The organism is Shewanella aestuarii (genome assembly GCF_014647215.1).
GTDB lineage: Bacteria > Pseudomonadota > Gammaproteobacteria > Enterobacterales > Shewanellaceae > Shewanella > Shewanella aestuarii.
Genome location: NZ_BMOT01000012.1, coordinates 1 through 91926, shown reverse-complemented (window position 1 = coordinate 91926; position 91926 = coordinate 1). Strand labels below are relative to the sequence as shown.

Below are 91926 nucleotides of genomic sequence, written 5' to 3'. Positions count from 1 at the left end.
TTGATGTTAATTTTTCAAACATCGCCGTTAGACGCTAGGTCGTTGGCTTGGGCTGCGTATTCTACGCCTTCCCTTGTCTGCGTCAAGTGTTTTTTCAAACTTTCTTTTCGCTGTTGATTTGAGCTTAAAACCGAAGTCTTTTTGTTTCAAATCAACCTGACTTGCTACTTTGCTTTCGCGCTGTGCCGTGTCAGTGGATGCGCATTATAGGGAGCTAAGATTTTTGCGCAACCCCTTTTTTTAAGTTATTTGTTATTTTCGGCTTGTTTGCGGATAATTTAGCCTGACCAGCTAGTTTTTAAGCATTATACTGTCTGAAACCATGAATATATAAGGATTGTTATGTCTACAAATGTAAGAACTTACCAAGGGATCCATCCTAACTTAGCTGATAACGTCTATGTTGATGAGTCAGCGGTACTTGTTGGTGACATAAATTTAGACCATGACGCTAGTATTTGGCCTTTAGTGGCAGCACGTGGCGATGTGAATAAGATCCGTATTGGAAAACGTAGTAATGTTCAAGATGGTAGTATATTGCATGTAACCCGTAAGTCAGCGGCAAACCCTGATGGACATCCTTTAATTATAGGTGATGATGTGACTATTGGTCATAAAGCTATGTTACATGGCTGCAGAATTGGTCATCGTGTATTAATAGGTATGGGGGCAATTTTACTTGATGGTGCTATTGTAGAAGATGATGTAATTGTCGGAGCTGGATCATTAGTTCCACCAAATAAGATATTACAAAGCGGTTATTTGTATGTTGGCAGTCCTTGTAAACAAGTGAGAGCCTTAACTGATGCCGAGCGTGCTTTTTTACCACAATCTGCTGACAACTATGTTCGTTTAAAAAATGAATACTTAGTGGATTTACAGCAGTCGAGTTAATAACAGCATCAAAGATGGACCAAAAGACAATTGGTCCACTTATTTTGAAAACATAACGTTAATAACACTTATGCTTATATGTTAGCTAAAAAACAATCGCGCCCTATATGTGTACATATAGCCACTCTGATCTATATTTAGCAAACGTTATCGCTTTTGAATTATCAATTTGGCACTGAGAATTCGTCGTACGACATTTACAGTACTTCCCAAATAGCATAGTGGTGCCAATTTTTTAGGATGGATGAAGTGCAAACTAAAAATCAAATTAGCAATAAACACATCGCCAATATTGATTTCAAGCAACACCTTTTGCTGCTCGTACTTCCTCTGTGTCTTATTTGCACCATCATAATGTTTATTCCTGTTATCGAACAAACCTACCTGTACTTAACTTTAGTGAGTTGCGGATATCTCCTCAGCTATGCCATTAGCTATTACATATATAAGCAAAACATGTTGCGGCTTTGGCAGCATTTGGAACAGGTTATCCGTATTAATGATACAACCTATGAGTTGGTTAATTTATCCAGTCAGTATGACTCTGAGAAATCTTTTCTAGATGCTCTTTTAGAAAAAGCGGTATCCGCTGTAGACGATGCGGAAATGGGCAGTATTATTTTGGTGGATGAGCTTACTCATCAGTTACAGTTTGTTTCTGTTATAGGGCTCAATATTGATATTTTACAGAAAGTAGACTTTACCCTAGAAGAAACCTTTTTATACCGATTGACTGAAGGACGTTTTCATAAAACAGTCATTATTAGTAACATCAATGCTAAAAGCGCGAAAAATGATGACAGATTTGTACTGCCTGATGCATCTGATCAGCCTATATGCTCGACATTATCGAGTCCGATTAAGATTGAAGGTAAGCTTTATGGAATGATGAGTTTAGACAGTACTAAAGCTGGAGCGTTTGGTGATTACGATATAAGTTTAGCTAATATTCTAACGTCTGAAGCAGCTAACGCTATTTCGCTATACCAAAAGTCGAAAGTAATTGAAAATTTAGCAAACTGTGATGGATTAACCGAACTGTATAACCGAAAAAAATTTGATGCTGCGGCTCAACAATGGCGACATGACCCCCAATTAGCAAGTTACATCGTCATTATAGATATGGATAACTTAAAACCACTCAATGATGAGTTTGGCCATCTAACGGGAGATTATGCATTAAAAACTCTGGCTAAATCGCTAAAATCTATGTGGCACCCGCAATTTTTAGTCGCTCGTTACGGTGGTGATGAATTCGTTGCCTTATGCCATGGCCGAATTGAAGTATTGACCCAACAAATTATCCAAATGCAGGATGCATTAATCCAATTCACGCCTGCGATTCATTTCAGCTATGGTATTGCACGATATGAGCAAGATTTGGAAAGCGCGTTTAAGCAAGCTGATAACAAGATGTATAGTCAGAAGAAGCTCAAAAAACAGTATTAAGAAAACAAGCTCGGCTAAAGATCAATTAATCCGTACAAGTTGTGCCTTTATAATAATAGCAATATATCGCCACTGTCGCTGAAAGCCTCTTGCTCAATCAACTCTTCAGCTTTATCTTCTAAATCAAATCGGCATTGTTCAAACAAGTTAATCGCATTATGTTCATTGACCTCCTGATGATCACAAAATGCGCTGATTACAGCAAAGCTCGCAAAACAATTAATGTTCATCCCCTGCATCTGCGCAACAAACCTAACTTGATTCGTTTCTATATAGAGTTGATCGGTAAATATCACACTTTGATTCATTAACTCGGTACCTTTTGCGCAAGTGATGATCGCAGCTTTTCCATAACAGGACTTGTATTTGGAGTCACTCCACGCCATAAGCTGAAGCTTTTTGCTGCCTGACCGACCAACATCCCCAAGCCATCTGCCGTTTTATGCGCTTTTTGATCTTTGGCCCACTGGTTAAATACTGTGGTATGTTGACTATAGGTCATGTCATAGCAATCTGTTGTTTTATCGACAATAACGCTAGGCAAGGATATTAACTGTCCGGTTAAACCCGCTGAGGTTGAGTTAATGACTAAATCAAATGGCGACAGCAGATCTTCAATCGGTTTGGCAAAAATATTACCATAATCACTGAACACATTTTGCAGCTGTTGCGCTTTTTCATGGGTCCGATTACAGATGACTAATTGAGCTACTTGATGTTGTAAAATAGGTAAAATACATCCTCTTGCTGCACCACCAGCGCCAATTAATAATACATGTTTATCTTTAAGTAACCCGAACTGTGCTTCAAGATCATTCACAAGCCCAACACCATCAGTATTATCGCCGTGTATTTTACCATCGTCAGTAAAAGTTAGCGTATTCACCGCTCCGGCTAACTGGGCTAATTCACTGAGCTCATCACACAATGCATAAGCTTGCTGTTTAAAAGGAGCTGTAACATTTGCACCTTTTGCACCTTGTTTAATAAAGGTGCGCAAGGTGGACTCAAATTGATCGACCGGTGGTTGTATTGCTTGATAACTTATATCTTGTAAGGTTTGCTTGGCAAATTCACCATGAATATAAGGTGATTTACTTTGAACAATAGGGTTACCAAATACGGCATACAACTCGGTCATCAATTATTTCTCTTTCTTAAGTGCTATGGTTCTACTACTTGGTGTACCCACGTGGCAAGTCAGATGGTGTGGTATAGCGCTCACGTAGCTTATCATGACGACTTTGAGTGCTTTGCTCTTTACCGTCAATGTACATTTTTACCACCTGGCTACTAAATTCGAATGGGTCGCCAGTCCAGATGACGATATCAGCAGGCTTACCGACCGTAATGCTGCCACTACCAATGTTGAAAGTATCAGCAACATTGACAGTTAATGCCGCCATTGCCGCATTGTAATCCATCCCATTAGCTACAGCGTTTCCAGCACTATATCGCAAGTTATAAACGTTATGACTATCACCCATATTAGATAAAATTACTTTTACACCAGCGGCATGTAATTTACCTGCGTTACTTAAATCATTATGCAGTGAATCGAAGCTTTCGGGTAAGTTTCGCATGGCATCAACAATGACAGGGACATTGGCTGTTGCGATTTGATCGCTTATCAATACAGCATCTGCTGCACCAACTAGCACAAGATTGACATTAAAACGCTGCTTTAGTTTCAATATGGCAAGTATGTCACTGGCACGATCTGCGGCAACAATTAACGGCTTTTCACCAGACAATAACGACTTGATAATTTCATCTGCGGCTTCAGGCTCTGGCGCATCCTCATTGGCTTTTTTATCTTTCGACGCTTTAGCTAATGATTTTTGTACCTGCTCTAATTGGCTGATTAATTGTTGAATGGACGTTGCTCGAGAGCCTTCATGATTTGCCCCTAGACTAACAAATACAGCGGTGTTGGTTGCCTTAATGCTATCCCAATCGCCAGTTAGGTCGACCACAAAGGTTTGGCCAGAATGAATATCTTCGCCGCCGCTAGAGGTCACAAGGTTACGGGTTATACCGCCTTTGCGTGTAAATGCTATGCTACTCGCTTTAGGATTGTAGCCAAAACTAGGGTCAAAGGTGATATCAGCCTTTTTATCCCATGCATCACTTGAGTCTGCTACTGCGTTAACTTCGACTAGCCCAAGAATGTTCATCGAACCAATGAAGCCAGGTGTAACAATACCGCCTTTAGCATCAATAACATTATCAACATCCAATGTTGCACCAGCCGCTGCTGAGCCAACAGACGTAATTACGCCATCTCTAACTACAACAACGGCATTCTGTAACACGCCTTGCTCTGTTGCTGTGTGCACAGTGGCATTAGTAATAGCAAATGAATCAGCTAATACTGAGCCTGATGTGCCAAACAAGGTGCCTGCCAAAGATAGGGCGAGTAAAGATTGAGTCATTTTTTTCATAATTTTCGCCTTATTCCTGTCCAAGTAAAAAATCGCTTTGTGCTTGATAACGAGTATCTTGATGATCAAACACTTTGGCGCCATCGATAAATACTTGTTCAGCTTTGGCGTAAACACTAAACGGATTAACGTTCCAAATAACCACATCGGCATTTTTGCCTACGCTTAGTGACCCGGTTTTATCGGCAATGCCTAGAGACTTAGCTGCGTTAACCGTGATCCAGCTAATCGCTTGCTCTTCTGTATAATTGAAACCGTTAGCATTGGCGTTATGCATAATTTTAGCGCTTTCTTGGTTTAAACGTTGAATCGTCACCGGAGAATCTGAATGTACGACAGCACATGAGTTTTTCACCGAATCAACAATAGCAACATTTTCCAGAACCATATCGTAAGCTTCTAACTTGAATCCCCACCAATCTGGCCACATCGCGGCACAATTACCATTTTCAGCAAGCGTATCTGCAATTTTGTAAGCTTCAATAGCGTGATGGAAGGTACCCGAGTGATAATTAAACTCTTTACCTAAATCAATCATCATCACCATTTCTTCGGCTTTATAACAATGATTATGAATCAGGATTTCGCCCTCTAACACCCCTTTTAAGGTATCTAAGGTTAAATCACGTTTCGGTGCGGCGGCATTTTTACCGGCGGCATAATCGGCTTCATACTTATCCCATGCACGCTTGTATTCCGTGGCTTCGATAAACGCTTGGCGATAACCGGCCATATTGCCCATTCGTGTCATAGGTAGTTCTGAACGGCTACCATAAAGCGATTTAGGATTTTCGCCACAGGCCATTTTTAGGCCGTATGGTGCATCAGGAAACTTCATTGCCTGCATGCTTTCTGATGGCACATTTTTTAGAGTTACACCTCGTCCACCAATTAAGTTGGCTGAACCAGGTAAAATTTGCATCGTCGTCACACCACCTTCACGAGCACGGTTAAACCCTGGGTCTTGTGGCCAAACACTATGCTCTGCCCATACTTCAGCAGTAATTGGATTGGTCATCTCATTACCATCATTATGGGATTCAGCATTCGGACTTGGATAAACACCTAGATGGGAGTGAACATCAATAATGCCCGGCGTAACCCATTTACCTTGAGCATCAACAATGGTGGCGCCATCTTCAGCAAGGTTTTTCCCTACGGCATTAATTTTGCCATCAATCATGATGACATCAGCATTTTCTAGTTTTTCACCGGTCCCTGTTAACACTGTGGCATTTTTGATAATTGTTTTAGTGCTAGGTAAAACCTGATAGGTACTAGGATAAGGATTTTTATTTATGGTTACTTTTGGATCTTGAGCTTCTGATTGGTTACAACCAACAAGGGCCGCAGTGACAGCAATCATCACCAAAGATGGCGTCATCTTAGTCATTATTGTTCTCCTTTTAAATTGCGGACAATTTAGCAAGATAGACTGACAAACAAAACAGAAAAGTTAACTAAATCGTTTCAAAACATTAACCGAGATTTCAACGTGAGTGTAATTGGAATAACCTGGTTTTATTGAGATATAATGCTCATCAAACAAATATTCGGTATGGTTATGAATTGGCTTAAAAAAATTTTCGCAAAACATGAGAACCACCAGGAACGAGATCCCGAGCAATCCAATGCCTACGATTTGATTGGGGGTGATAAAGTGATTAAAGCGATTGCCCATGAGTTTTATCAACAAATGCAACAACGGCCAGAAACCCAACCTTTGCTGGCAATTCACCGTGCACCAATTGCTGAATCTGAAGCCAAGCTTTATGAATTTTTAAGTGGTTGGTTAGGTGGTCCGCAACTTTACCAACAAAAACACGGACACCCAGCACTTCGCGCTAGGCATATGCCTTTCAGTATTGATGAGTCTATGCGTGATCAATGGCTCATTTGTATGCGCGCTGCTGTTGATAAATGCGTAAAAAAGCCTGAACATCGACAGGCGATTATTCAGGCTATTTCAACGTTAGCGGATCATATGCGCAATCAGTAACTAAAATCAGATTGACGCACTTAACTTCAACCAGTCTTGTGGTTTAAGGTAGTAATCATACAATTCTGCTTCAGGTGTCCCCTCTTCAGGCGTGAAACCATATTCCCAGCGCACAAGTGGCGGCATCGACATTAAAATTGATTCTGTGCGGCCACCGGTTTGTAAACCAAACAGGGTGCCACGATCATAAACAAGATTGAATTCAACATAGCGTCCACGGCGGTATAATTGAAATTGACGCTCTTCATCTTGATATTCTAGATCTTTATTGCGTTCAACAATTGGCTCGTAAGCTGCTATAAAGCCATTACCTACCGCTTGCATAAAAGCAAAACTATTCTCAAATCCAGGCTCGTTAAGATCATCAAAAAACAATCCACCCACACCACGCGTTTCGTTACGGTGTGGTAAAAAGAAGTAGTCATCACACCATTTTTTATACTTAGGATAAACATCTTCACCAAATGGCAGGCATAAATCATGTGCTGTTTGGTGCCAGCTGATGACATCTTCTTCAAACGGATAATAAGGCGTTAAATCAAATCCACCACCAAACCACCAAACAGGATCCGCGCCCTCTTTGCGGGCAATAAAAAATCGGACGTTGGCATGGGTTGTTGGAATGTAGGGATTATTTGGGTGGATCACTAATGACACGCCCATTGCTTCAAAACTTCTACCCGCTAATTCAGGACGATGAGCGGTAGCCGAAGCAGGCATTGCTGCGCCCATCACATGGGAGAAATTCACTCCAGCTTGCTCAAACACATCGCCTTGGGTTAATACCATACTGGTACCACCGCCACCTTCTTCTCGCTTCCAGGACTCTGCGCTAAAGGTAGATTTACCATCAAGGGCTTCTAATCGCTGACAAATATTTTTTTGTAACAACAATAAAAATGTTTTTACTTGTTCTGCATTGGGTAAACCGACGGCATCTGAACCAGTTTGCATATAATTAGTTTCCGTTTCTAATAATTTGACCTGTGCGCGCATCTATAATCGTTGAGGGTTGGCGCTGTTCTCCTAAAGAGCCCATTACCAATGCATCAATTTTCCCCTCAAAATCACTTAGTATATCTTCGGCCAAAACAACGGGATCTTCACCCGCTAAATTTGCGCTGGTTGATACTAACGGTTTCTGCAACGCCTCGCAAAGTGCGCGAACCACAGGATGCGCTGAAACTCTCACCGCTATCGATGCAAACTCACCACATAACAGTTTAGAAACTGTGGGTTTAATTGGCATAACAAAGGTAAATGGGCCTGGCCACTTAGAAAACGCAAATTGCAGTTGTGCCGATGTCAGTTGAGACTCGTCAATATAAGGTGTCAATTGAGCAAAATCACTTGCTACCAAGATCAAGCCTTTTTGCCATGGGCGTTGTTTTACAGCCAATAGCTTTTGAATCGCTGTGTCATTATCGGGATCACACCCTAGACCAAATACAGCCTCTGTAGGATATGCAATTACCCCACCTTCCAAAACGACATCGACAACAGCATCTGGCAGCACTTGCAACATGATTGATCCTCAACACTATTTGATTATAAAGAACGTTTGTATTTACACATTTTTTGCGGGCACTCAACACGATTACCCGCAGCGCCTTTTCGCTCAACCAGAATACCAAATCCGCAATCAGGACAGGATTCATTTATTGGCGGGTAATTGACGATATATTTACATTTAGGATAGGCATTACAGGAAAAAAACGTTTTGCCATAACGGCTAGTACGCGATTCTAACTGCCCTTTCAAGCAATGCGGGCACGTTATCGCTTCGGCTTCATCACTGTGGTCATGCTTCTCAATATGATGACACTCGGGATAATGTGTACAACCAATAAAGATGCCAAATCGCCCTGATTTCACCGCCAGTTCATGGCCACACTCCGGGCAGCTTGAACCTGAAATAACCTGAGTTTCTATAAACTCATGCTGCACTAAAGGTCTTGTATAGTCACATGTCGGGTAATTATTACAACCAATGAAGCTACCGTGCTTACTGTGTTTTAACGATAACTCACAGCCACACTTAGGACAGAGTTCAAATTCTTTTTCTAAGGCATGCTCATGGACAGTAAATAATTGCTGATCAATTTTTGACATGGTTATCTCGTTGGCTGAACCTTTGTGCATTTTACCAAGCTCGATGCTGCTTGGGTATCGAATAAGCATCTAATTATCACTAGCTCTCGCACACAACAAAATGTATATTGTATGCAAAAAGGAGCTGCTATGTTAACCCGTTCATTTATTGCTTTATCTTTCCTCTATCCGAGCCTAGCATTACTCTCAGCTTGCAGTTCTGTAACGCAAATAGATACCAACCCGGTCATCACCCAACAGCTGCAAACGACTGCCGTTGATCTGTTCTTTACCCATGATAATCTCCACACCCGAGATACCTTCAATCAAGCCGTTAAGCTCATTCAAAATGAAAATAACCCTGAGCAACTCGATAGACAGCTCTATTTTCTGCGAGCATTTAGCTATTTCGGCCCTATAGAGACACTGACGCTGGATGATAAACGTCGACTCACTAGCGCTTTAATCACGTTATCAAAACGACAATTGTTTATCGAAAATCCAAGGTTACAAGAGCACTTCGCTGTAACCCTCTACCTTTATTACAATACTGACGACACAGCTTTATTGCTGAGTAAACTGCTGCCAATACTCAATACACAGTTAACACGGCTCGCCCAGCTGCCAATCACCGAGACCAATGACTACGCTTTATGGGAAACCTTAAGAGCTTACGGGTTACTGCTCACAGCTGCCAGAAAGGACAATGAAAACGCACTAGCCAAACAACTTATCAATGCAAATATTAGCCAAGCGCTATTAGCCTTCGCTAGCTCACCACAAAGCCTTCATGCCCAGCAAGATTGGCCGCGAGCAAATGCATACTGGGCACTAGGACAATATCGTCTTGTTCTTCCGAGTGAGGATGATGGCTCATCATCAGCAGCAGAATTAGCTATCGATACCGCCGTTGCTAAAATGGCCAAAGCCGATGTTGAGCAACGCGGTATTATGGCGAAAAACACTTACACATTAGGGTTTCATGTCAACACTTTTTCAGGAAAGGAAAGCTGTGAGCAACAGAGTGATATTTGCCATATACCCGCACTAACCGAGATTTTACCGATTCATCATGTTTGTTCAAAATCACTGTTTATTCTGGCACAAGATCTTAATCAGCAAGAGCTGGCGCAAAGCTGCGATAAACTGATCTCGCAAGCATCAAATTTTCATCAACTACTTCAAACTGCAGAAACACCAACAGCAAATGATACAAACAGCGCCTTGCGAGTGGTGACATTCAAAAACTGGAGTCAATATAACGCCTACGGCCAACTTCTATTTGATATTCAAACCGACAATGGCGGTATGTATATCGAAGGCATACCATCCAAACCAAATAACCAAGCGACTTTCTTTGCCTACCGTCAGTTTTGGATAGCACCAGAGTTCGCTATTTGGAATCTTAACCATGAGTACGTACATTATTTAGATGGTCACTTTGTGAAATATGGCGGCTTTGGACACTTCCCAAGTAAAATGGTGTGGTGGTCGGAAGGACTTGCCGAATACGTCTCAAAAGGTAATGATAACCCCTCAACACTCGAAGTCATTAAACGGGAGATTGAGAAAGCGCCTACATTAGAAGAGATATTTGCCACCGAATACAAAGATGGCCAAGATAGAACTTACAAGTGGAGTTACATGGCTGTGCGTTTTCTAGCTGAAAACTACCATAGCGATCTTGTGCAACTGAGCAAATACTTAAAAACTGACTACTTCGAAGGTTATGAACTGTTACTGGAGCAACTCAGCAAACATCAACAGCAATTTGCATTATGGGTTAATGAACAAGCCACCATCTTTGAAGAAGAAACTGAGAAAAATACAACAAAAATAAACAAACTCAATCGCTACGGCTATCGCGACTATTTAACCCCTAATCATCTGACTCAAGATAGCAAGCATCTGCATTTTTAGATCCATATAAAATAAGGAGGCTAATCATGCCTCCTTATTATCCAACCCTTTTGGTTAAGAGTGCAGCCTTCCATCTGGCTGTTCAAAGATTAAATCTTCCATTTGCTCATAGGCTGATTCATTACCGGGGACATTGAATAACACCATCAATATCACCCATTTTAAATCTTCTAATACCAATGCCGGTTCATCCAGCTCCATGACTCTGTCGATAACCATTTCTCGGGTTTCAACACTTAAGACTTGGATTTGTTCTAGAAATAATAAAAACCCACGACATTGAACATCCAACTTCGCCATTTCTTGCTTGGTATAGATACGGAATGATTGTTGCGCATGATTGCATAAATACGGCTGCTCACTTTCTTGCAAGTCAGCTAAATGCTCAAGCCATGCCAAGGCCTTAATAATATCGACCTGATGAAAACCTGCACGTGTAAGCTCTTTGGTTAACTCATCTTCATCAACCAATAGCTCTATTTCGCTATGAACATAGTTCTCAAATAAATACATGAGGATATCAAACATGGCTAACTCCTCTTTAGTCTGACGTAACCACCGGGTACCACGGCAACCCACCCTTGTAACTCAAGTTCAAGCAATTGTACTAACACCAGATCTATTGGTTTTCCACTGTGCTCAACTACAGCATCAACTGTTGTAGTTTCATATCCTACACTTATTAACAGACTAGCTAACTGCGAAGGAAATGGCAAATTACTCATTTCGTTATCTTGTATATGGTGACGCTGATGCAATTGATCAAGGTGATACTGAGATAAACACCCTAACTCTTCTATTATATCGGCAGCATTCTCAACAAGCTTTGCCCCATTTTTAATTAAATCATGACAGCCTTGATGAAATCCCGCCACGGTTGAACCAGGAACAGCAAACACTTCTCTATTTTGCTCCATTGCCAATCGAGCGGTAATCAGTGAACCACTTTTACGTGCAGCCTCAACAACGACAGTGCCTAGACTTAAACCACTTACGATGCGATTACGCTTAGGAAAATGTCCCGCTAGAGGACTTACACTTGGCCAGAACTCACTTATCACACAGCCGTTTTGCTGAATATTATCATATAACGATTTATGTCGCTTAGGATAAATCACATCAACGCCACAGCCGAGTACCGCTAACGTCATGCCATGATTGGCAACAACGGCTTTATGCGCTGCGCCATCAATTCCAGCAGCCATGCCGCTGGTAATACTAAAGCCGTGATTAGACAACGCAGTAGCTAAGTTAGCTGCGGTATCGGCACCATGCAAAGACATACTTCGACTACCTACGATCGCGATAGAGGGGGGTAACAGTGCATTAAGATTACCTTTGATGAACAATACCGAAGGAGGATCGTAAATTTGTTGTAGCAATGGAGGATATTGAGGTTCGGATAAACAAATCAAATGGTGGTTATCGTCTTTTTCAAGCCAATTAAGTGCGCTATCGACTTTCTCAAAATCGATAGCGCAAGCTTGCAAGGATTGAGATGAAATAGGCAAAGTGCTGGGCTCATACTGCAGCCTTTGCCTTAACTCTTCTACATCCATGTGAGTCAGTAATTGTTTAATCCGAGCGGGTCCTAGCCCAGATACAGCAGAAACAACCAGCCAATCGACCAGATTGTCAGTAATTATTCACCTTTAAGTGTTAAGTTTGCTGGTGTAACCAATTTATCTTTTACTCTTACTGGGCGATCACTCATCATAATTAACCCTAGACTTGTTTTATCAAAAACCTTAAACACCATTAAGTTACCATGATACACATCGGGGACTTTAAATACTTTATCATTGGAAAAGTGAGCCACCACATTATCGTATGATGAACGGTCTACTGCACGAACAGGTTGACCGTTATTGTCTAAAATGATTTCTTCACCATCACGATAAATCGCAAACACATGCCCAGGTTGTACTCCGGCATTTAATCCTTTATCCAAGTAAACCACTTCAAGTTTACCAGCTTCGCGATTATCGCTTGCGGTAGCAATCACGCTGGCAGGCACATCTAATGCTGCAGCGGTCGGCACAAAGAAAGCAGACATTAAGGCTTCATCTTCAACCGGAATAACCGTATAACCCACTTTAGTTTCACGCAAGTTGCTTAATAATTGAACTTTTGACACTTCACCGTCAGCCGTCACACGGCCACTGGCAGTTAGGATAATTTCACGGCCTAAAACATCACCGCTCTCAGTATCTAGAAATTCACGGCCGGATTCATAAATTGCGACTTTTTGCCCCATAGGCATATTGGCATTTACAAACACAACATCATTAATAATATGGTGTTTAGATTCACTTTCGCCACTTAAAACAAAAGGCTGAGCAGCCAACCATTCTTGTTCTACAACACGATTTTGTAATAAATAGGGCTGAATAAGCGCTAAATCAATCGCTGGAATTGCGCCATCTTTAGGTACGATACGTCCTTCTACACCCTTTTTGATATGCTGTTTTTTGACTAATCGAGGTTGGCCATCAATAAACACTAACGTTAATCGATCTCCGGGATAAATTAAATGAGGATTAGCTATTTGAGGATTAACACCCCACAATGTTGGCCAGCGCCAAGGATCTTTTAGAAAGTAACCTGATATATCCCAAAGAGTATCGCCTTTTTTAACGACATAAGTATCGGGATGTCCCGCTTTTAAAGTTAATGTATCTGCATTTAATCCAAAGATATTCAATGTCATAAAAGCAAGTAGTATTATCCGTTTCATGGTGTTGTCCATGTTATTAAGCTCTATATTTGAGCTTTTTGCTGTTATTGAAGGCCCGTTAGGATTAAAATTATCCTATTTTTTACAGTCAGTATAGCTAACAAGCTAAATATTGACAGATTTGTTAAGAGTTTATCTATGCCATTATTAAATGTTTTACGATTTCCAGATGAGCGTCTGCGTACTGTAGCCAAGCCTGTAACAGACTTTGGCCCACAACTTCAGGCACAAATCGATAACATGTTAGAAACAATGTACCACGAAAAAGGCATTGGGCTAGCAGCAACACAAGTAGATTTTCATCAGCAACTCATTGTTATGGACTTACAAGATGAAATTGAACGTCCAACGATTTTCATTAATCCACAAATTGTGGATTCAAGTGGCGACTTTGCCAATGAAGAGGGTTGCCTGTCTGTACCTGGGGTTTATGCCAAAGTTGACCGCGCAGAAAAAGTCACTCTAAAAGCACTAGATCGCCATGGCGAAGTTTTTACAGTTGAAGCAGATGAACTGTTTGCTATTTGCATCCAACATGAAATGGATCACTTACAAGGTAAGCTTTTTGTGGATTACTTATCACCACTTAAACGCCAACGTATTAAAACTAAGCTTGAAAAAGAAGCTCGCATAGCCGCTAAAGAATAGGATCCAATTTGAAACCGTTAAATATTATTTTTGCTGGCACGCCCGATTTCGCAGCTCGCCATTTACAGGCGTTGATTGCATCAGATCACAATGTTTGTGCTGTTTATACTCAACCAGACAGACCCGCAGGGCGTGGTAAAAAACTGACTCCTAGCCCAGTAAAACAATTAGCGGTTGAACATAATATTGCCGTTTTCCAGCCACCATCGCTACGCAATGAAGATGCACAAGCAGAACTTGCCGCGCTGAATGCCGATATTATGGTTGTGGTGGCATATGGACTGATCTTGCCGAAAGTCGTATTAGATACACCGAAACTAGGCTGCATAAATGTTCATGGTTCAATCTTGCCACGATGGCGAGGCGCTGCGCCCATTCAACGTGCCTTATGGGCTGGTGATAATGAAACTGGCGTAACTATTATGCAAATGGACATAGGTTTAGATACCGGTGACATGCTACTCAAAACCGCACTAAAAATTGAAGACACAGATACATCAGCCAGTCTTTATGAAAAATTAGCACTTCAAGGACCGGATGCACTTATTGATGCTTTAGCACAATTAAGCTTAGGCACCTTAACAGCCGAAAAACAAGATGAATCCTTAGCTAATTACGCTGAGAAATTATCAAAAGAAGAAGCAAAGCTTGACTGGAATAAATCCGCTAAGCAGCTTTGGCAAGAAGTGCGCGCTTTTAACCCTTGGCCAGTAAGTTATTTCGAACATCAGCAAAGCAGCATTAAAGTGTGGCAAGTGCGTTACGATACATCGGTAAATACAGCTACGCCGGGGACCATTACTCAGGCTGATAAAAATGGCATCGTCATCGCGACCGCTTCTGGCAGCTTAATTATCGACACCATGCAGTTACCCAACAAAAAACCTTTAGCAGTTGCTGACATTCTTAACTCACGCGCGGACTGGTTTAGTGTTGGCACTCTTTTAAGCCAAGAGGCAAATTAGCATGAATGTGCGCGCATTGGCCGCCAAAGCCATTTTTGATGTACTAGAAAAAGGCGTGTCCTTATCTGTTGCCCTACCAGAACAACAGCAACATCTTGATAATGGCAAAGACAAAGCCTTGATGGCAGAGGTTTGCTATGGCGTCATGCGTCAACTACCTCAACTTGATAAATGCATTAGTGATTGTTTAGCAAAACCGTTTAAGGGCAAACAGCGAATCGTTTACCAACTTTTGCTCGTGGGGTGCTACCAGCTTTACTTTACCCGCATTCCAGCACATGCGGCGATTTCAGAAACGGCAGAAGCTTGCCGACAATTAAAGTTTGATGGTTTGGTCAAAGTAGTTAATGGGGTATTACGCAATATTCAACGTAACAATGCTCCGCTGTCTACTGAAGCTGATACGCTTCGCTATAACACTCCCGCATGGTTTATTAAGCGATTACAACAAGCGTACCCTGAACAGTGGCAACACATTATTGAACAAAGCCACCAGCGCCCGCCAATGTGGTTGCGTAATAATCAATTATCGCAAAGCCGCGATGCCTACCTTGCCACCTTGGCAGAGCAGGATGTAGTCGCTAGCAAAGGCACAAGTACTGATGCAATTTTGCTTGAAAGCCCAAAAGATGTGAATCAGCTACCAGGCTTTATGGATGGCGCAGCTTCAGTTCAAGATGGAGCAGCACAATGGGCAGCCACGTTATTAGCTCCAGAAAACGGCGAGCTAATACTAGATGCCTGCGCAGCACCTGGTGGCAAAACCTGTCATATTTTAGAACACGCCCCGCAAGCCCAAATCGTTGCCGTAGATTTTGATGAAAAACGTTTAGCTAGAGTGCAACAAAACCTCGACAGATTGAATTTAAAAGCGCAAGTTATTCATGGTGATGCCGCCAATATTAATGCTTGGTGGCAAGGTGAAAGATTTGACCGTATTCTGCTAGACGCTCCTTGTTCAGCGACAGGCGTAATTCGTCGTCACCCTGATATCAAATGGCTACGTAAGAATAATGACATTGCCGAGCTAGCCATTTTACAACAACAGATATTTGATCATTGTTGGCAGTGGTTAAAACCTGGAGGTACGTTGCTTTATGCAACGTGTTCAATCTTACCTGAAGAAAATAGTCAGCAAGTAAGCGCGTTTTTATCTCGTACTCCTGACGCGCAATTAGTGCCGATTATTCAGCAACAAAATGCACAAGATATTGGCTGGCAGATTTTACCCGGTCAGGACAATATGGACGGTTTCTACTACGCTCGCTTAATTAAAGCACTGTAAGGATATTGGCAAGGATATGAAGATTATCATCTTGGGCGCTGGACAAGTAGGCGGCACGCTAGCTGAAAATTTAGTCGGCGAAAACAACGACATCACTCTTGTTGATAACGATCGAACCAGACTAAGAATTTTACAGGATAAGTTCGATTTGCGCGTTGTGGTTGGTCATGGTGCACATCCTAGCGTATTAAAGGAAGCTGGCGCCGAAGATGCAGATATGCTGATTGCGGTAACCAACAGCGATGAATGTAACATGGCCGCTTGCCAAATTGCCTATTCACTCTTTGGCACCCCAACCAAAATCGCCCGTATTCGTTCAGAACCTTATTTAGATTTACGCGACAAATTGTTTATTAACTCAGAAGTAAAATCTGGTGATGCAAAACCCCGTGGTGGTTTTATTATCGATGAGTTAATTGCACCAGAACAGTTAGTGACTGCTTACATACATCGTTTAGTTGAATATCCCGGCGCACTTCAAGTGCTTGAATTTGCAGAAGGAAAGTTAAGCCTGGTGGCGGTGCGTGCTTATTACGGTGGTCCGTTAGTGGGTAATGCGCTTGCCACCTTACGTGAGCATATGCCCAATATTGATACCCGGGTGGCGGCAATTTTTCGTCAGGGAAAAGCCATCATGCCCCGTGGTACGACAATTATCGAAGCTGATGATGAAGTCTTCTTTGTTGCCGATAGCCGCCACATTCGCGCCGTCATGAGTGAAATGCAAAAACTGGATAACTCGTACCGCAACATTATGATTGCCGGCGGAGGAAATATCGGTTTTGGCTTAGCTAAACGTTTACAAAAAAATCATTCGGTAAAATTGATTGAGCATCGCCAAGAGCGCGCCGAAATGTTATCTGAGAAACTCGAAAAAACCACCGTTTTCTGTGGTGATGCATCAGATCAAGAGTTACTCAATGAAGAACATATCGACCAAACCGATGTATTTATTGCTGTGACCAATGATGATGAAGCCAACATTATGTCAGCGCTGTTAGCTAAGCGTTTAGGCGCAAAGAAAGTCATGGTACTTATTCAGCGTGAAGCCTATGTCGATATCGTTCAAGAAGCGAATATCGACATAGCTATCTCACCTCAGCAAGCCACCATTTCAGCTTTGCTGACCCATATTCGCCAAGGTGATATTTGTAATGTTTATTCATTACGTCGTGGTGCAGCAGAAGCCATTGAAGCGATTGCCCACGGCGACGCCAACACATCTAAAGTTGTCGGTAAGCAAATTGGCGACATCAAACTGCCACCGGGAACAACAATCGGTGCCATTGTGCGCAAAGATGAAGTACTAATGGGGCATGACAAAACCGTTATTCAACAAGGAGATCATGTGATTCTTTTCTTAGTCAATAAGAAGTTTATCGGCGATGTTGAAAAGCTGTTCCAACCGAGCGCGTTTTTCTTTTAGTTAGAAAATAAATGATAAATTTCAAGCAACTGGTTTTTGTGATTGGCATATTTCTCGCCATCCTCACTGGCTTCATGCTTATCCCAATGGGTTTCGCGCTAGCATATGGCGAAGAAACCATTGGCGACTTTATGCTATCGGCTCTTTTCACGGGAATAGTTGCAACCATTTGCATCCAATCGGGTCGACCTGATGATATTCGCTTAAACATTCGCGACATGTTTGTATTAACCAGTGCAACTTGGCTCGCGGTCAGTTTTTGCGCGGCGCTGCCCTTTACTCTGTATCACGGCATCACTTATACCGATGCGTTTTTTGAAACCATGTCAGGTATTACTACCACAGGGTCAACCGTGCTATCTGGCTTAGATAGCATGGACCACAGCATTTTAATTTGGCGTTCTTTACTGCAATGGCTTGGCGGGATCGGCTTTATTGTGATGGCGGTAGCTGTATTACCATTTTTAAACGTCGGTGGTATGCGTTTGTTTAGAACAGAATCATCGGACTGGAGCGATAAAGCGACGCCAAGAACCCAACACATGGCAAAACACCTTTTTTTTCTTTACGCCGGGCTAACATTACTGTGTGGTGTGGCTTATCACCTCGCCGGAATGAATTGGTTTCAAGCCATTAATCATGCAATGACAACGCTTTCAACTGGTGGATACTCGACATCCGATAGTTCAATGGCCAATTTTTCCAATGCATCACACTGGGTTGGCGTCATTTTTATGTTAGCAGGTGGCTTGCCACTGTTGATGTTTGTCCAGTCTATCCAACAACGAAACCTATCGATTTGGAATGATCAGCAAGTAAAAGGGTTTCTCATGTTTGTCGGTGTTGTGTCGCTGAGCATTGCGATATGGTTGTCTTTTCATAAGCAATTAGACTTTATTGATGCATTAAGGTTATCCAGCTTTAATGTCATATCCGTGGTCACCACTACAGGATATGGCTTAACGGATTATCAAGCCTGGGGCGCTTTTGCTGGTACCGCTTTCTTATTTTTAATGTTAGTTGGTAGCTGTTCAGGCTCTACATCTGGCGGGATTAAAATCTTCAGATTTCAAATTGCTATGGCGATTATGCGTCAGCAAATTAAACATCAATTTCACCCTAATGGTATTTTCAAAGAAACCTATAACGGCCATAAGGTTCATGAAGATATTGTCCGTTCTCTAGTGACTTTCTTTATGTTGTTTTTCTTAGTCATTTTGGGTTTATCAATGGTTTTGGTATTAACGGGTTTAGACATAATGACCAGCTTCACAGGTGCTATTACCGCCGTTGCCAATGTTGGCCCAGGTTTAGGCCCAATTATTGGTCCTGCGGGTAATTTCTCTAGCCTTTCAGATGTCGCTAAATGGGCATTAGCATTGGGAATGCTATTGGGTCGTTTGGAAATACTGACCGTTGCGGTACTTTTTCATCCACAGTTTTGGCGATACTAGCAATGTCTAAGGCCTATAAGCTATAGGCCATCACTGAGGTTCTAATGCTTAACCAGCGCCAATATATGCTCGGCATAGCACTTCACATCATCCCAATCGGTGTAATCAATAATTGCTTTAGGATCTGTCGGCCCATCGGTCATTTTCATGATCAAGCGGATCATCAAACTGTCGTACCAAGGCCAAGATGGATAATCAACTTTACCGGCAATAATTTTTACATCTTGCGGTTGCCAAGGCGACAGGGATAAAAACTTTTGCAGATATTTATTATTTTCAGGAATGCGCTTTTCAGGGTTGCGCGCAACCACGTTCACACAAAAAAAACTGTTCGGCATTTGAGCTAACTGCGCTTGATAGCGCTCAACAAACTCAAAAACAGATTTATGATAAGAACCATATAAAACACATGCACCTAAAGCAACTGCATCATATTGAGGCCAATCAATATCGTCTTTTACATCATGGATATTAACGACATCACAGCCGTTACCCGTGGCCATAATTTGTTGAGCAATGGCACGACTAATTTGCGCAGTATGACCACCTCGAGAATAATACAGTACTAATATTTTAGACATGGTTTAGCCTTATTGATTAACAAACGGCTAGTGTGGCAAAAAATCTCGTGAGTTACCGATGAAATGATCACAAATTAGAATTAGCTCATATAATTAGTACTGATAATTGAGATCTCTCTTCGGCACGAGTATGATTCTCACATAGATAATCGCCTAAGGAATCCATCATGCAGCAAGAGATTGATGTCACCACCATGCTAGATAATGCTGAAACGGCTGCCAAATGGCTAAAAGCCATCGCCAATCCTTATCGATTAATGATTTTATGTTTATTGCTGGATAAAGAATTGAGTGTGACAGAACTAAACGAAACAGTACCATTAAGCCAGTCAGCATTATCGCAACACTTAGCGGTATTGCGTGCAGAAGATTTAGTGAATACCCGTAAGAGTTCGCAGGTGGTATTTTATACCTTGAAAAACGAACAAGTCACTGAGGTTATATCTATACTACACCGCCGTTACTGCGCCTAACATTCACTCGCATTAAGCGTTTATTGCGTTGTTTGCTGCACTAATTGCGCAGCAAATTGATCGACTTTTTGCCAATCTGTAAACTCAAACGTGCCTTGGGTATCTGTCGGTCCTTTGGTCATCCACATAATGAAACGGATCATAAACTTATCGAAAAACCGGTATTTGGGATAATCAATCTTGCCGGCAAACACCCCAAGTAACTGCGGCTGCCATTGCGACAAAACTAAAAACTTTTGCATATATGGATTGGTTTTAGGGGTGTTTTTTTCAGGTTTTCTTGCCACAACGTTAACGGTAAAAAAGCTATTTGGCTTCCCCTCAATACTCGTCTTGTGGGCTGAAATAAAATCATACAACGCGGGCCTATGCTTACCATAACGAATACTGGCGCCAATGATAATTTGCTCGGCACCGTTCACATCGGCCAAACTAACCTGATCAACATCTTTCAATTTAACAGACTGTCCAGCCTGCTCAAGGTGCAACTTAATGCGCCGACAAATTGCTAATGTTTGTCCATCAACCGTTGAATACACCATCAAACTTTGCATTAATTTTTCCAAAATGTTGGCGTAAATAACACCAAAAGAGTAAACACTTCTAAACGCCCAAATAACATGGCCATCACCAACACCCATTTAGCACCATCAGTAATACTGGAATAGTTATTAGCAACATCACCTAACCCAGGTCCCAGGTTATTCAAACTAGCAGCGGTTGCACTAAATGCTGTAATCGCGTCCATGTCCATTGCCATTAAGATGACCATACAAATCACAAAGACTAAGGCATACGCCGAAAAGAAGCCCCATACCGCATCAATAATACGATCGGGTAACGCTGTGCCACCGATACGAATTGAATACATGGCTTTAGGATGCACCAAGCGCTTCAGCTCACGTGAACCTTGTAATACTAATAAAATGAGTCGAATCACTTTCATCCCGCCGCCTGTTGAGCCTGCACAGCCACCAATGAAACTTGAGAAAATAAGTAAAATAGGTAAAAACAACGGCCAAGAATGAAAGCTTTCAGTACCAAAACCCGCAGTAGTGGATATCGAGACCACCTGGAAAAAAGCGTAATCTAAGGTTTGTTCAGGAGAATCATAAATACCAGATGAATATAGCGTGACAAAACAAATCGCGGTTAAGACTAACTGTACAGCAATTAACACCTTAAATTCTGCATCTCTAAAATAAATTTTAAAGTTAATCCCTCGGCGGGTAAATGCGGCAAAGTGTAGACTAAAGTTCACCGCTGCAATTAATAAAAAGACTGCGCATATAATGTTGATTAACGGACTGTCGAAGTGTCCTAAGCTAGCATCTTTAGTCGAAAAACCGCCAATGGCGATGGTTGAAAATGAATGGCAAATAGCATCAAAAATGTCCATTCCGGCAAAATGAAATGCCGTTGCACATGCTATCGTTAACATCAAATAAATGTACCATAAGGCTTTGGCGGTTTCCGCAATCCTCGGGGTCATCTTACTGTCTTTTACAGGCCCGGGAACTTCGGCCTTATAAAGCTGCATACCACCAATACCTAACAGCGGCAAAATCGCTACGGCCAATACAATAATACCCATACCGCCCATCCACTGTAATAAATGTCGGTAAAACAGCACGGCTTTAGGTAAATTGTCCAAGCCAACAATAACCGTAGCCCCTGTTGTTGTCAGCGCCGAAAAGGACTCAAAAAAGCTATCTGTCCAGCTTAAATCTGGCACTTTAGAAAAAATAAACGGTAACGCACCAATCGACCCCAGTACTGTCCAAAACAACACAACTATCAAGAACCCTTCACGGGTACGTAAATCGCCTTTTTCGCGACGGTTGGGATACCAAAGCAAGAAACCTAAAAATATGCTCACAAAAAAAGCCTGAATAAACGCCGTACCACCGCCATCTTTATATAACACCGCCACCAACGCAGGAGGAAGCATAGTGATGGAGAATAATCCCATCAACAACCCCGTGATTCTTATAATTGTTTTATATTGCATTAATGGCTTCTGTTGGCTAAATGTTGTAAAAATATGAATAAATAAGCTCTATCAGGGCATTTTGGCATAAGTTCTGCGTAGCTCAAACTGTAAACTTCACTTGCAACGCCCCTTGGGTCACAGTGGCAAGCTGTACATTGAAATGTTCGAGCGCATCTTTAGCTAATTCAAACTTAAGTTCAACTTTGTCAGTAAAGGCTTTGGTTATAATAACCCCATCATTTTGCGCGACAATATATTCAATACCAGCTAATTGCGCGTAGCTGCAACGCAAGCTAATTGGGTAGCGAATATATTTAGTTACCAGACTCAGCTGTTGAATTCCTTGTTTAATACCTGAGCTGTAGGCCCTAACTAAACCACCGACACCTAGCTTGGTACCGCCAAAATAGCGCACCACAATCGCGCCAACCTCGCCCACATTCGCGCCCTGCAACGCTGCTAGCATAGGCCGCCCAGCACTGCCGGCAGGCTCGCCATCGTCACTGGAGCCAATATTCACCATGTCATTTGGCGCACCTGCAACATAGGCATAGCAGTAATGGCTTGCCCCGGGGTAGTCTTGCCTTATGTTAGTAAGTGTTAACTTCAACACGTCCTGACTCGGACAATGAAACAGAAAAGAGATAAAGCGACTATGCTTTATCTCTTCTTCAATCAACAAGTTAGATTCTGGTATCGAATAACTCTCAGTCAAGACCACACTCTCTTGTCATGTTTTCATTTCTGTCGGCGTGGACGATTACGTTATCTTCAATGCGGATCCCGCCATAGGGGCGCATTAAATCAACCGTTTGCCAATTCACTAACTGCTTAGCATTATCCGGTAAGTCATTCAGCAATGAATCAATAATATAAATACCCGGCTCTATTGTAAGCACCTGATTAACCGCTAACGTTCTGGTGCAGCGCAAAAACGGATGCTTTTCTGGTGCAGGGATATGGGTTCCTCTTTCATCATGGGAATATCCGCCCATATCATGCACCTGCAAACCTAACATATGTCCCAAGCCATGAGGGAAAAACGCACTGGTTACGCCGGAGTCGATTAATGCCGTGACATCTGAATGCGCCAGCTCAAAATCAATCAATAACTGTGCAATCCGTTCATGGGTCATAATGTGTAAATCTGTGTACTTCACCCCAGGCCTCATTGCATCAATAATACTTAACTGCTGTTGATTAAGTGCGCTGATTAATTCAGAGAAACGGTTTTTTTCGAAGGAATAAGTACGGGTAATATCAGCGGCATAACCATGGTAGCTTGCACCTGCATCAATCAAAAAAGACAACCGCTGCTGCGGCTTTACGTGCGCCAAAGTCATGTAATGTAAAATTGCGGCATTTTGATTGAGGGCAATAATGTTGCCATAGGGCATTTCATTCTCACCTTGGCTTATTTCGGCTAAATATTGCTGCTGGATCTCAAATTCACTGGCGCCATTAAAAAATGCACTTTTAGCCGCTTTATGACCTCTTACTGCAATTTGGTTTGAACGGCGCAGACACTCAAGCTCGTATTGTGTTTTGTCAGCACGATGGTAATGCAGATAATTCATTACCGCATCGGGGTTACGCGACGAAAATTCAAGCACGTCAGCAACATCTAAATGCTCTCCGATATACGCCCACCCCGTTAAATCTTTTGGTAAAAACTCAGCCACTTTGTCAGCTTTAGTCAATAATTGAATATCAAAGTGTTCGGTCCAAAATGCTTCGGGTACATCACTGACCTTATGCCAAAAGTCTACGGGGCGATAAAACACTAATTTAGGTTTATCGACACCATTAACAATAACCCAGCAATTAGGGTTATCGAGAACCGGTAACCAAGCTTTAAAATGTGGATTAACCTTAAATGGATAATTCATGTCATCTAAAAACTGGCGATGTGGCTGGCCAGAATGAATGATCAATCCAGCTAACCCTTCACGGTGTGAAATTTCTGCCACACGACGATTTAATTCAGCAATATGTGCATGATAAAAGCTAGCCAGCTTATCCATTTTTAATCCCTATTCTTGAGTTGGCGAACCCTAACAGTCTACCACAAAGGAGAAAAATCACCTCAGCAGACAAAAAATTAAACGGTCGTTTAAATTGGGTGTTGTAATTTTTGTCATTTAGTCGCACACTGTTGTGTAACTGGTCAAATGATGGCCTACACTGCTGTAAAACAAGCTTGATAACTACACAGTAATAAAGATGTGGAAATCGCTTTAAGCAATAAGGAAGCAAGCAATGATCTACCAAAGCCCTACCATCCAGGTTGAGTTACTTGAAGACAATGTTGCCAAGCTGTGCTTTGATGCACCGGGCTCGGTAAACAAGTTCGACAGAGAAACTTTAGCCTCTTTAGATGCAGCATTAGATAGCATTAAGCAACATGCTGAGATTAAAGCACTGTTACTTACCTCAGCCAAAAGCACATTTATCGTGGGTGCTGATATCACTGAGTTCTTAGAATTATTTAAGCAAGATGACGCCACATTACTCGCTTGGGTTGCACAAGCTAATGCGGTATTCAACAAGCTTGAAGATTTACCTTTCCCGACAGTATCTGCCATCAACGGTTTTGCCTTGGGCGGCGGTTGTGAAACGATTTTAGCGACAGATTTACGTGTTGCTGATACTAATGCTCGTGTTGGTCTACCTGAAACCAAGCTGGGATTAATTCCAGGTTTTGGTGGCACAGTACGTCTACCTCGCGTGATTGGCGCAGACAATGCTTTAGAGTGGATCACATCAGGTAAAGAACAACGCCCTGATGATGCCCTTAAAGTCGGCGCGATTGACGCTGTCGTTGCCCCAGAAAACTTACAATCTGCAGCCATTCAAATGATACATGACGCGCTAGCGGGTAATTTAGATTGGCAAGCTCGTCGTAAACAAAAGCAATCACCTCTTCAACTTGCTAAGTTAGAAGCCATGATGTCTTTTGCTACCGCTAAAGGCATGGTGTTCTCCATTGCCGGTAAACATTATCCAGCGCCAATGGCCGCTGTGAATGTTATCGAGCAAGCAGCAACACTTGATCGCGCAGGTGCATTACAAGTGGAAGCACAGGCATTTATCAAGCTAGCTAAAACTGAAGTCGCTACTGCTCTTATTGGTATTTTCTTAAACGACCAGTTCGTTAAAGGCAAAGCCAAAAAAGCGGTAAAATTAGCTAAAGATGTTAACAATGCAGCGGTACTTGGCGCTGGCATTATGGGCGGCGGTATCGCCTACCAAAGCGCCAGCAAAGGCACACCGATTGTCATGAAAGACATCGCACAGCCAGCACTTGAGTTGGGGCTAAACGAAGCGGCTAAATTACTTTCAGCACAAGTAGCCCGTGGACGTTCTACACCTGAAAAAATGGCCCAAGTACTTAACAACATCACGCCATCTTTAGACTATGCAGCAATTAAGCATAGTGATGTAGTCGTTGAAGCGGTAGTTGAGCATCCAAAAGTGAAAGCGACTGTATTAGCCGAAGTGGAAGGTTACGTAGCTGAAGATGCCATCATAGCATCTAACACCTCGACTATTTCAATCAACTTATTAGCAAAAAGCCTCAAGAAGCCAGAGCGTTTCTGTGGCATGCACTTCTTTAACCCTGTGCACAAAATGCCATTAGTTGAAGTTATCCGTGGAGAGCACAGCTCGGAAGAAACCATTGCTTCGGTTGTCGCCTACGCAAGCAAAATGGGTAAAACCCCTATTGTTGTCAATGACTGCCCAGGTTTCTTTGTTAACCGCGTACTGTTTCCATACTTCGCAGGTTTTAACGGTCTACTTGCTGACGGTGCTGACTTTGCCGCTGTTGATAAAGTGATGGAAAAACAATTTGGTTGGCCAATGGGCCCGGCTTACTTACTTGACGTTGTGGGATTAGATACCGGCCACCACGCACAAGCGGTTATGGCTGAAGGCTTCCCAGATCGCATGGGTAAAACGGATAAAGATGCAATTGACATCATGTTTGAAAACAAACGTTTAGGCCAAAAGAATGCTAAGGGGTTCTATGCGTATTCTGTTGACCGCCGCGGTAAGCCGAAAAAAGATCTCGATCCAACCAGCTATGAATTACTTAAAGGCACATTTGGCGAGCTAAAAGCATTTGAAGCTGATGATATCATCGCACGTTGTATGATCCCGATGATCATTGAAACGGTTCGTTGTTTAGAGGAAAGCATTGTTGCCTCTCCAGCAGAAGCTGATATGGGCTTAGTTTACGGCTTAGGTTTCCCGCCATTCCGTGGTGGTGTGTTCCGTTATTTGGACACTATGGGCGTAGCAACATTTGTTGCCCTAGCTGATAAATATGCGCATTTAGGTGGCTTATATCAAGTGACTGATGCAATGCGTGAACTTGCAGCCAACAACGGTAGTTACTACCAAGCCTAATTAGCGGGAAAGGAATTAAATCATGAAACAAGCTGTTATCGTAGACTGCATTCGTACCCCAATGGGCCGTTCAAAGGCTGGTGTATTTAGAAATGTACGTGCAGAAACTCTGTCTGCAGAATTAATGAAAGGGCTACTTCTTCGTAACCCACAACTAGATCCTAACCTAATTGAAGACGTGATTTGGGGTTGTGTTCAACAAACCTTAGAGCAAGGCTTTAACATTGCACGTAATGCTTCATTACTTGCTGGTATCCCAAAAACAGCTGGCGCTGTTACGGTAAACCGTTTATGTGGTTCATCAATGGATGCCATTCATCAAGCTGCTCGCGCCATCATGACAGGCATGGGCGACACCTTCATTATTGGTGGTGTTGAACACATGGGTCACGTACCTATGAATCACGGTGTTGATTTCCACCCAGGTCTTGCAAATCGTGTAGCCAAAGCCTCAGGTATGATGGGCTTAACCGCTGAAATGTTAGGTAAACTTCACGGTGTGACTCGTGAACAACAGGATGCATTTGCTGTTCGTTCACATCAACGTGCTCATGCAGCAACAGTTGAAGGCCGATTTGCTAAAGAAATTTGGGCAATGGAAGGTCATGATGCTAATGGCGCACTCATCAAAGTGTTCAACGATGAAGTCATTCGTCCAGAAACAACAATGGAATCGCTAGCCGGTCTACGTCCTGTATTTGATCCAGTAAATGGTACTGTTACAGCGGGCACCTCTTCAGCTTTATCTGATGGTGCATCGGCAATGCTAGTAATGGAAGAATCGAAAGCGCGTGCTTTAGGTTTACCGATTCGAGCTCGCATTCGCTCTATGGCAGTTGCGGGATGTGATGCCGCAATCATGGGTTACGGTCCTGTTCCTGCTACACAAAAGGCACTTGCCCGTGCCGGATTAACCGTTGCCGATTTAGATGTGATTGAGCTTAACGAAGCATTTGCTGCACAATCTTTACCGTGCGTTAAAGATCTTGGCTTACAAGATGTAGTTGAAGAAAAAATTAACCTCAATGGCGGTGCTATTGCACTAGGTCATCCACTAGGTTGTTCTGGCGCACGTATTTCAACAACGCTAATCAATTTGATGGAAGACAAAGATGCAACATTAGGCTTAGCCACAATGTGCATCGGATTAGGTCAAGGTATCGCGACGGTTTTCGAACGCGTTTAAACCTAAGACCGAATGCCATCGAGCAAAAGCTAACTCTGTAGCTTAATGGCATTGAATGATAAAAACCGAATTATTACAAAATAATTCGGTTTTTTTATTTTCATGAAACGGCTTATGTTCCACGTGAAACATATTTGAGGAAAGTTAAAAAAATACAATAAATTCGACTTTTGAATAGAAACATATATAAAGATCACTGACCATGAAGTTTAAAAAAGGATTAAACAATCTCACCAGTCATCATCTTAATTTGCACATCCCAACCAAGGCTAAAAATAATATTGACCAAAGTGATCATCAGTCAAAACAGTCTTACATTACTCATTCAAAAAAATTTTGCGCGCGTTAAATCACATTAGCCGCCGCTAAACTTGGCAAGTTTACCTTGGCAGAGTACCATAACCAGATAGTCATGTTGTCAGTAGAAGTGGTAATGTCAGAACAATTAACCTCATCAGATATATTTAAACAAGCTCAACATCAACTTGATGCTTTAGGTTTACGCTGCCCTGAACCAGTAATGATGATCCGCAAAACAGTTCGAAAAATGGCTGAAGGTGAAACATTGCTAATTATTGCCGATGACCCAGCAACAACAAGAGACATCCCCAGTTTCTGTGAGTTTATGGATCACACTCTGTTAGCCAGCGCTACAGATGCTACGCCTTACCAGTATTTGCTCAAAAAAGGATTATGATGAAATCGCCCAATACTGACATAACCCTTGCAGGCATAGCCTATAAAACCGCAAAACGTGGCGTTATGAATCAGGTATTTTGTGCCAATGTCACTGTCGAGCGCGGTGTAGAAAATGATATCTTCGGCCGACCAGGTAAACGTCAAGTGACGGTGATGTCAAAAGAGCAATGGCAAATAGCCTGTCAGCAAATTAATAGTGATTTAGACTGGCTTACTCGTCGAGCCAATCTATTAGTAAGTGGTTATCAATTCAGTGCTTCAGATGTCGGTAAAGTGATTCAAGTTGGTGATGATTTACAGTTAGTCATAACGGGTGAAACGGATCCTTGTAAAAAAATGGAACTGGCTTATTCAGGCTTAGAACATGCGCTGACTCCAGATTGGCGTGGCGGCGTTACCTGTAAAGTAAAAAGACCGGGCCTTATTCAACAAGATGATATTGTCACCATCACCACACTCTAATCGACTTTACCCGCGTTAACACCACCAGTCGGCTATCCAAATTTGTCAGTTATTTCTGCCTCAAATATGATGGATTGTCATTAATTGAAACAGAATTTTTGTGTCGTTAATCGTCCATTTATGCGATAAAGGTTGCCAAGCCAGAATTGATGCTAGCAACCTTGCTAAACACCTATGGCCTGTTTGTCTTTGCTGGTTGAATGACTTCGAAATAAAATCGTGTTAATTGAAGCTAATGAAATTGATACATAGTCATCTAAGCAAACAACCTTGAAAGATCAACAGGCTCTTACCACGGTCTGCTGGTATTCATTTTCTTATAACGATAAATAAATGGATCTTGCATGTTCACACAAAAGCTTACCCCAATATATACCGCGATAGCTTTATCACTTGGTATCAGTGCCAGCAGTTTTGCAACCGAAGAAGAAGCCGCTAAATGGCAGGTAAATGCGCCAGAAAATGCCCCGCTTCAGAAAATTGATATCAATGTCACCGATGGTACATGGATGAACGTAAACGTATCTCCTGATGGTAAAACTATCGTATTTGATTTACTGGGTGACATTTACCAAATGCCGATAACGGGTGGTGAAGCCAAAGCCATATCAAGTGGTATTGCATGGCAAATGCAGCCTGTATATAGCCCAGATGGAAAATACATTGCCTTTACCTCTGATGAAGATGGCGGCGACAATATATGGGTGATGAATGCCGATGGCACTAATCCGCACCCTGTGACAAAAGAAACCTTCCGCCTGTTGAATAGCCCTGCGTGGAGCCCTGATTCACAGTATTTAGTGGCGCGTAAACACTTCACTGCAAGCCGTAGTTTAGGTGCCGGCGAAGTATGGATGTATCACGTTGCAGGCGGTGAAGGTGTTAAGTTAACTGAGCGTCCTAATGAAGAAAAAGACTTGGGCGAACCTGCCTATTCGCCAGATGGTCGCTATATCTATTTCAGCCAGGACGCAACGCCAGGTAAAACATTCCATTACTCAAAAGATTCAGTAAAAGGAATATATAAGATCAAACGCTACGATACCCAAACTGGTGATATTGAAGTGTTAATTGAAGGTACAGGTGGTGCGATTCGTCCAACACCGAGCCCTGACGGAGAAAAACTAGCCTACATCAAACGCGATGGTTTCCAATCGACTTTATATCTTCTGGATTTAAAATCAGGTGAAACTACCAAGTTATATGACAAATTAGACCGTGATATGCAGGAAACTTGGGCTATCCATGGTGTTTACCCAACTATGTCGTGGACACAAGATAATAAAGAAATTGTATTTTGGGCTAACGGTAAAATCAATAAACTCAATGTCGCAAAGCAGACACTGAGTGATATTCCCTTTTCAGTCAAAACTCAGTTAGACGTACAACCGTCAGTACGATTCACCCAAAACCTTGACCAAGATAAGTTTGACGTCAAAATGTTACGTATGGCTCAAGTATCACCCAATGGTGAGAAAGTGGTATTTGAAGCATTAGGTAAGTTATGGGTACGTGACATTAACGGTGGTAAGCAACAACGTTTAACCCGACTAGATGACGACATTAATGAACTGTTTCCGCAATGGTCACGTGATGGTAAAGACATAGTGTTTACCACCTGGAATGATCAAGCACAAGGCACAGTCAGTGTTGTGAGTGCGCGAGGAGGTAAAGCAAAAGTATTAACCAATGAGCCTGGTAAATACGTTGAAGCCACCTTCTCGCCAGATGGCGAAACCATTGTTTATCGCAAAGCTAAAGGCGGATATATGACGCCTCGCACTTGGTCACAGGAACCTGGTTTATACCAAGTGGATATTAAGGGTAAGAAAAATACCAAGATATCAGCCAGTGGCCATCAACCTCAATTTGGTGCCGATAATGATCGCGTGTTCTTCATGGACTATGGTGACAAACCAGAACTAGCCTCTATTGGTTTAAATGGGTTTGAAAAACGCACCCATTACACCAGCGATCACGCTACTGAGTTCCGCGTTTCTCCTGATGGCGAGCATTTGGCTTTTGCTGAACGTTTCCGCGTGTATGTGACCCCTTTTGCTAAGCACGGTGAAACTATTAATATTGGTCCAAAAGCGAATAACTTACCTGTGACACAGCTGAGTGCCCGTGCAGGTGAAAGCATTAGCTGGAACAATGACAGCAATCAATTATATTGGACCCTTGGCCCTGATTTATACCAAGCCAAAGTCGATACCACCTACGCTAAGTCTGAAGCCAAAATTGAGCCTAAAATCACTTCAATCGGCTTTAAAGAAAATACCGATGTTCCACGTGGAACAGTCGCATTTGTTGGCGGTAAAGTGATCACCCTTGAAAATGATCAAGTCATTGAAAATGGTGTTGTGATTGTCAAAGACAACAAGATTGTCAGTGTTGGTGATGCAACAACACAGATCCCATCTGGTGCAGAAGTTATCGACATTAAAGGCAAATCAATTATGCCTGGTTTATTCGACGCCCATGCTCATGGTGGTCAAGCTGATGATGAAATCATTCCACAACAAAACTGGGCACTTTATTCCGGCCTATCGTTAGGTGTCACTTCAATCCACGACCCATCAAATGATACCACTGAGATTTTTGCCGCATCAGAGCAGCAAAAAGCCGGCAATATCGTTGGGCCAAGGATCTTCTCTACCGGCACAATTTTATATGGTGCAAACCTGCCAGGTTATACCTCCCATGTAGACTCACTTGATGATGCTAAATTTCATTTAGAACGCTTGAAAAAAGTCGGGGCATTCAGTGTTAAAAGTTACAATCAGCCACGTCGAAATCAACGTCAACAAGTCATTCAAGCAGCTCGTGAATTGGAAATGATGGTAGTACCGGAAGGCGGTAGCTTATTGCAACATAACTTATCTATGATTGCCGATGGCCATACAACCGTTGAACATTCGTTGCCTGTTGCCTCTATCTACAGTGATATCAAACAATTTTGGCAGCAAACCAAAGTTTCTTATACCCCAACTTTGGTTGTGGCATATGGTGGTATTTCTGGTGAGCATTACTGGTATGACAAAACTGATGTTTGGGCTCACCCACGCCTAAGCATGTATGTACCATCAGATATTTTAGATGCTCGCTCGATGCGCCGCACAACGGCACCCGATGCACACTATAATCATTTCAATGTGGCACGTGTCGCAAATGAACTGAACAATGTTGGCGTTAAAGCTAACATTGGTGCACATGGTCAACGTGAAGGATTAGCTGCACACTGGGAGATGTGGATGTTTGCACAGGGCGGCATGAGTAACATGGAAGTGCTAAAAACGGCCACAATTAATCCAGCAACAACCTTCGGAATGGACCATCAATTAGGGTCGATTAAACCTGGTAAGTTAGCAGACTTAATCGTTATCGACGGTGACCCATTAGCAGATATCCGTACCACCGACAAAGTGACTTATACTATGATAAACGGCAAGCTGTTTAATGCTGAAACCATGAATGAATTAAATGGTGACAAACAACGGCGTAAACCGTTTTTCTTTGAAAAGAAATAACACTAAACAGTAACATGAAAAAGGGTGTTCCACGTGGAACACCCTTTTTGTTAGTTAACATAAACTCACGTTATGAACTAATCTGCCGATTTATGAGCCGCACAAAAGCAGTCGTTACTATGATCATCGACCATACCAACCGCTTGCATAAAAGCATAACAGATAGTTGGTCCAACAAAGTTAAACCCCAACTTCTTAAGCGCTTTTGACATGGCTTCTGATTCAATAGTTTGCACTGGTACATCAGCCGAAGAAGCTGGATAGTTAACCTTTGGTTTACCACCAACAAATCCCCATAAAAAATCAGCAAAATCATTACCCTGCTCTACAAATGCCAAATAAGCTTTGGCATTACGAATAATTGAATTAATCTTCAATCGATTGCGGACAATACCGGGTTCAAGCATTAATGACTCAACTTTCGCCTCATCATAGGTCGCGATAATGCTTGGCTCAAAGTTTGCGAATAAAGCTTCATAATTAGGCTGTTTTTTTAAAATAGTAATCCAGGATAATCCCGCCTGTTGGCCATCTAAACACAACTTGGCAAATAACTCTTTTGCATCAAAAACCGGCCGCCCCCATACTTGGTCGTGGTACTCCTGGTAAATAGGATCATTACTGACCCAGCCGCATCGGATAACTTGCATGTATCACGTCCATTAACAAAAATAGTATTACGTTAAAAAATAACCTACATCTACCTTGTTCTACAAGGTATAATCAATTCCATTTTCTATTAATAGCCTGACAGTAGTAGACATGACGACGAAACACGACGTAAAGACATTTCAGGGTTTCATCCTAACCCTACAAGAATACTGGGCGCAGCAAGGTTGCGCAATTGTTCAACCTCTAGACATGGAAGTGGGTGCGGGAACATTTCATCCGCAAACATTCTTACGTTCATTAGGCCCAGAGCCAATGAGCAGTGCCTATGTGCAACCATCGCGCCGCCCAACTGATGGCCGTTATGGTGATAACCCGAACCGACTACAACACTACTATCAATTCCAGGTTGTGTTAAAGCCATCTCCAGACAATATCCAAGAGTTGTATTTAGGCTCATTAGAAGCACTCGGTATTGATACTCAAGTGCATGATATTCGTTTTGTTGAAGATAACTGGGAATCACCTACGCTTGGCGCATGGGGTTTAGGCTGGGAAATCTGGCTAAACGGTATGGAAGTAACTCAGTTTACTTACTTCCAACAGGTTGGCGGATTGGAGTGTAGCCCTGTTACAGGTGAAATCACCTATGGTCTTGAACGTCTAGCTATGTATATTCAAGAAGTCGACAGTGTCTATGATTTAGTCTGGACCGATGGCCCTATGGGTCGTGTGACATACGGTGATATTTTTCATCAAAATGAAGTTGAACAGTCTACTTATAACTTTGAACACGCCAATGTTGAAGTGTTATTCAAACAGTTTGATGACTGCGAAAAAGCCTGCCAGCATTTATTAGGTTTAGAAAAACCACTACCTCTGCCTGCCTACGAGCAAGTCATGAAAGCATCGCACGCTTTTAACTTACTTGATGCACGCCATGCTATTTCAGTGACCGAGCGCCAGCGTTATATTTTACGCGTTCGTACTATGGCTAAAGGTGTAGCAGAATCTTATTATCAAGCACGTGAAGCGCTAGGCTTCCCTATGTGTAAGTAGAGGTAACCGATGAATTTTGAAAACTTACTCATTGAGATTGGTACAGAAGAACTGCCACCAAAAGCATTACGTCATTTAGCTGAGTCATTTTTAGCTAACTTTAGTGATGAGCTAGCAAAAGCTGATTTACCCTTTAGCGCATCAACATGGTATGCAGCGCCTCGCCGTTTAGCGATTAGTTTTACTGAGCTGGCTTTATCTCAAGCTGACAAAGTAGTTGAAAAACGCGGCCCTGCTGTTAGCTCTGCATTTGACGCAGATGGCAACCCAACTAAAGCGGCTCAAGGCTGGGCTCGTGGCAATGGGATTACGGTTGACCAAGCAGAGCGTTTAGTCACCGACAAAGGTGAATGGTTAGTTCACCAAGCTAAAGTTGTTGGCGTGGCAACTAGCAGCCTAATCGCTGATATGACCCAACGTGCCTTAGACAAACTGCCAATACCAAAACCAATGCGTTGGGGTAACAACAAAACGCAATTTATTCGTCCAGTTCATACCGTAACCATGTTGTTAGGTAGCGAAGCGATTGACGGTGAAGTGCTTGGCATAAAATCTGCCCGCACCATCCGCGGTCACCGTTTTATGGGACTTGCCAGTTTTGAACTTGATCATGCCGATAACTATATCAGCATGCTCAAAGAACAAGGCAAAGTGATTGCTGACTACCACGAACGTAAAGCACTTATTAAAGCCGATGCAGAAAAAGCGGCAAGCACCATTGGTGGTATTGCTGACCTAGAAGATAGCTTACTTGAAGAAGTGACCTCTTTAGTTGAATGGCCCGTGGTATTAACCGCCCATTTTGAAGAAAAATTTCTTGATGTGCCCGCAGAAGCTCTAGTTTACACCATGAAAGGCGACCAAAAATACTTCCCTGTTTTTGATGCTGCTGGCAAATTATTACCTAACTTCATTTTTGTATCTAACATAGTCTCTAAAGATCCTCAGCAGATTATCTCTGGAAATGAAAAAGTGGTTCGTCCACGTTTAGCGGATGCTGAGTTTTTCTTTAATACCGATAAAAAACACACGCTGGAATCTCGTTTGGCGAGCTTAGAGACCGTTGTGTTCCAAAAGCAATTAGGTACTTTAAAGCAACGTGTTGAACGAATTTCAGCAATGGCAGGTTTTATCGCCGCGCAATTAAATGCTAGCGAAGCGAATGCTAGCCGTGCTGGTTTATTGTCTAAAGCAGATTTGATGACCAACATGGTCATGGAATTTACCGATACCCAAGGCACAATGGGCATGCACTACGCTCGCCTTGACGGTGAAACCGAAGCGGTTGCGGTGGCGATTGAACAGCAGTATAAACCTAAGTTTTCTGGTGATACGGTACCAACAGATGCAGTATCTTGTGCGGTTGCCCTAGCTGAAAAGTTTGACACCCTTGTGGGTATTTTTGGCATAGGCCAAGCACCTAAAGGTGCTGCTGACCCATTTGCTTTACGTCGTGCAGCGATTGGTATTTTACGTATTATCGTCGAAAACAATTTACCACTCGATTTAGTCGATTTGATCTCTAAAGCGCAAGCATTACATGGTGAAACCCTAAGTAATAACAGCACTGCTGATGATGTACTTGAGTTCTTTATGGCTCGCTTCCGCAGCTGGTATCAAGATCAAGGTATTGAGGTCGATGTTATTTTAGCGGTACTTGCACGCCGCCCTACACGTCCTGCTGATTTTGATAGCCGAGTTAAAGCGGTATCTCACTTCCGTAGTTTAGAAGCTTCTACCGCACTTGCAGCCGCTAATAAACGTGTTTCAAACATCTTAGCTAAAGTTGAAGGCACATTGCCAGACACGATTAATTCAAACTTACTTGTTGAAACCGCAGAAAAAGCCTTGGCCGATAAGCTAACTCAGCTTCAACCAGAGTTAGCCCCCTTATTTGCCAGCGCAAATTACCAGCAAGCACTGACATTGTTAGCCGATTTACGTGAAAGCGTTGATCAGTTCTTTGAAGATGTGATGGTGATGGCTGATGATGAAGCACTAAAACAAAACCGCATAGCCTTACTAAATAGCTTACGTGAGCAATTCCTGCACGTAGCAGATATCTCGGTTTTGCAGTCTTAACCACCCGCTCATCAACAAAAAAGCGCCTTAGGCGCTTTTTTTATGTCAGTAAAATAGTGTCGTTTGTTAAACCATCTAACCTATACATTAAAACTCGGTTAGTTTTTGATGTAACGAATCAAATACTTCCCGAGAAATTTCGACTTGCCCAAGCAACTTAATCAACATAGCTTCCGACAACTTATTAGCCTGCAATAACATTGAGCATTCACTGATTACATTGGCTCGCCAAACCGCTTTTGCGGCACCAGAGTTGGGGGCAATATTGACATTGGCTAATAAGGATAAGTTATCGGCAAACGAATCGGGGATCTGCCAATATTTAGCCAATAAAGCACTTAACGTAAGCGATTTAGTGGTCATTAACTGACTAAAAAGCAGAGAATTAGGTTGCTCTCCAGGCTCTGCCTGATAAAAGGCATCAATTAGCATTTTAAAAATGGCTATCTTACCCACGTCATGTAAAAGCCCTAACAAAAAGGCACTATCACTATCTTGTTCGGCTAACTCACCTGACAAAAATGCCACTTGCATTGAATGTCGCCAAATCTCGGCACCAAATCGACGAAAATAAATAGGCTTAACATCAATCATTTCACGGGTAAGACAAACAGTAACAAGTCGCCTTAACTGCTCGCGCCCCAATTGCACCAAAGCTTGCTGAAGATTACTCACGGCTTTATCTGAACGCCTAAACGCTGGTGAATTGCACAGTTTCAATATTTCGATGCTTAATAGTGGGTCTTGCTCGATAAGTTTAAGCACGTCTTTAATATCAATATCTTCATCGGCTAATTTGTTATCTAACTCCATTATTTTGCTTGGCAGCTTGAGTACATTATCAGCAATCTCTTTAGGCGAACTTAATGCCGTTTCAATTTGCGCCATAACCTGGCGCTCAAGATTATTAGCAATGCCATCTTGCTGCTGTTGTTGGGGAAATAACAAAGTATAAAAGAGTGCTGACACATCAATTGAAGATAATTGCTCGGCATCATTAAGCTGATTTCCACAAGATGAAGAGCTAGGTTGAGCCGACTTTAATTGTAATGCCGCCGTCATTTTTTCAGCACTAGACACCCCGGTAAACTTGGCTTGTTCCTGAGTATCACGAATATTAAACAGCTTTTTAAAAAAACTGACCACCACAACAAGCCACCTTTGTAGAACAATGGGAATAAACTGCTAGTTTACTCATTAGAACAATTACCCCACAACATAAAATAAATTAGGGTAAATCATTAATAACATTATTTAATTCTATTAATATTAGAAATTTTTCACGTTTTCTTTTGATAAGTGACAACAATGTCACCACTAGCCATAGACATATATTGAACTTCTAATTCGGGATGGCTTAAAATAAATTTGTTTATTGCCTCTCGAGCCGAATTTACTGAATTATGTTGGGCTCTCAATAAACAACGACTTTGTTTACAGTAATGGTAGTTAACAACAAAATCTTCAAAATCTCCTCCCCAATTATCAACATAATCTTCATCTATTAGATTAAACTCCTCAACTTTTAATTCAATATATTGATCAGGGTCTTCGGATATTAATAAAGATAATGCCGGTGGAATCGCAATAAAATACGACTCTTCACCTTCTTGCTTATAAGTATATACAGTGCCAAGTTCTTTAAATATTCCCTTTTCAGTTAGATACTTATTATAGAGTCTTTGAAAATCATTGTGACTTGAGTCGATTTTATATTTCTTTAATGCACTTATTTCATTATTTACAACTGAGTTTTCAACGTTAATCTCATCTGATTTTGAATCAATGGAGACAAGTTCTCCCTCAGGTTGACTAGATTTAATTTCAACGGACTCAGGTGGAAGAGCAGCTGGTGTATTTTCTACTTTTAGTTTTTCAGATTCGGTTCCTTTCCCAATAAACTGAAAACCAAAGAAAATAAACATGATTACAATTGCTATTGATAGGTAGTTAATTTTCATTACAGACATCCTTTTCGTAATTTTATAATTATAAATTAATGCTATGGCATATGAATGTAAACCTATAACCAAAAAAAGAGCCCTAGATAAATCTAGAGCTCTTTTCCAAACTAATTTCTAACTAGACGTCTAGGTTAGCCACGTTTAGCGCGTTAGTTTCAATAAACTCACGGCGCGGTTCAACTTGATCACCCATTAAACAGGTGAAGAGTTGATCAGCAGCAACAGCATCCTCAATCGTTACGCGCAGCATACGACGAGACTCTGGATCCATGGTGGTTTCCCATAGCTGCTCAGGGTTCATCTCACCCAGTCCTTTATAACGCTGGATATATAAGCCACGTTTCGCTTCGCTTACGGTCCAATCTAACGCTTCTAAGAAAGTATCAACTTCTTTCAAACGTTCGCCGCGTTGAACATAACCGCCCTCTTCAATCATACCGTCTAATGCCGCACCTAACTTAGCAATACGCTGATAGTCAGTTGAGGTGAAGAAGTCATAACCAAATAGGTAGTTAGTATCAATACCGTGCTTACGAATAGTGATATTTGGGGTATACACTTTACGCTCAGGGTCTAAAATCACTTCTGATGAATAGATCACGCCGCTGCTTTCAAGGTCAATCAGATCAGCAATAAATCGATCACACCAAGCCTTCATCGCACCTTCATCAGCAAGCATAGCTAATGTAATTTCTGGATGATAAAGCATGCGGTTAGTAATATTTGTTGGGAAACGTTTTTCTAAACGACTGACAATTTTCTCAACATCACGGTACTGACTCACTAAACGCTCTAACGGTTCACCACTCATTCCTGGTGCGCCTTGGCTTGGATATACATGTGTTCCATCAAGCGCTTGAGTTGTTAAGTATTCCGTTAATGCTAACTCATCTTTTAAATACTGTTCCTGTTTGCCCTTTTTCACTTTGTATAAAGGTGGCTGTGCAATATACACATAACCACGCTCAATAAGCTCAGGCATTTGACGGAAGAAGAAGGTCAACAGCAAGGTACGAATGTGCGAGCCGTCGACGTCAGCATCGGTCATGATAACAATATTGTGATAACGCGTTTTATCAGGGTTATATTCATCACGACCAATACCACAACCCAACGCAGTAATGAGTGTAGCCACTTCTTGTGATGACAACATCTTGTCAAAACGTGCTTTTTCTACGTTAAGAATTTTACCTTTCAACGGCAAAATAGCTTGGTTTTTACGGTTACGTCCCTGCTTGGCACTACCGCCAGCAGAGTCACCTTCCACTATGTATATTTCAGAAAGACCAGGGTCTTTCTCTTGGCAATCGGCAAGCTTACCTGGCAAACCACCTAAGTCTAACGCGCCTTTACGACGAGTCATTTCACGGGCTTTACGTGCGGCTTCACGAGCGCGTGCAGCATCAACAATCTTACCCACAATCAATTTAGCATCAGCTGGATTTTCTAATAGGTAGTCATTTAATTGCTCACCCATTGTTTGTTCAACGGCACTTTTCACTTCGCTAGAGACCAATTTATCTTTGGTTTGCGAGCTAAATTTAGGATCGGGTACTTTAACAGAGATAACCGCCGTTAACCCTTCACGAGCATCGTCACCGGTAGCACTTGTTTTGCCTTTTTTATTGAAGCCTTCACGCTCCATATAGTTATTCAAGTTACGGGTTAATGCACCACGGAAACCGGCTAAGTGAGTACCACCATCACGCTGAGGGATGTTGTTGGTGAAACAGAAAATGCTTTCTTGGTAACCGTCATTCCATTGCATTGCCACTTCTACGGTAATACCGTCTTCGCGTTCTTGAGTAAAGTGGAAAACATCTTTATTAATCGGAGTTTTATTGCGGTTCAAGTAATTCACGAATGCACTGATGCCGCCTTCATATTTGAAGAACTCATCTTTGTTTTCACGCTCATCAACTAAACGAATACCCACACCTGAGTTTAGAAAAGATAGCTCACGTACACGCTTAGCTAAAATATCAAAGTGAAACTCAACATCAGTGAAGGTTTGACTGCTTGGCCAAAAACGGATTTCGGTACCGGTTTTAACTGCATCGCCAATTTCTTTGATAGGTTCGTTAGGTACACCATGAGTATAAAACTGCTCATAAATTTTACCGGCACGTCGAATTGTTAACTGTAATTTTTCTGATAATGCGTTTACAACCGAAACACCTACTCCGTGTAAGCCACCAGAGACTTTATAAGAGTTATCATCAAACTTACCACCAGCATGCAGTACCGTCATGATCACTTCTGCTGCAGAGACGCCTTCTTCTTCATGGATAGAAACCGGAATACCACGGCCATCATCTTTTACTGAAACAGAACCATCTGAATGAATGGTGATGGTGATATCGCTACAATGGCCGGCTAACGCTTCATCGATAGAGTTATCGACGACTTCGAATACCATATGGTGAAGGCCGGTACCGTCATCGGTATCACCAATATACATACCAGGGCGCTTACGTACTGCATCAAGGCCTTTTAGAACCTTAATACTCGAAGAATCGTAACTATTCTCTGACATATTTCTCTCTCGTTGTTATTCAATAACCGTTACTTGCCCATGTTCCACATGAAACATCCTGTCGGGAGGGCTTGTTAACGAATCGACTATTGCTGAAGGTTCGATTGCGGTGACAAAGATTTGTGCGCCGGTTTCGGTTAACTGTTTCAACAATAGCTGCCTATGCTGTGCATCCAACTCTGACGGTAAATCGTCGACCAAATAAATACTGTTTTTATTTAGCTGTTGTTTGAGCAACTTTCCCTGTGCAATACGCAGTGCACAGACTAATAATTTTAATTGCCCCCGGGATAACGCATCCTGCGCAGGTAAAGTACCTACCCTTAAACGTAAATCCGCTTTATGCGGGCCGCTTAAGGTATGTCCGGTGGCTAAATCTCTGGGATATTGGTTTTCAAGTAACTGCGAAAACGCCGTTTTACTATCCCATCCTCGGGTAAAAGAAACATTGATATTAACCTGAGGCAAAAACTCACTTATTATACTCTTTAGTAGCGCATTTAACGAGTCTACATAGCGATTTCGTATATCTGTGACCAGTTCAGCATACCGCACCAATTCCTTATCCCAAAACTGTATTTGCGAATAGCTTGCTTGATTTCTAAGGAGTTGATTTCTTTGCTTTAAAATGCGTCTAGTATTCACCCAAGCTTGATAGAATTGCGGGTCAGAATGAAATGCGCCCCAATCAATAAATTGCCGTCTGGCTTTCGGGCCTTCAAATAGTAATGAAAAGCTTTCTGGGGTGATCACTTGTATGGGTAGGGTTTCGGCTAATACCGACAGTTTTTTAACTTTGTCGCCATTTATTTTGACTTCTATCTCACCGCTTCTATGGCGTCGTAAACCAATTTTGGTTTGCTCATCATCACCTTCAAGTTGTGCAAATAACATTAAATTATCTGCATCAACATTAATAACGCGTTGTGATAAATGACTGCGAAATGAACGCCCCATACCCAAGAAGAAAATCGCTTCTAAAATACTGGTTTTGCCACTGCCATTTTGACCATAAATCAAGTTCAAGCCACTGCCGGCACTAAGGTTAGCAGATAAAATATTACGAAATGAGCTAATGGTTAAGCGGCTAAGACTCATGCAGACCTATAGGTAAATAAATGGCTAGAATAAAAGACAAAACAAGGTGCCTTAAGCACCTTGTTAATGTTATGAGTTAGACTACCACAATGCGCTTAAAGACGCATAGGCATCACAACATACATAGAGTCTTCTTCTAAGTGATTTTCAATTAGCGCACTTGAGTTACCGTCTATTAAGGTAATACGTACTTCGTCACTGGCGAGGTTATTTAATACATCCAACAAATAACTCACGTTGAAGCCTATCTCTAAATTATCAGAGTCGTAATCTACATCAATAATCTCTTCAGCTTCTTCTTGCTCTGGATTATTTGCGGTAATTTTTAACAAACCAGGTTCAAGCTGAATACGCACGCCACGGAATTTTTCGTTAGAAAGAATTGAGGCACGGGTTAAAGCCTGTTTCAGTTGGTTACGGCTAGCAATAACAATCTTATTGCCACCTTTTGGTAATACACGGCGATAATCAGGAAAACGTCCATCAACTAACTTGCTGGTGAACACAGCATTGGCCGTCACGGCACGAATGGCATTATCACCAATGCTGATAGTGATATCTTGATCTTCACTGTCTAGTAAGCGCGACATTTCGACCACACCTTTACGTGGCACAATCACTTGTTTTTCAGGCAGTGTTTGTGCAACTTGGCGGTGGCTTAATGCTAAACGGTGACCATCTGTAGCAATAGAACGTAAAACGTTACCTTCGGTTTCAAATAGCAAACCGTTTAAGTAGTAACGCACATCTTGGTTGGCCATCGAAAATTGCGTTGAATCGATAATTGATTTTAATACGCCCTGCTTTAGGCTGAATTCAATGTCAGCCTGGAAAGCTTCAACATTTGGGTAATCTTCAGCGGGCAAAGTTGCCAACGAAAAACGACTACGACCAGATAGTAGTAACCATTTATTATCTTGTTGTTCGATACGCAGTTCAGAAGAATCCGGCAATGATTTTACGATATCTAAGAGCTTTTTAGCAGGAACGGTAGTCCGCCCGGTGACAACGTCACCATGAATAGCAGCCTGTCCCACAAGCTCTACTTCTAAATCTGTGCCAGTTAGCTTAAGTGAGTCTTCACTAACTTCTACAAGTAAATTGGCAAGAATGGGTAAGTTGTGTCTACGTTCCACGGCACCACAAACCAATTGCAATGGCTTTAGCAGTGCATCCCTATCAATTGAAAATTTCATTGTGTCAGTATTCCCTGAATTAAGAAGAGAGCGTTCTGATTAAGTTGGCATAATCTTCTTTAATGTCATGACTTTCTTCACGCAATTGCGCAATTTTACGACAGGCATGAAGCACAGTTGTATGGTCACGACCACCAAATGCATCACCAATTTCAGGTAAGCTTTGGTTTGTTAGTTCTTTAGATAACGCCATCGCCACTTGTCTAGGTCTTGCCACACTGCGCGAGCGACGTTTAGACAGCATATCTGCCATTTTTATTTTGTAGTATTCAGCAACGGTTTTCTGAATATTGTCTATAGTGACTAATTTTTCTTGAAGTGCCAAGAGGTCACGTAAAGCTTCTCGAACAAAATCAATGGTAATTGGTCTGCCCGTAAAGTTAGCATTGGCAATAACGCGGTTTAGCGCGCCTTCTAATTCACGTACATTCGAGCGTAAACGTTTAGCAATAAAGAATGCCACTTCATCAGGAAGGTTAATGCCGCTTTCTTGCGCTTTACGCATCAAAATCGCCACACGGGTTTCTAATTCTGGAGGTTCAATAGCAACCGTTAATCCCCAACCAAAACGGGATTTCAAACGGTCTTCAACACCGTCGATCTCTTTTGGATAGCGGTCTGACGTTAAGATGATCTGATGATTACCTTCTAATAATGCATTAAAGGTATGGAAAAATTCTTCTTGAGAGCGATCTTTATTGGCAAAAAATTGAATGTCATCGATAAACAATGCGTCAACACTACGGTAATAGCGTTTAAATTCTTCAATAGCATTATTTTGCAATGCCTTAACCATATCCTGAACAAAACGCTCAGAATGCATATAAACCACTTTCGCATTGGGGTTGTTTTTAATAATGCCATTACCCACAGCATGCAAAAGGTGAGTTTTACCTAAACCTGTACCACCGTATAAAAACAACGGATTATAAGCGCCACCTGGGTTTTCAGACACTTGCAACGCCGCAGCTTTACCCAGTTGATTTGATTTACCTTCAACAAAGTTATCAAACTGGTAAGTTGGGTTGATATTGCTACGGTGATTAGCGTTTGCTATAGGTTCAGCTTGAGTATTAAAGCTAGTACCTACACGCGCCTTAGTTTGTTGCCCACTGGGCTTTGCATAAACAGGCGCTGAAACCACAGGAGTTTGACGGGCAGAAGGACGACTACCAATATCAAAACGCAACTTAGGTGCATTACTGCCCATTTGCTCAGTAAAGAATTGATTAATGATATTGATGTACTTATCACGTACCCAATCCAATACAAATCGGTTTGGAGCGTAAAGGACTAACGTATCACCATCCATTTCAGCTTGTAACGGACGGATCCACATACTGAACTGCTGAGCCGATAATTCGTCTTGCAGTCTACCGATACATTGTTGCCAAAGTGAAACCGCCACTTATATCTTCCCCAAAATAGGTTAACAAAAGGAGATGTATTCTATAGCGAGATCACAAGGATCGCTATCGTTAATCTAATATTTATCCCCAACGCGATCATTGTATGTGGATATCTTCGATCATTAAAGATCAAACTCGATCTAATTTCTGTGAAAATGATGCAAATCGCGCTTTATTAACCGATCCAGATTGATCTATAATGCGCGGCCTTTGATCTGTTTTCATAGTATTAAAACCACTAGATATTGTGTTGGTACACAGAGTTATCCACAATCTATGGTGATTTTTAGCTAAATTCAGCAAAGAAATATTGGCAGAAATTTATCATATAACCATTTTGGCTGTTGACGCTGAGAGTTAAAGTGATTACAATTCGGCCTCTTTTTTACCCTTACCTCTAATGTTGGAGCTAAGGAAAATTCACTAACAAAGACGGATTGCCATCATGAGTAAACGTACTTTTCAACCTAGCAACCTGAAGCGCAAGCGTTCTCACGGCTTCCGCGCTCGTATGGCCACTGTAGGCGGCCGTAAGGTGCTTGCACGTCGTCGTGCGAAAGGTCGCGCTCGTTTATCTGCTTAATAAGTAGATAACTAGGTGACTAGCTATACCTTTACGCGGGAGTTAAGACTCTTAACTCCCGCGCAATTTAAATCTGTATTCTCCAATCCAATCAAAGCATCCTCTGCTGAAATAACCCTGCTCGCCGTTCCTAATTCAGAGCAACATCCTCGTATTGGTTTAACTGTTGCAAAACGTTTTGTTAAACGTGCTAATCAACGCAACCGAATCAAACGTGTGATAAGGGACAGTTTTCGTTTACATCAACACGACATTCCCAACATAGATATCGTGGTATTAGTCAGAAATGGCGTGATGGAAATGGAAAATGCAGAACTACACAAATTAATAGAAAAGCTATGGCGCAAACTCAGTCGCCGCTACAATGGCTAGCAACCACGTTAATTCGTGGCTATCAACTCATTATTAGCCCTATGATTGGACCGCGTTGTCGATTCAATCCAACATGTTCACATTATGCTATTGAAGCAATAAAAACACATGGAACGGCAAAAGGTAGTTGGTTTGCAATCAAACGCATATTAAAATGTCACCCTTTACATCCCGGCGGAAGTGATCCCGTCCCACCCAAAAATGACAGGTGTAATAAATAGGCTATGGAATCTCAACGCAATATATTGCTAATCGGTCTGCTGTTTGTCAGCTTTTTAATGTGGCAACAATGGCAAGCAGATAAAGCACCACAACCGGTTGCTACTCAAACATCATCAGTTGCTGCTTCTACCACGACGAATGCACAAATATCTGATGTACCAGATGCAGATGCTTCTCTTCCTGAAGCGATTACCGCATCGAAAGAACTCATCACGGTTTCTACAGACCAATTAGTATTAAAAATCGATCCTGTGGGTGGTGATATTGTTTACTCGGCATTGGTTGGACATAAAGTCGAAATCGATGAAGAAGCATCTTTTGTGCTGCTTGAGCAAACAAATGATATCTACTATATCGCCCAAAGTGGCTTAATTGGCCGCAACGGTATCGATAGCAGTGCTAAAGGTCGTGCGCATTATTCAAGCCAATCACAGCAATATACCCTTGCTGATGGCCAAGACACGATTGAAGTACCATTATCATTTGTTGCTGACAATGGCGTGACCTATAACAAAGTATTTATCCTTCATCGCGGTAAATTCAATGTTGATGTTGATTATCGCATCAACAATACATCAGCTGAATCACTGCAAGTACAAATGTACGGCCAAATCAAGCATAGTATTAAAGAAAGCGAAAGCAGCATGATGATGCCTACATACCGTGGTGCAGCTTTCTCTACCGCTGATACCCGTTATGAAAAATACAGCTTTGAAGATATGGCGGACAAAAATCTAGACAAGAAAACATTAGGTGGTTGGGCAGCAATGCTACAGCACTACTTTGTTTCAGCTTGGGTACCGCCAGCGAATGATCAAAACACCATTTTCTCTAGTTTAAGTGCTGGTGGTTTAGCAAATATCGGTTTCCGTGGTGCTATTTATGATATTGCGCCGGGTGCTGAACAAACGCTTTCTGCTCAATTCTATGTTGGTCCTAAAGATCAAGAAGCCTTAACCGCTATCTCTGAATCATTGAACCTAGTGGTTGATTACGGTTTCCTTTGGTGGTTAGCTATCCCTATTCACTGGTTATTGATGTTCTATCAATCATTTGTGGGTAACTGGGGTGTGGCAATTATTCTAATTACCCTAACAGTACGTGGATTGTTGTACCCGCTAACTAAAGCGCAGTACACCTCTATGGCAAAAATGCGCAACTTGCAGCCTAAATTAGCTGACATGAAAGAGCGTTTTGGTGATGACCGTCAGAAAATGGGTCAAGCCATGATGGAACTGTACAAGAAAGAGAAAGTAAACCCTATGGGTGGCTGCTTACCTATCTTGTTACAAATGCCTATCTTCATCGCACTATACTGGGTATTACTAGAAAGCTATGAATTGCGCCATGCACCATTCATGCTATGGATTAACGACTTGTCAGTACAAGATCCATACTACGTATTACCATTATTGATGGGTGTGTCTATGTGGTTAATGCAAAAAATGCAGCCAATGGCACCAACCATGGACCCTATGCAAGTAAAAATGATGCAGTGGATGCCGGTTATCTTTACCGTGTTCTTCCTATGGTTCCCAGCAGGTCTTGTACTTTACTGGTTAGTAGGTAACTTAGTTGCTATTACCCAGCAGAAGATTATTTATGCCGGACTTGAGAAAAAAGGCTTAAAATAAGCCAAGCTCAATAAACAACACATTGTGTAGTTAAATTAAAAGGCGGCTTAATTGGCCGCCTTTTCAATTAATGATTTAGCAGGAAATTACCGTGACAACAGATACTATTGTGGCACAAGCTACCGCACCCGGTCGTGGAGGTGTTGGCATCATTCGTGTATCAGGTGACTTAGCCAGTAATGCCGCGACAGCCATTATTGGCCATGTACCGAAAACTCGATATGCCGAATATTGTGATTTTAATAGTAGTGACGGTCAGGTTATCGATCAGGGCATTGCGCTATTTTTTAAAGGCCCAAACTCGTTTACTGGTGAAGATGTACTTGAACTACAAGGTCATGGCGGCCAAATAGTGCTTGATATGTTGATCAAGCGTGTGATGGAAATTGATGGTATTCGTATTGCTAAACCTGGTGAGTTCAGTGAGCAGGCTTTTTTAAACGACAAGCTTGATCTTACCCAAGCCGAAGCCATTGCTGATTTAATTGACGCCACCAGTGAACAAGCAGCCAAAAGTGCGTTGCAATCACTCCAAGGTGAGTTTTCAAAAGAAGTTCATGAATTAGTCGACCAAGTCACTAACCTGCGTTTGTATGTTGAAGCTGCGATTGATTTTCCTGATGAAGAAGTCGACTTTTTATCAGACGGAAAAATAGCTAATGCGCTGTATAACATTATCGATAAACTGACTCATGTTCAGGCCAGCGCCAAACAAGGCTCTATTATTCGAGAAGGCATGAAAGTCGTTATTGCCGGTCGCCCTAACGCGGGTAAATCGAGTTTATTAAATGCCTTAGCGGGTAAAGAATCAGCCATTGTTACCGAAATTGCTGGTACGACCCGTGATGTATTACGTGAGCATATTCACCTAGATGGAATGCCATTACATATTATTGATACCGCCGGATTGCGTGACACCACAGATACCGTAGAACAAATTGGAATTGAACGCGCTTGGGCAGAAATAGCCACTGCTGATCGGGTATTATTTATGGTTGATGGCACCACAACCGATGCCGTAAACCCACATGATATTTGGCCTGATTTTATCGACCGTTTACCACCAAGGCTTGGCATAACTGTTATTCGTAATAAAGCCGACTTAACTGGTGAGCCGTTAACTATGTCTGAAGAACAGGGTTACGATGTTTACCGTATATCAGCTAAAACTGGCTTAGGTGTAGAAGAGTTAAAGCAGCATCTTAAATCACTAATGGGTTATCAAAGTAATCTTGAAGGTGGCTTTATTGCTCGTCGTCGTCATTTAGAAGCCTTAGATCTAGCCGAAAGCCACTTAATGTTAGGTAAAGAACAATTAGAAGTATATTTAGCCGGTGAATTACTGGCTGAAGAGCTACGTATGTGCCAAATGGCGTTATCTGAAATTACCGGTAAATTCACCTCAGACGACCTATTGGGCAAAATATTTAGCTCGTTCTGTATTGGTAAATAAGGCATAGGCATAATGTTGGCAAATGGTCATATGACGTTAGCAAATAATGTCATTGTACTCGATTTTGAAACCACGGGTTTATCACCTGATAACGGTGACAGAGCCATTGAAATTGGCGCGGTCAAAATAGTTAACGGCGAAATCGTTGATACTTTTCAATCGTTGATGAACCCGGGGAAAAAGGTAAACACTTTTATCGAACAATATACCGGTATCAGCAACTCAATGCTGCGTGAAGCACCAAGCTGCCAAGTTGTGATGAACCAATTTGCAGACTTTATCGGCGACTTTAGCTTGGTTGCCCATAATGCCAGTTTTGATAAAAAGTTTTTAGATGCTGAATTAGACTATTGTCAACGCGACTATAAAGGCCAATTTGCCTGCTCATTATTATTGTCACGCAGAATAAGCTTAGATGCGCCTAATCATAAATTAGCGACGTTGGTGACATACCATCAACTACCAACAGAGGGATTATTTCACCGAGCTTTAGCAGATGCCACCATGACCGCTCATCTGTGGTTATATCAATTGGCACTTATTCAGCAACAAGCACCGCATGTTGAATTAACCTTTGATATCATCAATCGGTTATCGCGTGTACCCAAAGCTAAAATTAATCAATACTTAGCAACCTTATAATCCTAACGAAACAGGGTTAAGCCAGTTCATCGCTCAGCATATCGACTAACAGCCTTACCTTGGCCGATAAGTGCCGGTTTTGTGGATATAAAGCCCAAATTCCCTCTTTAGCTTGTTGAAATGGTGCCAACACCACCACTAACTGACCTTGCTTAATGGCTTCATTAACATAATAGCCAGGTAACTGGACCACGCCCATTCCACGTAAAGCCGCATCCAGTAACGTCAGGCCGCTGCTACATTGCAAACGACCTTGTACCTTAATCACTTTTTCTTTTCCCTGCTCATCAAAATGCCAATGACTATTGGTGCCAATCAAACAATGATGTTGATTTAAATCAGCTAAGGTTTCAGGCACACCGTATTGTTGCAAGTAAGCGGGCGAAGCGCACACATATTGGCGCCGACTGGTTAAGCGCTTAGCCACTAAACTCGAGTCTGCTAGTCTGCCTAAACGAATGGCCAAATCATAACTACCATCCACTAAATCCAATTGCTTATTAGTCAGCTCGCAAATCACTTCAACTTGCGGATATTTTTCCATGAAGTTGACCACTATCGGCATTACAAAACGTTCGCCATAGGTGACAGGCGCCGTCATTCTGATTAACCCTTGGGGAGATTGATGCAAGCTTGAAATAGCCCGTTCGGCCTCTTCCAACCCATCTAACACTTGCCGACAATGACGAAAATACACCGCACCTTCTTCAGTTAAAGACACCTTACGGGTGGTGCGGTAAAACAGCTTGGTTGTTAAGCGGTTTTCAAGCTGACTGACCTGACGACTGACTTGTGCGGTTGATATCCCCAAACGGCTGGCCGCCTGAGTAAAACTTTCAGTTTGTGCCACAGCAACAAACTCTACAACTCCATCCCAAGGCATCATTATTACATTCTCGTAAAAGTGATTTGCAATTTAAGCTAATTATCAACTGATATAAAACAATTACAATAGTCATATCGTCTACACTGTGTAGATATTTATTTTCATCTATTTGAGTCGTTTGGTTTTTGCAAATTAATGTTTCATCAACTATGCCAAGCAAAGCTTAATATCTATAAAGGAATAAACACATGTCAGCACAATTTATCAAATCAAAAGCCGCTGTCGCCTGGGGTCCAGGACAAGCATTAAAAATTGAAGAAGTGGATGTCATGTACCCCAAGGCGGGCGAAGTGATGGTAAAAATTGTGGCTTCAGGTGTTTGCCATACAGATGCATTCACACTTTCTGGCGACGATCCTGAAGGGGTTTTTCCAGCCATTCTTGGCCATGAAGGTGGCGGAATCGTTCATATGGTGGGTGAAGGTGTTACCAGCGTCAAAGTAGGCGATCATGTTATTCCACTGTACACAGCAGAATGTGGGAAATGTAAATTCTGTACCTCGGGGAAAACCAATCTGTGTAGCGCGGTACGTGAAACCCAAGGTAAAGGCTTAATGCCTGATGGTACAACGCGTTTTTATAAAGGTGGCGAGCCCATTTTCCACTACATGGGTTGTTCAACCTTTTCTGAGTTCACAGTATTGCCTGAGATATCATTAGCTAAAGTGAATAAAGATGCACCATTAGAAGAGGTTTGCTTACTGGGTTGTGGCGTTACCACCGGCATGGGGGCTGTGCTCAATACCGCCAAAGTACAAGCTGGCGATACTGTGGCTATTTTTGGTTTAGGTGGTATTGGTTTATCGGCCATTATTGGCGCTACCATGGCGGGTGCATCACGCATTATCGGCATTGACTTAAATGAATCTAAATTTGAGTTAGCTAAAAAGCTCGGCGCAACAGACTGTATTAACCCTAAAAACTTTGAAAAGCCTATTCAGGAAGTCATTGTTGAAATGACCGATGGCGGTGTTGATTTTTCATTCGAATGCATAGGTAATGTCAATGTAATGCGCAGTGCTTTAGAGTGTTGTCATAAAGGTTGGGGCGAATCTATTATCATAGGTGTCGCAGGTGCTGGCCAAGAAATTTCAACCCGTCCATTCCAATTAGTCACAGGCAGAGTGTGGAAAGGCACCGCATTTGGTGGCGTCAAAGGTCGTAGCCAATTACCTGGCATTGTTGAGCAATATCTCAATGGCGATTTTAAACTGGATCATTTCATCACTCATACTATGGGGTTAGAGGGTATTAATGAGGCTTTTGAGTTAATGCATAAAGGTGAAAGTATTCGAAGTGTTATTCACTTCAATAAATAAAAGCGGTTGGCATTCACCTCAGTTCTTGCTGAGGTGAATTTATTTATGAATAATAATTTTACTAGGTATTTATAGGCTCAAACAAAGGAACCGAGATGACTATCGAACAAGTCAGTTCTGCCAAAGTATTTAATGGCTGGCATAAACAATTTAGCCATCAGTCAACAAGTACCCAATGTCAGATGCGTTTTGCTATTTTCTTACCACCGCAAGCACAGCAGCAAAACGTGCCTGTTTTGTATTGGTTATCGGGGCTAACCTGTACCGATGAAAACTTTATGCAAAAAGCAGGAGCGTTAAAGATTGCCGCGATGTTAGGGATGGCAATTGTTTGTCCAGATACCAGCCCAAGAGGTGAAAATGTTGCCGATGATAATGATGGTGCCTACGACTTTGGCTTAGGTGCAGGCTTTTATCTCAATGCCACACAAGCGCCATACAAAGCACATTATCAAATGTATGATTATGTGGTAAACGAATTGCCAGCCCTCATTGAAACCCATTTTCCAGTCACTAAACAGCGGGCCATCAGTGGCCATTCGATGGGCGGCCACGGCGCATTGTCTATTGCCTTTAAAAACTTGCAAAAATACACCAGTGTGTCGGCATTCAGTCCAATCTGTAATCCAATCAATTGCCCTTGGGGTAAAAAAGCATTCAATGGTTATTTAGGTAAAAACAGCCAAACATGGTTTGAATATGACAGCAGTGAATTGTTGAAAAAACTTACCGATCCGCAATCCTTTATTCCCGCGCTGGTGGATCAAGGCGAAAGTGATACTTTCTTAACCGAACAATTAGCCCCACAAGCACTAACTCAAGCCGCTGAGCAAGTAGGTTATCCATTAGTGCTACGTATGCAGCAAGGCTATGATCATAGCTATTACTTTATCGCCAGTTTTATAGAAGAACACTTGCGTTTCCATGCACAGCATTTTAACTAAATGACGATGAACTAAAGCTATCGAAAAACACTTGCAAGCTATTATTGATGATAGTATTTGTTGGTAAAGACGGTATAAAAAAGGAATGCTGATGCATTCCTTTTTTTATACCATTACTATCTAAATCCAAGATTAGTTAGATTTTAATCGCGCAAAATAGCTTACTGAGGCGGCTTTCACTTTCGGTGCGAGCAGAATTGCAGATGTCATTGTCGGAATAGCCATTAAAGCGTATGCCGCATCAATGATATTGACAATTTCCTGTAAACTCGCAGTAGCGGCAAACAAAATAGCCAATAAATAAAAATATTGGTAATAACGAATCTTACTGCGACCAAACAAAAATGCGAAACACTGCCCGCCATAAAAAGCTTGGGTAAAGATGGTACTGATGCTAAAAAACACCACACATAGGATCAGTAAATAAGGCCCAACTCCTGGCATGGTGACACTAAATGCCTGAGCCGATAAATTAACCCCCTCTGACTCTGTTCCCTGCCAAACACCTGATATCAAGATAATCATTGCCGTTGCCGTACACACCATTAAAGTGTCAATAGCTGGGCCAAGCATAGCCACTAAACCTTCTTTAACAGGCTCATTGGTTTTAGCACTACCATGGGCCATAACCTCAGTCCCTATTCCCGCTTCATTTGAAAAAGCAGCACGACGAATGCCAATCAACATAGTGCCTAAAATGCCACCGCCAACCGAGTTTAATGAAAATGCTTCAGTAAAAATAAGCGCAAAGTAACCCGGTATATCTGCTAAATTGGTCGCTATGACATAAAAGGCACAGCTCATATAAATGAAGATCATCAATGGCACTACTTTTGATGCCACGGTAGCAATACGTTTGATCCCACCTAAAATAACACTTGCCACAATCAACATCACAATGATCCCTAAGCCAAGATCCAGCACAAATGTAGATTGATCTGCCGGAAAGTAACCCGGTTTAACGATTAACCATTCCCGAATAATTTGCACTAATTGATTTGAGTTAAATAAAGGAAAGTTCCCCACTAGGCCAACGACACAAAAAAATACTGCCAAAAAGTGCCATTTTTTAGCCAATCCTTGGGTAATAATGTACATAGGTCCCCCTTGTACATCACCGTTTTCATCTTTTCCACGGTACATAATGGCTAAAGTACAGGTAAAAAATTTAGTCGCCATCCCTACGATTGCACTGATCCACATCCAAAAAATAGCCCCAGGACCACCAACCATAATCGCCACAGCCACACTGCCTATATTACCCATCCCCACAGTGCCAGCCATAGCACTCGATAGTGCGCCAGCATGACTAATGTGACCTTCGGCACCGTCATCTGGATATTTCCCCCTAACAATATTAATCGCGTGACCAATATAACGAAAAGGAACAAAACGAGAGTAAATCAGGAAGAATAATCCGCCACCCACAAGTAGAATAAGCATATGTGGGCCCCAAGCCATATCGGCAAGTTGCTGAGTCAGTTCAACTAAAGTCATAATAAATGTTACTAAATTGTAAATTGATTAAGCTAAAACTACTGAGTCTCAGCTCAAGGTGCAATGGAAAATTCGTCCTGATGGGGCAAAATAGTTCAATATCTTCAATATTTTCGGAGTAAAAATGGCAAATATAGCGTTATTAGTAGGCACAACATTGGGTGGAACAGAGTATATCGCTGACGATCTTGCGGCCCAATTAGTGGCAAAAGGTCATCAAACAAGCGTAATGTTAGACCCTAATTTGGCTGAATTGGCAGATTATCCACTATGGATCTTAGTGTGTTCTACCCATGGAGCCGGCGATCTACCCGATAATATTCAGCCTTTTTACAAACAATTGATGCTTGAAAACCCCGATCTCAGCCAGCATCAGTTCGCTTTATGTGCAGTTGGCGATTCCAGTTACGATACATTCTGCCAAGGGCCTGAAAAATTAATATCCCTCTTTGAAGCTGCGGGAGCAAAAGCATTTGTGGATAAGATCCAAATTGATGTACAACGCGATCCCATCCCTGAAGAGCCCGCTTTATCATGGTTATCTGATTGGGAAGATCAGATCATATAGATCAATTTTAGAATAATATTGTGATAAAAGATCATTAACCCACACTTTAGATCCAGTTTATCCACAAAATGTCATTTTTATTTATAACTTTGTGGATAAGCTATTATTTTATGCGATCATAACTCTGTACTGTTCACTACCCGATCTTGATTAAGATCCCCCCTGTGGATAACCATGCGATCTACCCACATGTTATATCAGGTTTGATCGCGAACAGATCACAGGAATAGGATCGTGTAACATCATAATTATTAATAAAAATTAGCGTTACCCACAGATATTGACGATCTTAATAGTAAACATAATAAGAAGATCTATATAAAGATCTTAAGATCTTTTACTCAAGCCACTTTGGATCAAACAAGCAAAAATGATCTTTCATGATGAGCCCTGCAAATGCTAAAATGATCTGCTCAATTTGAACTCGACTGATCATCGACTCAAACTGAATAATCTTTTTACTCCATTTATTTTTGATTAAATAAAATTAGCTAACGTAGGTCCAAGATGCATTTTCATGAACGGTTTGATGTAATTGTTGTAGGTGGTGGTCATGCCGGAACTGAAGCGGCACTTGCTGCTGCAAGAATGGGCTCAAAAACCTTATTGCTGACACACAATATCGATACCCTAGGACAAATGTCCTGTAATCCAGCAATTGGCGGGATTGGTAAAGGTCATTTGGTCAAAGAGATCGATGCCCTAGGCGGCTCAATGGCTATTGCAACTGACTACGCAGGCATTCAATTTAGAACGTTAAATTCGAGTAAAGGCCCAGCGGTACGAGCAACACGTGCTCAAGCTGACCGCGCTTTGTATCGTCAAAAGATACAACAAATTCTTCAAAATCAAGTTAACTTACGTATATTCCAACAGGCAGTAGATGACTTAGTTGTTGAAAATAATAAAGTTGTTGGTGTAGTTACCCAGATGGGATTGGCATTTGAAGCTCCAGCCGTAGTATTAACTACCGGTACATTTTTAAGCGGTAAAATCCATATAGGATTACAAAATTACAGCGGTGGTCGTGCTGGTGATCCACCGGCTATCGCATTAGCTAATCGTTTACGTGAATTACCAATACGTGTTGGCCGATTAAAAACGGGTACACCACCGCGTATTGATGCCAATACTATAGATTTTGACCAAATGACTGAGCAAAAAGGTGATACACCATTGCCTGTCATGTCTTTTTTAGGGGATGTAAGCCAACACCCTAAGCAAATTTCGTGTTACATCACTCATACTAACGAAAAAACCCACGATATTATTCGTGGAGGGTTAGACAGAAGTCCTATGTACTCTGGTGTTATCGAAGGTATTGGTCCTAGATATTGTCCATCGATTGAAGATAAAATTCACCGCTTTGCAGACAAATCCTCACATCAAATATTTATTGAACCTGAAGGATTAACAACCAACGAAATATATCCAAATGGTATTTCAACCAGTTTACCTTTTGATGTTCAGCTGAATTTAGTTCGTTCGATCAAAGGTATGGAAAATGCTGAGATCGTTCGCCCTGGCTATGCAATTGAATATGATTATTTTGATCCACGGGATCTTAAAAACTCACTAGAAACCAAAGCGATCAATGGTTTGTTCTTTGCTGGACAAATCAATGGTACTACTGGTTATGAAGAAGCCGGTGCACAAGGTTTACTTGCTGGGATGAACGCAAGCCTGCAAGTTCAAGGTAAAGACAGCTGGTGCCCACGTCGTGACGAAGCTTATCTTGGTGTTTTAGTTGATGATTTATCAACTTTAGGTACTAAAGAACCCTACAGAATGTTCACTAGCCGTGCAGAATATCGCCTACTACTTCGTGAAGATAATGCCGATTTACGCTTGACTGAAAAAGGTCGTGAGCTTGGATTGGTTAATGACGAACGTTGGGCTAAATTCAGTGAAAAACGTGAGTCGATCGAATTAGAGTTGCAGCGTTTACGCAGCCAATGGGTACACCCAAATTCACCGTTACTTGATGTATTAAATCCACATTTAAATACCCCTATATCACGGGAAGCTAAATTTGAAGATTTACTGCGTCGACCTGAAATGGATTATCCAAAATTAATGTCTTTAGAAGGGTTTGGTCCCGGACTAGAGGATCCACGTGCTGCTGAACAGGTGCAAATACAAGTAAAATATTCTGGTTATATTCAACGTCAGCAAGATGAAGTTGATAAAGCCATTCGCCATGAAAACTCATTATTACCCTTGGATCTGGATTACCAAGAGGTGCCTGGGTTATCAAATGAAGTGATCGCTAAGTTGAATAACCATAAACCTGATACCGTTGGCCAGGCATCTCGTATTTCGGGTATTACACCGGCGGCAATCTCAATTTTGTTAGTGCATTTGAAAAAACGCGGTTTATTAAGAAAAACGGCATAAAATTAAACAAACTGATCGAACTCAATAATAAGGGGAGCCATAAGGCTTCCCTTAGTGCTTTTACGGCTTCATAATACCGAAGCAAATGGTTTTAAATTAAAGAGGCATTATCTGTGTTAGCTGCTCAACTTAGTGATTATTTGGCTGAAATGGAAATTTCAGCAACTGAATTACAGCAAAAACAACTTGTTGGCTTTGTTGAAATGCTTAACAAATGGAATAAAGCGTACAATTTAACCTCTGTACGGTCACCTGAACAAATGTTAATCCGCCATGTGATGGACAGTTTAGTTGTATCGCCTTATCTTGAAGGTCAACGTTTTATTGATGTAGGTACTGGCCCAGGATTACCGGGGATTCCATTAGCCATTTTAAATCCAGATAAAGAATTTGTATTACTAGATAGTTTGGGAAAACGGATCCGTTTTCAAAAGCAGGTACAATTTGAGTTAAAAATTAATAACTTTAGCTCAATAGAAAGTCGGGTTGAAGCTTATCAACCGGAACAAAAATTTGATGGTGTATTAAGTCGAGCATTCGCCTCTATTTCTGACATGTTGAATTGGTGTCACCACTTACCTAAAGAAAATGGCTTATTTTATGCCTTAAAAGGTCAGTTAACGGCAGCTGAAATCGCTGCAATACCTACAGAGTTTAAACTTGTTGATACCATTGCATTAGAAGTACCAAAGCTTGATGAACAGCGACATTTATTAAAATTGGTAAAAGTGTAATACTCACTAGCAGATATACGTATACCGGACATCAATAATTATAAACAGGATGACATTGTGGGTAAAATCATTGCCGTAGCCAACCAAAAAGGTGGCGTAGGAAAAACAACTACTTGCGTAAATTTAGCCGCATCACTTGCCGCCACAAAGCGTAAAGTGTTGTTGATTGATTTAGATCCACAAGGCAATGCCACTATGGGCAGCGGTGTTGACAAATATGAAGTCGAAAATACCGCATATGAATTATTGGTAGAAGAAAAACCTTTTGAAGACATCGTGATCAAAAATACTGCGGGTAAGTATGATCTGATTGCGGGTAACGGTGATGTCACAGCTGCTGAAATCAAATTGATGGAATTCTATGCCCGTGAGATCCGTTTACGTAATGCACTGGCACCCATCAGAGATCATTACGATTATATTTTCATTGATTGTCCTCCCTCACTAAACATGCTGACGGTAAATGCCATGTCAGCAGCAGATTCTGTCCTCGTGCCTATGCAATGTGAATATTATGCATTGGAAGGGCTTACAGCCTTGATTGATACCATAACCAAACTGGGAGCTATGGTTAATCCAACACTCACAATCGAAGGGATTTTACGTACCATGTACGATCCACGTAATCGACTGTCAAATGATGTATCAGATCAATTAAAACAACATTTTGGTGAGAAAGTATATCGCACCGTGATCCCAAGAAATATTCGTTTAGCTGAAGCGCCAAGTTTTGGTGCACCTGCCATGTATTATGACAAAACGAGTGCCGGCGCAAAGGCATACTTGGCCTTAGCGGGTGAAATTATTCGCCGAGCAGAACAGCAAGCACCCATTCAAGAAGCGTAGGATTAAATAATGACGGTAAAAAAACGCGGTTTAGGTAAAGGACTGGATGCCTTACTGAGCCATAGCAATGCAGCAAGTCGAAAATCTGATATTCAGCAAGCTGAAAATACAATCGACAATGAATTGATTCATCTCGACTTAGACTTATTGCAACCAGGCAAATATCAACCGCGTAAGGATATGTCACCTGAAGCATTAGAAGAACTAGCTGAATCAATTCGATCTCAGGGGATTATTCAACCAATTGTTGTGCGTAAAGTATCAGAGTTTAAATATGAAATCATTGCTGGTGAACGTCGTTGGCGCGCCGCTCAACTTGCCAAGCTGGATAAAGTCCCTTGTTTAGTTAAACAAGTTGCCGATGATGCAGCAGTGGCAATCGCATTGATTGAAAATATTCAACGTGAAGATCTTAATGCGATGGAAGAAGCGATTGCATTACAGCGTCTATTAACCGAGTTTGAGTTAACTCATCAACAAGTAGCCGATGCGGTAGGTAAATCGCGTGCATCAGTATCTAATTTATTACGTTTAAATAGCTTAAATGAGCCAGTAAAACGTTTATTAGAATATGGTGATATAGATATGGGACATGCACGTGCATTGTTGGCAATTGAAGGTGATGAGCAAACAAATCTGGCTAGATTAGTTGTATCAAAAGAAATGACTGTTCGTGAAACAGAACGGTTAGTCAATAAAGCATTAAATCCGGTTAAAACCCCTGAAACTCCAACTAAAGATCACGATGTAAGCCGCTTGGAGCAACAGTTAATTGAGAAATTGGGCGCTAAAGTTGCTATCAATCATGGCACTAAAGGCAAAGGGAAAATTGTAATAAATTACCAAAACCTCGCTGAATTAGACGGTATTCTAAATAAAATTCACTAAATTTTAACAAAATTTCATTTCATCAGTAAGTTTGTGACACAGCTATATTTTTTGTTTTCGCAGTTCTAGACGCAAATCACCTTTAAAATAGCTGTTTTACACTCATCAAAGTTGCAAACAAAGCGCGAAAAGGTATACTTTGCAGGCTTTTTGTAAGTTAAGGCTGGGTTAATAAAGTTAATTTAGACTTATGCCCGCAAAAAGCACGAATGCGGAGAGAGAAAATTGAGTAATGTTTTAGCGCGTCGTGGCCGAAAATCAGCTTATAAATTAGTGATCATTCAGGCGGCGATAGTTGGGGTAACTTCAATTTTACTTTTCGCTCTGTGGGGCTTTCAGTATGGACTTTCTGCTTTTGCAGGAGGTGTTATTGCTGTATTGCCTAATTTTGTATTCGCAACCCTAGCCTTTTCCCATGCGGGGGCAAGTGCGTCAGGAAAGGTCGTTCAATCGTTTTTTCTGGGGGAAGCGGTAAAGTTGCTGCTTACCATTGTGTTGTTTGCTATTGCTTTTGGTCTGTTAGATATGGTGTTCGCACCACTATTTTCAACCTACGCTTTAGGATTAATAGTACCTTGGGCAGTCCCTTTATACTTCAAGCAAAATTAAGTGAGATTAATCATGGCGACAACTGGTGAAGCATTAAATGCTTCCGAGTATATCCAGCATCACCTGACTAATGCGAAAATGTGTTCTGCCGATGGCGGAGTTGCTTTTAACTATGCATGTCAAGATGCCGGGTTTTGGACTTGGCACATTGACTCACTTTTGTTTTCAGTAGGCCTTGGGGTCTTGTTTTTGTGGTTATTCCGCAAAGCAGGAAAAAAAGCAACCACAGGTGTTCCAGGTAAATTTCAATGTTTCGTTGAAATGTGCGTGGAAGGTGTTGATAAAATTGCAAAAGATTCATTCAATGGTCGTAATGCAGTTATCGCACCATTAGGTCTGACTATTTTCGTCTGGATTTTCCTGATGAACTTAATGGACTTAATTCCGGTTGATTTTATACCTGAAGCTGCAAACAGATTATTAGGTGTTCCTTACCTTAAAATTGTACCAACCACCGACTTAAACGTTACTTTAGGTATGTCCTTAAGTGTGTTTGTGTTGATTGTGTTTTACAGCATAAAAGTTAAGGGTATTGGCGGTTTCACTAAGGAACTAACATTACAACCTTTCAATCATTGGTTATTGATTCCAGTCAATTTAGTATTGGAAACAGTTACTTTGGTTGCGAAGCCTATTTCATTGGCGCTTCGTCTGTTTGGTAACCTGTATGCAGGTGAGTTGATTTTTATTCTGATTGCACTTATGCCTTGGTGGGCTCAGTTCGCACTTTCAGTGCCTTGGGCGATATTCCATATTTTGGTCATTGTGCTGCAGGCCTTTATTTTCATGATGCTGACGATTGTTTATTTAAGCATGGCTCATGAAGAACATTAATTTAGAAATTGATAATTAGATATTTATCGGAGATAAAATGGAAACTGTAATTGGTTTTACGGCAATCGCTGTTGCTATCATGATTGGCCTAGCTGCTTTAGGTACTGCTATCGGCTTCGCAATCTTAGGTGGTAAGTTCTTAGAAGCTTCTGCACGTCAACCTGAGCTAGCGCCAGCGTTACAAACTAAGATGTTCATCGTAGCGGGTCTACTAGATGCGATCTCTATGATTGCAGTTGGTGTTGCATTATTCTTCGTATTCGCGAACCCATTCTTAGCTCAACTTGGCTAATCTAGCACCCTGTAAGGAGTTGACGTTATGAGTATTAACGCTACCCTGCTAGGCCAAGCAATATCTTTTGCGCTCTTTGTGTGGTTCTGCATGAAGTTTGTATGGCCGCCGTTGATGAATGCAATCGAAGAGCGCCAAAAGAAGATTGCTGATGGTCTGGCTGATGCCGGCCGTGCTGCAAAAGATCTAGAGTTAGCTCAAGCGAAAGCTACTGAGCAACTTAAAGACGCTAAAGCAACTGCTAACGAAATTATTGAGCAAGCTAACAAGCGCAAAGCTCAAATCGTTGAAGAAGCAAAAGCTGAAGCAGATGCTGAGCGGGCTAAAATTGTCGCTCAGGGTAAAGCAGAAATTGAGAACGAACGTAATCGCGTAAAAGATGACTTGCGTAAGCAAGTTGCTGCTCTAGCCATTATTGGCGCAGAGAAGATTCTTGAACGTTCGATTGACCCAGCCGCCCACAGTGACATAGTTAATAAACTTGTTGCTGAAATTTGATAAGGGAGTTGAGTAATGGCTGAATTAAGCACCATCGCTCGCCCTTACGCAAAGGCAGCTTTTGATTTTGCAGTTGAACATAAAGCAGTAGAAAGTTGGACAGAAATGCTAACTTTCGCGTCATTGGTTACTGAAAATGAATCAATGAAACCATTGCTTAATGGCACTTTAGCGAGTGCGGAACTAGCTTCACTATTTATTAAAGTATGTGGTGAGCAAGTCAACGAGCAAGGTCAAAACCTGATAAAGGTAATGGCTGAAAACGGTCGTTTAGGGATACTGCCTACAGTGTCTCTACTTTTTGCTGAATACCGCAATGAGTGGGCGAAAGAAGTAGAAGCTGATGTGGTTTCTGCTACTGAGCTAAGCGCAGAGCAACAACAGCAAATTAGTGTTTCTTTAGAGAAACGTCTCGCACGCAAAGTTAAGCTGAATTGCAGCATTGATCCATCGCTAATCGGCGGTGTGATAATTAAATCAGGCGACCTAGTCATTGATGGCTCGGTAAGCGGTAAGTTATCGCGTTTGTCTGACAAGCTGCAGTCGTAATTGGGAGTTTGAGCATGCAACTGAATTCCACTGAAATCAGCGATCTGATTAAGCAGCGGATCGAGCAGTTCGACGTCGTTAGTGAAGCTCGCAACGAAGGTACTATCGTTGCAGTAAGTGACGGCATCATTCGCATTAACGGCCTAGCCGATGTAATGCAAGGTGAAATGATCGAACTGCCTGGTGGCCGTTTTGCAATCGCGTTGAACTTAGAACGTGATTCTGTCGGTGCCGTAGTAATGGGCCCTTATGCTAATTTAGCTGAAGGCGCAAAAGTAAGAACAACTGGTCGTATTCTTGAAGTACCAGTCGGTCGTGGTCTACTTGGCCGCGTTGTTAACACTCTAGGTGAGCCTATTGACGGAAAAGGACCAATCGACAACGATGGTTTCTCTCCAGTTGAAGTGATTGCTCCTGGTGTTATTGAACGTAAGTCAGTATCACAACCTGTTCAAACAGGTTATAAAGCCGTTGACTCTATGATCCCTATTGGTCGTGGACAACGTGAATTGGTCATCGGTGACCGTCAAACTGGTAAAACAGCTTTGGCAATCGATGCCATTATTAACCAGAAAGATTCTGGCATTAAATGTGTATACGTAGCGGTAGGCCAAAAAGCTTCTACCATTGCTAACGTGGTACGCAAGCTAGAAGAACATGGTGCATTAGCTAATACTATCGTTGTAGTTGCATCAGCTTCAGAAGCTGCAGCATTACAATTCTTAGCGCCATACTCTGGTTGTTCTATGGGTGAATACTTCCGTGACCGCGGTGAAGATTCTTTAATCGTATATGATGATTTGTCTAAGCAAGCTGTTGCTTACCGTCAAATTTCATTGCTATTGAAGCGTCCACCAGGACGTGAAGCATACCCAGGTGACGTATTTTATCTACACTCTCGTTTATTAGAGCGTGCTTCACGCGTAAACGAGAACTACGTAGAAAAGTTCACTAAAGGTGCAGTAACAGGCAAAACTGGTTCTTTAACCGCTTTACCTATTATTGAAACCCAAGCTGGTGACGTATCAGCGTTCGTACCGACTAACGTAATTTCGATTACCGATGGTCAGATCTTCCTTGAAACTGACTTGTTTAACTCTGGCTTACGTCCAGCTGTTAACCCAGGTATTTCTGTTTCTCGTGTTGGTGGTGCAGCGCAGACTAAGATCATCAAGAAACTGTCTGGTGGTATTCGTACCGCACTTGCACAGTATCGAGAGCTTGCAGCGTTCTCACAGTTCGCATCTGATTTAGATGATGCAACACGTGCTCAGCTTGAGCATGGTGAGCGTGTAACCGAATTAATGAAGCAAAAGCAATATGCTCCTATGAGCGTTGCTGACCAATCAGTATCTATTTTCTCTGCAGAAAAAGGTTACCTGAAAGGTGTTGCTTTAAATGAAGTCGGTCGCTTTGAAGCCGCTCTGCTTTCATACATGAACAGTCAACATGCTGACCTAATGAACACCATCAACGCTACTGGCGATTATAACGCTGATATCGAAGGTGAGTTGAAGGCAGGCATGGACAAGTTCATTGAAACCCAAACCTGGTAACAATGAACGGGGTGCCTATGGGCACCTCAGGTCCCAGATTGGAGAGTAGAGATGGCCGGCGCTAAAGAGATTAAAACCAAGATCGCGAGTGTTAAAAACACTCAGAAGATCACTTCAGCTATGGAAATGGTTGCAGCCAGCAAAATGCGTAAAGCGCAAGACCGCATGGCAGCAAGTCGTCCATATGCAGAAAATATGCGTAAGGTGATCGGTCACGTCGCGCAAGGTACGCTTGAATTCAAACATCCAATGTTAGAAGTTCGAGATGCCAAGCGGGTTGGTTACATTGTTGTGTCAACCGACCGTGGCCTTTGTGGTGGTTTGAACGTTAACCTTTTCAAAAAGGTTGTTACAGACCTGAAAGAATGGAAAAAGCAGGGTGCGCAAATTGAGTTTTGCCCAATTGGTTCCCGCTCAGTACAGTTTTTCAAAAGCTTTGGTGGTGAAATATCTGCCCACACATCAGGTTTAGGCGATGCGCCAAAACTGAGTGATTTGATTGGCACGGTTCGTGTCATGTTAAAAGCTTACAACGAAGGCAAACTGGATCGTCTGTTTATTGTGTTCAACAAGTTTGTTAACACAATGACCCAGACTCCTGTGATCGAGCAACTGCTACCTTTGCCTAAATCGGAAGAAGAAGTAGCTAAATATCCTTGGGATTATATCTACGAGCCGGATCCAAAAGAAATTTTGGAAACACTATTAACTCGTTATATTGAATCACAAGTATATCAAGGTGTTGTTGAAAATATCGCTTCAGAACAAGCCGCTCGTATGGTGGCAATGAAAGCGGCAACAGACAACGCAGGCGAACTTATTGACGATTTGCAGTTAGTTTATAACAAGGCCCGTCAGGCTGCGATTACGCAAGAACTGTCGGAAATTGTATCTGGCGCTGCAGCGGTTTAGGTTTTAGGTAACGAATTCAAGTTTAGAGGATTAATCATGAGCACAGGTACTGTTGTCCAAGTAATTGGCGCGGTTGTGGACGTAGAGTTTCCACAAGATTCTGTACCCAAGGTATATGACGCTCTGAAGATCACAGGTGAAGGTACCTGTAATGGTTTGGTGCTGGAAGTTCAGCAGCAGCTAGGTGGTGGTGTTGTTCGTACCATCGCTATGGGTTCTTCTGATGGTCTGCGTCGTGGTCTAGAGGTAGCAAACTCAGGTTCACCAATTTCTGTTCCGGTAGGGGTTAAAACTCTTGGCCGTATCATGAACGTACTAGGTGAGCCAATTGATGAAGCGGGCCCAATCGGTGAAGATGAGCGTTATGAAATTCACCGTTCAGCTCCTTCATATGAAGATCAATCAAACACGACTGAACTTTTAGAGACGGGTATCAAGGTTATCGACCTTGTATGTCCATTCGCTAAGGGTGGTAAAGTTGGTTTGTTCGGTGGTGCGGGTGTTGGTAAAACAGTTAACATGATGGAACTGATTAACAACATCGCTAAAGCTCACTCGGGTCTTTCTGTATTCGCTGGTGTTGGTGAGCGTACTCGTGAGGGTAACGACTTCTACTACGAGATGGAAGATTCAGGCGTACTTGATAAAGTAGCCATGGTTTACGGTCAGATGAACGAGCCTCCAGGTAACCGTTTACGCGTAGCGTTAACCGGTCTGAGTATCGCTGAAAAGTTCCGTGACGAAGGTCGTGACGTACTGTTGTTCGTTGACAACATCTACCGTTATACCTTAGCGGGTACTGAAGTATCTGCACTATTAGGTCGTATGCCTTCTGCGGTAGGTTATCAGCCAACACTAGCTGAAGAGATGGGTGTTCTTCAAGAACGTATCACTTCAACTAAGTCTGGTTCGATTACTTCTGTACAAGCAGTATATGTACCTGCGGATGACTTAACCGATCCGTCACCAGCAACAACCTTCGCTCACTTAGATGCGACTGTTGTACTGTCTCGTAATATTGCATCGCTAGGTATTTACCCAGCGGTTGACCCATTGGATTCAACTTCTCGTCAGTTAGATCCACAAGTTGTTGGTCAAGAGCACTATGACGTTGCTAGCGGTGTACAAACTGTATTACAGCGTTACAAAGAGCTAAAAGACATTATTGCTATTTTGGGTATGGATGAATTATCAGATGATGATAAAACAACTGTATTCCGCGCACGTAAGATTGAGCGTTTCTTATCTCAACCTTTCTTCGTAGCAGAAGTCTTTACTGGTTCTCCTGGTAAGTACGTTTCTCTTAAAGACACCATCCGTGGCTTTAAGGGTATCTTGGAAGGTGAGTTCGATCACATCCCTGAGCAAGCGTTCTACATGGTTGGTTCAGTAGACGAAGCCGTCGAAAAAGCTAACAAAAAGAAATAACTAGGCCGCAAAGCTTAGTTCTTTAAGGAGAGCTCAATGGCAGGCATGACAGTCAAACTTGATATTGTTAGTGCAGAGAACAGCTTGTACCACGGCGAAGTTACTTTTTTTGAAGTATCTGGTGCTGAAGGTGAATTAGGTATTATGCCTAACCATGCTCCTTTGCTAACAAAAATCAAACCTGGCATGGCGCGCATGGTCAAGCAAGATGGCAGTGAAGAAGTACTGTACCTTTCAGGCGGAATCCTGGAAGTACAACCTACTTCAATTTCTGTTCTTGCTGATGTTGGATTGCGTGCCGATGATATTGATGAGCAAGCAGCTTTAGAAGCTAAACGCCATGCAGAAGAGAAAATTGCTAATGCAGGTGTGGACTTCGATTATGAAGCGGCAACAATTGAATTGGCTAAATCTATAGCGCAATTGAAAGTTGTTGAAACCATCAAGAAAAACATCACCAGATAAGTTGATTATTTGCTGAATAAAAGGCGACTCATTTATGAGTCGCCTTTTTTATTGCACCTAAATCACCCAGATATATCAGCAGTTTTCCTTTTGGCGCGTTAATCAGCTAAAATAGCCCCAATTTTACTATTTGGTATTTTGAAGGAATCAATCATGTCGTTAAATGTTGTGATCTTAGCTGCTGGCAAAGGAACGCGTATGCGCTCAGATCTTCCTAAAGTGTTACACCCGATAGCCCATAAAAGTATGGTGCAGCATGTTATTGATACAGCGAACTCTTTAGGTTCACAGGCTATTCAATTGGTTTATGGTTACGGTGCCGATAAACTGCAAGCGGCTTTGGGTGAGCAACCTTTAAATTGGGTGTTACAGGCGGAACAACTTGGTACAGGCCACGCTGTCGCACAAGCTAACCCTAATATTAGCGACGATGATACTGTGTTGATTCTTTATGGTGATGTACCGCTTATTCAGCAAAGCAGCTTAGAAGAGTTGTTAAAAGCGCGTCCTGAAAATGGTTTAGCAATTCTTACGGTTAATTTACCTAACCCAACAGGTTATGGCCGCATCGTACGTGAAGCTGGAAAAGTTGTCGGTATTGTTGAACAAAAAGATGCCAATCCAGAGCAGCTTAATATTAAAGAAGTGAATACCGGCATTATGGCTGTACCAGGCAAACAATTAAAAGCTTGGCTAAACCGTTTATCAAATAATAATGCCCAGGGCGAATATTACCTTACCGACATTATTGCCATGGCAAATGCAGATGGTGTTGAAATCAATACCGCACAACCTCAGTCAGCAATTGAAGTGGAAGGTGCGAATAACCGTGTGCAACTGGCCCAACTTGAGCGAGCATATCAAGCGCGAGCGGCTGAAAAATTGATGTTAGAAGGTGCTAATTTACGCGACCCAGCCAGAATAGATATTCGTGGTGATGTTAGCGTAGGTATGGATGTCATGATTGACGTTAACGTGATTATTCAAGGTAAAGTCACCTTAGGTAATAATGTCACCATAGGTGCAGGTGCAATTTTAATTGATTGTGACATTGCTGATAATGCTGAAATTAAGCCTTATTCAATTATCGAAGGCGCTAAATTAGGTAAATCAGCTAGTGCAGGACCATTTGCGCGTTTACGCACAGGTGCTGAGCTGAAAGAAGATGCGCATATCGGTAATTTTGTAGAAATGAAAAAAGCTGTATTAGGCATTGGCTCAAAAGCTGGCCATCTAGCGTATTTAGGTGATGCTCAAATTGGTGCTGGGGTAAACATTGGCGCAGGTACCATTACCTGTAACTATGACGGCGCGAACAAGTTTTTAACGGTTATTGAAGATGGTGTATTTGTGGGGAGTGACACCCAGTTAATTGCTCCGGTCACAATTGGTAAAAATGCCACCTTGGGCGCAGGTTCAACTATAGCCAAAGATGTTGGCGAGGGTGAGTTAGTTATCACTCGTGTAAAACAGCGTCATATTACTGGATGGCAACGTCCGGTTAAACTGCCAAAGTAATACATTAGCTAGCGACTCTAATAATGGCGATAAGTGTGACTGCACTTATCGCTTTTTTGTCAGTTAATTTTAATTAAAAGTCAATATATCAAACAGTTACTTACAATGTTAACTGTGTGCAATTCATTTACTGTGGACACGTAAATCCGCTTTGTCATTAGTGCAAAGTTCAAGTTTGATGGTAAGTTATCTCATTCCAGTATTTTACATATCCTCTATTCATCTCTTAACCCTAGTTGAGGTTAAGTCTCTTCATGTTTGTCAGTTCAATCTTCTGTATACATCGCATAAGCCGAATAACTCAATTAGAGTAAATATACTGTAAATTATATTTAATAATAATCATTCTCATTTAAGATGCGCGCATAGAATAGGTATAACATCTTAATAGAGGTATCAATGTTAACTAAACTCTCGGCAGTAGCCATAGCTGTAACAACAGGACTATTATCGTATTCGGTGCACTTTAATGCGCAGGCAGAACAGTCTACATCGACTTCATTACACGTTACGCCAGATCAAGCCGCTGCAACACATAGCAATATAGAGCGAATTGAAGTGACAGGCAGACAGTTTAATCACTATAAAGTCGGCACAGCTTCAGGTGCTATGCGCGGTAACATAGACTTAATGGATACTCCTCAATCAGTCGCAATTATTCCCGACTTTGTCACCGATGAACAACTGGCTAAAAATTTATCCGAAGTATTAGTTAATGATTCAAGTGTAACTGCCGGTAGTGAAAAGTGGAACCGTCAGGTTTTTAGTTTGCGTGGGTTTGAATTAGATTCAGGATCAGGTTATCTCATCAATGGTCATCAACAGTGGTCGCACTATGTGCAGCCGATAGAAACATTACAGCAAGTTGAAGTACTAAAAGGACCATCAAGTATGTTGTATGGTCAATCTGGCCCTGGTGGTTTGATTAACATGGTGACCAAAAAGCCCACATACGATACCGAATTCGAGCTGGGCTTTGATACCGATGATCAAGGTTCTACACGCTTTCAAGCCGATGCAGGTGGCAGTATCAATGATGCACAAACCTTGCGTTACCGTACTGTATTAGTTAAGCAGGATTCACAATACTGGCGCAACTATGCCAACACTATGGGCGTAGATGAAACCCATCAAGAGCGTGACCGCTGGTTAGGCTTCATCAACCTTGAATACGACATCACAGATGATTTATTGCTGTCGCTAAAATACGATCACACCCAAGATAAAACAGGTATTGATCGCGGAGGCTGGTTAGATAGTACTGGTGAGTTAATCGGTGGCCGAGATTTAATATGGGATATGCCATGGGCATTTACTGACAATACTATCACCAATAAAGGAGGCGATTTAACCTACCATATTAACGATAATATGCAGCTTAAAACGGGTTATAACCACCAGCAATTTAATCGTCAGCGTTTAGACACTTCACCTAACTTGTGTGGCAAAGACAGCAACAAACAAAATGTGTGTTATGACGACCCATTAACTCAAGGTTACTTTATCAGCCCATTTGACCGCTATGATGATTGGCAACATGAAACGGCTTATATGGACTTTACCAGCCAATTTAATACAGCAGGTATTGATCATCAATTGCTATTAGGCGGTAATTTATTGAATTACTACTATGGTCAGCTAAAAGATTCAGGTCCTAAGAATCAGCACGTCATGCCAGGTGTGCCTGTGGTTAATCCAGGGCTAGATTATAACCGAGACACGACAAAGTCTGAATCTGATTACAAACATTACGGGTTCTATCTACAAGACCTGATTAGCTTTAATGATTCATGGCAGGCGTTAGTGGGCACTCGCTATGATGAACAGAAAAAAGACGGCGAAGGTAATAATAGCTATGCAATTTCACCTAAGTTTGGGGTGATTTACTCTCCAACAAAAAATGGCAGCATTTATGCTAACTATTCGCAAAGCTTTAGCCCACAAGGGATGGTTAATAACGAAGAGGACATCAATGACAAGATGGATCTTGAACCTGAGTACGGCACTCAATATGAGTTAGGTGCAAAGTGGGAGTTATATGATGGCAGCTTACTGTTAACGGGCGCCATTTTTGATATCACGGTATCTAATGTTACAGTACAACAAACATTAGTTACTCCAGTTAATGGTAAAACTTATATCACCACCCAGGAAGGCGAACAGCGCCATAAAGGGGCTGAAATTGGTGCACAAGGTCAAGTCGCCGACAAGTGGTTTGTTACAGGGTCAATGATGTATTTAAATGCGGAATATTCTCGCCCTGCATCAGATAGTTTAAATGGTAAAACCCCTATAGATGCTCCTGAGTTTTCAGCAAACTTATGGACACGTTATGAAGTGACCGAAAACTTTGCCCTTAACTTTGGCGCAACCTATGTGGGCGAGCGTTATGCCGACAGTCAAAACACCATCACTAAAGATGATTATATTAAAGTTGATGTGGGGGCGGCTTATACTATGCCTATTATGGGCAGCGATGTGAGTTTACGCATGAATATCAGAAACCTATTTGATAAAGATTATCTTAGCGGTGGTGGCACAACGGATGTCACCGTTGGTCAAGGGCGCAATGTTAATTTGGCGCTAGAGGCAAAGTTTTAGCCCTTTGAATCGATAATTTACCTCGGTGATTTATCCTTTTAGGTGATATGTCACAGATGAGATTGTCGATCTTTATCAAAAAAGCAGCGATTACCGCTGCTTTTTTGTTATTTATCTTTCAATAGCACTAGAAAATGTTTCATTTGTTGCTAATATATCTTTCGTTTCGAAACTTAAGTGAAAGATAACCGCCTTTATGAACAAACGTAACACTCAACAACGTCGTCACAGCATTATTAACCTGCTAAACCAGCAAGGTGAAGTCAGTGTTGAAGAACTATCCCTACGTTTTGAAACTTCAGAAGTCACTATTCGAAAGGATCTGGCCACTTTAGAAAAAACAGGTCTATTATTGCGCCGTTACGGTGGCGCTGTAGCCGTACCCGATGAAGTGACCCAGCAATTTAGCGCCAAAATCGCCCCTAATAAATTAGCGATAGCCAAAACCGCTGCGGCGCTGATTAAAGATCATAATCGCATCATCATAGATAGCGGCAGCACAACCACCGGCATAGTGCAGCAGCTTAATGGGCTACGTGGCTTAGTAGTGATGACTAATTCATTACAATTGGCTAATGCGATTCATGAATTAGAAAATGAACCAACATTATTGATGACCGGTGGCACATGGGACCCGCATTCAGAGTCTTTCCAAGGTCAGGTAGCTGAACAGGTATTACGTTCGTATAACTTCGACCAGCTATTTATTGGTGCTGATGGATTAGATTTAGAGCGTGGCACCACCACATTTAACGAGTTAACTGGACTGAGTAAAGTGATGGCCGAAATGTCGCGCGAGGTCGTGGTATTACTTGAATCATCTAAAATCGGTCGCCGAATTCCCAATTTAGAACTGCCGTGGAGCGAGATCAATGTATTGGTTACCGATGACCATATCTCAGCCGAGGCGTTACAAACAATTACAGACCAAGGCGTAAAAGTATTACTTGCGCCTTACGTTGCATAAATTCAATTTAACATCATTTTATAGGTAAATAATCATGTGTGGAATCGTTGGCGCCGTAGCGCAAAGAGATGTAGCAGAAATTTTAGTTGAAGGTTTACGCCGTTTAGAATATCGCGGTTATGACAGCGCAGGTGTTGCGGTTATCCATAATGGCGAGCTAAATCGCACGCGCCGTTTAGGTAAAGTGCAAGAACTATCATCAGCTTTAGATGAAGTACCATTAGCTGGCGGCACAGGTATAGCGCATACCCGCTGGGCAACCCACGGAGAGCCAAGCGAGCGTAATGCTCACCCGCATGTATCTGAAGGTGATATCGCCGTGGTACATAACGGTATTATCGAAAACCACAACAAGCTTCGTGAAAAACTAAAAGGCTTAGGTTATGTGTTTGCATCAGACACAGACACTGAAGTCATTTGCCACTTGGTTCACCATCAATTAAAAACTGCTGATAATTTATTAGCTGCAGTACAAGCCACAGTGAAACAACTTGAAGGCGCTTACGGCACAGTTGTTATCGACCGCCGCGATAGCGAGCGTATGGTAGTGGCTCGTAGTGGTAGCCCATTGGTGATTGGTTTTGGTTTAGGTGAAAATTTTGTTGCCTCAGATCAACTGGCCCTATTACCCGTGACCCGCTCATTCGCCTTTTTAGAAGAAGGTGATGTCGCAGAAGTTACCCGTCGTGAAGTGAATATTTATGATGTTAACGGCAACCCAGTTAAGCGTGAAGTGAAAGAATCAGAAGTGACCCATGATGCGGGTGACAAAGGTGAATACCGTCACTACATGCTTAAAGAAATCTACGAGCAGCCAACCGCAATAGCCCATACGTTAGAAGGTCGAATCGCTGGCGGTAAAGTATTAGATTCTGCCTTTGGTGAAAATGCCGCTGAGTTTTTAAAAGACATCAAGCACGTACAAATTATTGCCTGTGGTACCAGTTACCATGCGGGTATGGCGGCGCGCTACTGGTTAGAAGACTGGGCTGGCGTATCCTGTAACGTTGAAATTGCCTCTGAGTTTCGCTACCGCAAATCACACTTATTTCCTAACAGCTTGTTAGTGACCATTTCTCAGTCGGGTGAAACAGCAGACACGCTAGCGGCACTGCGTTTAGCCAAAGATATGGGTTACAAAGCCACCTTAACCATTTGTAACTCAGCGGGTTCATCATTAGTACGTGAATCCGACATGGCGTACATGATGAAAGCTGGCGCTGAAATTGGCGTAGCATCAACCAAAGCCTTTACTGTGCAATTGGCTGGTTTATTGATGCTAACCACAGCCATAGGTCGTCACAACGGCATGAGCGAAGAAATGCAAGCCGCGATCACCCAAAGCTTACAATCTATGCCAGCTAAAGTTGAACAAGCCCTTGGTTTAGATGATGCCATTGCTGAACTAGCTGAAGACTTTGCCGACAAGCACCATGCATTATTCTTAGGCCGTGGCGATCAATATCCAATCGCAATGGAAGGCGCACTAAAGCTGAAAGAAATTTCATACATCCATGCAGAAGCCTATGCTTCAGGCGAGCTAAAACATGGCCCATTGGCGTTAATTGATGCAGATATGCCGGTAATCGTTGTCGCACCTAACAATGAATTACTTGAAAAGCTTAAATCAAACGTCGAAGAAGTGCGTGCCCGTGGCGGTCTAATGTATGTGTTTGCTGACAAAGATGCTGAGTTTGAATCAGATGACACTATGAAGGTGATCCCAGTGCCGCATTGTGATGAGTTTATGGCACCACTAATTTACACCATTCCACTGCAGTTATTGTCATACCATGTGGCATTAATTAAAGGCACAGATGTTGACCAACCACGTAACTTGGCAAAATCGGTTACTGTTGAGTAAGTAACATTATTGCTGGTGGTTGATATGCCAATGTGCAGTATCAACCAAAGACTAAAGCGACTGTTCATTTGAACAGTCGCTTTTTATTGAAAGAAAACCTGCGTGGGTATGATAGGCTTTTGTTGTTACCAGTCTACTGCACATTGATCTTGTTGGTGATTGGCTGAGGCCTGCTTTGCTTGATCAATCATGTATTCTAATGCCGCTAACTCACCATAATCTATATTTAACGATAACCAGTCTCCGGTTCTTTTTCGGCTTCGAAGCACCATGTTCATAGCAATGTTTGCTTCTTCATTAAAAGTATCAAACGCTTTTTGTGCAGAGCTATTATTAGCTATCCCTTCAGAATCACCATATTTTTCCAACATGCTCTTTTGTATTGATAAACCCATTTGATGAGTAAATAGCCCACCTTTCGATTCAATTAATCTTTCACTGGTTTGTAAACATATATTCAATAATGAAGCATTGTCAGTATCTGTTTTGTCACATAGCTTAATAAGCAGTGAATAATTGGGTTTATATCTTGTGGCGGCAATACCAAGCATCGCAATTTTTAATGATAAATCATCATTCGCCCCAGCTTCTTTAAGTGCTAAATCGATTGTAGATAAATAGTCTCCGGAATATTCGTTATAACGTTGAGAATGGATAAACTGGACCAGCGATTTTTTGGCTTTTTCTACATCAGCCGATTTCAGCTGATATATTGCCATTTGCAACCAAAGAGCACCGTTTTGGTTGTCAGTATCTAATGCTCTTTGCATCATTGTCTCATCACAGACTTCTACTGTGGAATAGCCGCAATGTAGCATGAGGTTAAACGCTATTAACTTATTGCTTGGATATGTTTGTGATAGTGTGTCAAACATTTTTATATCAGCTTCAATTGATTTATTTTTGTTGATAAAAGCTGAAGCAATACGTGCTTGTTGAGTTTGCTGTTGCTTAATATTGTCGAAAAAAATGTCTTGGTTAGCCGAATACCAATTAAAGCTATCTTCAATTATTGGGTCTGTAAACATTTCAGCCATACCATTACAACGCACCATTTCATTGGGGGATATATTTGGCTGGATACTAGCTGTTTGATTTGTGGTTTGTGTTTGTTGAGCATTTTGTGGAGTAGATAGTTGCTGCTCATTATTGGTTTTAGCTTGTATCACATTTTGAATTAAAGTTTTATTTTCACTAAAAATAAAAAGAAGTGCAAATACAAGTAATGCTGTCCCAGCAAGCATAAGCTTTTGTTTCATTAAAAAGTCCATTTTGAATGTCAGCGCTCCATATTGATGAATTGATAGCTTTTTGCAATGTTTATTCTTGGATATTTTTGTTATATGTCATTGACGACTTTTATAAATTCATTAACTGGATGCCTTGTGTGAGTATTTACTGTAAATTTAAATTAGATTTAGTCTGCTTAAATAAATTGGCTCAACGGATGAGGAGTTTACTTGAAGTTAAAAAATAATCTTGGGCGAGAAAAACTGGCAGGTGTGACGTTGTGCTTCGGTGCCGCGCTTGGTATGGCTTTTATGGTAGCAAATACAGCCCCTTTTATCGCATCAATGTTGGCGGTTATTGTTGTTGGGGTGTATATCAATATTGTGTCTGGTAAATGGTGATTTATTGATTAGTGTTGATAGGTCATAGTGAGCTATTATTGAAAAGTATTCGTTCTGTTTTATGCCTCATTAAAAGTAAGTCGTTAAGTAGTTTGAGTTATATTCAACAAAAAAGGGAACAGTATCTGTTCCCTTTTTGATTAGGTCTATTTAACGATTACCAAACGCGAGCGACAAGCCCTTTCAAATAATACCCTTCAGGAAATGCGCTGCTAATTGGATGATCGCTTGCTTGATGCATACGCTCAACAAACTGTACTTCACGTTTGGCATCTAATGCGGCGTCGGCAACCACTTTTTGGAATAGGTCTGACTGCATTAAACCAGAACATGAGAAAGTTAATAAAATCCCACCTGGTTTGAGTAACTGCATGGCGATCATGTTGATGTCTTTGTAACCACGACACGCCCCGTCTAATTGCGCTTTATTATCGGCAAATTTAGGTGGGTCTAACACGATGACATCAAAGGTTTTACCTTCGTCGCGATATTGTCTTAATAGCTTGAATACATCGGCTTCGTTGTAGTTAACGTTATCGTCGTTTAGGCCGTTAATCGCCATATTGTCGCGGGCGGTTTGCAGGGCTAATGATGATACATCGACGTTTTCAATACTGGCTGCGCCCGCTTTTGCGGCGTACAAACCAAAGGTGCCTGTGTAGCAAAAACAGTTGAGTACCGATTTACCTTTAACAAAACGTGCGGCCATGGCGCGGTTATCACGTTGGTCTAAGTAAAATCCGGTTTTATGACCTTTCACCACATCAACCGCGATTTTTATGCCGTTTTCTTCAATGATGACCGGCATGGGTGGTAACTCGCCGTGCAGTAAACCGGTGACTGGCAATAAGCCTTCTTTTTTGCGTGAATCAACATCTGAACGTTCATAGATGGCGCAATCAGGAAATTGCCTCGCTAATTGCTCTACAATGGTGTCGCGCCACTTTTCTGCACCTGCGCTAAGGAGTTGGCACACTAATACATTGGCATATCGGTCAATGGTGATCCCCGGTAAACCATCAGATTCAGCGGCGATTAAACGATAACCCGTTAGGCCTTGCTCACGGATTAAGTCTTCTCGCCCTGCTTGGGCTCTTTGAATACGGCGGGCAAAAAAGTCGGCGTCGATAGCCTCTTCTTTGTTGAAGGTCCATACGCGAACTTGAATTTGTGATTCTGGCGACCATGCTCCGCGTGCTAACCAGCGGCCGTCGTGACCCACAACATCAACTGTGTCACCCGCTTGTGGTTTGCCGCCATTGACGTTATGAATACCGTTGGAAAACACCCAAGGGTGGCGGCGTTCTAATGAACGTTCGCGTCCAGGTTTAAGTTTTATTCTGATAGCCATGGTATTGCCTAATGTAATTGTAAAAGTGATAAATGGGATTCAGTTCATTACGCTTAACAATGCCTGCGGCTTTGCTGAAAAACATATGCGTATAGGATGCGGATCATAGCGTGTTTTGAAGTTAAAAACCTGACAAATAGCAAAATGATCACTCTTGCAGATGTTTGTTTTTCGTTAGGGGTAAATAATAGGTCTAAGTGCGACTATACAGTGGCTGTATTTAATCCGTATATTGGCTAAGTTATATGCAGATTAAATAGCAAACATATCAAATTAAACATCAAATGAGGTTGCCGCTAAATGAAAACAATTGGCCTGATAGGTGGAATGAGTTGGGAATCGACCGTGAGTTATTACCAAGCAATAAACCAAGGCGTTAAACTGGAATTAGGCGGTTTGCACTCTGCTAAGGTGTGTCTTTACAGTGTTGATTTTGATGAGATAGAGAAACTACAGCGTCAAAATCGTTGGCATGATAGCGCAATATTGTTGGCAAAAGCGGCGCAGGCTGTTGAGGCGGGAGGTGCTGACTTTGTGCTTATTTGTACTAATACCATGCACAAAGTGGCTGATGAGGTTCAAGCGGCGATTAGTATTCCGTTAGTTCACATTGCCGATGCCACCGCACAAAAACTGATAACAGACGGCATAAAACGCGTAGGGCTACTTGGCACTAAATTCACCATGCAGGAGGATTTTTACAAAAATCGCCTCACTGAGCGATTTGGTATTGAAGTGCTGGTGCCCACCAGCACAGCGCAAGATATGATCCACGATGTGATTTATAACCAGTTATGTCTTGGGGTTATCAATCATCAATCTAGGCAGGATTTTATTTCGGTTATTAATCATCTTTATCAGCAAGGTGCTGAGGCCGTGATTTTGGGGTGTACTGAAATTGCGTTATTGGTTGAACCACAACACACAGATGTCCCGCTTTATGACACCACCCAAATTCATGCCGCTAAAGCGGTGGCTTTAGCAATAAAGGGATAAATTACTTTACATGTAATATTTCACATATACACTATTTCATATGTGTTTGCTGTGGCTTAAATGAAATATGAATATGACAAAACTGCGGGTGTTGTTTCTATGCACAGGTAATTCAGCTAGATCACAAATGGCTGAGGCACTACTTACCCATAGAGCCGGTGATGTATTTTCTGCCTATAGCGCGGGAACTCATCCCGAGGCTGTCGATAGCCGTACCTTAGAGGCGTTACATCGTTTTGGTGTTGATAGCAAAAATTTAGTCTCTAATCATATTGATGATTATCAGGGCCAAGCATTCGATTACGTGATCACACTTTGCGACAAAGCCAGCAACGAGTGCAGAAGCTATCCCGGTGCTGCTAAGCAATTTTCCTGGGACTTTCCCGATCCTAAAGCGCGTTTAGGCAATAATCCTTTTGCGGCCACCTTGAATGAAATCAATAATCGCCTGTCGATGTTTTTACTGGTTGAAAACGCCGCAGCTACTGAGTTGAAGGTGCAACCCGCTTCTGCATTTGATATCGACCCGACCGTTTTTTTTAAATGCTTAACCGATGATATTCGCTTAAAAACCTTAATGTTGACCCATTACCATGGGGAACTGTGTGTATGTGAGTTAATGCAAGCATTGGCAGAAGACAGCCAACCTAAGGTTTCGCGTAATTTGGCTGTGTTAAAGAAGGCCAACATCATTAGCGACAGAAAACAGGGACAGTGGGTATTTTATCGTATTCATCCTGATTTACCTTTGTGGGCAAAGTCGGTATTAGCTCAAACCACCGAGAACAATATTCCCCTGATTAATATCCCGTTAACTCGGCTAGCCGATATGCAAGGTCGACCGAATAAAGCGAGTTTTTGTCAGTAATCCCTCATCGGGCTAAACGGTGGGGATAACAATAGAAGGTTTATAGTATGGGGATTTTTGAGCGTTATCTGTCGGTATGGGTAAGCTTGTGCATCATGATTGGTGTGGGGTTAGGTTTATTACAACCCCAGGTGTTTCAAGCGATAGCGAGTCTTGAAGTGGCCCATGTGAATATTGTGGTGGCGGTGTTTATCTGGGTGATGATTTACCCCATGATGCTGCAAATAGACTTTTCAGCCGTAAAAGACATTGGCAAAAACTCTCAAGGTTTATTGCTGACAATAGTGATTAACTGGTTGATTAAACCTTTTACTATGGCTGCACTTGGCTGGTTGTTTTTTAACTTTTTATTTGCCGAATGGGTAGATCCTGCTTCGGCGCAAGAATACATCGCGGGGATGATTTTACTAGGGGTAGCGCCTTGTACTGCGATGGTATTTGTTTGGTCACAACTGACAAAAGGCGACCCTAATTACACCTTAGTACAAGTGTCGGTAAATGATGTGATTATGATTTTTGCTTTTGCGCCTATTTCAGCTTTTTTACTTGGTGTGAGTGATATTCAAGTGCCTTGGCAAACCTTACTGGTATCAGTGCTTTTGTATGTGTTGTTGCCATTAATAGCTGGTGTGCTTACAAGGCAGTGGCTCAATAAGCGACGTGGTGAGCTGGGGATTAATCAATTTTTGGCAAAGTTAAAGCCCTGGTCAGTGATTGGTTTATTGGCCACTGTGGTGCTTCTGTTTGGTTTTCAGGCCAATACCATAGTGTCAGAACCGCAGATTATTGTGCTTATCGCCATTCCATTACTACTGCAAACCTATGGCATTTTCTACCTGACATTCATAGCCGCTAAACGATTAAAGCTACCGCACAATATAGCGGCCCCAGCCTGTTTAATTGGTACGTCTAACTTTTTCGAACTCGCGGTCGCTGTGGCTATTTCTTTGTTTGGCTTACACTCTGGCGCAGCACTGGCAACGGTTGTTGGGGTGCTGGTGGAAGTGCCGGTAATGCTGTCTTTAGTGGCATTTTTAAATAACCGAGTTAATCAACAAGCGACTCAGTAATAACGTATCCAAACACTAATGGTAATAACCCTATGACGATGCAATCACACCCTTTTGACACATTAACTTTAGATAATGGCGCTAGGCTTATTTTTACGCCTTGCCCCGGAACCCAAAGCGCTAATTTGACAGACTCGGTTGCCACCTTAAAACAGGCGGGTACAGATATGTTACTCACGCTGATGTTTGATCAAGAAATGGCCGAAAATAATGCCAGTGATTTGGCAAAGGTGTGTGCCGAACAAGATATACAGTGGTTACAGTTACCTATTGCTGATGACGCCGCGCCCAATAGCGTGTTCGAAACCCAGTGGCAATTACATCAAGCGACTATCTTAGCTGTGCTGGAACAACAGGGCACAGTTGCTGTGCATTGTCGTGGTGGTTCAGGCAGAACGGGGTTGGTGATTGGTTTGATCCTGCTTGCCTATGGTTGGCCTGCCCCAAAGGTTATACAACAAGTACAGCAAATTAGACCTAAGGCACTGAAACATCCAGTGCAGCTCAATTATTTCAATTCACAACGATAAACGAGGATAACAAGGTGACGATTAAAATCGGTATTAATGGCTTTGGCCGTATGGGACGTTTATCAATGCGCGCCGCATTTGACTGGGATGACATTGAAATTGTACATATCAATGATCCTGCGGGTGATGCCGCAACCTTAGCGCACTTGATGACCTTTGATTCAGTGCATGGTCGTTGGCATCACGAAGCAAGCCACACCGAAGTGAATGGTATTCAAGCCATGCTAATTAATGGCAAAACAATTCCATGTACTCAAAATGTGGCGACTCAAGACACGGATTGGTCAAAGTGTGATGTGGTAATTGAGGCTTCAGGTAAAATTAAAACCAAAGCTCTATTGCAAGCTTATTTAGATCAAGGCGTAAAGCGAGTCGTGGTGACCGCACCCGTTAAAGAAGATGGTGTGCTTAATATTGTGATGGGCGTGAATGAAGGTTTATACAATAAAGCGATTCATCCTATCGTCACCGCAGCCTCCTGTACCACCAACTGTTTAGCGCCAGTAGTAAAAGTGATCCATGAAAAAATTGGTATTAAGCATGGCTCAATGACGACTATCCATGACATCACTAATACGCAAACCATTATCGATGCGCCGCATAAAGACTTGCGCCGCGCCCGTGCGTGTGGCACTAGCTTAATTCCGACCACAACAGGCTCGGCCACCGCGATTACCCATATTTTTCCTGAGTTAACAGGCAAGCTAAATGGTCACGCTATCCGTGTGCCATTAACCAATGCTTCGTTAACTGATTGTGTGTTTGAAGTTGAGCGTAAAACGGATGTGGCAGAGGTTAATCAATTATTGAAACAAGCGGCTGAAAATGAGCTTAAAGACATATTAGGCTATGAAACCCGCCCACTGGTGTCGATTGATTATAAAACCGATCCGCGATCAAGCATTATTGATGCCTTATCCACTATGGTGGTTAATGACACTCAGGTGAAGCTGTATGTGTGGTATGACAATGAATGGGGCTATGCCAATCGCACAGCAGAGCTAGTTCGTATGGTGGGTTTGGCGGATAAAAATAGCTAAAGGCTGATCATTAATGGGACTTTTATCATTAAGCGAGTTATCGCCACAAATTAAGCAGTACCTGGTGATAACGGGCAATTATTGGGCGTTTACTTTAACCGATGGTGCATTGCGCATGTTGGTGGTGCTGTATTTTCATCACCTAGGTTATAGCCCGATTAATATTGCTATGTTGTTTTTGTTTTATGAAATCTTTGGCGTAGTGACCAATTTAATTGGTGGCTGGCTTGGGGCGCGTTTAGGGTTGAACAAAACCATGAACATTGGCCTAGGTCTGCAAATCATTGCTTTAGGTATGTTAGCCGTACCCGCTGATATGCTCAGTGTCGCTTATGTTATGGCGGCGCAAGCTTTGTCTGGTATCGCTAAAGATTTGAATAAAATGAGTGCTAAAAGTGCCATTAAGCTATTAGTGCCAGCGGGCGCAGAAGGTAAGTTATACCAGTGGGTTGCTGTGCTGACAGGATCTAAAAATGCCCTAAAAGGCATAGGTTTCTTTTTGGGCGGGGCATTACTCACTTTGCTTGAGTTTAACGGTGCGATTATCTTAATGGCATCACTATTGGCTGTGGTGTGGTTATTCAGTTTGGTCGCGTTGAAACAGGATTTAGGAAAAGCTAAAAATAAACCTAAATTTAATCAGGTGTTTTCTAAAAGCCGCGCGATTAATCTTCTGTCTGCTGCGCGGCTTTTTTTGTTTGGTTCCCGTGATGTTTGGTTTGTGGTGGCATTGCCGGTTTTTTTAGCGGTGACATTTAACTGGGATCACTGGTGGGTTGGCGGCTTTATGGCGTGCTGGGTTATAGGCTACGGTATGGTGCAATCATTTGCGCCTTTTATAACCGGTAAAAAACAGGGGCGAGTCCCGACAGGTCGCTCGGCTTTTATATGGGCGAGCTACTTAACCCTTATCCCTGTCGCAATTGCATTTGCATTACATTTTGATTTTTATGTACAGGCATCAGTAGTGGTGGGTTTATTGATTTTTGGGGCTGTATTTGCAATTAATTCATCACTGCACAGTTATTTAATTGTCAGTTATGCCGATGCTGATGGCGTGTCACTTGATGTGGGCTTTTATTATATGGCCAATGCGATGGGGCGATTAATTGGCACTGTGCTATCGGGCTGGGTTTATCAGTTTTATGGACTAGAAGCCTGCCTGTGGATCTCGGCGCTGTTTGTTGTCCTTGCGGCCATGTTATCTATTAAGTTACCAACAACGTCATTGATTAAGTGAAGCAGTACAAAGTGAGCGGCCTAGCTTTGTTTGATTTTGACGGCACCCTGACGACCGAAGACAGTTACACTAAATTTATCCTTTTTTGTACACCCAAACCTCGGCGCTTTATTGGTGGGCTGCTACTGTCTCCGGCCATTTTACTTTATAAATTGGGCTGGTTACCCGCTTGTAAAATGCGTATTTTAATCAGTGCAGTGGCGTTTTATCGGCGTAATATTCAGCAGGTACAAGCCCTTGCGCAGCGCTATGTTACAGAGGTTATTCCACATATTTTGCAACCACAAACTATGTCGCGTATGAAATGGCATCAAAAACAAGGGCATCATGTGTATGTCGTATCAGCCTCTATTGATCCTTATTTATCCATTTGGTGCCGCACTATGGGTATTAAATTGATTTGTAGCGAGTTAGAAAAAACTGCCAAGCATTTTACGGGGCGTTACTTGTATGGAGATTGTGGTGCAGACAAAGTAGCAGCTATCACTCAACAGATAGAATTAACTCGATTTGACACTATTTATGCTTATGGCGATACCAAAGAGGATTGGCCTATGCTTGCTCTGGCTGATGTTGGCTATTACCAGGGCGAGAAACAATGATAAATTGCAAACTTATTTCATTGTCACTTTACCGCCAATCATTTTATAAGCGGGCGCGCCACGTATTAAGGTTTCTCTCGCAAAGATTGTTTCACACTGCGGACACACGCAAGGCGTGGTGGTTAAGTCATCTGCAATACGTTCCTTAAAGCATTTTACTAATGTGCCTTTACCGCCCTTGCGATATTTGAACAACTGGGCTTTGCATTTCGCGCAAAAAATATCGACGGTGCGAGTTGGGCCTTTGGGATTGGGTTTTGCCAAAATGCGCTCATGTTATATTGGGATACTTTATCAAATGGTAAAGCAAAAAGGCCTGCAGAGTAATCCTATTTAACCTGCGTGCGGGTTGTTCAATCCATATCAAACAGCGCTTTGCTTTTGTTTCATGCAAGAATATTTGCCGCAGACTGCTGCTGGTGGACAAGTCGGCCTTGTAAACCGTGCAAGGTTCGCGTTTGAGTGTAAGCGCTGCTTCTATCTAGGTTTTTGCCATTACCCCAATGGGTTATTTTGTCCCAATGACAACTTAACTGCCGACAGCGTTAATTAACCTGAGTTTAGCTCAATTAGCTTGTTGCCTTTGTTCTATGGCAATAATTTCATCGTTAATTTTCTCCGCTTCAGCGGTAAGCATGGAATAAGCTCGAATATCACCATTGCGCTGGGCATACATGGCTTGCTCAAGCTTAGCTTCATACTGCTTGGTTAATTTTTTGATGGGATTTTTATTAAAAAATGAAAACATATAAATCACTTTAGTTGGCTATCATATACTGTTGATACGCAGATAACAGGAATTTGGTTGTTATTTTTATGGCAATGCCGCCATTCGACACAGATTTAGTCAGTATAAATGGTATACCTTAATATCAGTGACGCGGTGTGGTTATTTATGGGTAGTTGATACAGGGGAATATAATGAAGCGCATAGTGTTAAGTCTATTGGTTATGGGGTTACTGTCTGCGTGTAAGCCTTCAGCCCCTCACCAAGCCATTGGTACACTGGAGCGAGATAGGGTCACTTTCACCGCCACAGCCAATGAAATTATTCGTGAACTTCCCGTTATCGAAGGTAGTTTGGTTGAAGCGGGTCAGGTGTTAGTGAAGTTAGATACCCAAAACCAGCAGGCTATATTGGCTAGGGCCATTGCCAATGAGTCCAAAGCCACTGCGTATTTACAAAAACTCACCAATGGCGAACGAGTGGAAGATATTGCAGCTTCACAAGCCAAGGTTGCGCAAGCGGAAGCGCAGTTTATTGAATCGCAAAAGCACTATCGCCGCCAGGTTGAGCTGGTGGAACGTAAAATTGTGAGTCAATCTGAGCTAGATAGCGCAATAGCGAGTCGAGATAAAGCACAAGCTTCACTTAATGCCGCTAAAGAAGAGTTTAGTAAATTGACCGCGGGTTCAAGGGTGGAAGATATTGAGCAGGCCAAGGCCGAGTTGGCTGCAAGCCGTGCTGAAGTGGCGTTACAAACTCAAAAATTGGCAGAGTTAACCATAGTGGCCACCCGAGATGGTATTTTAGATAACCTTCCTTATAACCTAGGCGAGCGCGTGGCGGTAAATAGTATTGTTGCCGTTATGCTGGCCAATAGCGTGCCTTATGCGCGAGTGTATGTTCCGGCTAACCATCGCATACATTTTACCCCAGGGCGCAAAGTGATGGTGCATGTTGATGGTGTGGAACAGGCCATTGAAGGCAAGGTGCGTTGGGTGTCTCACGAGGCTTCGTTTACGCCGTATTTCGCATTAACTGAAAATGAGCGTGCGCGGTTAATGTACCTTGCTGAAGTTGATTTGGTCGATACTGCGGCTCAATACCCTTCCGGTGTGCCCGCGCAGGTAGATATTGTCGAATCAAGCGGAGAGTAACCATGACACAGCTTGCTATAGAAGCGGTTAATGTGGTGAAAAAGTTTGCTGATTTTACCGCGATAGAGAATGTCACCCTCCGGGTTCCCAAAGGCTGTATTTACGGTTTTTTGGGGCCCAATGGTTGTGGCAAGTCCACCATGATAAGAGTCTTAACCGGTTTGCTAAGCCCAACCTCAGGCGAGGTCAATGTGCTGGGGTTGTCGATTCCAAAGCAAACAGAAGCGCTACGTTTAAAAATTGGTTACATGACGCAAAAGTTTTCTCTTTATGATGATTTAAGTGTTGAAGAAAACATGCAGTTTATTGGTCAAATATTTGGAATGAACAGTAAGCTTCTTCGCCATCGCATCGAGAAACAGTTAATCATCTATGGTTTAGATGCTTTGCGCAAGCAGCGGGTTGCTGGTATGAGTGGCGGCCAAAAACAGCGTTTATCATTAGCATGTGCCACCATGCATAACCCTGAATTATTGTTTTTAGATGAGCCTACCTCAGCTGTGGATCCGCAAAACCGCCGCGACTTTTGGGAGCAATTGTTTGATTTGTCGGAGCAAGGCACCACCATTCTGGTGACCACTCATTATATGGATGAAGCTGAGCGCTGCCATCGATTAGCTATCATGGAAAGTGGCCAAATCCGTGCTGATGGCGAGCCTGAAATGTTAATGCGTGATATGGGCGTAAACGTCATCGAAGTATACGCACCAAACCTAAGGGCGTTAAAGCTTAAGTTGATGGCCTGTAAGCAAGTTCGCTCGACTGCACAGCAAGGGGTGCGTTTGCGGGTGTTGATTTTTCAAGATGTAATTGATCCCATTGAGTGGTTAAAAACAACATTTACTGAGTTAAGTCATGCCGAAATCAACCTCGCGCGGCCAAGTTTGGAAGATGTGTTTGTGTGTGTGACTGGGGAGGGGCGACAATAATGTCTTTCTTACGGATGAAAGCGATTATTATCAAAGAATTTCGCCAACTGTCACGGGACAGGATCACCTTCGGCATGGTGGTGATGATCCCGTTAATCCAGCTGTTACTCTTTGGTTATGCCATTAATACCGATATTAGACAAATCCCCATCGCGGTGGTTGATCAAAGCCAAAGCACTGCTGGGAGAGTGATTATTGAGTCGGTTAAAGTGACACAGGTTGTTCAAGTGACACAGCGTTATGCCACGGTTCAAGAGGCTGAGCTTGCCATTAAACAAGGTGAAGTAAAGGCCGCTTTAATTCTGCCTAACGATTTAACCCAGCGCATGATGCAACAGCGGGTGTTAGGTCAATGGATTGTTGATGGTTCTGACACTATGATCAGCTCCGCCATTTTGGCTTTGCAGTCAATGCCGCTAACTGACTTTGATTTTGACATCCGCCCGCAAACGATAAAAACCTTTGAGGTGGTGTTGTATTACAACCCAACGAGGCGCTCAGCGGTTAACATTGTGCCGGGATTATTAGGGGTCATTTTGACAATGACGATGATTCTATTTACCAGCACCGCCATTGTTAGAGAGCGAGAAAGAGGTAATTTGGAGTTGTTGATAACTACGCCAGTTAACCCAATGGAGCTAATGATCGCCAAAATTGTGCCGTATATTTTTGTTGGCTTGGTTCAAGTCGGGATTATTCTGGGTTTAGGTCATGGCATATTTGATGTGCCTATCAATGGCTCGCTGACGCAAATTTTATTGGGTACATTACTTTTTATTTCAGCAAGTTTAACCCTAGGGTTGATGATATCGACAGTCGCTAACACTCAGTTACAAGCTATGCAAATGACCGTGTTTGTGTTGTTACCATCCATTTTACTGTCTGGGTTTATGTTTCCCTATGAGGGCATGCCGGTGTTGGCGCAGTGGATATCTGAAGTTCTGCCTGCAACTCATTTTATGCGGCTTATTCGTGGCGTTGTAGTGCGAGAAGCTGATTTAATTGACTTGTGGCGAGACACATTATGGCTTGCAGGATTTACCTTCATCGGGGTAATCATTGCTGCTAGTCGCTTTAAAAAAACCTTAGATTAGACAGGTGTAACCCTAGGGGTTGAATCATATTGGTATATTAGTTTATATGCAGGTAAGGGAAGTTGTTGGATATTAATTTACTGTTTTTGTTGCTTATGTTTTAGAACAGACGACTGAATAACGTTAAAATAGAAATTAACATGTCACGATTTTTTCTTTGACTATTTAATTGCTCAACTGTTTTGAGTGTTTTTTAGTCAAACATTATATTTTTATAGAGTGCTTTATAATTAAGCACTTTATGCCTTAATTCAAATTTTTAGAGAGAATATTATGACAATTGAGATGATTATGATTGGCATAGCGATCTTAATTGTCATCGGTATTTTACTGCACCATCCATCACGCACTTTAGGTATTCCATCATTGCTGATTTTTATGGGGGTAGGGTTAGCGCTAGGCAATGGAGAATTTAATTTTGTGTACGATAATCTTGCTCAAACTGCCTGGATAGGTGGGCTTGCTTTGAATGTCATTGTGTTTGTTGGCGGACTAAATACTTCAAAAGATAAAATTACCGTGGCCTATAAAGAGGGCGGTGTTCTGGCTTCATTTGGTGTGTTGTTCACTACGATCTTCTTTGCCGTGATCCTTTATGGTTTGCTCGATTTTGATTTTATTACTTGCCTTTTGTTTGCGGCAATAGTGTCTTCAACTGATGCTGCTGCGGTGTTTTCAATACTTGAGTCCAAAAAGCTTAAGCTCAAAGAGCGAACTGACACAGTGCTTGAGTTCGAATCAGCGACCAATGACCCTGTCGCCATGTTGATGGTGATTGTATTAACCGATATGGTGCTTTCATCTAGCCAAACAATTGCACTCCCTAACTTGGCCATGAACCTGCTGACTCAAATTTTGGTCGCTATTGTGGTTGGCGGGCTGATTGGCAAAATCGCAGTGATTTTACTTAGTAAAATAAATTTATCTGAATTTGGTTTAATTCCTGTGTTTGTGTTGGCCACATTTATTATTGCCACTTATGGTGCTGAAATGCTTGGTGGCAATATTTTACTGGCCTCTTATATTGTCGGGGTGGTGATAGGAAATGGTATAAAGCGCGGTCAATTGGTTAATGTGCACTTTTTTAATAGTCTATCTTGGTTGGCGCAGGCGTTAATGTTTATCGTGCTCGGGTTACAAATTTTCCCGCAAACATTAATCACAGTGTTTTGGGCTTCGATTATTCCTGCATTGCTATTAATTTTTGTTGCTAGGCCATTAGCTGTACAGTTGTGTTATCTGCCGTTTGTTAAAGCCAGTTGGAAAAAGCGATTGTTTATCTCAATGATTGGTTTAAAAGGTGCAACACCTATTGTGTTTGCACTGATACCTGCTGCAGCAGGTGTACCTGGCTCAATCGAGATTGTGCACATGGTGTTCTTTTTTGTGCTTTTCTCAGTATTTATTCAAGGCGGTGCTATTGCGCCATTAGCCAGTAAACTTGGATTAGAGCAAACAAATAAAGAGCCTTAGGCTATCTTTCCTTTTTAGATCTAGCTTAAATTATCACAGTGTTTGAGCTAGTGAGTATCTTAGCGGCTTTGGCCGCTTCAATTTTAGACCATACCTTGTCATGAAAATAAAACACCACAGTATTCACAGCGGGCTCTATTAACGCTACAGCACCGCCAATGACTATGCTGCCAGTGAGTAAATAGGTAATGGTGAATGCGACACTGAAATGTAAAATCGCAAAACTGATGGTTTTTTTCATAATAGCGTCGCCTTAACATGAATTAATAGGATGATTGTTACTATACCGACACGATAACAATTCTCATTTGTATTTAAAGTGGTATTTATCAATTAGGTTAAAAGGCTGACTCGATTAGCTTTAACAAGCTAAAAAAATAGACCTATAAAGGTCTATTTTTGATGTGGGCTGTAGTTTGACTTAGTAATGCCAAGGAAATTTTGTGAAATCCTGATCGCGTTTTTCTAAAAAGGCATCACGTCCTTCCTGGGCTTCATCGGTCGCATAAGCTAAACGTGTCGCTTCACCAGCAAACAGTTGTTGGCCAACTAAACCATCGTCAGATAAATTGAATCCGTATTTAAGCATGCGCATAGCTGTCGGTGATTTACTGTTAATCTCCTTTGCCCAGACTAACGCTTCGGTTTCCAGTTCCACGTGGGGAATAGAGCGGTTCACCATGCCCATTTGTACGGCTTCATCTGCAGAGTAGTTAAAGCCTAAAAAGAAAATTTCTCGGGCACGTTTTTGACCAACCATTTTTGCTAAGTAAGCACTGCCGTAGCCTGAGTCAAAGCTACCTACATCAGGATCGGTTTGCTTAAATATGGCATGTTCTTTAGACGCTAGGGTCAGATCGCACACCACATGTAAACTGTGGCCGCCGCCAACAGCCCAACCAGGTACAACGGCAATCACCACTTTAGGCATAAAACGGATAAGACGTTGTACTTCTAATATATGTAGTCGCCCCATTCTAGCAATATCTGGTTTGCCTTCTTCAGCACCTTCATATTTGTAGCCATCCTTGCCACGAATGCGTTGGTCACCGCCAGCACAGAAAGAGTATTGGCCTTTTGCCGATGGGCCATTCCCCGTGATCAATACGCAGCCTACATCTGACCACTGTCTTGCATGGTCTAGCGCCATATAGAGTTCGTCTACAGTCTTAGGGCGAAATGAATTTAAGCAATCAGGACGATTAATCGCAATCCTCACCGTTCCTTGATCTTTTGCGCGGTGATAAGTGATATCTTCAAAATCGAAACCACTAACAGTATCCCAAAGCGATGGGTTAAATATATCAGAAACCTGTTCAGTCATTATTTACTAGCCTTTTTCAATCAATTATCCAAAGGCTAGGCTGTATTAATATGCAGGTCAATCTAGCGAGGATAAATCTGTTAACTAAATCTTATCGCAAATAAATTGCAAATTTTCGCGACTAAACACTGGATGACTGGCTTTAGAATTTAAGCAATATTCTTGTTTAAAGTCAGCAATAGCTTCACTGTCGGTGAAGACGCCATCGAGTTCGCGGATTTCTATGGTAGACAAGCGCTCGTAGATTTTTTCTTTTAGTGCCGGAATTTTAGTATCAATCCGTTGAATCTTTGTTCCCGTCATCGAGGATAATTTTTTATCAGCAGAAATAAAAATGCTTTTAACATAATCAATAGGCTCATCGAGCTTATTTGTTTCTGTTGCAAAGTAATACAATATGCCAGCTATGATGGCTAAACCTATCCAACCTCTCATTTTTCTGTCCGAGTTAATGTTAGAAAGGTATATACTATTCCAGTTTCTTTGTAATGTTAATGTAGTAAGGCTGTAAAATGACAATAGAATCGAAGCCCAAAGATTATTCGAAACAAAATCGAATAAAGATTCATCAACCCGACGCCAGTAAAGCGGACCGTTTCAATCCCAGTAATAGTATCTATGTGCGTGCTGTAGACGGGCTGTGGACTCGTGTTCGTCGTCGCATGGGGTGGGTTTCCATGTTGTTCTTTTTAATACTACCTTGGATCCCATGGGGTGACCGTCAAGCAGTATGGTTCAACCTTGCAGAGCAAAAGTTTCATGTGTTCGGTTTAACCATCTGGCCTCAAGACCTTACCTTATTAGCTGCGCTATTTATGATCGCCGCCTTTGGCTTATTTTTTGTGACGACATATCTAGGCCGAGTATGGTGTGGCTATACTTGTCCGCAAACGGTATGGACATTCATATTCATCTGGTTTGAAGAGAAGTTTGAAGGTGCGCGTAATAAGCGAATTAAGCTAGACCAAATGCCGTGGAGTTTTGACAAATTATGGCGCAAAACCGCTAAGCATACTGCTTGGGTATTGGTGGCTTTACTTACTGCCATGACCTTTGTGTCATATTTTGTTCCTACCCGTGAAGTGTATATCGACGTATTTACGCTGAATGCTGATGGCAGTATCTATTTCTGGGTGATTTTCTTTACCCTAGCAACCTATGGCAATGCTGGCTGGATGCGGGAAATCATGTGTATTCACATGTGCCCCTACGCTCGATTTCAGGCAGCAATGTTCGATAAGAATACATATATAGTTGGTTATGATACCAAACGGGGTGAAACCCGCGGTCCCCGTTCACGTAAAGCTGATCCAAAAGAAATGGGCTTGGGCGACTGTATTGACTGCGACTTATGCGTACAAGTTTGTCCAACAGGCATTGATATCCGTAATGGTCTGCAATACGAATGCATTAATTGTGGTGCTTGTATTGATGCGTGCGATACCACAATGGAACGCATGGGTTATGACAAGGGCTTAATCAGTTATACCACCGAAAACAAATTAGATAACATTCAAGAAAAAGTCTTAAGACCTAAACTTGTGGGTTACGGTGTCGTACTAACCGTAATGATACTCTTATTCATTTATGCAAGTGCTACCATAGCGCCAGTGAGAATGGATGTAATTAGAGATCGTAATGCACTATATCGTGAGAATAGCCGCGGCGAGATAGAGAATACTTTTACCATTAAAATTCTCAACAAGACCGAATATCAACATGATTATAAGTTAAGTGTCGATGGGCTTGATAATGCCAAGTGGATAGGACCAGACAATGTCAGCATTGCCGCAGGTGAAGTACTGACCTTACCTATTAGTGTCGCGGTAGACCCTGTAGTCCTAAAACGCAGTGTGACTAACATAAATATTGTTGTAGAAACCCAAATTAATGGTGAAAAGGTGATAACCACCCAAGAAACCCGCTTCTTTGGGGAATAATAAACAACGATAAAAAAGCTAAATTCAGCATAAAAAGGGACGAATAGTCCCTTTTTTGTACGTTATGAGCAATATTTGCGCCATCAATCTGTGTTTTGTAAAAAACTTTAAAAAAGGGGTTGCGCAAAAATCTTAGCTCCCTATAATGCGCATCCACTGACACGGCACAGCGCGAAAGCAAAGTAGCAAGTCAGGTTGATTTGAAACAAAAAAACTTCGGTTTTAAGCTCAAATCAACAGCGAAAAGAAAGTTTGAAAAAACACTTGACGCAGACAAGGG

The 91926-nt window shown here is 42.0% G+C and carries 87 protein-coding genes; 56 read left to right on the top strand and 31 right to left on the bottom strand.

The annotated features are described in order from the left end of the window. Positions 1–342: 342 nt before the first annotated feature. Positions 343–894, top strand: coding sequence for a gamma carbonic anhydrase family protein (locus IEY03_RS15390; RefSeq protein ID WP_188843322.1), 552 nt, complete (start codon positions 343–345; stop codon positions 892–894). 249 nt (positions 895–1143) lie between these two features. Beyond that, the gene (locus IEY03_RS15385) at positions 1144–2343 is read left to right on the top strand and encodes a sensor domain-containing diguanylate cyclase (RefSeq protein ID WP_229778356.1); all 1200 of its coding nucleotides are present in this window, start codon (positions 1144–1146) and stop codon (positions 2341–2343) included. 47 nt (positions 2344–2390) lie between these two features. Here the strand turns inward: IEY03_RS15385 and IEY03_RS15380 are convergent, their stop codons facing one another. The 4 genes from IEY03_RS15380 to IEY03_RS15365 are packed head-to-tail and all read right to left on the bottom strand — an operon-like array spanning position 2391 to position 6180. Next, a complete protein-coding gene (locus IEY03_RS15380; protein WP_188843318.1) occupies positions 2391–2651 on the bottom strand; it encodes a DUF1488 family protein in 261 nt (86 codons plus the stop codon). Next, a complete protein-coding gene (aroE, locus tag IEY03_RS15375) occupies positions 2651–3484 on the bottom strand; it encodes a shikimate dehydrogenase (protein WP_188843316.1) in 834 nt (277 codons plus the stop codon). The genes IEY03_RS15380 and aroE overlap by 1 nt, the downstream gene beginning before the upstream one ends. A 34-nt stretch (positions 3485–3518) precedes the next feature. After that, entirely contained in the window at positions 3519–4787 is a 1269-nt protein-coding gene (locus IEY03_RS15370; protein ID WP_188843314.1) for an amidohydrolase family protein, read from the bottom strand. A gap of 10 nt (positions 4788–4797) precedes the next feature. Then, entirely contained in the window at positions 4798–6180 is a 1383-nt protein-coding gene (locus IEY03_RS15365; RefSeq protein WP_188843312.1) for an amidohydrolase, read from the bottom strand. 171 nt (positions 6181–6351) lie between these two features. On the opposite strand from IEY03_RS15365, the gene IEY03_RS15360 reads away from it, so the two are divergent. Next, positions 6352–6786, top strand: a complete 435-nt coding sequence (locus IEY03_RS15360; RefSeq protein ID WP_188843310.1) for a group II truncated hemoglobin — start codon at positions 6352–6354, stop codon at positions 6784–6786. Positions 6787–6792: 6 nt separating this feature from the next. On the opposite strand, the gene hemF is transcribed toward IEY03_RS15360, so the two are convergent. Genes hemF through IEY03_RS15345 form a run of 3 tightly spaced genes read right to left on the bottom strand, consistent with a single transcriptional unit; the run spans position 6793 to position 8898 of the window. Then, entirely contained in the window at positions 6793–7740 is a 948-nt protein-coding gene (gene hemF / locus IEY03_RS15355) for an oxygen-dependent coproporphyrinogen oxidase (protein WP_188843309.1), read from the bottom strand. Positions 7741–7744: 4 nt separating this feature from the next. After that, on the bottom strand, positions 7745–8311 hold the full coding sequence (gene tsaC, locus IEY03_RS15350) for an L-threonylcarbamoyladenylate synthase type 1 TsaC (RefSeq protein ID WP_188843307.1): 567 nt from the start codon (positions 8309–8311) through the stop codon (positions 7745–7747). Positions 8312–8334: 23 nt separating this feature from the next. Next, a complete protein-coding gene (locus tag IEY03_RS15345; RefSeq protein WP_188843305.1) occupies positions 8335–8898 on the bottom strand; it encodes a DNA topoisomerase family protein in 564 nt (187 codons plus the stop codon). A 129-nt stretch (positions 8899–9027) separates the two neighbouring features. On the opposite strand from IEY03_RS15345, the gene IEY03_RS15340 reads away from it, so the two are divergent. Next, positions 9028–10797 (top strand): collagenase, encoded by a 1770-nt coding sequence (locus tag IEY03_RS15340; protein WP_188843303.1) that lies wholly within the window; start codon positions 9028–9030, stop codon positions 10795–10797. A 54-nt stretch (positions 10798–10851) separates the two neighbouring features. Here IEY03_RS15340 and IEY03_RS15335 read toward each other — a convergent pair whose 3' ends face one another. The 3 genes from IEY03_RS15335 to IEY03_RS15325 all read right to left on the bottom strand — a co-directional run bounded on the left by IEY03_RS15335 (position 10852) and on the right by IEY03_RS15325 (position 13546). Further along, positions 10852–11325 carry a DUF494 family protein gene (locus IEY03_RS15335; RefSeq protein WP_188843301.1) on the bottom strand — a complete coding sequence of 158 codons (474 nt, stop codon included), beginning with the start codon at positions 11323–11325 and terminating at the stop codon, positions 10852–10854. Positions 11326–11327: 2 nt separating this feature from the next. Next, positions 11328–12356, bottom strand: a complete 1029-nt coding sequence (gene dprA / locus IEY03_RS15330; protein WP_188843299.1) for a DNA-processing protein DprA — start codon at positions 12354–12356, stop codon at positions 11328–11330. 83 nt (positions 12357–12439) lie between these two features. Next, positions 12440–13546 carry a LysM peptidoglycan-binding domain-containing protein gene (locus tag IEY03_RS15325; RefSeq protein ID WP_188843297.1) on the bottom strand — a complete coding sequence of 369 codons (1107 nt, stop codon included), beginning with the start codon at positions 13544–13546 and terminating at the stop codon, positions 12440–12442. Positions 13547–13672: 126 nt separating this feature from the next. Here IEY03_RS15325 and def point away from each other — a divergent pair, with 126 nt between their 5' ends. The 5 genes from def to IEY03_RS15300 are packed head-to-tail and all read left to right on the top strand — an operon-like array spanning position 13673 to position 19312. After that, positions 13673–14182: a peptide deformylase gene (gene def / locus IEY03_RS15320; RefSeq protein WP_188843295.1), complete on the top strand. Its 510-nt coding sequence runs from the start codon at positions 13673–13675 to the stop codon at positions 14180–14182. A gap of 8 nt (positions 14183–14190) precedes the next feature. Then, positions 14191–15147 carry a methionyl-tRNA formyltransferase gene (gene fmt / locus IEY03_RS15315; protein WP_188843293.1) on the top strand — a complete coding sequence of 319 codons (957 nt, stop codon included), beginning with the start codon at positions 14191–14193 and terminating at the stop codon, positions 15145–15147. 1 nt (position 15148) lies between these two features. Continuing rightward, complete coding sequence (gene rsmB / locus IEY03_RS15310) at positions 15149–16432, top strand: 16S rRNA (cytosine(967)-C(5))-methyltransferase RsmB (RefSeq protein ID WP_188843291.1); 1284 nt, start codon at positions 15149–15151, stop codon at positions 16430–16432. A 16-nt stretch (positions 16433–16448) separates the two neighbouring features. Next, positions 16449–17858, top strand: coding sequence for a Trk system potassium transporter TrkA (gene trkA, locus IEY03_RS15305; RefSeq protein ID WP_188843289.1), 1410 nt, complete (start codon positions 16449–16451; stop codon positions 17856–17858). Positions 17859–17869: 11 nt separating this feature from the next. After that, positions 17870–19312: a TrkH family potassium uptake protein gene (locus IEY03_RS15300; RefSeq protein WP_188843287.1), complete on the top strand. Its 1443-nt coding sequence runs from the start codon at positions 17870–17872 to the stop codon at positions 19310–19312. 41 nt (positions 19313–19353) lie between these two features. Here the strand turns inward: IEY03_RS15300 and hemG (IEY03_RS15295) are convergent, their stop codons facing one another. Next, positions 19354–19893 (bottom strand): menaquinone-dependent protoporphyrinogen IX dehydrogenase, encoded by a 540-nt coding sequence (hemG, locus tag IEY03_RS15295; protein ID WP_188843284.1) that lies wholly within the window; start codon positions 19891–19893, stop codon positions 19354–19356. Positions 19894–20060: 167 nt separating this feature from the next. Here hemG (IEY03_RS15295) and IEY03_RS15290 point away from each other — a divergent pair, with 167 nt between their 5' ends. Continuing rightward, positions 20061–20366 (top strand): ArsR/SmtB family transcription factor, encoded by a 306-nt coding sequence (locus tag IEY03_RS15290; RefSeq protein ID WP_188843282.1) that lies wholly within the window; start codon positions 20061–20063, stop codon positions 20364–20366. A 20-nt stretch (positions 20367–20386) separates the two neighbouring features. On the opposite strand, the gene hemG (IEY03_RS15285) is transcribed toward IEY03_RS15290, so the two are convergent. From hemG (IEY03_RS15285) to pepQ, 4 genes are all read right to left on the bottom strand, one after another. Continuing rightward, complete coding sequence (gene hemG / locus IEY03_RS15285; protein ID WP_188843280.1) at positions 20387–20920, bottom strand: menaquinone-dependent protoporphyrinogen IX dehydrogenase; 534 nt, start codon at positions 20918–20920, stop codon at positions 20387–20389. Further along, a complete protein-coding gene (locus IEY03_RS15280) occupies positions 20920–22377 on the bottom strand; it encodes a TrkH family potassium uptake protein (RefSeq protein ID WP_188843278.1) in 1458 nt (485 codons plus the stop codon). Before IEY03_RS15280 ends, hemG (IEY03_RS15285) begins: the two co-directional genes overlap by 1 nt. Before the next feature lie 82 nt (positions 22378–22459). Beyond that, positions 22460–23074 (bottom strand): YigZ family protein, encoded by a 615-nt coding sequence (locus IEY03_RS15275; protein ID WP_188843276.1) that lies wholly within the window; start codon positions 23072–23074, stop codon positions 22460–22462. Then, positions 23067–24383 carry a Xaa-Pro dipeptidase gene (pepQ, locus tag IEY03_RS15270; protein ID WP_188843274.1) on the bottom strand — a complete coding sequence of 439 codons (1317 nt, stop codon included), beginning with the start codon at positions 24381–24383 and terminating at the stop codon, positions 23067–23069. Before pepQ ends, IEY03_RS15275 begins: the two co-directional genes overlap by 8 nt. Positions 24384–24618: 235 nt before the next feature. Between pepQ and fadB the strand changes: the two genes are divergently transcribed. From fadB to IEY03_RS15245, 5 genes are all read left to right on the top strand, one after another. After that, complete coding sequence (gene fadB, locus IEY03_RS15265; protein WP_188843272.1) at positions 24619–26769, top strand: fatty acid oxidation complex subunit alpha FadB; 2151 nt, start codon at positions 24619–24621, stop codon at positions 26767–26769. A gap of 22 nt (positions 26770–26791) precedes the next feature. Then, on the top strand, positions 26792–27955 hold the full coding sequence (fadA, locus tag IEY03_RS15260; RefSeq protein WP_188843270.1) for an acetyl-CoA C-acyltransferase FadA: 1164 nt from the start codon (positions 26792–26794) through the stop codon (positions 27953–27955). 433 nt (positions 27956–28388) lie between these two features. After that, positions 28389–28652: a sulfurtransferase TusA gene (gene tusA, locus IEY03_RS15255; RefSeq protein ID WP_188843268.1), complete on the top strand. Its 264-nt coding sequence runs from the start codon at positions 28389–28391 to the stop codon at positions 28650–28652. Continuing rightward, positions 28652–29116, top strand: a complete 465-nt coding sequence (locus IEY03_RS15250; protein WP_188843266.1) for an MOSC domain-containing protein — start codon at positions 28652–28654, stop codon at positions 29114–29116. The genes tusA and IEY03_RS15250 overlap by 1 nt, the downstream gene beginning before the upstream one ends. Before the next feature lie 344 nt (positions 29117–29460). Then, entirely contained in the window at positions 29461–32646 is a 3186-nt protein-coding gene (locus IEY03_RS15245; protein ID WP_188843263.1) for an amidohydrolase family protein, read from the top strand. Positions 32647–32723: 77 nt separating this feature from the next. On the opposite strand, the gene IEY03_RS15240 is transcribed toward IEY03_RS15245, so the two are convergent. After that, positions 32724–33296, bottom strand: coding sequence for a DNA-3-methyladenine glycosylase I (locus IEY03_RS15240; protein WP_188843261.1), 573 nt, complete (start codon positions 33294–33296; stop codon positions 32724–32726). A 112-nt stretch (positions 33297–33408) separates the two neighbouring features. Between IEY03_RS15240 and glyQ the strand changes: the two genes are divergently transcribed. Together glyQ and glyS are read left to right on the top strand one after the other, a co-directional pair. Then, positions 33409–34314 carry a glycine--tRNA ligase subunit alpha gene (gene glyQ / locus IEY03_RS15235; protein ID WP_188843259.1) on the top strand — a complete coding sequence of 302 codons (906 nt, stop codon included), beginning with the start codon at positions 33409–33411 and terminating at the stop codon, positions 34312–34314. 9 nt (positions 34315–34323) lie between these two features. Then, the gene (gene glyS / locus IEY03_RS15230) at positions 34324–36396 is read left to right on the top strand and encodes a glycine--tRNA ligase subunit beta (RefSeq protein ID WP_188843257.1); all 2073 of its coding nucleotides are present in this window, start codon (positions 34324–34326) and stop codon (positions 36394–36396) included. 87 nt (positions 36397–36483) lie between these two features. Here glyS and IEY03_RS15225 read toward each other — a convergent pair whose 3' ends face one another. From IEY03_RS15225 to dnaA, 6 genes are all read right to left on the bottom strand, one after another. Further along, positions 36484–37545, bottom strand: coding sequence for an HDOD domain-containing protein (locus IEY03_RS15225; RefSeq protein ID WP_188843255.1), 1062 nt, complete (start codon positions 37543–37545; stop codon positions 36484–36486). Between the two features lie 131 nt (positions 37546–37676). After that, entirely contained in the window at positions 37677–38357 is a 681-nt protein-coding gene (locus tag IEY03_RS15220; protein WP_188843253.1) for a hypothetical protein, read from the bottom strand. Between the two features lie 121 nt (positions 38358–38478). Beyond that, a complete protein-coding gene (gyrB, locus tag IEY03_RS15215) occupies positions 38479–40896 on the bottom strand; it encodes a DNA topoisomerase (ATP-hydrolyzing) subunit B (RefSeq protein ID WP_188843251.1) in 2418 nt (805 codons plus the stop codon). Positions 40897–40911: 15 nt separating this feature from the next. After that, positions 40912–41994 (bottom strand): DNA replication/repair protein RecF, encoded by a 1083-nt coding sequence (gene recF, locus IEY03_RS15210; protein WP_188843248.1) that lies wholly within the window; start codon positions 41992–41994, stop codon positions 40912–40914. A 95-nt stretch (positions 41995–42089) separates the two neighbouring features. Further along, the gene (gene dnaN, locus IEY03_RS15205) at positions 42090–43190 is read right to left on the bottom strand and encodes a DNA polymerase III subunit beta (protein WP_188843246.1); all 1101 of its coding nucleotides are present in this window, start codon (positions 43188–43190) and stop codon (positions 42090–42092) included. A gap of 19 nt (positions 43191–43209) precedes the next feature. Then, positions 43210–44598, bottom strand: coding sequence for a chromosomal replication initiator protein DnaA (dnaA, locus tag IEY03_RS15200; protein WP_188843244.1), 1389 nt, complete (start codon positions 44596–44598; stop codon positions 43210–43212). Between the two features lie 446 nt (positions 44599–45044). On the opposite strand from dnaA, the gene rpmH reads away from it, so the two are divergent. The 6 genes from rpmH (at position 45045) to IEY03_RS15170 (ending at position 49505) form a co-directional block, all read left to right on the top strand. Then, the gene (gene rpmH / locus IEY03_RS15195; RefSeq protein WP_006083827.1) at positions 45045–45182 is read left to right on the top strand and encodes a 50S ribosomal protein L34; all 138 of its coding nucleotides are present in this window, start codon (positions 45045–45047) and stop codon (positions 45180–45182) included. Positions 45183–45197: 15 nt separating this feature from the next. Further along, complete coding sequence (gene rnpA / locus IEY03_RS15190) at positions 45198–45554, top strand: ribonuclease P protein component (protein ID WP_188843242.1); 357 nt, start codon at positions 45198–45200, stop codon at positions 45552–45554. Continuing rightward, positions 45521–45775, top strand: a complete 255-nt coding sequence (gene yidD, locus IEY03_RS15185) for a membrane protein insertion efficiency factor YidD (protein ID WP_188843240.1) — start codon at positions 45521–45523, stop codon at positions 45773–45775. Before rnpA ends, yidD begins: the two co-directional genes overlap by 34 nt. 3 nt (positions 45776–45778) lie before the next feature. Then, positions 45779–47410: a membrane protein insertase YidC gene (gene yidC, locus IEY03_RS15180; protein WP_188843238.1), complete on the top strand. Its 1632-nt coding sequence runs from the start codon at positions 45779–45781 to the stop codon at positions 47408–47410. 91 nt (positions 47411–47501) lie between these two features. Then, entirely contained in the window at positions 47502–48863 is a 1362-nt protein-coding gene (gene mnmE, locus IEY03_RS15175; protein WP_188843236.1) for a tRNA uridine-5-carboxymethylaminomethyl(34) synthesis GTPase MnmE, read from the top strand. Positions 48864–48875: 12 nt separating this feature from the next. After that, on the top strand, positions 48876–49505 hold the full coding sequence (locus tag IEY03_RS15170) for a 3'-5' exonuclease (protein WP_229778355.1): 630 nt from the start codon (positions 48876–48878) through the stop codon (positions 49503–49505). 16 nt (positions 49506–49521) lie between these two features. Here the strand turns inward: IEY03_RS15170 and IEY03_RS15165 are convergent, their stop codons facing one another. Next, positions 49522–50391, bottom strand: a complete 870-nt coding sequence (locus tag IEY03_RS15165) for a LysR substrate-binding domain-containing protein (protein ID WP_188843235.1) — start codon at positions 50389–50391, stop codon at positions 49522–49524. 188 nt (positions 50392–50579) lie between these two features. Between IEY03_RS15165 and IEY03_RS15160 the strand changes: the two genes are divergently transcribed. Together IEY03_RS15160 and fghA are read left to right on the top strand one after the other, a co-directional pair. Continuing rightward, positions 50580–51710 carry an S-(hydroxymethyl)glutathione dehydrogenase/class III alcohol dehydrogenase gene (locus tag IEY03_RS15160; protein WP_188843233.1) on the top strand — a complete coding sequence of 377 codons (1131 nt, stop codon included), beginning with the start codon at positions 50580–50582 and terminating at the stop codon, positions 51708–51710. 95 nt (positions 51711–51805) lie between these two features. Beyond that, complete coding sequence (gene fghA / locus IEY03_RS15155) at positions 51806–52654, top strand: S-formylglutathione hydrolase (protein WP_188843231.1); 849 nt, start codon at positions 51806–51808, stop codon at positions 52652–52654. Positions 52655–52786: 132 nt separating this feature from the next. Here the strand turns inward: fghA and IEY03_RS15150 are convergent, their stop codons facing one another. Continuing rightward, positions 52787–54151 (bottom strand): alanine/glycine:cation symporter family protein, encoded by a 1365-nt coding sequence (locus IEY03_RS15150; RefSeq protein ID WP_188843229.1) that lies wholly within the window; start codon positions 54149–54151, stop codon positions 52787–52789. Positions 54152–54275: 124 nt separating this feature from the next. Between IEY03_RS15150 and mioC the strand changes: the two genes are divergently transcribed. The 18 genes from mioC (at position 54276) to glmS (ending at position 73677) form a co-directional block, all read left to right on the top strand. Continuing rightward, positions 54276–54719: an FMN-binding protein MioC gene (mioC, locus tag IEY03_RS15145; RefSeq protein ID WP_188843227.1), complete on the top strand. Its 444-nt coding sequence runs from the start codon at positions 54276–54278 to the stop codon at positions 54717–54719. Between the two features lie 507 nt (positions 54720–55226). Next, positions 55227–57116 carry a tRNA uridine-5-carboxymethylaminomethyl(34) synthesis enzyme MnmG gene (gene mnmG, locus IEY03_RS15140; protein WP_188843225.1) on the top strand — a complete coding sequence of 630 codons (1890 nt, stop codon included), beginning with the start codon at positions 55227–55229 and terminating at the stop codon, positions 57114–57116. Positions 57117–57229: 113 nt separating this feature from the next. Continuing rightward, positions 57230–57850 carry a 16S rRNA (guanine(527)-N(7))-methyltransferase RsmG gene (rsmG, locus tag IEY03_RS15135; RefSeq protein WP_188843223.1) on the top strand — a complete coding sequence of 207 codons (621 nt, stop codon included), beginning with the start codon at positions 57230–57232 and terminating at the stop codon, positions 57848–57850. Between the two features lie 57 nt (positions 57851–57907). Then, positions 57908–58696, top strand: a complete 789-nt coding sequence (locus tag IEY03_RS15130) for a ParA family protein (RefSeq protein WP_188843221.1) — start codon at positions 57908–57910, stop codon at positions 58694–58696. Between the two features lie 9 nt (positions 58697–58705). Further along, entirely contained in the window at positions 58706–59584 is an 879-nt protein-coding gene (locus IEY03_RS15125; protein ID WP_188843219.1) for a ParB/RepB/Spo0J family partition protein, read from the top strand. Between the two features lie 225 nt (positions 59585–59809). Further along, a complete protein-coding gene (locus IEY03_RS15120) occupies positions 59810–60193 on the top strand; it encodes an ATP synthase subunit I (RefSeq protein ID WP_188843217.1) in 384 nt (127 codons plus the stop codon). A 12-nt stretch (positions 60194–60205) separates the two neighbouring features. Continuing rightward, entirely contained in the window at positions 60206–61027 is an 822-nt protein-coding gene (atpB, locus tag IEY03_RS15115) for a F0F1 ATP synthase subunit A (RefSeq protein WP_188843215.1), read from the top strand. 37 nt (positions 61028–61064) lie between these two features. After that, on the top strand, positions 61065–61319 hold the full coding sequence (atpE, locus tag IEY03_RS15110) for a F0F1 ATP synthase subunit C (protein ID WP_188843213.1): 255 nt from the start codon (positions 61065–61067) through the stop codon (positions 61317–61319). Positions 61320–61346: 27 nt separating this feature from the next. Continuing rightward, the gene (atpF, locus tag IEY03_RS15105; protein ID WP_188843211.1) at positions 61347–61817 is read left to right on the top strand and encodes a F0F1 ATP synthase subunit B; all 471 of its coding nucleotides are present in this window, start codon (positions 61347–61349) and stop codon (positions 61815–61817) included. A gap of 15 nt (positions 61818–61832) precedes the next feature. Next, positions 61833–62366, top strand: a complete 534-nt coding sequence (gene atpH, locus IEY03_RS15100) for a F0F1 ATP synthase subunit delta (protein WP_188843209.1) — start codon at positions 61833–61835, stop codon at positions 62364–62366. A gap of 14 nt (positions 62367–62380) precedes the next feature. After that, positions 62381–63922: a F0F1 ATP synthase subunit alpha gene (gene atpA / locus IEY03_RS15095; protein ID WP_188843207.1), complete on the top strand. Its 1542-nt coding sequence runs from the start codon at positions 62381–62383 to the stop codon at positions 63920–63922. A 51-nt stretch (positions 63923–63973) separates the two neighbouring features. Then, complete coding sequence (gene atpG, locus IEY03_RS15090; RefSeq protein WP_188843204.1) at positions 63974–64834, top strand: F0F1 ATP synthase subunit gamma; 861 nt, start codon at positions 63974–63976, stop codon at positions 64832–64834. 36 nt (positions 64835–64870) lie between these two features. Further along, on the top strand, positions 64871–66262 hold the full coding sequence (atpD, locus tag IEY03_RS15085) for a F0F1 ATP synthase subunit beta (protein ID WP_188843202.1): 1392 nt from the start codon (positions 64871–64873) through the stop codon (positions 66260–66262). Between the two features lie 36 nt (positions 66263–66298). Further along, positions 66299–66727 carry a F0F1 ATP synthase subunit epsilon gene (locus IEY03_RS15080; protein ID WP_188843200.1) on the top strand — a complete coding sequence of 143 codons (429 nt, stop codon included), beginning with the start codon at positions 66299–66301 and terminating at the stop codon, positions 66725–66727. Between the two features lie 153 nt (positions 66728–66880). Beyond that, positions 66881–68245, top strand: coding sequence for a bifunctional UDP-N-acetylglucosamine diphosphorylase/glucosamine-1-phosphate N-acetyltransferase GlmU (gene glmU / locus IEY03_RS15075; RefSeq protein WP_188843198.1), 1365 nt, complete (start codon positions 66881–66883; stop codon positions 68243–68245). Between the two features lie 399 nt (positions 68246–68644). Next, positions 68645–70846 carry a TonB-dependent receptor gene (locus IEY03_RS15070; protein ID WP_188843196.1) on the top strand — a complete coding sequence of 734 codons (2202 nt, stop codon included), beginning with the start codon at positions 68645–68647 and terminating at the stop codon, positions 70844–70846. Positions 70847–71042: 196 nt separating this feature from the next. Further along, positions 71043–71813 (top strand): DeoR/GlpR family DNA-binding transcription regulator, encoded by a 771-nt coding sequence (locus IEY03_RS15065; protein ID WP_188843194.1) that lies wholly within the window; start codon positions 71043–71045, stop codon positions 71811–71813. A gap of 34 nt (positions 71814–71847) precedes the next feature. Next, complete coding sequence (glmS, locus tag IEY03_RS15060) at positions 71848–73677, top strand: glutamine--fructose-6-phosphate transaminase (isomerizing) (RefSeq protein WP_188843192.1); 1830 nt, start codon at positions 71848–71850, stop codon at positions 73675–73677. 125 nt (positions 73678–73802) lie between these two features. Here glmS and IEY03_RS15055 read toward each other — a convergent pair whose 3' ends face one another. Then, positions 73803–74936, bottom strand: a complete 1134-nt coding sequence (locus IEY03_RS15055) for a hypothetical protein (RefSeq protein ID WP_188843190.1) — start codon at positions 74934–74936, stop codon at positions 73803–73805. A 201-nt stretch (positions 74937–75137) separates the two neighbouring features. Here IEY03_RS15055 and IEY03_RS15050 point away from each other — a divergent pair, with 201 nt between their 5' ends. Beyond that, positions 75138–75308, top strand: a complete 171-nt coding sequence (locus IEY03_RS15050; protein ID WP_188843188.1) for a hypothetical protein — start codon at positions 75138–75140, stop codon at positions 75306–75308. A 157-nt stretch (positions 75309–75465) separates the two neighbouring features. Here IEY03_RS15050 and IEY03_RS15045 read toward each other — a convergent pair whose 3' ends face one another. After that, on the bottom strand, positions 75466–76659 hold the full coding sequence (locus IEY03_RS15045; protein WP_188843186.1) for a class I SAM-dependent rRNA methyltransferase: 1194 nt from the start codon (positions 76657–76659) through the stop codon (positions 75466–75468). 300 nt (positions 76660–76959) lie between these two features. Here IEY03_RS15045 and IEY03_RS15040 point away from each other — a divergent pair, with 300 nt between their 5' ends. The 7 genes from IEY03_RS15040 to IEY03_RS15010 all read left to right on the top strand — a co-directional run bounded on the left by IEY03_RS15040 (position 76960) and on the right by IEY03_RS15010 (position 83005). Then, positions 76960–77655 carry an aspartate/glutamate racemase family protein gene (locus IEY03_RS15040; protein WP_188843185.1) on the top strand — a complete coding sequence of 232 codons (696 nt, stop codon included), beginning with the start codon at positions 76960–76962 and terminating at the stop codon, positions 77653–77655. Between the two features lie 73 nt (positions 77656–77728). After that, the gene (locus tag IEY03_RS15035) at positions 77729–78523 is read left to right on the top strand and encodes a metalloregulator ArsR/SmtB family transcription factor (protein ID WP_188843326.1); all 795 of its coding nucleotides are present in this window, start codon (positions 77729–77731) and stop codon (positions 78521–78523) included. 47 nt (positions 78524–78570) lie between these two features. After that, a complete protein-coding gene (arsB, locus tag IEY03_RS15030; RefSeq protein ID WP_188843183.1) occupies positions 78571–79593 on the top strand; it encodes an ACR3 family arsenite efflux transporter in 1023 nt (340 codons plus the stop codon). Positions 79594–79625: 32 nt separating this feature from the next. Continuing rightward, the gene (locus tag IEY03_RS15025) at positions 79626–80123 is read left to right on the top strand and encodes a phosphatase domain-containing protein (protein ID WP_308424622.1); all 498 of its coding nucleotides are present in this window, start codon (positions 79626–79628) and stop codon (positions 80121–80123) included. A 14-nt stretch (positions 80124–80137) separates the two neighbouring features. Next, positions 80138–81163, top strand: coding sequence for an ArsJ-associated glyceraldehyde-3-phosphate dehydrogenase (locus IEY03_RS15020; RefSeq protein WP_188843181.1), 1026 nt, complete (start codon positions 80138–80140; stop codon positions 81161–81163). 13 nt (positions 81164–81176) lie between these two features. Continuing rightward, positions 81177–82403 carry an organoarsenical effux MFS transporter ArsJ gene (gene arsJ, locus IEY03_RS15015; RefSeq protein WP_188843178.1) on the top strand — a complete coding sequence of 409 codons (1227 nt, stop codon included), beginning with the start codon at positions 81177–81179 and terminating at the stop codon, positions 82401–82403. Between the two features lie 11 nt (positions 82404–82414). Then, on the top strand, positions 82415–83005 hold the full coding sequence (locus tag IEY03_RS15010; protein WP_229778354.1) for an HAD-IB family hydrolase: 591 nt from the start codon (positions 82415–82417) through the stop codon (positions 83003–83005). Between the two features lie 12 nt (positions 83006–83017). Here the strand turns inward: IEY03_RS15010 and IEY03_RS15005 are convergent, their stop codons facing one another. Both IEY03_RS15005 and IEY03_RS15000 read right to left on the bottom strand, forming a co-directional pair. Next, positions 83018–83269: a hypothetical protein gene (locus IEY03_RS15005; protein ID WP_188843174.1), complete on the bottom strand. Its 252-nt coding sequence runs from the start codon at positions 83267–83269 to the stop codon at positions 83018–83020. Between the two features lie 301 nt (positions 83270–83570). Further along, on the bottom strand, positions 83571–83753 hold the full coding sequence (locus tag IEY03_RS15000; protein WP_188843172.1) for a DUF6435 family protein: 183 nt from the start codon (positions 83751–83753) through the stop codon (positions 83571–83573). Between the two features lie 173 nt (positions 83754–83926). Here IEY03_RS15000 and IEY03_RS14995 point away from each other — a divergent pair, with 173 nt between their 5' ends. From IEY03_RS14995 to IEY03_RS14980, 4 genes are all read left to right on the top strand, one after another. After that, positions 83927–84886 (top strand): HlyD family secretion protein, encoded by a 960-nt coding sequence (locus IEY03_RS14995; protein ID WP_188843170.1) that lies wholly within the window; start codon positions 83927–83929, stop codon positions 84884–84886. A 2-nt stretch (positions 84887–84888) separates the two neighbouring features. Beyond that, a complete protein-coding gene (locus IEY03_RS14990; RefSeq protein WP_188843168.1) occupies positions 84889–85815 on the top strand; it encodes an ABC transporter ATP-binding protein in 927 nt (308 codons plus the stop codon). Further along, positions 85815–86909, top strand: a complete 1095-nt coding sequence (locus tag IEY03_RS14985; RefSeq protein WP_188843166.1) for an ABC transporter permease — start codon at positions 85815–85817, stop codon at positions 86907–86909. The genes IEY03_RS14990 and IEY03_RS14985 overlap by 1 nt, the downstream gene beginning before the upstream one ends. 273 nt (positions 86910–87182) lie before the next feature. Continuing rightward, complete coding sequence (locus tag IEY03_RS14980; protein WP_188843163.1) at positions 87183–88382, top strand: potassium/proton antiporter; 1200 nt, start codon at positions 87183–87185, stop codon at positions 88380–88382. Between the two features lie 25 nt (positions 88383–88407). Here IEY03_RS14980 and IEY03_RS14975 read toward each other — a convergent pair whose 3' ends face one another. The 3 genes from IEY03_RS14975 to IEY03_RS14965 all read right to left on the bottom strand — a co-directional run bounded on the left by IEY03_RS14975 (position 88408) and on the right by IEY03_RS14965 (position 90141). Next, the gene (locus tag IEY03_RS14975) at positions 88408–88623 is read right to left on the bottom strand and encodes a DUF2061 domain-containing protein (protein ID WP_188843161.1); all 216 of its coding nucleotides are present in this window, start codon (positions 88621–88623) and stop codon (positions 88408–88410) included. A 180-nt stretch (positions 88624–88803) separates the two neighbouring features. Next, positions 88804–89706, bottom strand: coding sequence for a 1,4-dihydroxy-2-naphthoyl-CoA synthase (locus tag IEY03_RS14970; RefSeq protein WP_188843159.1), 903 nt, complete (start codon positions 89704–89706; stop codon positions 88804–88806). A gap of 84 nt (positions 89707–89790) precedes the next feature. Next, a complete protein-coding gene (locus IEY03_RS14965; protein ID WP_188843157.1) occupies positions 89791–90141 on the bottom strand; it encodes a hypothetical protein in 351 nt (116 codons plus the stop codon). 77 nt (positions 90142–90218) lie between these two features. On the opposite strand from IEY03_RS14965, the gene ccoG reads away from it, so the two are divergent. Then, complete coding sequence (ccoG, locus tag IEY03_RS14960) at positions 90219–91646, top strand: cytochrome c oxidase accessory protein CcoG (RefSeq protein WP_188843155.1); 1428 nt, start codon at positions 90219–90221, stop codon at positions 91644–91646. The last annotated feature ends 280 nt before the right edge of the window (positions 91647–91926 follow it).

Excerpts from the sequence above, each read along its gene's own strand:
- fadB (WP_188843272.1), top strand. The coding sequence starts at position 24,619 with ATGATCTACCAAAGCCCTACCATCCAGGTTGAGTTACTTGAAGACAAT.
- glyS (WP_188843257.1), top strand. The coding sequence starts at position 34,324 with ATGAATTTTGAAAACTTACTCATTGAGATTGGTACAGAAGAACTGCCA.
- IEY03_RS15280 (WP_188843278.1), bottom strand. The coding sequence starts at position 22,377 with ATGCAATATAAAACAATTATAAGAATCACGGGGTTGTTGATGGGATTA.
- IEY03_RS15245 (WP_188843263.1), top strand. The coding sequence starts at position 29,461 with ATGTTCACACAAAAGCTTACCCCAATATATACCGCGATAGCTTTATCA.
- IEY03_RS15160 (WP_188843233.1), top strand. The coding sequence starts at position 50,580 with ATGTCAGCACAATTTATCAAATCAAAAGCCGCTGTCGCCTGGGGTCCA.
- IEY03_RS14990 (WP_188843168.1), top strand. The coding sequence starts at position 84,889 with ATGACACAGCTTGCTATAGAAGCGGTTAATGTGGTGAAAAAGTTTGCT.
- IEY03_RS15035 (WP_188843326.1), top strand. The coding sequence starts at position 77,729 with ATGACAAAACTGCGGGTGTTGTTTCTATGCACAGGTAATTCAGCTAGA.
- IEY03_RS15080 (WP_188843200.1), top strand. The coding sequence starts at position 66,299 with ATGGCAGGCATGACAGTCAAACTTGATATTGTTAGTGCAGAGAACAGC.
- dprA (WP_188843299.1), bottom strand. The coding sequence starts at position 12,356 with ATGGATGTAGAAGAGTTAAGGCAAAGGCTGCAGTATGAGCCCAGCACT.
- dnaN (WP_188843246.1), bottom strand. The coding sequence starts at position 43,190 with ATGAAATTTTCAATTGATAGGGATGCACTGCTAAAGCCATTGCAATTG.
- pepQ (WP_188843274.1), bottom strand. The coding sequence starts at position 24,383 with ATGGATAAGCTGGCTAGCTTTTATCATGCACATATTGCTGAATTAAAT.
- ccoG (WP_188843155.1), top strand. The coding sequence starts at position 90,219 with ATGACAATAGAATCGAAGCCCAAAGATTATTCGAAACAAAATCGAATA.
- IEY03_RS15025 (WP_308424622.1), top strand. The coding sequence starts at position 79,626 with ATGACGATGCAATCACACCCTTTTGACACATTAACTTTAGATAATGGC.
- mnmG (WP_188843225.1), top strand. The coding sequence starts at position 55,227 with ATGCATTTTCATGAACGGTTTGATGTAATTGTTGTAGGTGGTGGTCAT.
- IEY03_RS15250 (WP_188843266.1), top strand. The coding sequence starts at position 28,652 with ATGAAATCGCCCAATACTGACATAACCCTTGCAGGCATAGCCTATAAA.
- yidC (WP_188843238.1), top strand. The coding sequence starts at position 45,779 with ATGGAATCTCAACGCAATATATTGCTAATCGGTCTGCTGTTTGTCAGC.
- atpH (WP_188843209.1), top strand. The coding sequence starts at position 61,833 with ATGGCTGAATTAAGCACCATCGCTCGCCCTTACGCAAAGGCAGCTTTT.
- recF (WP_188843248.1), bottom strand. The coding sequence starts at position 41,994 with ATGAGTCTTAGCCGCTTAACCATTAGCTCATTTCGTAATATTTTATCT.
- IEY03_RS15065 (WP_188843194.1), top strand. The coding sequence starts at position 71,043 with ATGAACAAACGTAACACTCAACAACGTCGTCACAGCATTATTAACCTG.
- yidD (WP_188843240.1), top strand. The coding sequence starts at position 45,521 with ATGGCGCAAACTCAGTCGCCGCTACAATGGCTAGCAACCACGTTAATT.
- hemF (WP_188843309.1), bottom strand. The coding sequence starts at position 7,740 with ATGCAAACTGGTTCAGATGCCGTCGGTTTACCCAATGCAGAACAAGTA.
- glmU (WP_188843198.1), top strand. The coding sequence starts at position 66,881 with ATGTCGTTAAATGTTGTGATCTTAGCTGCTGGCAAAGGAACGCGTATG.
- IEY03_RS14985 (WP_188843166.1), top strand. The coding sequence starts at position 85,815 with ATGTCTTTCTTACGGATGAAAGCGATTATTATCAAAGAATTTCGCCAA.
- IEY03_RS15290 (WP_188843282.1), top strand. The coding sequence starts at position 20,061 with ATGCAGCAAGAGATTGATGTCACCACCATGCTAGATAATGCTGAAACG.
- IEY03_RS15220 (WP_188843253.1), bottom strand. The coding sequence starts at position 38,357 with ATGAAAATTAACTACCTATCAATAGCAATTGTAATCATGTTTATTTTC.
- tsaC (WP_188843307.1), bottom strand. The coding sequence starts at position 8,311 with ATGTTGCAAGTGCTGCCAGATGCTGTTGTCGATGTCGTTTTGGAAGGT.
- aroE (WP_188843316.1), bottom strand. The coding sequence starts at position 3,484 with ATGACCGAGTTGTATGCCGTATTTGGTAACCCTATTGTTCAAAGTAAA.
- gyrB (WP_188843251.1), bottom strand. The coding sequence starts at position 40,896 with ATGTCAGAGAATAGTTACGATTCTTCGAGTATTAAGGTTCTAAAAGGC.
- IEY03_RS15365 (WP_188843312.1), bottom strand. The coding sequence starts at position 6,180 with ATGACTAAGATGACGCCATCTTTGGTGATGATTGCTGTCACTGCGGCC.
- IEY03_RS15340 (WP_188843303.1), top strand. The coding sequence starts at position 9,028 with ATGTTAACCCGTTCATTTATTGCTTTATCTTTCCTCTATCCGAGCCTA.
- IEY03_RS14965 (WP_188843157.1), bottom strand. The coding sequence starts at position 90,141 with ATGAGAGGTTGGATAGGTTTAGCCATCATAGCTGGCATATTGTATTAC.
- IEY03_RS14975 (WP_188843161.1), bottom strand. The coding sequence starts at position 88,623 with ATGAAAAAAACCATCAGTTTTGCGATTTTACATTTCAGTGTCGCATTC.
- IEY03_RS15370 (WP_188843314.1), bottom strand. The coding sequence starts at position 4,787 with ATGAAAAAAATGACTCAATCTTTACTCGCCCTATCTTTGGCAGGCACC.
- IEY03_RS15360 (WP_188843310.1), top strand. The coding sequence starts at position 6,352 with ATGAATTGGCTTAAAAAAATTTTCGCAAAACATGAGAACCACCAGGAA.
- glyQ (WP_188843259.1), top strand. The coding sequence starts at position 33,409 with ATGACGACGAAACACGACGTAAAGACATTTCAGGGTTTCATCCTAACC.
- IEY03_RS14995 (WP_188843170.1), top strand. The coding sequence starts at position 83,927 with ATGAAGCGCATAGTGTTAAGTCTATTGGTTATGGGGTTACTGTCTGCG.
- IEY03_RS15240 (WP_188843261.1), bottom strand. The coding sequence starts at position 33,296 with ATGCAAGTTATCCGATGCGGCTGGGTCAGTAATGATCCTATTTACCAG.
- IEY03_RS15170 (WP_229778355.1), top strand. The coding sequence starts at position 48,876 with ATGTTGGCAAATGGTCATATGACGTTAGCAAATAATGTCATTGTACTC.
- atpE (WP_188843213.1), top strand. The coding sequence starts at position 61,065 with ATGGAAACTGTAATTGGTTTTACGGCAATCGCTGTTGCTATCATGATT.
- arsB (WP_188843183.1), top strand. The coding sequence starts at position 78,571 with ATGGGGATTTTTGAGCGTTATCTGTCGGTATGGGTAAGCTTGTGCATC.
- IEY03_RS15150 (WP_188843229.1), bottom strand. The coding sequence starts at position 54,151 with ATGACTTTAGTTGAACTGACTCAGCAACTTGCCGATATGGCTTGGGGC.
- hemG (WP_188843280.1), bottom strand. The coding sequence starts at position 20,920 with ATGCAAAGTTTGATGGTGTATTCAACGGTTGATGGACAAACATTAGCA.
- IEY03_RS15070 (WP_188843196.1), top strand. The coding sequence starts at position 68,645 with ATGTTAACTAAACTCTCGGCAGTAGCCATAGCTGTAACAACAGGACTA.
- IEY03_RS15055 (WP_188843190.1), bottom strand. The coding sequence starts at position 74,936 with ATGAAACAAAAGCTTATGCTTGCTGGGACAGCATTACTTGTATTTGCA.
- hemG (WP_188843284.1), bottom strand. The coding sequence starts at position 19,893 with ATGTCTAAAATATTAGTACTGTATTATTCTCGAGGTGGTCATACTGCG.
- IEY03_RS15390 (WP_188843322.1), top strand. The coding sequence starts at position 343 with ATGTCTACAAATGTAAGAACTTACCAAGGGATCCATCCTAACTTAGCT.
- atpA (WP_188843207.1), top strand. The coding sequence starts at position 62,381 with ATGCAACTGAATTCCACTGAAATCAGCGATCTGATTAAGCAGCGGATC.
- fghA (WP_188843231.1), top strand. The coding sequence starts at position 51,806 with ATGACTATCGAACAAGTCAGTTCTGCCAAAGTATTTAATGGCTGGCAT.
- def (WP_188843295.1), top strand. The coding sequence starts at position 13,673 with ATGCCATTATTAAATGTTTTACGATTTCCAGATGAGCGTCTGCGTACT.
- IEY03_RS15325 (WP_188843297.1), bottom strand. The coding sequence starts at position 13,546 with ATGGACAACACCATGAAACGGATAATACTACTTGCTTTTATGACATTG.
- rsmB (WP_188843291.1), top strand. The coding sequence starts at position 15,149 with ATGAATGTGCGCGCATTGGCCGCCAAAGCCATTTTTGATGTACTAGAA.
- IEY03_RS14970 (WP_188843159.1), bottom strand. The coding sequence starts at position 89,706 with ATGACTGAACAGGTTTCTGATATATTTAACCCATCGCTTTGGGATACT.
- tusA (WP_188843268.1), top strand. The coding sequence starts at position 28,389 with ATGTCAGAACAATTAACCTCATCAGATATATTTAAACAAGCTCAACAT.
- IEY03_RS15345 (WP_188843305.1), bottom strand. The coding sequence starts at position 8,898 with ATGTCAAAAATTGATCAGCAATTATTTACTGTCCATGAGCATGCCTTA.
- atpD (WP_188843202.1), top strand. The coding sequence starts at position 64,871 with ATGAGCACAGGTACTGTTGTCCAAGTAATTGGCGCGGTTGTGGACGTA.
- fadA (WP_188843270.1), top strand. The coding sequence starts at position 26,792 with ATGAAACAAGCTGTTATCGTAGACTGCATTCGTACCCCAATGGGCCGT.
- trkA (WP_188843289.1), top strand. The coding sequence starts at position 16,449 with ATGAAGATTATCATCTTGGGCGCTGGACAAGTAGGCGGCACGCTAGCT.
- IEY03_RS15165 (WP_188843235.1), bottom strand. The coding sequence starts at position 50,391 with ATGATGCCTTGGGATGGAGTTGTAGAGTTTGTTGCTGTGGCACAAACT.
- IEY03_RS15000 (WP_188843172.1), bottom strand. The coding sequence starts at position 83,753 with ATGTTTTCATTTTTTAATAAAAATCCCATCAAAAAATTAACCAAGCAG.
- mioC (WP_188843227.1), top strand. The coding sequence starts at position 54,276 with ATGGCAAATATAGCGTTATTAGTAGGCACAACATTGGGTGGAACAGAG.
- arsJ (WP_188843178.1), top strand. The coding sequence starts at position 81,177 with ATGGGACTTTTATCATTAAGCGAGTTATCGCCACAAATTAAGCAGTAC.
- IEY03_RS15125 (WP_188843219.1), top strand. The coding sequence starts at position 58,706 with ATGACGGTAAAAAAACGCGGTTTAGGTAAAGGACTGGATGCCTTACTG.
- atpF (WP_188843211.1), top strand. The coding sequence starts at position 61,347 with ATGAGTATTAACGCTACCCTGCTAGGCCAAGCAATATCTTTTGCGCTC.
- IEY03_RS15380 (WP_188843318.1), bottom strand. The coding sequence starts at position 2,651 with ATGAATCAAAGTGTGATATTTACCGATCAACTCTATATAGAAACGAAT.
- IEY03_RS15040 (WP_188843185.1), top strand. The coding sequence starts at position 76,960 with ATGAAAACAATTGGCCTGATAGGTGGAATGAGTTGGGAATCGACCGTG.
- IEY03_RS14980 (WP_188843163.1), top strand. The coding sequence starts at position 87,183 with ATGACAATTGAGATGATTATGATTGGCATAGCGATCTTAATTGTCATC.
- rpmH (WP_006083827.1), top strand. The coding sequence starts at position 45,045 with ATGAGTAAACGTACTTTTCAACCTAGCAACCTGAAGCGCAAGCGTTCT.
- atpB (WP_188843215.1), top strand. The coding sequence starts at position 60,206 with ATGGCGACAACTGGTGAAGCATTAAATGCTTCCGAGTATATCCAGCAT.
- glmS (WP_188843192.1), top strand. The coding sequence starts at position 71,848 with ATGTGTGGAATCGTTGGCGCCGTAGCGCAAAGAGATGTAGCAGAAATT.
- IEY03_RS15335 (WP_188843301.1), bottom strand. The coding sequence starts at position 11,325 with ATGTTTGATATCCTCATGTATTTATTTGAGAACTATGTTCATAGCGAA.
- IEY03_RS15300 (WP_188843287.1), top strand. The coding sequence starts at position 17,870 with ATGATAAATTTCAAGCAACTGGTTTTTGTGATTGGCATATTTCTCGCC.
- atpG (WP_188843204.1), top strand. The coding sequence starts at position 63,974 with ATGGCCGGCGCTAAAGAGATTAAAACCAAGATCGCGAGTGTTAAAAAC.
- IEY03_RS15045 (WP_188843186.1), bottom strand. The coding sequence starts at position 76,659 with ATGGCTATCAGAATAAAACTTAAACCTGGACGCGAACGTTCATTAGAA.